This window comes from Streptomyces sp. NPDC030809 (assembly GCF_055572195.1).
In genome coordinates, this window is sequence record NZ_JBVIDV010000004.1 from 1 (window position 1) to 86983 (window position 86983).

Here is an 86983-nt window from a genome sequence, read left to right on the forward strand (position 1 = left end):
GGTACTGCAGGGGGGACCCTGTGGGAGAGTAGGACGCCGCCGAACAATCATTGTGGGAAAGCCCCGCACCTTCTGGTGCGGGGCTTTTCTGCGTTTACCGGCAGGACGAGGGGACGGCTTCCTCGTTCCCCGGCCGGCCACCCCCGGGAGGCGCTGCCGAAGTAGTCGTGTGATCGCTCTACCCACCGGTAGCCCGCGGGCCTACGCTGTGCCGCCATGGCAGATGTGCGGTTGCAGCGGGGCCGGGGGGCTCTGGCGGGCAGTTTCTTCGTGCAAGGGGTCACCTTCGCGCTCCTCGTGACGCGGATACCGGCGATCCAGGACCGGTACGGGATATCGGACGGGCTGCTGCCCGCCTTCCTGGCCGCCGTCCCGGTCCTGGCCGGGGTGGCCAGCGTCGGCACCGAGAAGCTCGTGAAGCGGGTGCCGCCCAGTGCGGTGCTGCGGTGGTCCCAGCCGGTGGTGCTGCTGGCCCTGCTGGCGGTCGGCGCCGGCGAGGGGCTCTGGCAAGTGGCCCTCGCACTCGGCCTGTTCGGGCTCTCCGTCGGCGCGCTCGACGCCTCCATGAACATGCTCGGCGTCAGCCTCCAGCGCGCGTACCGCCGCAGCATCATGCTGGGTTTCCACGCCGCGTACAGCCTCGGCGGGATCGTGGGCGCCTCGGCAGCCTGGGCGGGGGCGCACTGGCACCTGAGCCTGTTCGCTTCGTACCTGCCGGCCGTGGCCCTCCTGCTGCCGCTCGCGCTCGCCGCCAGCCGGTTCTACGTCGATGCGGCCGCGCCCGCGCCCGGCCCCGCGGGAGGCGCAGGGGCCGCGGGAGGCGCAGGGGCCGCGGGAGGACCCGCCGCGGCCGGCTCCGGGGCCTTCCGGCTGCTGCTGCCGCTCTGCCTCGTCATGGCCTGCGCGTACATCGGGGACTCCACCGTCTCCAACTGGAGCGCCAAGTACCTCCAGGACGTGCTCGGCAGCTCCGAGCAGCTGGCCACCGTCCCCTACAACATCTACATGGTCACCACCCTCCTCGGCCGGGCCGTCGGGGACCTGGGCGTGCGGCGGTTCGGGGCCGTGGCCGTGGTCCGGAGCGGCACCGTGGTCGCGGCTGCCGGGTTCGCGGTCGTGGCCGGGGCCCCCGGGGCCTGGGTGGGCATGCTCGGGTTCACGCTGCTGGGGCTCGGGCTGTGCGTGATCGTGCCGCAGACCTTCGCCGCCGCCGGACGGCTCTTCCCGGAGGACTCCGACACGGCCGTCGCCCGGCTCAACATCTTCAACTACGTCGGCTTCCTGGTCGGATCCCCGCTCGTCGGCGCCATCGGCGACGCGTGGAGCTACCGGGGCGCCATGCTCGTGCCGATGGCCCTGGTCCTCGTCACGCTCGCCCAAGCCCGTTCGTTCGGGGCCGAGCCCGCCCGATACGGTGGCGGGCATGAGCGGCGAGCCGGTGACCGGGCTGTTGATGTGGGACGAGGCGGTAACGAGGTATGACTTCGGACCGAGCCATCCGATGGATCCGGTGCGCCTGGCGCTGACCATGGGCCTGGTCCGGGCCCTCGGGCTGGACCGGGAGCTCGACGTACGGTCCGCCCCGGCCGCAGGGGACTCCACCCTGCGCCTGGTGCACCGCGAGGACTACGTGGCCGCCGTACGGGCGGTGTCCGCCGACCCCGGCTCGGCCGACGGCTCGTACGGGCTCGGCACGATGGACGACCCCGCCTTCGCCGGGATGCACGAGGCCTCCGCCCTCATCGCCGGGCAGTCGGTCGCCGCCGCCGAGGCCGTCTGGCGCGGGGAGGCCGCCCACGCCGTGAACTTCGCGGGCGGGCTGCACCACGCCATGCCCGGCGGGGCCGCCGGCTTCTGCGTCTACAACGACGCCGCCCTCGCCATCGCCCGCCTGCTCGAACTGGGCGCCGAGCGGGTCGCGTACGTGGACGTGGACGTGCACCACGGGGACGGGGTGCAGGCCGCGTTCTGGGACGACCCGCGGGTGCTGACCGTCTCCCTGCACGAACACCCCCGCACCCTCTTCCCGCAGACCGGCTGGCCCGAGGAGACCGGCGGACCCGCCGCCGAGGGCTCCGCGGTCAACGTGGCGCTGCCCGCGGGCACGGGCGACGAGGGCTGGCTGCGGGCCTTCCACGCCGTCGTGCCCGAACTGCTGGCGGAGTTCCGGCCGCAGGTGCTGGTGACCCAGCACGGCGCCGACACCCACTTCGAGGACCCCCTCGCGCACCTGGCGGTCTCCCTCGACGCCCAGCGGGCCGTGCAGGAGGCCTGCCACGAACTCGCGCACGCCCACGCCGACGGCCGCTGGCTCGCCCTCGGCGGCGGGGGCTACGCCGTCGTGGACGTCGTACCCCGGTCCTGGACGCACCTCGTGGGGATCGCCGCACACCGGCCGGTGGACCCCGCGACGGACGTTCCCGGCTCCTGGCGGGACGAGGTGTACGCGCGGACCCGGCAGCCCGCCCCGGCGCGGATGACGGACGGGCGGCAGCCGCAGTGGCGGGACTGGGAGTCGGGATACGACCCGGCCGACCGCACCGACCAGGCGGTGCTGGCCACCCGCCGGGCGGTGTTCCCGCTGCGCGGACTCCTCGCCTGACGGACCCGCGGAAGGCCGTCGGAAAGCCCGTCCGGAAGGTGGTCCGGAGAGCCGTCCGGACGGCCGCGTCCGGATACCGGATCCACCGGCGGATCCACCGGCGTTATTAGGCCAACTGTGGGGCGATGTACGGAATCTGGCGCTCCGTCACCAGCGGTGCGGCAGCATCGGGAGGGTGTTGAGCACCGGCGCGCTGCGTGCGCATCTCCTGGCCGCCCGCTTGGCCGGGCCCGTGGCGACGACCCGCGAGGAAAGTCTGCGCAGCTACCGGCTGTTCGCCGCGCACGACCCGCGGGTGCTGCTCGGACTCGAACCGGACGGGCACTGGGGTGAGCGGGACCTGCTGGCGCTGATGTCCGACCGGTGCGGGGTGTCCGCAGACCCCCGGCACGTGACCGGTCCGGACCTCATCGACCCGGAGCGCACCCTCGCCGCCCTGGAGGCCTTCGCGGACCGGTTGCGGGGCGTGGTCGCCGCCCGGGGCCCGGTGCTGCTCGGCACCGGGCATCCGCACCGGCTGCTCGCCTTCTACAGCACATTGGCGGAGGCCCTGTCGGCGGCGGGATGTGAAGTCCTCACCCCCGCGCAGGGTGCCCGTATCGACATGGCGTCCGGGTATGGCGTACGCCCGTACACCCTCGATTACGTACGGGGCGTCGCATTGGTGCGGGAACCCGGCGCGCGCCGGCCCGGGAGTGCGACCGGCGTGCACTCCCATTCCCCGCTGCCGGTTCGGCACGCCCTCGGGGCCCTCGCAGCCGCCGGGCAGCCGCTGCCCGCGCTCGTCATCGGGGACCACGGATGGGTCTGCGGAGCAGGTCAGCTGGGTTTCGGGGCCATCGGGCTGGCCGATACGGATGATCCGGCGCTGTTCGTCGGGGAAGCCGAGGGGCGGGTATCGGTCGCGGTTCCGCTTGATGACGGGGTCCGCTCCGACTACTACCGGCCCCTGACGCGCTATGTACTCAATCGGGCGAGTCTGTCGGGGTAATTCCGTGGCCGCTGCTCCTCTTCCCCACTCGTATCACCCGCCCCTACTCTGGGGAGTGAGCGTGCGACGACGGGGTGTAACCGGAGGGGAAGCCGGTGCCCGTCATGCGCGGAAGGTCAAGGTGTGTCATGGCTGCTGGCGAGAGGCCTCTCAGTGAGGTTCAGTTCCTGACCGTGGCGGAGGTCGCCTCGGTGATGCGAGTGTCGAAGATGACCGTGTACCGCCTGGTGCACAACGGCCATCTGCCCGCGATCCGGGTGGGCCGGTCCTTCCGGGTCCCCGAGAACGCGGTCCACGAGTACCTCCGGGAGTCCTACGTGGGGGTGGAGTCGGCCTGAGGACGACCCCCCGGGGACCCTCGGATTACAAGCTCGACGCTCGGGCGGGTAGGCTAGGCCGACGTAGGTCGTGTGGGCCCAGACGCCCCGCACCAGTGAGAAGAAGTGAGCGAGGGTAGTCGTGGGCTCTGTTATCAAGAAGCGGCGCAAGCGGATGGCCAAGAAGAAGCACCGCAAGCTGCTCAAGCGCACCCGCGTTCAGCGTCGTAACAAGAAGTAAACGGCGTCTGTACGTGTTCTCCGCAGCCCCTCCACCATCATGGGTGGAGGGGCTGCGGTGTGTCCGGGCCCGGATGTCCGCGGTGGGGAAGGGAAGGCGCTGATCGTGGGGAAGGTCGTGCTCGTCACCGGGGCCGCACGCCGGCTGGGCAGCCGGTTCGTACGGCGCGTCCAGCGGGACCCGGACGTGGACCGGGTGATCGCGGTGGACGTGGCGGAGCCGGACCGGGGGCTGGGGTCGGCGGTCTTCGTCCGCGCCGACATCCGGCAGCCGTCGATCGGCCGGATCCTCGCCGAGCACGCGGTGGACACGGTGGTGCACCTGGCGGTCACCGCGACCCCGCTGGGCAGCTCCGGCCGGACCTCCGTGAAAGAGGCCAACGTCATCGGCACCATGCAGCTGCTGGGTGCCTGTCAGAAGTCCCCCACGGTCCGCCGCCTCGTCGTGAAGTCCTCCACGAGCGTGTACGGGGCGGCCCCCCGCGACCCGGCCGTCTTCACCGAGCGCACCCAGCCGAAGTCCCTGCCGGGCGGCGGCTTCGCGAAGGACGCCGTGGAGGTCGAGGGCTACGTACGCGGGTTCGCGCGGCGGCGGCCGGACGTGGCGGTGTGCGTGCTGCGCTTCGCGAACATCCTGGGGCCCCGGGCCGACTCCCCGCTGGCCGGCTACTTCGCGATGCCGGTGCTGCCCACGGTGCTCGGCTACGACCCGCGGCTGCAGTTCGTCCACGAGGACGACGTACTGGACGTGCTGTCGCTCGCGGCCGGGGAGCCGCGGCGGGGCACCCTCAACAGCGGCACCTTCAACATCGCCGGGGACGGGGTGCTGACGCTGGCCCAGTGCTCGCGCCGGCTGGGCCGCCCCACGGTGCCGCTGCTGCTGCCCGCCGTGCGGTGGGTGGGTTCGGCCCTGCGGGCGGTGGGGGCCACGGACTTCTCGCCGGAGCAGATCCGGCTGCTGACACACGGGCGGGTCGTGGAGACCGCGCAGATGCGCGAGGTGCTGGGGTTCACCCCCGCCTACACGACCGCCGAGACCTTCGCGGACTTCGCGGCGAGCCTGGGGGCGGGGCTGCTGCCGCCGGCGGCGCTGGCGCGGACCGTGGACCGGGTCGCGGGGGTGCTGGACGTGGACGTGGAAGCAACGGACCGGGCTGCAGAGGGAGCGCATCGATAATGGCGGACGCCAAGGTCATCCCGTTCGACGAGGACCGCGAGCGGGCGCGCGGCGGCGACCGGCGGGCGTCGCGGCGCCGCGGGTCCCTGCGGCGGCCCGTGGAGGCGGCCCCTGCGGCGGTGCCGGCGCCGGTGGTGAGCGCGGTCCCCGAGGAGCCGGAGGCCGCCGCTGAGGGCGCTGGGGAGCCGCGGGAGCCGGGGCAGGGGCGCGGGTCCGGCGGGACGGCCTCCGGCGCGGACTGGGACCGGCGGATCGCGGGCGGGCTGGCCTTCCTGCGGCGGCGGATCACCGGGGAGTACGAGGTCGACGAGTTCGGCTACGACAAGGAACTGACGGACCAGGTCCTGATGTCCCTGATGCGGCCGCTGTTCGACAAGTACTTCCGGGTCGAGGTGAAGGGGATCGAGAACATCCCCTCCGAGGGCGGGGCGCTGATCGTCGCCAACCACTCCGGGACGCTCCCGCTGGACGGGCTGATGCTCCAGGTCGCCGTCCACGACCGGCACCCCGCGCAGCGGCACCTGCGGCTGCTCGCGGCGGACCTCGTCTTCATGCTGCCGGTGGTCAACGAGCTCGCGCGCAAGGCGGGGCACACGCTGGCGTGCGCGGAGGACGCGCACGGCCTGCTCCGGGCCGGGGAGCTGGTCGGGGTGATGCCCGAGGGCTTCAAGGGGATAGGGAAGCCGTTCGGCGACCGCTACAAGCTCCAGCGGTTCGGCCGGGGCGGGTTCGTCTCCACGGCGCTGCGGGCGGGCACACCGATCGTGCCCTGTTCGATCGTGGGCGCGGAGGAGATCTATCCGATGATCGGGAACTCGAAGACGCTGGCCCGGCTGCTGGGGCTGCCGTACTTCCCGATCACGCCGACCTTCCCGTGGCTGGGGCCGCTGGGGGCGGTGCCGCTGCCGACGAAGTGGACCATCCAGTTCGGGGAGCCGATCCCGACGGACGGCTATCCGCCGGAGGCCGCGGACGATCCGATGCTGATGTTCAACCTCACGGACCAGGTGCGCGAGCAGATCCAGCACACCCTGTACAAGCTGCTGGTGCAGCGGCGGTCGGTCTTCTTCTGATCCGACCGCCGCTGCACCGGGGGCGCCGGTGTCCGGCCGCTAGTTGACGTCCTCGGCGTTGAGCCCGAGGCCGGGCAGGATGCCGGGCAGCAGCGGCGGGAGGGTGATGTCCGGCTCGGCTTCCTCCGGGTTCGACGGACTGGGGCTCGGCGCGTCCTGCTTCGGGTCCAGCAGGCCGCCGGCTCCGCCGCCGAGCAGGCCGTCGTCACCGTGGTCCTGCGAGTGGCTGGGCTGCGGCCGGTCCGGCTCGTGCTGCTTGCCGGGGGCCGGGGAGGCGCCGGGTGAGGCGGGCGGTGCGCTGGCCTTGCGGCCGGTGCCGTCGTCCGTGGTGGTGGTGTTGGCGGTCTTCGACTGCCGGTGCTGCTGCGGCGCCGGGGGCAGCAGGGATTCGAGCGGCTGCACCTCTTCGTCTATGGCGTCGAAGACCGAGTTCACCTGGTCGCCCATGTCGGTCAGCTGCGCGGGCAGCCGCTCGCGCAGCTTGCCCCAGGCGTCCCGGTGGCTGCGCGAGAAGGAGGACAGGGCCTGGATGGGGCCCAGGGAGCCGTCCCGCTCGTACGCCGAGTAGAGCAGCCGGTGGCCTTCCTCGGCGTCGTGCTTCATGCCGGACAGGGCCCGCCGGATCTTGCCCAGGGACTCGTGGTCCAGGGCGCCCGCCTTGTCGAGCTCCATGAGGCGCCGGGCCTCGCTCAGGCGGGTGGAAGCGTGGTCCAGGTAGACCTCGCCGCGGTCCCGGTCGCCGTCCGCCATGCCGAGGACGATGTCCTCCATGCCGCGCTTGACCGGGTAGAGCGAGTCACCGGGCAGGGCGTTGTTGCTGGCAGCGGCCACCCCGCTGAAGGCCCCCGCGGCCACACCGACGGTGAGGCCGCCCGCTGCGATGCCCTTGGACCAGCGGGAGCGGGGCCGCAGTTTCCGGAGCGGGGTCGCCCGGTGGGCGCCGCGGCCGGCCCGCTGTTCGGGCACCTGAGGGTCCGCCCCGGCACCCCCCAGCGTCCCTTCCATCACCATGGCCTCCATGGCGGCCACGAGCTGGGCTCGCTGCACCACTTTGACCTCGGGGTCCAGCACCGGGCGCGGCACTTCGCCGAGCACATTCGCCAGGGCCAACAGCCGGTCGTGCTCGCCCGGTTCGGCTGCGTCGGCTGGGGCCTCGGGCTGTTCGGCCGCCGTCTCCGGAGGATCAGACGGTGTCTGATCCTCCAGGGCCTGGGCGAAGGCGTTCGCCCGCCGGTGCGTCGAAACGTTCGCGATCACTGGCGGCACCTCCTCTCGTCATGACGTTCGACTCCCCTGTATGTCCGGACGGTTGCCTTCCTTGAGCGCCTCCACTCTTTCGAGTGAGTCGCGGCCGTCATGGCGTGTCCACAGGGAGCCTGCATTCCGCACAACGAGCGGCGCGGCACTTGGGTTACGGACGAAGGATGATCGGACCACAGCGTCATCGACGGGTCACCGGATGGGGATCAGGAATCAAGGGCCGGACTCGGGTTCGGGATCGGGGTCGGTTCGGGATCAGCGGGCGTCGTCCGGGAGCAGCCGGGCGAGGGTGCGGACCGCGCGGTACTGGAGGGTCTTGATCGCACCCTCGTTCTTGCCCATGACCCGTGCGGTCTCGGCGACCGACAGGCCCTGCAGGAAGCGCAGGGTCACGCACTCCTGCTGCTGCGGGTTGAGCTTGCGGACGGCTTCCAGCAGGGCGGCGTTGGAGAGGGACTCCAGGACCGATTCCTCGGGGGAGCGTTCGACTTCGTTGGCGTCGAGCATCTCGCCCGTGGTCACTTCGAGGCGGAACCGGCTCGACTTGAAGTGGTCGGCGACCAGGTTGCGCGCGATCGTGACCAGCCAGGCACCGAAGTCGCGTCCCTGCCAGGTGAAGGTCGAGATCCGGCGCAGGGCGCGCAGGAAGGTCTCGCTGGTGAGGTCCTCCGCCGTCGCCTTGCCGCCGACGCGGTAGTAGATGTAGCGGTAGACCGTGTCGCTGTACTGGTCGTACAGCCGGCCGAAGGCCTCGGCCTCGCCGGCCTGGGCCCGCTCGACGAGGTCCATCATGCGGGCGCTGTCGCTGTCCGCGGTGGGACGGCGGGCGGTTGCGGTGCTCGCCGAGCCGGCTGTGCTGCCCCCGCGGCCGCGTCTGCCCACTGTCGCTCCGCCGTCGGTCAGGGCGTAGCAGGGACCGGCAGGCCCCAGACCGGCAGGGACTGCGGCGGCGAAAGCGGGTGTGGCGAACGCGGTGGGGACGAAGCCGCGCAGGTGGTCGAGGACCACTGAGCGGAGCGTAGCCAGGCCCGAGGCGTCAACCCCGACAGGTGGGTACACGGGACTCCCAGAGGCAGAGCTTCCATCACGTGCAGTGCGGGGACCGTTGGCTCGTCGACCAGGTGTGCGGCGACAGGCGGGTGCCCGTATGCGTTTGAGGAGAATAACGCTTCGTACAGGCAGCACTACACCCAGTTGCGTAAATCACCGCTTCCGACACTTCTGTTGCGTGTCCAGGGCATATTCCCTCGCGGTTCGTGATCGCTTGGTGATCACTTCTGCGTGCGGAATGGCTGGTTCCATCACGTGTTGTGGCCGGTTCGGGCACGGTCGAGTGGCCCGCCCGAACCGTGGGTAGAGCTTGGAGAATGCGCCCCGCTACTTGCGGCGGCGGTGCAGGGCCACCGCTGCGGCCGTGCCGCCCGCCAGCGCACCCACTCCGGCGGCCGCCGGGATGCCGACCTTGGCCGCCTTGCGGCCGGTCCGATAGTCGCGCAGCCGCCAGTCGTGGGCCCGGGCATGCTTGCGCAGTTTTGTGTCGGGATTGATCGCGTACGGATGCCCGACCAGGGACAGCATCGGAATGTCGTTGTGCGAATCGCTGTACGCGGCGCAGCGCGCCAGGTCCAGCCCTTCGGCGGCGGCCAGGGCGCGCACCGCCTCCGCCTTCGCGGGCCCGTGCAGCGGCTCCCCGACCAGGCGGCCGGTGTAGACCCCGTCCACGGATTCGGCCACCGTGCCCAGGGCGCCGGTCAGACCCAGCCGGCGGGCGATGATCGTCGCGGTCTCGACCGGGGCGGCCGTCACCAGCCAGACCTTCTGGCCCGCGTCGAGGTGCGCCTGCGCCAGGGCCCGGGTGCCGGGCCAGATCCGCTCCGCCATGTACTCGTCGTAGATCTCCTCGCCGATCGCCATCAGCTCGGAGACGCGGTGGCCCTTGACGATGGACAGGGCGCTGTCGCGCGCGTCCTGCATGTGCTCGGGGTCCTCGACCCCGGCGATCCGGAACCACGCCTGCTGCCAGGCGAACCGGGCCAGCTCGCGGCGCTGGAAGAACTCCCGCTTGTAGAGGCCGCGGCCGAAGTGGAAGATCGCCGCGCCCTGCATGACGGTGTTGTCGAGATCGAAGAAGGCGGCCGCCTCCTCGTCGCCCTCCACCGGGAAGGCGGGCTCTGCCGGGGCCTCGCGTACCGCTTCCCCCGCCGCCTCCGGGGCCGCCTCGTCCGCCGCGCCCTCCGGAGCCGCGGCCTTGCGGGCGGCCTCGGCGGAGGCCTCGCCGGCCAGCACGCTCCGGGCGGTCGCCGGGCGCTTACCTGGGGTGAGCCATCTCAGAGCGGGCATGTTGCGAGCATAGCCACTGTGTTCGGTAACTCCCGAACCCCCGGGATGCAGGTGCGTGAACACTGCGGGGCGGCGGTGTTACGCATCCGGCGCGCGAGAATGGGGACATGAGTCCTCTGCTGCGCCGCAAAGAGAAGAAGAGTCCCGCCGAGCGGATGGTCACGCTCGTCGGCAAGCCCGGCTGCCATCTCTGCGACGAGGCCGAGGAGGTCGTGGCCAAGGTGTGCGCCGAGACCGGCGCCGGGTGGGAGAAGAAGGACATCTCGCAGGACGAGGAGCTGTACCGGAAGTACTGGGAGCAGATCCCGGTGGTGCTCGTGGACGGCGAGCAGCACACCTTCTGGCGGGTGAACCCGGACCGGCTGCGCCGCGCATTGGTCGGTTGACCGGGGCGACCGTTACCATCGTGGGCGATTTGAGCGGTCTCGGGGGCGTATGGATGAGGAGTGTGTTCCGTTTTGCCCCCGTCGCGATGTGGACGCACGGCGTGCTCCCGTAGTTCCCGTACCGGGCACCGCGGGCGCGTGACCCCGGTCACTTTGGTCGGACAAATTGGACACAATCTTTGTGCACGCGTTCACAAAGACATAGCCTGCATTCGACGGGGCGGTCCTGGGACAAGTGGCCGCCTGCAGCCCCGCTCATCCCGCAGGAGCATCGTGGCAACTGGCCGAACTCACCGACCGGCGACCCGCAGCCGAGGCATTCCCGAGGCCACTGTCGCTCGGCTTCCGCTGTACCTGCGGGCCCTCACCGCGCTGTCCGAGCGTTCGGTGCCCACCGTCTCCTCCGAGGAGCTCGCGGCCGCCGCCGGCGTCAATTCCGCCAAGCTGCGCAAGGACTTCTCGTACCTCGGCTCGTACGGCACCCGCGGGGTCGGCTACGACGTCGAGTACCTCGTGTACCAGATCTCCCGCGAACTGGGCCTCACCCAGGACTGGCCCGTCGTCATCGTCGGCATCGGAAACCTCGGCGCCGCCCTGGCCAACTACGGCGGTTTCGCCTCGCGCGGCTTCCGCGTGGCCGCGCTGATCGACGCGGACCCGGCGATGGCGGGCAAGCCGGTCGCGGGCATGCCGGTCCAGCACACCGACGAACTCGAGCGGATCATCGAGGACAACGGCGTCTCCATCGGCGTCATCGCCACCCCCGCCGGGGCGGCCCAGCAGGTGTGCGACCGGCTGGTCGCCCTCGGGGTCACCTCCATCCTGAACTTCGCGCCGACTGTGCTGTCGGTGCCCGAGGGCGTGGACGTGCGCAAGGTGGACCTCTCCATCGAGCTGCAGATCCTCGCCTTCCACGAGCAGCGGAAGGCCGGCGAGGAGGGCACGGCCGTGGCGCCGGTCGCTCCGGGTGCCGGCTCCGGGGCCGCCGTTTCGGCGGCGGGTGCGGGTGCCGGTGCGGGTACGGGCGCGGGCTCCGGTGCGGGTGCGGGTGTGGCCGGGCGGTCCGGCAAGGGCGGTCCCGACGGGGACGTGCCGGCGGTGATGCCGGCATGAGCCTGCTCGTCGTCGGACTGAGCCACCGCAGCGCGCCCGTCAGTGTCCTGGAGCGCGCCGCGCTGACCCAGGACGCCAAGATCAAGCTGCTGCACGACACCCTCGCCGCCGAACCGGCGACCGAGGCGGCCGTGCTGGCCACCTGCAACCGGATCGAGCTGTACGCCAACGTGGACAAGTTCCACGCCGGTGTAGCCGAGCTGTCCACGCTGCTCGCCCAGCACAGCGGGGTCGCGCTCGAGGAGCTCACTCCGTATCTCTACGTGCACTACGAGGACCGGGCCGTCCACCACTTCTTCTCGGTGGCCTGCGGGCTGGACTCCATGGTCGTCGGCGAGGGCCAGATCCTCGGCCAGATCAAGGACGCGCTCGCGCTCGGGCAGGAGCTCCACACCGCCGGGCGGCTCGTCAACGACCTCTTCCAGCAGGCGCTGCGCGTCGGCAAGCGGGCGCACTCCGAGACCGGGATCGACCGGGCCGGGCAGTCGCTCGTGACCTTCGGGCTGGAGCAGCTGGCCGTCGGCACGGACGTGGAGTCCTGGGCGGCGGGGAAGCGGGCGCTGGTCATCGGGGCGGGGTCGATGTCCTCGCTGGCGGCGGCGACGCTGGCTCGCGCGGGTGTGGCTGAGGTGGTCGTCGCGAATCGGACGCTGGCGCGGGCCGAGCGGCTGGTGGAGATCCTGGGTGGGTCCGGGGCCGTGGCGGCGCGGGCCGTTCCCATGGACTCCGTCCTCGGGGAGCTGGGGCGGGTGGACGTCGCGGTGTCCTGTACGGGGGCGACCGGGCTGGTGCTGACCGGGGACGACGTGGCGGGTGCGGTTGCCGTGGACGGCCCTGCGGGGCTTTCCCCTACCCGCCCCTTCCCGAACCAGGGCTCCGCCCCGGACCCCGCGCCTCAAACGCCGGTGGGGCTGGAAGGTCGGGGCTCTGCCCCGGACCCCGCGCCTCAAGCGCCGGCGGGGCTGGATGTTGCCCCCGAGCCGGGGCGGCCTGCGATGCAGCGTGCCGCCGAAGCCGTACGGGGCTCTGTCCCGGACTCCGTGCGTCAAGCGGCGGTGGGGCTGGATTCGGTTGATCTTGAGGCCGTTGCGCGGCTTGCCGTTGCGGTTGAGGTGCATGGGCGGATTGCCGATGCGGGGGCTGCTCGCACGCTCGGGGCCGCCGTGGTGGAGGACGCCGAAGGGTGTCCGGTCGGGCCTGACGGGCGGGCTGCGCTGACCGGCGTGGACGCCAGTTCGCTCGAACTGCACGGGGCCTGGGCCGACCAGGGCGAAGCCGCCGCGCAGCGGGCGCCGCGCAAGGGCGGCCGGGTGCAGCACAGCAACGGCGCCCCCGTGCGCCTCGCCCTCCTCGACCTCGCCATGCCGCGGGATATCGACGCGGCCGCGCACCGCATCCCCGGGGTCCGGCTGGTGGACATCGAGTCCCTCGCCGAGGCGTCCGCCGACGCGCCGATGGCCGCCGACGTGGAGCTCGTACGCGAGATCGTGGCGGCCGAGGTCGCCGCGTTCGGTGCCGCGCAGCGGGCCGCGCACATCACGCCCACCGTCGTCGCGCTGCGCGCGATGGCCGCGGAGGTCGTGGCGAGCGAGGTCGCGCGCCTCGACGGGCGGCTGCCCGATCTGGACGAACGCCAGCGCGCCGAGGTCACCCAGACCGTGCGCCGCGTCGTCGACAAACTCCTGCACGCACCGACCGTGCGGGTCAAGCAGCTCGCGAGCGAGCCCGGCGGCGCCGGGTACGCGGAGGCGCTGCGGGAACTCTTCGACCTCGACCCGGAGACGGTGGCATCCGTCAGCCGGGCCGATACGACCGACGGTGACGTGCAGAGCGTCACGAACACAGGACGGGCATCATGAACTCAGGCCCTGCCCAGCAGCCGCTGAAGCTCGGAACGCGGCGCAGCAAGCTGGCCATGTCCCAGTCCGGGCACGTCGCCGAGGCGGTGCGCGCCCTCACCGGCCGGCCCGTCGAGCTCGTGGAGATCACCACGTACGGCGACGTCTCGCGGGAGCACCTCGCGCAGATCGGCGGCACCGGCGTGTTCGTGACCGCGCTGCGCGACGCCCTGCTGCGCGGTGAGGTCGACTTCGCCGTGCACTCCCTCAAGGACCTGCCGACGGCGCAGCCCGAGGAGCTCGTGCTCGCGGCCATCCCCACGCGCGAGGACCCGCGGGACGTGCTGGTCGCCCGCGACGGGCTGACCTTCGAGCAGCTGCCCGACGGCGCCCGGGTCGGCACCGGCTCGCCGCGCCGCATGGCCCAGCTGAACGCGTACGCGAAGCAGCTCGGCAAGACCATCGAGACGGTCGCGATCCGCGGCAACGTCGACACCCGCATCGGGTTCGTCCACAACGGCGAGCTGGATGCCGTGGTGCTCGCCGCCGCCGGTCTCAACCGGATCGGACGCAGCGACGAGGCGACCGACTTCCTGTCGGTCGACAACGTTCTGCCCGCCCCCGGCCAGGGGGCACTGGCGGTCGAATGTCTCGCGGACAACGCGGACCTGATCGCCGCGCTCGGCGCGCTCGACGACCCGGACACCCGGGCCGCCGTGATCGCCGAGCGGTCCCTGCTCGCGGCTCTGGAGGCCGGCTGCAGCGCACCCGTGGGCGCGCTTGCCGACCTCCTGCCGGCCGACGCGTCCGGCGCCGGGCAGGCTGTCAACGAAATGCGCCTGCGGGGAGTGGTCGGCACGACCGACGGATCCTCGCTGGTGCAGCTGTCCACCACCGGTCCCGTGCCCCGGTCGTACGACGAGGCCATGGCGTTCGGCCGCGAACTCGCGGACGAGATGCTGGCCAAGGGCGCGGCCGGTCTGATGGGGGAGCGAGCACTTTGAGCCCCACAAGTTCCACCACCTCCGCGCTTCCGGCCGTCGCCGCCGCGGGGCACGTCACCTTCCTCGGTGCCGGCCCCGGCGACCCGGGACTCCTCACGCTGCGCGCCGTCGAGGCCCTCGCCGCCGCGGACGTACTGATCGCGGAGCCCGAGGTGCTCGAGGTCGTACGCTCCCATGCACGCACGGGTGTCGACACGCCGCAGCTGACGGTCGCTGACGAGGCGTCAACGGCCGCCGGTGTCCCGGTGATCCGGGATGCCGCCAATCTTGTCATGGAGGCTGCGCGCTCCGGCAGGCGGGTCGTCCGTGCCATCACCGGAGACCCCGGCCTGGACGGCAGCGCCGCCGAGGAGATGCTCGCCTGCGCGTCGGCGGGCATCCCCTTCGAGGTGGTCCCGGGCGTCGCGACCGCCGTCGGCGTGCCCGCGTACGCCGGTGTGCCGCTGCGCGACAAGGAGGGTGCGGACGTCCGCTTCCTGGACGCCAAGACCGCCTCCCCGCGCTGCTGGACCGAGGCGGGTGCCAGCGACGGCACGCTGGTCGTCTCGGCGACCCTGGAGACCGTCGGCGCGGCCGCGGCGGACCTGGTGGCGGCCGGGCGCAAGCCCGACACCCCGCTGACCGTGACCGTGGCCGGCACCACGACCAGGCAGCGGACCTGGACGGCCACCCTGGGCACCATCGCCCAGGTGTTCAAGCAGGGCAAGGTGCTGCCCTCGCCCGAGGGGCACCAGCCCGTCATAGCCGTGGTCGGTGAGCACAGCGCCGCCGCGCGCCGTGACGAGCTGGCCTGGTTCGAGTCGAAGCCGCTGTTCGGCTGGCGGGTGCTGGTCCCGCGGACCAAGGAGCAGGCGGCCTCCCTCTCCGAGCAGCTGCGCTCGTACGGCGCGGTGCCGCACGAGGTCCCGACGATCGCCGTCGAGCCCCCGCGCACCCCGCAGCAGATGGAGCGCGCGGTCAAGGGCCTGGTCACCGGCCGCTACGAGTGGATCGCCTTCACCTCGGTGAACGCGGTGAAGGCCGTGCGCGAGAAGTTCGAGGAGTACGGGCTCGACGCGCGCGCGTTCGCGGGCATCAAGGTGGCCGCGGTGGGCGAGCAGACCGCCGCCGCGCTGGTCGAGTTCGGCGTCAAGCCGGACCTGGTGCCGAGCGGGGAGCAGTCCGCGGCCGGGCTGCTGGAGGACTGGCCGCCGTACGACCCGGTCTTCGACCCGATCGACCGCGTCTTCCTGCCGCGCGCCGACATCGCGACCGAGACGCTGGTCGCGGGTCTGATCGAGCTGGGCTGGGAGGTGGACGACGTCACCGCCTACCGGACCGTGCGGGCCTCGCCGCCGCCGGCCGACACGCGCGAGGCGATCAAGGGCGGCGGGTTCGACGCCGTGCTCTTCACGTCCTCCTCGACGGTGCGGAACCTCGTGGGCATCGCGGGCAAGCCGCACAACGTGACCGTGATCGCGTGCATCGGTCCGGCCACGGCCAAGACGGCCGAGGAGCACGGGCTGCGGGTGGACGTGCTGTCGCCCGAGCCGAGCGTGTCGAAGCTGGCGGAGGCGCTGGCGGAGTACGGGGCGGCGCGGCGGGAGGCGGCCAAGGCCGCCGGTGAGGCGGTGTTCCGGCCGAGCGAGCGGCGGCCGGGGGCGCGGCGCCGTCGTACGACCTGACGCTGCGCGGGCGGTTTCGGGGGCTCCGCCCCCGGACCCCCGCGCCTCAAACGCCGGCGGGGCTTGATTTTGCCCCTGCCGGCGTTCGGCTTTCCCTGGCGGGGGCTGTTGTGCGCCTGCGGGCGTTCGGCTTCCCCGGGCGGGGCTTGATGTAGCCCTGCCGGCGTTCGGCTTTCCCTGGCGGGGCTTGATGTAGCCCTGCGGGCGTTCGGCTTTCCCCGGCGGGGTTGGAATGGCCCCCGTCCGGCGATCGAGGACCGGGGGCCGGGGGCGGAGCCCCCGGGGCCTAGGCTTGGGGCGACTGTTGTCGATGGCTCGAAGAGGCGACGAAGATGAGCGCGTACGGTTCCTTCCCTGGCTCGCGGCCCCGCCGGCTGCGCACCACCCCGGCGATGCGGCGGATGGTCGCCGAGAACCGGCTGCACCCCTCGGACCTGATCCTCCCGGCGTTCGTGCGCGAGGGCATCAGCGAGCCGATCGCGATCTCCGCGATGCCGGGCGTGGTCCAGCACACCCGGGACACGCTGCGGAAGGCCGCCGCCGAGGCGGTCGCGGCGGGCGTGGCGGGCATCATGCTCTTCGGCGTCCCGGCGGACGAGAACAAGGACGCGCTCGGCACGGCCGGCACCGAGCCGGACGGCATCCTCCAGGTCGCCATCCGCGACGTGAAGGCCGAGGTCGGCGACGAGCTGGTCATCATGTCGGACCTGTGCCTCGACGAGTACACCGACCACGGGCACTGCGGGGTCCTCGACGCCGACGGCCGGGTCGACAACGACGCGACGCTGGAGCGGTACGCGGAGATGGCCCAGGTCCAGGCCGACGCGGGCGTCCACGTGGTGGGCCCCAGCGGCATGATGGACGGTCAGGTCGGCGTCATCCGCGACGCGCTGGACGAGACCGGCCACGAGGACGTGTCGATCATGGCGTACACGGCGAAGTACTCCTCCGCGTTCTACGGCCCGTTCCGCGAGGCCGTGGCCTCCTCGCTGCGGGGCGACCGCAAGACCTACCAGCAGGACCCGGCGAACGCCCGCGAGTCCCTGCGCGAGCTGGCGCTCGACCTCGAAGAGGGCGCCGACATGGTCATGGTGAAGCCGGCCGGACCGTACCTGGACATCCTCCACCGGGTCGCCCAGGCCGTGGACGTGCCCGTCTCCGCGTACCAGATCTCCGGCGAGTACGCGATGGTCGAGGCCGCCGCCGAGAAGGGCTGGATCGAGCGCGACCGGGCCATCATGGAGACCCTGCTCGGCATCAAGCGCGCGGGCGCCGGCACGATCCTCACCTACTGGGCGACCGAGGTCGCCGGCTGGCTCAAGGACCAGTAGGCGGCGACGGGGAGGGCGGGCCGCCGCGTCCGGCAGCGGCCCGCCTCCTCCGCCGGTCCGCCTGCTCCGCTGGTCCGCCTGCTCCGCCGGTCCGTTCGGGCGCGAGCGGCGGTTCGGTGCGGGTCGAGCGATACGCGAAGGGGGTCCGGGAGGATCGGGGCGACCGCCCGCCGATCAGGAGAGCGCCCGATGACCACCTACGTCCTCGTCCCCGGAGCCTGGCACGGCGCCTGGACCTTCGAGCCCGTCGCCCGCGCGCTGCGCGCCGAAGGCCACCACGCCTACCCGCTCACCCTCACCGGCATCGGTGCCCGCAAGCACCTGCTGACGGCCGCCGTGAACCTCGACACCCACATCCAGGACGTCGTCGGGCTGCTGGAGGACGAGGACCTGCACGACGTGGTGCTCGTCGGCCACAGCTACGGCGGCATGGTGATCACCGGCGCCGCCGACCGGGCCCCGGAGCGGGTGGCCAGGCTGGTCTACGTGGACGCCCTCGTCCCGGAGGACGGGGACTCCTGCTGGACGCTGGTCTCCCCGCACCAGCGCGAGTGGTACATGGAGGGCACCGACGCCGACGGGCACGCCAGCGAGCCGATGCCCTTCTTCGACCCCCGCGCCACCGCACACCCGCTGGCCACCCTCCTCCAGGCCCTGCGGCTCTCCAACCCCCCGGTCGCCGCCCGCGAGTTCGTGTACGCGGCCGGCTGGGGCGGCGAGTCCCCCTTCGACGACCTGTACGAGCGGCTGAGCGCCGACCCCGGCTGGCAGGTCCACGCGGTGGACTCGGGCCACGACGTCATGGGCGACGCCCCGCAGGAGCTGGTGCGGATCCTGCTGGGCGCGGAAGCGGGCGCCGCCGCGGGGCGGGCGGCCGCCGCCTGAGACCCGCCGTGCGCGGCGGCCCGGGCGGGCGCACCCTGGAGGGAAGAGGGCGACCTCCGGAGGTGATCCACGATGTCCACGCACGTGGGATGGCACATAGAGAACGAGTTCACGGATGAGGGCCACCGCACCAGCGCGGTGTGCCTGCTGAGGCTGGCCGACGGCACCGAGCTCAGGGGCCGCGGCTACGCCCTGCGGCACCCGTCCGACCCGGAGCAGCTGCGGGTCGGCGAGGAGATCGCCGGGGCGCGGGCGCTCATGGACCTGTCCTCGCAGCTCCTGCAGAAGGCGCACGCCGAGATCGACCAGGAGACCGGCCGGCACTCGTACCCGATCAACCGCTGAGGCGCGAACCGCGGTCCATCAGGGCCGCGGTTCCTCCGCGGTCTCCGCCCGGTCCGGGGAGTCCGGGCCCTCCGCGGTGTCCTCGCCCAGGTCGATCCACGAGGTGACGGTGCCGCCCTCGCGGCTGGCGACCGCGCCCAGCCCGTCCAGGAGGCGCAGCACCGCCGTGTTCTCCGGCTTGGTGCTGACGTACAGGGCGCCGAAGCCCGCCGCACGGGCCAGTTGGATCATCCGCTGGAGCACCGCGCCGCCGACCCCGGCGCCGCGCTGGCTGCGGCCGATCCACACGCCCGCCTCCACCGTGTCCCGCGGCTCGTCCAGGGGGCAGAGCCGGGCCGCGCCGGAGACCACCCCGCCGACGTCGATCGTGTAGGTCACCTCCACCGGCTCGGCGGCGAGCGCCCGCGAGCGGTGGAAGGCGAGGAAGGCGTCCTGCCGCTGCGGGGTCCAGCCCGGCGGCCCGTCGACCGGCGGCATGACCTCGTACGGGTCCGCGTCGGCGACGGCGGCGGCGAGGAGGGCCTGCAGCCGGTCCTCGTCGAGGGGGTGGAGGGTGACGTCCGTACGCACAGCTCGATCTCCCCTGGGGGATGGTCCGGCAAGGCCCCGTTCCCGGATGCCCACGGCCTCTGTCGGCAGCATGCTACTCAGCCGCGGCCGGTCCGCCGCCCGGCCGGAACCCGCCGGCCGCCGCATCGGCGGCCCGCCCGGTCCGCCGCCCACCCGATCCGGTGAGCGGCCCGTGGCCTACGCTTCGCCGCATGGGGAACGGACACGTCGCAGTCGCAGCGGACATCGTCGAGGACCTGGCACCCGAGGGGGTGCTGCGGGCCTCCGTCAACCTGGGGAACCCGGTGCTCGCGCAGGGCACGCCGGAGCGGCCCGCCGGGATCACGGTGGACATCGCGCGGGAGCTGGCCGCCCGGCTCGGGCTGCCCGTCGAGTTCCTGTGCTTCGACGCCGCCCGCAAGTCGTACGAGGCCATGGCGCAGGGGCGCGCCGACATCTGCTTCCTCGCGGTGGACCCGGCCCGGGAGGCCGAGGTGGCGTTCACCGCCCCGTACGTGCTGATCGAGGGCGTGTACGTGGTCCCGGCGGACTCGGCGGCGGCCGGCCCGGCCGACGTGGACGCGCCGGGCGTGCGGATCGGGGTCAAGGAGGGCTCCGCGTACGACCTGTTCCTCTCGCGCGCCCTGGAGCACGCGAGCGTGGTGCGCGGGGCGGAGGGCGTGGACGTGTTCCGCGAGCAGGGGCTGGAGGCGGGGGCCGGGATCCGGCAGCCGGCCACCGCGTACGCCGCCGCGCACCCGGGGGTGCGGCTGATCGACGAGGCGTTCATGCAGATCCGGCAGGCCGTCGGCACCACCCGGGACCGCAGGCCCGAGACGGTCGGCTACCTGCGGGCCTTCGTGGAGGAGTTGAAGGCGAGCGGCTTCGTGGCCGGCTCGCTGGAGCGCTCCGGCCAGTCCCCGAACCTGGCCGCGCCACCGGCGTAGCGCACGCGGGCGGGCCGCCCGCCGGGACGGCGGCTCGCGTCCGGACGTGCGGCGGCCCCCCGCTCCCGGCAGGAGCGGGGGGCCGCCGCACGTGCGGGGAGGGCCCGGGTCAGAGGCGCTCGGGGGTGCGGATGCCCAGGAGGGACATGCCCTTGGTGAGGGTGCGGGCCGTCAGGTCGCACAGGAACAGCCGGTTCTCGACCTGCTCCGGGGTGTCGGCCTTCAGGACCGGGCACTCGGCGTAGAACGTCGTGAACAGCGAGGCCAGCTGGTACAGGTACGCGGCCAGCTTGTGCGGGGCGTACTCGGCCGCCGCCTCGGCCACCAGCGCGCCGAAGCCGTCCAGGTGCAGGCCGAGCGCCCGCTCGGACGCGGCCAGCTCCAGCTCCGGACGGGCCGCCGGCTTCGCGTCGCCCGCCCTGCGCAGGATCGACTGGATACGGGCGTACGCGTACTGGAGGTAGACCGAGGTGTCGCCCGTCAGCGAGACCATCTGGTCCAGGTCGAACTTGTAGTCGCGGGCCGCCGAGGTGGACAGGTCCGCGTACTTCACCGCGCCGATGCCGACCTGCGCAGCCCGCTCGGCGATCTCCTCCTCGGTGAGGTCCTTGGCCTTCTCGCGGACCACGGCCGCGGCCCGCTCCACCGCCTCGTCCAGCAGGTCCACCAGCCGGACCGTCTCGCCCTCACGGGTCTTGAACGGCTTGCCGTCCTTGCCGAGGACCGTGCCGAACGCCAGCTGCACCGCCTTGGTGTCCTCGTTGAGCCAGCCCGCCCGGCGGGCCGTCTCGAAGACCATCTTGAAGTGCAGCGACTGGCGGGCGTCCACCACGTACAGCAGGGTCGAGGCGCCCAGCCCGCCCACCCGGTCGCGGATCGCCGAGAGGTCGGTGGCCGCATACCCGAAGCCGCCGTCCGACTTCTGCACGATCAGCGGGGTGGGCTGGCCGTCCGGGCCCTTGAACTCGTCGAAGAACACGCACAGCGCGCCGTTCGACCGGACCGCGACACCGGACTCCTCCAGCAGCCGGCAGGTCTCCACCAGCATGTCGTTGTAGCCGGACTCGCCGACGATGTCCGCGTCCCGGATGTCCATGTCCAGCTTGTCGAACACCGAGTAGAAGTAGATCTTCGACTCGTCCACGAACCGCTGCCACATCGCGAGCGTCTGCTCGTCGCCGGCCTGGAGGTCCACCACCCGGGCCCGCGCCCGGGTCTTGAACTCCTCGTCCGCGTCGAACAGCGCCCGGGAGGCCTTGTAGAGGCGGTTCAGGTTCGACATCGCCTCCTCGCCGGACTCCTCCGACGAAGCGTCCGAGGCCTTGTGGTCCAGCTCGTGCGGGTGCTCGATCAGGTACTGGATGAGCATGCCGAACTGGGTGCCCCAGTCGCCGATGTGGTGGCGGCGGACCACCTTCTCGCCGGTGAACTCCAGCATCTCGACCATGGCCGCGCCGATGACCGCCGACCGCAGGTGGCCGACGTGCATCTCCTTGGCCACGTTCGGCTGCGCGTAGTCGATCACCGTCGTCCCGGCGTGCTCGTTCACCGGCACGCCCAGCCGGTCGTCCGCGGCCCGCGCGGCCAGGGTCTCGGTGATCGCCCGGTCCGAGACGGTGATGTTCAGGAAGCCGGGGCCGGAGACCTCGACGTCGGCGATCACGCCGCCCTTGTCGAGGCCGTCCACGACCGTGCCGGCCAGCTCGCGCGGGTTGGCCTTCGCCTTCTTCGCGAGCGCCAGGATGCCGTTGGCCTGGAAATCCGCCCGGTCGCTTCGTCGGAGCAGCGGGTCGGCGGCACCGGCCTCCGGCAGGGCGGAGGAGAGTGCGGCGGAGACACGCTGTTCGACGGCGGAAGCGAGGGAAGGGACCGAGGCCATGAGCTGCCGTTCCTGTGAGACGTCGTGGGTGGTGCGGCCGCGGCATGGGTATGCGCACGGCCCGACGAGTATCCCATGCGGGCGCATCGCGCAGCCCGGGGATAAAAGCAACCCCGGAGCGCCCGCGTCCGTCTGGGAGAATGTTCCAGCCAGCATTCGAGTAGAAGGACGTGTCGTGGCTCAGAGCGCCCAGAGCAGCACCGAGACCGACTGGGTCTCCCGTTTCGCGGACGAGGTCATCGCCGAGGCGGAGCGGCGTGCGCCGGGCAAACCTGTCGTCGTCGCGTCCGGCCTCTCCCCCTCCGGCCCCATCCACCTCGGCAACCTGCGCGAGGTCATGACCCCGCACCTCGTCGCCGACGAGGTCCGCCGCCGCGGGTACGAGGTCCGCCACCTCATCTCCTGGGACGACTACGACCGCTACCGCAAGGTGCCGGCCGGCGTCCCCGGCGTCGACGAGAGCTGGGCGCAGCACATCGGCCGCCCGCTGACCTCCGTGCCCGCCCCGGCCGGCTCGGAGTACCCGAACTGGGCCGAGCACTTCAAGGCCGCCATGGTCGCCTCGCTCGCCGAACTCGGCGTCGAGTTCGACGGCATCAGCCAGACGGAGCAGTACACCACCGGCGTCTACCGCGAGCAGATCCTGTTCGCGATGAAGCACCGCGGCGACATCGACGCCGTGCTCGCCCAGTACCGCACCAAGCAGAAGCCGGGCGCGAAGAAGACGCAGAAGCCCGTGGACGAGGCCGAGCTGGAGGCAGCCGAGGGCTCCGGCGCCGCCAACGAGGACGACGGCACCGGCGAGTCCGGCTACTTCCCGTACAAGCCGTACTGCGGCGCGTGCAACAAGGACTTCACCAAGGTCGTCTCGTACGACGACGAGACCACCGAGATGACCTACGTCTGCACCGAGGACGAGTTCACCGAGACGGTCAAGCTCACCGAGTTCAACCGCGGCAAGCTGGTCTGGAAGGTCGACTGGCCCATGCGCTGGGCCTTCGAGGGCGTCATCTTCGAGCCCTCCGGCGTGGACCACTCCTCGCCCGGCTCCTCCTTCCAGGTCGGCGGCCAGATCGTGCACATCTTCGGCGGCACCCAGCCGATCGGCCCGATGTACGCGTTCGTCGGCATCAGCGGCATGGCGAAGATGTCCTCCAGCAAGGGCGGGGTCCCCACCCCGGCCGACGCGCTGAAGATCATGGAGCCGCAGCTGCTGCGCTGGCTGTACGCCCGCCGCCGGCCCAACCAGTCCTTCAAGATCGCCTTCGACCAGGAGATCCAGCGGCTCTACGACGAGTGGGACAAGCTGGAGGCCAAGGTCGCCGACGGCACCGCCCTGCCCGCCGACGCCGCCGCCCACTCCCGTGCCGCCCGCACCGCGGCCGGCGAGCTGCCGCGCACCCCGCGCCCGCTCCCGTACCGCACCCTCGCCTCGGTCGCCGACATCACCGCCGGCCACCACGAGCAGACCCTCCGCATCCTCAGCGAGCTGGACCCGGCCCAGCCGATCACCTCCCTCGACGAGGTCCGGCCGCGCCTGGACCGCGCCGAGAACTGGATCACCACCCAGGTCCCGGCCGACCAGCGCACCCTGGTCCGCGAGGAGCCCGACACCGAGCTCCTCGGCTCCCTCGACGAGCAGGGCCGCGAATCGCTGCGGCTCCTCCTGGAGGGCCTCGACAGCCACTGGTCCCTCGACGGCCTCACCACCCTCGTCTACGGGGTGCCCAAGGTCATGGCCGGTCTCGACCCCGAGGCCAAGCCCACCCCCGAGCTGAAGGTCGCCCAGCGCACCTTCTTCGCCCTGCTCTACACGCTGCTCGTCGGCCGCGAGACCGGCCCGCGCCTGCCCACGCTGCTGCTCGCGGTCGGCGCGGACCGCGTGCGCAGGCTGCTCACGGTCTGACGCACCCGAAGCGACAGGAGGGCCGCCGCCCCGGATCCGTCCGGGGCGGCGGCCCTCCGCCGTGCCGGGGCGGCCGTCAGGACCGGCCGGGGCGCTTCGCCATCGCGCGGACCGCCGACTCCGCGACGGAGTCGGCCGTCTTGCACGTGCCGGCCGAGGAGGGGGCGCCGTCCACGGCGACGAACACCCGCAGGTTCCCCTTCCGCACGGTGGTCGAGCAGCCGCCGACCGAGGCGACCCGCAGCGCCTCGTCGACGGAGTCGAGCCGCAGGGCGCTCCCGCCGAGCGCGTACTGGTCGTGCTTCCGCTCGGCCCGCTGGGCGCCGCTGCTCCGGCCCGGAACGGTCGCGTACAGGCTCCACTCGACCCACACCCGGTCCTTGCCGCGCCCGCGCCAGATGCAGACGTTGCGGGTGTACGTGCCCCCGAGGCCGTCCGCCAGGCCGAACTCCCCGGCCCGGTCCTGCTCCGGACGCGCGTACCCGGCCGGCACCGCCATCGCGTCCGCCGCCTCGAAGCAGGTCAGCGGCTCCTGGGGCCGGTACGCGTCGGCCACCCCGGCCAGCGGGTCGCGGGGGGACTCCACCGCCGTGGAGGAGCGCCCGGGCGACGGCGTCGAGCCCGCCGGACCTCCCGGCTTCCCGTCGAACGCCGACCACAGGAACGCCGTCAGCCCGCCCGCCGCCGCCACGGCCGCGAGCGCCGCGACTGCCAGGGCCCGCGGGCGGCGGCGCCGGGCCCGGCCGGACGCGGCCTGCCGAGCGGGCTCGGGGGCGGGTCCGCGTACGGGGTTCGGCTCCGCTCGCGGCGCGGGCTCCGGCTCGGGCCCGGGTGCGGGCTCCGGGTCGGGCTCCGCCACGGGCTCGGGCGCCGGCTCGCGTACGGGCTCCGGGGGCGCGGCGGGCAGGTGGGGCCGGGGCGGGTCCGCGGACGGGGACGGGGAGGGGGACGGAGACGGCTCCGGCAGGGCGTACGCCGTGACGCCCAGGAGGTCGTCCACCTCCGCACGCCGTTCCGCGATCATCCGGTGCACCTCCGCCGGCCACTGCCGGCCCACCGGAGCCACCGGCCCGATCAGCGCGAGCAGTTCCCCCGGGGCCGGCCGCGCCGCCGGGTCCTTCGCAAGGCACCGCTCGACCAACGGCCGCAGCCCCGCCGGCACCGGGCCCAGGTCGGGTTCCGCGTGGACCACGTTGTACAGCGTCTGGAAGGTGGACTCCGCGGCGAACGGACTCCGCCCGCCCGCCGCCGCGGCCACCAGGACCGCCCCCAGGGAGAACACGTCGCTCGCCGGGGTCAGCGGCCTGCTCTCCGCCTGCTCCGGGGACATGAACGGCGGCGAACCGACCACCCACCCGGTCTGCGTCAGTTCGGTGCCGTCCCCGCCCTGCACCGCCCGCGCGATCCCGAAGTCGATGACCCGGACCCCGTCCTCGGCCAGCAGCACGTTGTCCGGCTTGAGGTCCCGGTGGATCAGACCCGCCCGGTGGATCTCCGTCAAGGCCGTCGCCAGCCCCGCGGCCAGCCGCCGCAGCGCCCCCTCGTCCAGCCCGCCCATCCGCCGCAGCGCATCGCCCAGCGCCGGGCCCGCCACGAACACCGAGGCCAGCCACGGGGTCGGCGCGTCCGCGTCCGCCGCCATCACGGCCGCCGCGTACGCCCCCGACACCCGCTGCGAGGCGGCCACTTCACGGCGGAACCGCGCCCGGAACCCCGGATCGGCACTCAGGTGCGCATGGATCTGCTTGACCACCACCAGCCGGCCGTCCGGCGAGGCGGCCAGCAGCACCCGGCCCATCCCGCCCTGGCCCAGCACGGCCAGGGCGCGGAACGGGCCCACGTGCGAAGGATCACCGGGTCCTAAGACCTCCATGTGCCCGGTCCTCCCTACGCGATGTGCTCGGCTTCCAGCTCGGCCTGGTGGCGGTGCTTGAGGGTCGGCAGCATCGCGCGCAGCAGGGAGCCGCTGCGCGGGTGGTGGATGCCGTGCAGGTCGGCCAGGTATATGTCCAACTGCTCGGCGTTCGGGAAGGTGTTGTGCTCGTCCACGTACGAACGGAACACCCCGTACGCGGCCTCGAAGAAGTCCTCCTCGGCCATCTCCGCCGCGCCCTCGCCGCCGGCCTCCGCCGCCTCCGCCGCCTGCTCCTGCGGCTGCGCCGCGGGCTGGGCGGCGTACGGGAGGTCGGGCTGCCGGTTGTCGAAGCCGGTCTCGCGGGCCGCCTGCGGATCGGCGTGCGCGGCGAACCAGGAGCTCGGGTGCGGGCCGGGCATCTCGGTCGGGTCGAGCGGCGGCACCACCGGCTGGGGCGCCGGCTGGGGCTGCACCGGCATCCGGTCGTGCAGCGGGGGCTGTACGTAGTGCTGCTGCCCGCCCGGGTGCTGCCCGCCCGGCTGCTGCGCCTGCTGCTGCGGCCCGCCCTGGGGCTGCATCCGGGGCTCGACCTGGACCTGGACCTGGGGCTCGGGCTCGGGCCGGACCTGGGCGCCGGGCGCCCGGTCTGCCTGCGCCTGCTGCGCCCGGCCGCCCTGCGGATGCCCCTGCGCGCCCTCCGGCGCCGGGAACCCGGCCGCCGGGCCGTGCTCCTGCCCCGGCAGCTGCTGCGCCCCGGGCTCGCCGGACTGCACCGCCGGGCCGCCCTCCTGCGCCTGGGACTGCCCCTGCGCCGGCACCCGGGGCTGCGCCTCCGGACCCGCCGGCCCGTCCGCCGCCCGGGCGCCCGCCTCCAGCGCCGGCTGCCCGGCCCCGGCCTCCGCGGCCACCGCCTGCGGCTGCGCCGGAGCCGGAGGCAGCAGCGCCGGCTCGATGCCCGCCGCCGCCAGGCCCGAAGGCCCCGTCTGCGACAGCGGCACACCGATCCGCGCCAGCCGCAGCGGCATCAGCGCCTCCACCGGCGCCTTCCGCCGCCAGCCCCGCCCGTAACGGGCCTGGAGCCGCGCCTGGTAGATCAGCCGGTCCTGCTCCATGCCGACCGCCTGCTCGTACGAACGCAGCTCCCACAGCTTCATCCGCCGCCACAGCTTGAACGTCGGGACCGGGGACAGCAGCCAGCGGGTGATGCGGACACCCTCCATGTGCCGGTCCGCCGTGATGTCCGCGATCCGGCCCACCGCATGCCGGGCCGCCTCCACCGTCACCACGAACAGCACCGGGATCACCGCGTGCATGCCCACGCCCAGCGGATCCGGCCACGCGGCCGCACCGTTGAACGCGATCGTCGCCGCCGTCAGCAGCCACGCGGTCTGCCGCAGCAGCGGGAACGGGATCCGGATCCACGTCAGCAGCAGGTCCAGCGCGAGCAGCACGCAGATGCCCGCGTCGATGCCGATCGGGAAGACCAGGGAGAAGTCCCCGAACCCCTTCTTCAGCGCGAGCGCACGCACGGCGGCGTACGAACCGGCGAAACCGATGCCCGCGATGATCACCGCACCGGCGACCACAACACCGATGAGTATCCGGTGCGTACGCGTCAGCTGCATCGCGGCCACCCGCGATCCCCTCCCACTCATCAAGCTCTGGCGGGCACAGCCTGGCACATGCCCGCCAGAGCTGCGCCGCCCGGGGACCAACTCACCGTCCGAAGCGGAACGGTTACGCCGTCTTGTTCGCGGCGGCCACCGCGGCCACCGCCTCCTTCGCCGCGGCGACGGCGTCCTCCAGCAGCTCCGCCGTGTCCGGAGCCTTCGCGCCCTCGTAGGAAGCGCCGTTGTAGTCCAGCGTGATCACGACGTTCTCGGTGCGCGCCACGACCGTCTGGTTGAAGAAGTCCACGCCCTTCTTCACGCTGTACGTCACCGTCGTCGCCTGGTTGCCGACGCCCGCCGCGTCCGCCGTCTTCAGGTTCTTCGCGCCGGCCGTGGCCTTCGCGCCCTCGACCTGCTTGCCGTACTGCTCCTCGGCGCGCTTGTTGCCGCTGCCCAGGGACTCGTGCGAGTCGTAGCGGGCCAGGGAGACCGCCAGCCACCGGTACGAGGAGCCCTTCAGGCCGTCCTCGTCGAGACCGTTCCAGGAGCAGGTGGCCCGGCTGGCCAGGTCGTTCGACTTCGCCGCCGTGCCGTCCTCGTCCTTCGCCTCCGGGACCAGGCTGTCCACGGTCTTCTGCGCGATCACCTTGCACGGGTCCGGCAGCTTCGCGAACGCCGCCTTCTCCAGGGTCGGCGTCGGCTTCACCGACGGGGTCTGCGGGGCGGACGCGGAGTCCTTCGGCTTGCCGCCGTCGGTGCCGGATCCCGAAGCGGAATCCTTGCCGGAGTCGGACGAGCAGCCGGTGGCGACGAGGATCACCGGGACGGCTGCGCAGGCGAGAACGCGGGTGAGGCGCGAGGCTGAACGGTGCATGGTTCCTTCTGTCGATCGTCTGCGGGACCGTGCAACGGTAGCCCGACCCGGCAGTGCACTGCTGTGCGAGAGGTCACGCGCAGGGGCGGCCGAACCGCCCCCGCACACCCCTCAGTCGCCGAAGCGCTCGCTCAGGCCCGAGGCCAACTCCTGTGCCCTGGCCTGCGTTTCCTCGGCATCGGGGACCACGCCCGGCTGGGTCGGCTGCACCGTGTACTCGACGGTGACGATCACATTGGATGTGCGGAACACGATACGGACCGTCCGCGCCTTGGCCGTCGGTCCGGCCGCGGCCAGCCTGTCGTCGAGGAAGGCCGAGTCGCCCGGTCCTTCGAGGTGGCGCGAGCCGAGGGTCGGGGCGGTGGAACCGCTCGGCGAGCCGCTCGGAGACCCGGCGGCGGAACCGCCGTCCGCGCCCGGGCCCGCGGCGCCGCCCCCACTGCCGCTGCCGGCGGCGGGGGACCCGGTCGCGCCGGGAGCTGCGGAGGCCGGGGCCCCGGGCGTGGCGGACGCGGCCGGCGGCGGGGTGGGCCCGCCCGTCGAGGGGGCCGGCGGCAGGTGGGCCGCCTCCAGCTGGCGTTCGTACACCTGGCGGGCGCGGTCGTCGTCGCTGACCGCCGAGTCGTACGACACCACCCGCTCGTAGCCGACGTACAGCAGCCGGGTCGCGTCCGCGCTCTCCGACTTCCAGCGGCAGCCGACCCGCCGGTCCGCGTCGTACGAGGGGTCCGCCTTGCCCGCGTACAGCTGCTCGACCTGCTCGGAGGTGAGCGCGGGGGAGGCCGGGAGCATCTCCTTCAGCCGCTCGGCCCCGACGGAACGGCAGGGCTCGGGGAGGCTGCGGTACTTGCCGGGGGGCGCGGCGGAGACCGTGCTGCCGGCCTTGCTGTCGGTGTGCGTTCCGTCGGAGCCGGATCCTGCGCTGCACCCGGAGACCAGTACGGCGACCATCGCCGCGATGCCCGGCAGGACGACTGCCTTGCGCTGCACCCTGCACGCTCCTTCGAACCGTTCGACCCGTGCGACCCGAAAACCGTTTGCCCCGCCCGGGCGGTGGGCGGAAACAATGTCTATCGCACGCACCGCAGCTGACGCCGGTCCGATGTCCCATTCGGCCCCAAGAGCGAGGCTTTTGCGTTTCACGTCTTTTGTATTGATTCCGGGGGAATGGCCAACTCATGTCGTACGTAGAGGTACCGGGAGCGCGGGTCCCCATCCGCATGTGGACGGATCCGGCGAGCGTGGACGAGGGCGCCCTGCGCCAGCTCCAGAACACCGCCACCCTCCCCTGGATCAAGGGTCTGGCCGTCATGCCGGACGTGCACTACGGCAAGGGCGCGACGGTCGGCTCGGTCATCGCGATGAAGGACGCCGTCTGCCCGGCGGCGGTCGGCGTGGACATCGGCTGCGGCATGTCGGCGGTCAAGACCTCCCTCACCGCGAACGACCTCCCGGGCGACCTCTCCCGCCTCCGCTCGAAGATCGAACAGGCCATCCCCGTCGGCGCGGGGATGCACCGGGATCCGGTGGACCCGGGGCGGCTGTACGGCTTCCCGGTGGCGGGGTGGAACGGGCTGTGGGAGCGGTTCGACTACCTCGCGGACGCGGTGAAGTTCCGGCGGGAGCGGGCCTTGAAGCAAAGCGGAACGCTTGGCGCGGGCAACCACCTGGTTGAAGTTTGTACAGATTCTGTGGGTTCGGTGTGGCTCATGCTGCACTCCGGATCCCGGAACATCGGCAAAGAGCTGGCCGACCACCACATCGGTGTCGCGCAGAAGCTCCCGCACAACCAGAACCTGGTGGACCGCGACCTCGCCGTCTTCATCGCGGAGACTCCGCAGATGGCGGCGTACCGCAGCGACCTCTTCTGGGCGCAGGAGTATGCGAAGTACAACCGCGCGATCATGATGGCTCTGCTCAAAGAGGTCATCAGGAAGGAATTCCGGAAGGCGAAGGTGACCTTCGAGCCGGAGATCAGCTGCCACCACAACTACGTGGCGGAGGAGCGGTACGACGGGATGGACCTGCTCGTCACGCGGAAGGGGGCGATCCGCGCCGGACGCGGTGAATTCGGGATCATCCCCGGCTCGATGGGCACGAGCTCGTACATCGTGAAGGGGCTCGGCAACGAGGCGGCGTTCAACTCCGCATCCCATGGAGCCGGGCGCCGGATGAGCCGCGCGCAGGCGAAGCGGACGTTCACGGTGCGGGACCTGGAAGCGCAGACGAGGGGTGTCGAGTGCCGCAAGGACTCGGGGGTCCTCGATGAGATTCCCGCCGCCTACAAGCCGATCGAGCAGGTGATGGAGCAGCAGCGCGACCTGGTCGAGGTTGTGGCCAAGATCAAGCAGGTCATTTGTGTGAAGGGCTGACCAGGCCCGGCAAGCAGAACAGGGTGCCACGCCCAGGCGTGGCACCCTGCTTCGTCTTCGTGGGCCGGATCAGTCGGTCGGCGCGGGCGTCTTCCCGGTGCGAAGACGCCACAGGCGCATGGTGCAGCTCTGCTCGGTCCGGCCCAGGGCCGCACCGGCTGCGGCCGGGTCGCCCAGCCGCAGCAGTTCACGGTCCTCCGCCGGCGTCCAGCGGCGGCGAGGAGGTGCGATCTTCATCTCTGCGGGGCGAACCCAGCTCTGGATCGCGGCCGCATGCGCGCCCTTGTGCTCAAGGGCGAGGCAGCCGGGGTAGTAGAGGTGCGCGGCGAGTTGCTGCGCTTGTTCCTTGAAATAGACGATGTTGTAGACGCCGTCTCGGTTGTTGCGCTTGATGGTGCGCCCCACACCGGTGATCTTCTTTCCGTAGTGGCACATGTAGGCAGCCATGGCCGTGCTTGCGGACGTGAACGACAGGAAGGGCAGGCCGTCCGAGGTCCATCCCACGGAGCCGTCGGCATCGATGATCCCGCGGACGTAGTCGCGCCGGGAGAACTCGACGCGCGGGGGCCGGACGGCGTGCGACTTCTTCCCGTAAGGAATGCCGAGCTCGTTGACGATGGTCCTGGCCTCCAGCGCGCACAGGGTCCAGGTGGCGGAGTGATGCCGGGTGGCGAAGTTGGTCGAGCGGACGCGCTCGGTGATGGAGCTCGGGTAGGGCGTGAGCTTCTGGAATTCGCGCAGGATGTGGATGTCGCGAGCGCTGATTTCGGCGGTGAGGCGCCCGCGTTGGCGGGTTGCCTGAGCCAGATGTCCGTCGGCCTGCAAGAAGCCGAACATGTAGGCGTACCGGGGGTCTTGGAGGTCCATGAAGCGCGCGGTGGCGCTAGGGTCCTGTTCAGCCATGAGGAAGGTCCTTGTCTTCCGGTGGTGAGGCTCTCGGTTCGGGATGGCACTCCCGAACCGAGGGCCGTTTTGCGTCTTTGGCTGACGTTAGGGAGGGAGTGGGGCCGTGAGGGACCGTATGGACGTACTTAGCTCGAACGGATGACGGAGGGTTTCCTTCCGCATGGAACGCCAACCGCCTCTTGTCGCAGGGGGATTGACCGCACACCTTGGTCTAGACCAGGGTGTGCGGCATGTGGAGATCTCGGGTTGTTATTGGCATGCTCGTGTCAGTGGTCTCGGTGTTCGGGGCGGCCGGGCCGGCCGGTGCGGGGGTCGGGCTGCCGGCCGTCGTTTCGCACGTGCCGACCGCTGAGAAGGTCGTGTTCCTCACCATCGACGACGGGTGGTACCACGATCCGGCCGTGGCGCGGACGCTCGTCGAGAAGCGGGTGCCGGCCTCGTTGTTCCTGCTGCCGGGGGCGACCTCGTACGACACGGAGTACTTCACGGGGCTCGCCGGGGAGGGGCGGGTGTCCGTGGAGAACCACACCGTCAACCACCCGGACCTGACCACGCTCGACGCGGCCGGGAAGGACGCGGAGGTGTGCGGGGCGAGCGAGCAGCTGGCGGCCGTGTTCGGGCGGACGCCGAAGCTGCTGCGGCCGCCGTACGGGGCCGTGAACGACGACGTGCGGCTGGCGGCCAAGGCGTGCGGGATGAAGGCGCTCGTGACCTGGACGTACGACTTCACGACCTGGAGCGAGACCCCGCCGACTCCGCAGCTGAAGTCCGGGGACATCGTGCTGCTGCACTTCACGCCCACGCTGGCCGCCGACCTGAAGCGGGCCCTGGACGCGGCGAAGGCGGCGGGGCTGAGGCCGGCCCCGCTGATGCCGCACCTGAAGGCGGCCGGGCTGGTCTGACCCCGGTGCCGGAAGACGGCGGCCGCCCCGGCAGGTTCCGGGGCGGCCGCCGTCTTCGTGTGCGCACTACAGCTCGCGGTGGACCTTCGTGTTCGAGGCCTGGGCGCGCGGGCGGACGACCAGGAGGTCGATGTTGACGTGGGAGGGGCGGGTGACGGCCCAGGTGATGGTGTCGGCCACGTCGTCGGCGCTGAGCGGCTCGGCCACGCCCGCGTAGACCTTGGCGGCCTTCTCGGTGTCGCCGCGGAAGCGGGTGGTGGCGAACTCGTCGGTCTTGACCATGCCGGGGGCGATCTCGATGACGCGGACGGGCTGGCCGACGATCTCCAGGCGCAGGGTCTCGGCCAGGACGCGGGCGCCGTTCTTGGCGGCCACGTAGCCCGCGCCGCCCTCGTATGTGCCGTGGCCGGCGGTCGAGGAGAGCACGACCACGGTGCCGTCCCCGCTGGCGACCAGGGCCGGGAGCAGGGCCTGGGTCATGTGCAGGGTGCCGAGCACGTTGACCTCGTACATGGTGCGCCAGTCGGCCGGGTCGCCGGTGGCGACGGGGTCGGCGCCGAGGGCTCCGCCGGCGTTGTTGACCAGCACGTCGCAGCGGTCGAGGGAGTCCGCGAGGGCGTCCACGGCGGCGCGGTCGGTGACGTCGAGGGCGACCGCGGTGGCGGAGTGGCCGGCGGCGGCGAGTTCCTCGGCGAGGGCCTCGATGCGGTCCTTGCGGCGGGCGGTGAGGACGACGTGGTAGCCGGCGGCGGCGAGCTGCCGGGCGGTGGCGGCGCCGATTCCGCTGCTCGCGCCGGTGACGACGGCGGTACGGGCGGGTCCGGTGGCGCTGCTCATGGAGGCTCCTCGGCGGGGTGTGCGGTCGGGTCCGGATGTGCGTTCGGTACGGCCAGGATAGGCGGGCGTACGGAGGAGCGGCTCGTCCTCGATCGAGTGGTGATCCGATGAACTGATCATGTGCGTGCTTACCGTCCGGCCATGTGCGAGAGCAGGAAATGGCTGAGGGCCGCGGCTGCCGCGGCGGTGCTGGTGGGTGCGGGGGCCGGGCCGGCGGCCGCGGCCGGGGCGGGTGCGGCCGGTGCGGACGTGGCGTACCACGGGAAGGTGGCGCTCGCGGCCGGTGAGCTGGGCATCTGGCTGGTGCCGGAGAACCTGGGGCCGGGTGCGGTGGCGAATGCGACGGTCCGGCTGCGGGTCTCGGTGGACCTGGCGGACGAGGCCCTGCTGGACGAGGGCTGTGCGCGGACCGGGCAGCGGGTGCTGGTGTGCGAGACGGGCGAGCTGCCGGCGGGGGGTTCGGGGCGGCAGCTGGCGCTGGCGCTGCCGCTGAAGGAGAAGGCGAGCGAGGTGGTGGTCCGCATCGACACCTTCTGGGACGGCGGCGCGGCGGACGCGAACCCGGCGAACAACCGGCATGCGGTGCTGGCGCTGGACACGGGGGACTCGTACGTGTTCTGACGGGCCGGTCCGCGCCTTCCGCGGACTGCGCCTGCCCGCCTGCCCGTGCTTGCTCGCCTGCCCGCGCCTGCTGGCCCGGGCCTACGCGCTGCGCGCGTGGTGGCCGCTGCCGAACTCCTCCACGGCCTCGCTCACGATCCGTTCGAGCCGGGCGTGGTGGGCCCCGCGCCAGTAGACGCGGGAGCAGTCGGCGCACTGCGCGAACACGTCGTACGTGCGGTGCGTGCCGTCTTCGAGGTGCTCGCCGACGGAGTCCTTGTCGGCGCGGTGCAGCGGTCCGTTGCAGGCGGTGCAGCGGGTCCAGGGGCGCAGCTCCGGGGCGAACCGGCCCAGGACGTCGCGCAGTTGCTCGTCGGGCCGGTCGCTGTAGACGTACGCCCCGGCCCAGAGCTCGCGGCGGCGGAGCAGGCCGCGGTCTCGGGAGAGCAGGACCCGGCGTTCGGCGGCGGAGCGGGTGGCGAGGGCGGGGTCGCCGATGTCCTCGCTCTCGTACGCGGCGTCCACGCCGAGCAGGCGCAGCCGGCGGGCGAGGGTGCCGAGGTGTACGTCGAGGAGGAAGCGGAGCGGGGCGCCGGGCACCTGCTGGGGGCGTTCGACCCCGCGGACCTCGACGGATTCCCCGGTCTGCGGCACGTGCGAGGCGGGGACCTCGCGGCCGTCCACGAGCAGCCGGCCGACCTCGGTGAGCGGCACTCCGGCGGATTCGACCACGTGGCCCAGGCTGGAGGAGCCGTCGGTGACGGTGGGGATGCGTTCGCCGCGCCGGTCGGGTGCGGCGAAGAGCCGCAGCTCGGGGGCGAGGGTCAGCTGGATCTCCGGTCGTCCGTTCACGGGGCCAGCATGCCACCCGGGCCGGGCGCCGGTCAGCGGGTTTTCGGGTCCGCCGCGTCGTGCGCGGTGCGGGCCGCCGCGATCTCCGGGTAGTGGGTCTCGGACCAGTCGCGCAGCGCGGCGAGCACGGTGGACAGGCTGCGGCCGAGCGGGGTGAGGGCGTAGTCCACGCGGACCGGTACGGACGGGGTGACGGTGCGGGTGACGAGCCCGTCGCGTTCGAGGGAGCGGAGGGTCTGGGTGAGCATCTTCTGGCTGACCCCGGCGACCTCGCGGCCGAGGTCGCTGTAGCGGAGCGGGCCGGGGGCGTCGGCGAGAGCGCGTACGAGCAGTCCCACCCACTTGTCGCCGATCCGGGCGAGGACCTGTCCGGTGGGGCAGTCCCGGAGGAACTCGTCGTAGGCCTCGCGGGCCGCGCTGCGGCGTTGGGCGGCGGTCTGCGTGGCCATGGGCGCCTCACCTCCGGGTCGGGTACGCACCTTGGGGTGCGTACTTACGAATCGACAGTACCTCTCCTTACGTTAGTTCGCACCGGGGCAACGGGTCCCGGGGAACGGCAAGTTGAGGAGCCCACCATGCGTGCAGTCGTCACCGCTTCCTTCGGCGGACCCGAGGTGCTGGAACTCGTCGAGGCCGCCGTGCCGGAGCCGGCGGCCGGCCAGGTCCGGGTCCGGGTGCGGGCCGCGGGCGTGAACCCCGTGGACGGCGCGGTCCGCGGCGGGGCCTTCGGCGGGGACGCGGCCCCCGGGATCGGCTTCGGCTGGGACGTGGCCGGGGAGGTGGACGCGGTCGGCCCGGAGGTCGAGGGGCGCGCGGTGGGGGACCGGGTGGTGGGGCTGCACTACGGGCCGTTCAAGGAGCTGGGCACGCACGCGGAGTACGTGGTCCTGGACGCCACGGCGGTGGCGGACGCCCCGCGCGGCTCGGACGACGTGCACGCGGCGGTGCTGCCCCTGAGCGGGCTGACGGCGGCCCGGTCGGTGGACCTGGCGGGGCTGCGTCCGGGGGACTCGCTGGTGGTGACCGGCGCGGCGGGCGTGGTCGGAGGGCTGGCGGTGCAGCTGGCGGCGGCGGCCGGACTGGTGGTGACGGCGGTGGCCGGCGAGGCCGACGAGGAGCTCGTGCGGTCGCTGGGCGCGGCCCGGTTCGTGGCGCGCGGCTCGGCCGCGGAGCCGGTGGCGGACGCGGTGCTGGACACGGCGGTGCTGGGTGCGGAGGCCTTCGGGTTCGTCCGGGACGGCGGTACGTACGTGGGGGTGCGGCCGCACGCCGAGCCGGAGCCGGAGCGGGGGATCCGGGTGGTGGTCCAGGAGGTCGCGCCGGACGGGGTCCGGCTGGCGGAGCTCTCGGAGGCGGTGGACCGCGGGGAGCTGACCCTGCGGGTGGCGGGCACGTACCCGCTGGCGGAGGCGGCGCAGGCGCACGCCCGGCAGGCGGCGGGCGGGGTGCGCGGCCGCCTGGTCCTCACCCCGTGAGGGGGTGCTGCGGGCGGTGGCGATGCCTCGTGGGCCGGAGATCAAATCGTATGTGCCTGCCCATATCAGGAAAACCCGTCCACACAAATGGACCCTGAACCTCCGTTTGTGGAGGGCCGGTGGAGAGCGGGCGGAACGCCATCCGCATCATGACCCCATGGCCAACGAATCCCGCTCTGCCGGCACCTCCCGCCGCAGCCTCCTGACCGCGCTCACCGCGACCGCGGCCACCGTCCCCCTCGCCTCCCTGTCCGCCGCCCCGGCGCGCGCCGCCACGGCCGCCGCCCCCGCGGCGGCCCCGGCCGCGGCGCCGCTCGCCGTCCCCGCGGCCGGCCTGACCACCCCCCGGTCCACCGTGACCATCACCAACCTGGGCGCCGACTGGTTCACCCCGGTGACCCTGGGCACCCTCACCCCCACCGTGCTGTCCGGCACCCCCGCGCGGACCGAGATCACCTCGGGCGGCAAGCGCGTCGCCCTGCTGACCACGGGCGCCCGCACCGTCCTCCTGCCGGGCCCGGAGCGGACCTTCACCGAGAACAAGCAGCCTTTCGTGGACGAGTTCCAGCGGACGCTGCCCGACATGTCGCTGCCGGTCGCGGACCGCCAGTACTGGGGCACCGCCACCGGCACCGCCACCGACGCCGCGGGCGGCGGCGGCTGGACCACGCTGGGCGGCCCCGACCCGGAGGCGGGCGGCACGTCCGACTACTCCGTGGTGCCCGGCGCCGGCATCATCAAGCTGACGACGGACTTCGAGAGCCGCCACGCCAGCATCCGCGACGGCGAGATCACCGACGTCGACGTGCGCGCCGAGGCCGCCTTCGACAAGGTGCCCACCGGTCAGGCCTGTTCGTACGCGCTGTCCTTCGGCTACCAGGACTCGCACAACAACTACCGGGCCCGGCTCTCCTTCACCACCTCCGGCGGCGTCGAGCTGCGGGTGGAGAAGGAGTACAACGACACCGTGACCCAGCTGGCCGCGGCCGTGGACCTGGCCACCTCCGGGGTGGCCGCCGGTACGAAGTGGACCATCCGGGTGCGCCGCGACGGCACCCGGATCCGGGCCAAGGCCTGGCGCACCGCCACCGCCGAGCCCGCCTCCTGGCACTTCGACACCACCGACACCACCACGTCGCCCCGCTTCGTCAAGGGCCGCGTCGGCCTGCGGGCCCTCGCCAACAACGGCTGCACCAACCTGCCCCTCAAGCTGACGGTCAGCCGCTTCGAGGTCACCGAGTGCACCTGGGAGAACCCGCCGTCGGTCACCCACACCGACTGGGTGCGCGTGCTGGACCAGCCCTTCGACGGCACCTGGACCCCGGCCCTGGAGGCCCAGATCCGGGCCTGGGCCGGTTCGACCGCGCCGGACGTGCTCGCGTACGCGGCGATGTTCCTGCCGGGTGCCGCGGCCGTGACCGCCGGCGCGGGCCCCGCCGCGGGCAAGACGGTGCTGGGCCACGCGGGCTACGGCTACCTCGACCCGCAGGGCAACCGCTACGAGGGCGCCGACTTCCACGAGTACATGAACGTGGGCTGGACCTTCCCGGACGGCACCTACACCGGCCCGTCCAGCAAGCAGGTCGGCAACCTGGACTGCTCGGGCTTCACCCGCATGGTCTTCGGCTACCACCACAAGGTCCCGATGGCGGCCGGCTCCGACACCTCCAAGACGCGGCTGCCGCGCAAGTCCCGCGACATGGTGGACTACGCGCCGGGCGCCCGGATCGACCAGACCGCCGACGGCACCACCCGGCCGACGGCGACGCTCATGCAGCCCGGCGACCTGGTGCTCTTCAACGCGGACTCGGGCGACGACAAGCCGACCCCGACCGTCGACCACGTCGGCATCTACCTCGGCAAGGACGCGGACGGCAACCGCCGCTTCATCTCCAGCCGCAAGACCGGCAACGGCCCGACCATGTCGGACCTCGCGGGCGCCTCCCACCTGGAGGGGAACGGCACGTACGCGGCCAAGCTGCACACCGTGCACCGCATCTGACGCACGGCGGCCCGCCCTTCCGCCCGCCGGGCGAGGGGGCGGGCCGTCCGCGTCCGGACCGTCAGGGCCAGACCAGGCAGTACGGCTGGTGGCCCGCGTCGTGGAGGCGGACGGAGAAGTCCTGCCATTCGTGGAGGAGGCGGTAGACGTCGAAGGCGTCGCGGGGGCCGCCGCGGTCGGGGACCGTGGACCAGATGAAGGCCGCCGCGCCCACCGATTCCTCGGCGATGTCGCGCAGCGGGTCGACGACGGTCATGGGCAGCTTGACCACCGCGTAGTCGGGGTGCAGGACCACGAGCTCCAGCGGGGGGACCTTGTGCAGGGGTATGCCCTCGATGCCGGTGAGGACCATCGCGGCCACGGTCTCCGGCTTGATCTTGGTGAAGAGCCCGCCCATGCCCAGCTCGTCGCCGCCGAGCTCCTCCGGGCGCATCGAGACCGGGACCCGGGCGGCGGTGGCCCCGTCGGGCGCGCCGAAGTACTTGTAGGTCACCCCCATGCCGCGGCCCCCACTCCTGCCCGCAGCCGGTACCGCTGCCGCGTCGGTCGTCTTGCGCCGGTGCCTGCCGCGGCGGCCGCGGGCGTGCTCAGGACCCAGGCCGTCCAGCCCGTCGGTTCCCTCGCCCGGTCCGCCACCGCGTTGCATATCTCCACCCGACTGCTCTACCGGCCGCCCGGACCCCACCGCGCAGCCTGATCATCATGGCAGTGACCTCCCCCGCGGCACGACGGTGAAACACGATGCGCAAACACCTGTCCGCAAGACGGCCCGGGGCTCTGACACCATGGCTGGTGTGAGCTACCCATACCAGGCCCCAGTTTCGCAGACTCTTTTCGACCGGGCGGCAGTCGTGACCCCCGGCGGCGTGAACTCTCCCGTACGCGCGTTCCGCGCCGTGGGCGGAACGCCCCGGTTCATGGTGTCCGGTACCGGTCCCTACCTCACCGACGCCGACGGACGCGAGTACGTGGACCTCGTCTGCTCGTGGGGGCCGATGATCCTCGGCCATTCCCACCCGCAGGTCGTCGAGGCGGTGCAGGCGGCGGTGGCGCGCGGCACCTCCTTCGGCACCCCCGGCGAGGGCGAGGTCGCGCTCGCCGAGGAGATCGTCGCGCGGATCGAGCCCGTGGAGCAGGTCCGCCTGGTGTCCTCCGGTACGGAGGCCACCATGTCGGCGATCCGGCTGGCGCGCGGGTTCACCGGCCGGGCCAAGGTCGTGAAGTTCGCCGGCTGCTACCACGGGCACGTGGACGCGCTGCTGGCGGCGGCGGGGTCGGGGCTGGCGACGTTCGCGCTGCCGGACACCCCGGGCGTGACGGGCGCGCAGGCCGGGGACACCATCGTGCTGCCGTACAACGACCTGGACGCGGTCCGGGCGGCGTTCGCGGCGCACCCGGGGGAGATCGCCTGTGTGATCACGGAGGCGGCCCCGGGCAACATGGGCGTGGTCACGCCGGCCGAGGGCTTCAACCAGGGCCTGGCGGACCTGTGCCGGGAGAACGGCGCGCTCTACATCTCGGACGAGGTCATGACGGGCTTCCGTACGAGCCGGGCCGGCTGGTACGGGGTGGACGGCGTGAAGCCGGACCTGATGACCTTCGGCAAGGTCATGGGCGGCGGCTTCCCGGCCGCGGCCTTCGGCGGCCGGGCGGACGTGATGGCGCACCTGGCTCCGGCGGGCCCGGTCTACCAGGCGGGCACCCTGTCGGGGAACCCGGTGGCGACGGCGGCGGGCCTGGCCCAGCTGCGCCTGCTGGACGAGGCCGCGTACGCGAAGGTGGACGCGGTGTCGAAGGAGATCCAGGGCCTGGTGACGGGCGCGCTGGCGAAGGAGGGCGTGGCGCACCGGCTGCAGACCGCGTCCAACATGTTCTCGGTGTTCTTCACCGCGGACGAGGTGCGCAACTACGACGACGCGAAGAAGCAGGAAGCTTTCCGTTTCAACGCGTTCTTCCACTCGATGCTGGCCGACGGCGTGTACCTGCCGCCGTCGGCGTTCGAGTCCTGGTTCGTGTCGACGGCACACGACGAGCGCGCGGTCGAGCGGATCGCGGCGGCGCTGCCGGCCGCGGCCCGTGCGGCGGCCGAGGCGACGGAGGCCGGGGCATGAGCGACCTGACCGTGGTCCACCTGATGCGGCACGGCGAGGTGCACAACCCGGACGGGGTGCTGTACGGGCGCCGGGCCGGCTACCACCTGTCGGAGCTGGGGCGGCAGATGGCGGACCGGGTGGCGGAGCACCTGGAGGGCCGGGACATCACGTACGTGGTGGCCTCCCCGCTGGAGCGGGCGCAGGAGACCGCGGCGCCGATCGCGAAGAGCCACGGGCTGGACCTGGCGACGGACGCGCGGCTGCTGGAGGCGGAGAACGTCTTCGAGGGCAAGACCTTCGGGGTGGGCGACGGCGCCCTGCGCAAGCCGGGCAACTGGAAGCACCTGACGAACCCGTTCCGTCCTTCGTGGGGCGAGCCGTACATCGAGCAGGTCGTACGGATGATGGGCGCGCTGGAGGCGGCGCGGGACGCGGCGCGCGGGCACGAGGCGGTGGCGGTCAGCCACCAGCTGCCGATCTGGATCGTGCGCAGCTTCGCGGAGAAGCGGCGGCTGTGGCACGACCCGCGGCGCCGGCAGTGCACGCTGGCCTCGCTGACCTCGTTCACCTTCGACGGGGACAAGCTGGTGTCGGTGGGCTACAGCGAGCCGGCGCGGGACCTGGTGCCGCCGCACCTGCTGGCGGGGGCGAAGCCGGTGAAGGGGAAGTCGAAGGCGTTCGGCGCCTGATCGTTACCGGTTTTCCCAAATAAAGACCGGGAGTGCGGGAACCACCGTGTCGGGGCAACCCCTCTTACCAATTGTCCGTTTATATGGACGGCGTGAGGGCTTCGCGAACGACGGGGACGGTGGCATGCGCGAGATAAGCCGACGGGGTGTGCTGGGGCTGGGCGTCGGGGCGGCGGCCGCGGTGGGGATCGCGGGCTGCTCCGGCGGCGCCTCCGGTGACGGCGCCCTGGGGCCGTTGAAGAACGGCCCCGGCAAGGGCGGCCCGAGCACCCCCGCCCCGAAGCCGATCGGGGACGGTTCCACCGCCGACACCGGCCCGCAGCCGCACCAGCCGCCCAAGCCGGTGCCGCTGCAGCCGGGCGAGACCCCGCCGCAGTTCGTGGTCTTCAGCTGGGACGGCGCGGGCGAGGTCGGCAACGGCCTCTTCCCGCGCTTCCTGAAGGTGGCCAAGGACCACGGCGCGGCGATGACCTTCTTCCTCTCCGGCCTCTACCTGCTGCCGGAGTCCAAGAAGAGCCTCTACCGGCCGCCGAACAACCCCGTCGGGGCCTCGGACATCGGCTACCTCAAGGACGAGAACATCCGCCGGACGATCCAGAACGTCCGGCAGGCCTGGCTCGACGGCCACGAGATAGGCACCCACTTCAACGGGCACTTCTGCGGGGGCTCCGGCTCCGTCGGCAACTGGAGCCCGGAGGACTGGCAGGACGAGATCGACCAGGCCAAGTCCTTCGTGAAGAACTGGCGCACCCACACCGGGTTCACCGACCTGGAACCGCTGCCCTTCGACTACGACAAGGAGCTGACGGGCGCCCGCACCCCCTGCCTGCTCGGCCAGGACAAGCTGCTCCCGACCGCGCAGAAGCTGGGCTGGCGCTACGACGCGAGCTCCTCGGGCGGCCTCCAGATGTGGCCGGCGAAGAAGGGCACCGTCTGGGACCTGCCGCTCCAGGGCATCCCGTTCCCCGGGCACTCCTTCGAGGTGCTGTCCATGGACTACAACATCCTCGCGAACCAGTCGAAGAACACCACCCGCGGCGTGCCCGCGCACTACCCGGGCTGGCGCCGGCAGGCCACCGGGGCCTACCTCAACGGCTTCCGGCGGGCCTACGAGTCCAACCGCGCGCCGTTCTTCATCGGCAACCACTTCGAGGAGTGGAACGGCGGGATCTACATGGACGCCGTCGAGGAAGCCCTCAAGGAGATGTCGGGCAAAAAGGACGTAAGGCTCGTATCCTTCCGGCAGTTCGTGGACTGGCTCGACGTCCAGGACCCCAAGGTCCTGGCCAAACTCCGCGCCCTGACCCCAGGCCAGTCCCCGGCCGGCGGCTGGAAGTCGTACCTGTCGGCGGCCTGACCTCGGTGTTCAAACCCCCCTCGGGGGGTGCGGAAGATCCATAAAACGCCCATGCGAAACTTTTCACATGAGCCTTAGCCGCGCCCCCCGACGCCGCCGCTCGACCAGCGGCCGCGCCCTCCTGCTGACCGCGGTGACCGCCGTGGGCGCCCTCACCCTGTCGGCCTGCGGCGAATCGGAAGCCGGCGGGTCCAGAGGTTCCGGGACCAACTTCGTCCCCACCACCAACGGCAGCATCTCCACCGTCGCCAAGGGCGAGCGCACGCCCGCCCCCGAGCTCGACGGCAAGACCGTCGACGGCGGCACCCTCGACGTGGCCGATCTCAAGGGCAAGGTCGTCGTCCTCAACGTCTGGGGCTCCTGGTGCGCCCCCTGCCGGGCCGAGGCCCCGCACTTCGCCAAGGTCGCCAAGGACCTCAAGCCCAAGGGCGTCGAGTTCGTCGGCATCAACATCCGCAACACCACGCAGGCCGCCCAGGCCTTCGACGAGGAGTTCGCGGTCCCCTACCCGAGCCTCTTCGACCCGGACAGCAAGCTCCTGCTGCGCTTCCCCAAGGGCACGCTGAGCCTCCAGGCCATCCCCTCCACCCTGGTCCTCGACCGGGAGGGCAAGATCGCCGCCCGCGCCACCATCGGCCTCGGCGAGGACCAGCTGCGCAAGATGATCGACCCCGTCGCGGCCGAGAAGTGAGCGGGGAAGACCACCGGTGCTGACGCTCGCCGTCGAGCCGAACCAGACCGTCCTGAGCGGGGCCCTGATACTGGCCCTGCCCATCGCGCTCCTGGCCGGGCTCGTCTCCTTCTTCTCGCCCTGCGTGCTCCCGCTCGTCCCCGGCTACCTCTCGTACGTCACCGGGGTCAGCGGATCCGACCTCGCCGAGGCCCGCCGCGGCCGGATGGTCGCCGGAGCGCTGCTCTTCGTCCTCGGGTTCACCGCCGTCTTCGTCTCCGGCGGCGCGCTCTTCGGGTTCTTCGGCACCACCCTCCAGGCGCACCGGGAGATCATCTCCCGCGTGCTCGGCGGGGTGGTGATCCTGCTCGGCCTCTTCTTCATGGGCTGGATCCCGGGACTCACCATGCGCGAGTTCCGCTTCCACAAGAAGCCGGCCGCCGGACTCGCCGGCGCACCCGTGCTCGGCGTGCTCTTCGGCATCGGCTGGACCCCCTGCATGGGCCCCACCCTCGGGGCCCTCACCACCCTGTCCCTGGAGCAGGCCAGCGCCTACCGCGCGGCCCTGCTCACCGTGGTCTACTGCCTGGGTCTCGGGGTGCCGTTCATCCTCACGGCGGTCGCCTTCCGCAAGGCCCTCGGCGCGTTCGGGTGGGTCAAGAAGCACTACGCCTGGGTGATGCGCATCGGCGGCGGCATGCTGATCCTCACCGGTCTGCTGCTCGTCACAGGTGTATGGAACACACTCGTCAGCGAGATGCAGGTGTGGACGACCGGTTTCACGGTGGGGATCTAGCGAATGAGCACGCGCGTATGAGTACGACCGACAACACGAGCACCCCCGTCGCGGAGCCGGACGACGCGGCGGCCGAAGAGGCCGCGACCGCGCTGTCCACCGCGCCCCGCGAGGAGGCCTCCGCCGCCCCCGCGGCCGCCGGCGTGCTCGGCATGCTGCGCTGGACCTGGCACCAGCTCACCTCCATGCGGGTGGCGCTGCTCCTGCTCCTGCTGCTCTCCCTCGGCTCCATCCCCGGCTCGCTCGTCCCGCAGACCAACGTCGACGAGCTGAAGGTCCAGCAGTGGAAGAGCACCCACGCCTTCTGGGTGCCGCTCTTCGAGAAGCTCCAGCTCTTCGACGTCTACAGCTCGGTGTGGTTCTCCGCGATCTACATCCTGCTGTTCGTCTCCCTCATCGGCTGCATCGTGCCGCGCAGCTGGAAGTTCGTGGGCGAGCTCCGCGGCCGCCCGGTGCGCACCCCCCGGCGGCTCGACCGGATGCCGGCGTACGCGACCTGGCGGACCGAGGCCGAACCCGAGGCCGTGCTCGCCGCCGCCCGGCAGGTCCTGGGCGGGAGCCGCTTCCGCACCGCCGGGCAGCCGGACTCCGTGCTCGGCGAGAAGGGCTTCCTGCGCGAGGCCGGGAACCTGGTCTTCCACATCGCGCTCATCGTCATGCTCGTGGCCTTCGCCGCCGGGCAGCTCTACAAGTCGGAGGGCGGCAAGCTCGTCGTCCGCGGCACCGGGTTCTCCAACACGATGACCCAGTACGACGACTTCCGCTCCGGCAGCCTCTTCAAGCGCGACGACCTCCCGCCCTTCAGCTTCACCCTCGACCGCTTCGACGCCACGTACGAGCGCACCGGGCCGCAGAAGGGCACCCCCCGCACCTTCAGGGCCCACGTCAGCTACACCGAGGGCGCCTACGGCACCCCGAAGCAGGCCGACATCGAGGTCAACAAGCCGCTCGTCGTGGACGGCTCGAAGGTCTACCTGATCGGCCACGGCTACGCCCCGGTCGTCTCCGTGACCGACCCGCGCGGCAAGGTGATCTACCGGGAGGCCGTGCCGGTCCTGCCGATCGACTCCAACATCACCTCCACCGGCGCGATCAAGGTCACCGACGGCTACCGCGACAAGAACGGCAAGAAGGAGCAGCTCGGCTTCAACGCCTTCTTCGTGCCCACCTTCGCCGGCGCCGGCAAGGGCCAGATGTTCTCCCAGTTCCCCGCCCTGGACTTCCCCGTGCTCGCGCTCAGCGCGTACCACGGCAGCCTCGGCGTGGACTCCGGCCTGCCGCAGAACGTCTACCGGCTCGACAAGTCCAAGATGCAGGAGTTCAAGGACAAGGACGGGCAGCTGTTCAAGCAGCGGCTGCTGCCGGGCGAGTCCATGACCCTGCCGGGCGGCGCGGGCACCGTGAAGTTCGAGGGCGTGGAGCGCTGGGCCTCCTTCCAGATCTCCCAGCAGCCCGGCAACGGGCTCGCCCTCGCGGGCGCCGTCGCCGCCGTGCTGGGCCTGGCCGGCTCCCTGTTCATCCAGCGCCGCCGCGTCTGGGTGCGCGCCCAGGCCGGGCCGGACGGCACCACCGTCGTGGAGATGGCGGGCCTGGGCCGCAGCGAGTCCGCCCGGCTCCCCGAGGAACTGGCCGGCCTCGCGGCCGCACTGAGCGCACAGGCCCCGATCGCACCCGAGCCCGAGCCCGAGCCCGAGCCCGAGTCCGGGACCGCCGCCGCGTCCGAGACCGCATCCGAGACCGCGTCCGCCGGCTCCGGATCCGAAGCCCCCGCAGCAAGCCCTGCCGAAGCAGAAGGAGAGCGCGGATGACCCCGCTCGCAGTCGCCGCCAACGAGAACCTGGCGCACATCAGCAACGTGCTGGTCTATTCCTCGATGGCGGTCTACACGCTCGCCTTCCTCGCCCACATCGCCGAGTGGGTCTTCGGCAGCCGCAGCAAGGTCGGCCGCACCGCCGCCGCCCTGACCGGCGCCGCCGCCAAGGCCCCCGCCGTGCAGGTGCGCACCAAGGGCGGCGGGACCGCCGTCCTCGACCGCCCGCAGGTGGTGACCCGGGCCGCCGCCGGCAGCCGCGACCTCCCGGACGGCCCCGGCGCGGCCGGCGGCACCGAGAAGGGCGACCTGTACGGGCGGATCGCGGTCTCGCTGACCGCCCTCGGCTTCCTCGTCGAGGCCGGCGGCGTGGTCAGCCGCGCGATGTCGGTGCAGCGCGCCCCCTGGGGCAACATGTACGAGTTCTCGCTCACCTTCTCCACGGTGGCCGTCGGCGCGTACCTGGTGCTCCTCGCGGCGAAGAAGAACGTCCGCTGGATGGGCCTGATCCTGGTCACCACCGTCCTGCTGGACCTCGGCGTGGCCACCACCTGGCTCTACACCGACAGCGACCAGCTGGTCCCGGCCCTGCACTCGTACTGGCTGTGGATCCACGTCTCCACCGCGATCATCTGCGGGGCGGTCTTCTACATCGGTGCCGCCGGCACCCTGCTCTACCTCTTCCGCGACTCCTACGAGAACAAGCTGGAGCAGGGCGGGCAGCCCGGCCGGTTCGCCACCTCGGTGCTGGAGCGGCTGCCGTCCTCGTCCTCGCTCGACAAGTTCGCGTACCGGATCAACGCGGCCGTGTTCCCGCTGTGGACCTTCACGATCATCGCGGGCGCGATCTGGGCGGGCGACGCCTGGGGCCGCTACTGGGGCTGGGACCCCAAGGAGGTCTGGTCCTTCGTCACCTGGGTCGCGTACGCCTGCTACCTGCACGCCCGCGCCACCGCCGGCTGGAAGGGCCGCAAGGCCGCCTACCTGGCGCTCTTCGCCTTCGCCTGCTGGATCTGGAACTACTACGGCGTGAACATCCTGCTCAACGGCAAGCACTCGTACGCGGGCGTCTGAGCCCGGGCCCGCAGTCCGTACGGGTGGCCGCGCCCGAGGTGCGCGCTCACCCGTACGGAGTAACGCTGGTGCCATGGCCACATCGACGACGGTGATCGGGCAGCGCAGCAGCGAGGTCCGCGACGGCCGGCTGCTGCTGCACTTCGAAGTGCACCTGCCGCACGGCTACGAGCCGGTGTGGTCGGCCGTCGCATCGCCCGCCGGCCTGCGCGGCTGGCTGGCCCGCCCCGAGGTGTTCGAACGCCGGCTCGGCGGGGCCCTCACGCTGGCCTGGCCGGGCGGCCCGACCGTCTCCGGACGGGTCACGGCCTGGGACGTGGAGCACGTCGCCGAATACACGGTCGCCGGGTACGGAAGGCTGCGCTTCCACCTGGACGCCCTGGGCACCGACTCCACCCTCGTCCGCTTCACCAACGAGCGCGCGGCGTCCGCGGACTCCGAGCGCCTCGACGCCCTGGCGGCCTGGCACGAGCACTTCGAACGCCTGGCGGACGCCCTCGACGGCCGCCCGGTGGACTGGATCACCTGGACCCCCGCCCGCCGGGCCGAACTGCGCGCGCACTACGCCGGCACCTGACCGGCCGGCGGAGCGCGGTCGGTCCGTGCGCGCTGCCGGGCCGCACCGCGGGGGCCGCTCAGTCGCGGCGGCCCTTGCCGTCCTGCTCGTCCTTGCCGGCGTTCTCGTCGGCGTTCTTCTCCTCGTCGGCCGGGGCCTTCCCCGCGGCGGACGCGTCCCCGAGCGACTTCAGGAACTCCGGGTTGTCGTCCGGGGCCACCCAGCGGGTGCGCCCGCCGGCCGCGCCGAAACCGCCGGCGAGGGCCCGCTTCTTCCCCGCGAACAGCCACACCACCGGGCCGACGACGGAGAAGAGCAGGATGATGATCACCCACACCACCTTCGGCAGGTGCTTGACCTCTTCCTCGGGCGTGTTCAGGCAGTCGATGAACGCGTAGATCGTCAGCGCGATGACCAGCAGGAAGGGCAGATAGCGCAGCACGGTGTGGGACCGACCCCCAGGCAGTGGCGAAGGCGTGGACTTGGGCCGCGGCGGCCCCGGTGACCCTTCCAGGGTAGTGCGTGCCGGATACTTGGCCGCATGGCTTACGACGATCTCCGCTCGCTGCTCCGGGCTCTGGAGCGGGAGGGCGACCTCAAGCGCATCAAGGCCGAAGTCGACCCCTACCTGGAGGTCGGGGAGATCGTCGACAGAGTGAACAAGGCCGGCGGCCCGGCCCTCCTCTTCGAGAACGTCAAGGGCTCCGCCATGCCCCTGGCGATGAACGTCTTCGGCACCGACCGCCGGCTCCTGAAGGCCCTCGGCCTGAAGTCGTACGGGGAGATCAGCGAGAAGATCGGCGGCCTGCTCAAGCCCGAGCTGCCGCAGGGGTTCATCGGGGTCCGCGAGGCCTTCGGCAAGCTGGGCTCGATGGTCCACGTGCCGCCGCGGAAGGTGAAGGGCGACGCCGCCCCGGTCCAGGAGGTCGTCCTCACCGGGGACGAGGTGGACCTGGACCTGCTGCCCGCGCTGTTCACCTGGCCCAAGGACGGCGGCTCCTTCTTCAACCTGGGCCTCACCCACACCAAGCACCCGGAGACCGGGGTCCGCAACCTCGGGCTCTACCGCCTGCAGCGCCACGACAAGCGCACCATCGGCATGCACTGGCAGATCCACAAGGACAGCCGCAACCACTACGCGGTCGCCGCCAAGCGCGGCGAGCGGCTGCCGGTCGCCATCGCCTTCGGCTGCCCGCCGGCCGTCACGTACGCCTCCACCGCCCCGCTGCCCGGGGACATCGACGAGTACCTGTTCGCGGGCTTCGTCGCGGGCAAGCGCATCGAGATGGTGGACTGCAAGACGGTGCCGCTCCAGGTGCCGGCGAACGCCGAGGTCGTCGTCGAGGGCTGGCTGGAGCCGGGCGAGATGCTGCCCGAGGGCCCCTTCGGGGACCACACCGGCTTCTACACCCCGCAGGAGCCCTTCCCGGCCCTGAAGATCGACTGCATCACGATGCGCAGGCGCCCGCTGCTCCAGTCGATCGTGGTGGGCCGGCCGCCGACCGAGGACGGCCCGCTGGGCCGCGCCACCGAGCGGTTCTTCCTGCCCCTGCTGAAGATCATCGTGCCGGACATCGTGGACTACCACCTGCCCGAGTCGGGCGGGTTCCACAACTGCGCGATCGTCTCGATCGACAAGAAGTACCCGAAGCACGCGCAGAAGGTGATGCACGCCATCTGGGGTGCGCACATGATGTCGCTGACCAAGCTGATCATCGTGGTGGACGCCGACTGCGACGTGCACGACCTGCACGAGGTGTCCTGGCGGGCGCTGGGCAACACCGACTACTCCCGGGACCTGACCGTGGTCGAGGGGCCGGTGGACCATCTGGACCACGCCTCCTACCAGCAGTTCTGGGGCGGCAAGGCGGGCATCGACGCCACGAAGAAGCTCCCCGAGGAGGGCTACACCCGCGATGGCGGCTGGCCCGACATGGTGGAGTCGGACCCTGCGACGGCGGCCCTGGTGGACCGCCGCTGGAAGGAATACGGACTGTGAGCTCCGCCGCCGCTGCTGTCCCGGCCCCCGGCCGGACCCGGGCTTTCCTGCGGCTCGTGATGATCGAGCACTCGGTCTTCGCGCTGCCCTTCGCCTACATCGCCGCGCTGACCGCGATGTTCCAGCTGGACCGCAACGTCCACTGGGGCAGGCTGCTGCTCGTCACCGTCTGCATGGTGGGCCTGCGGACCTTCGCGATGGCCGCCAACCGGATCATCGACCGGGAGCTCGACGCCCGCAATCCGCGCACCGCGCAGCGCGAGCTGGTCACCGGCGCGGTGTCGGTCCGCTCCGCCTGGACCGGCGCGGGCATCGCCCTGGCGGTCTTCCTCGGCGCGGCGGCCCTGCTGAACCCGCTGTGCCTGGCGCTGGCGCCGGTGGCCGTCGTGCCGATGGTGGTCTACCCGTACGGCAAGCGGTTCACGAACTTCCCGCAGGCCATCCTCGGCCTGGCCCAGGCGATGGGACCGGTCGGGGCCTGGCTGGCGGTGACGGGGGAGTGGTCCTGGCACGCGGTGGTCCTCGGGCTGGCCATCGGCGTCTGGATCGGCGGCTTCGACCTGATCTACGCCTGCCAGGACGTGGAGTCGGACCGCGCCGAGGGCGTGAAGTCGGTGCCGGCCCGCTTCGGCATCCCGGGCGCGCTCTGGGGCGCCCGCGCCTGCCACCTGGTCACCACGGGCCTGCTGGCCTGGTACGCGGTGCTCACCGGCGGCGGGGTGTTCCTGTGGCTGGGCCTGCTCGTCGTGGCGGCGGCCTTCCTGTACGAGCACACCATCGTCACCCCGCACGACCTGTCCCGGCTGAACCGCGCGTTCTTCACGGTGAACGGTTTCGTCGGGATCAGCCTCTTCCTCTTCGCCCTCGCCGACCTGCTGGCCCGCGGTCTGACGCTCTAGCAGGTCCCGACCACCTGACCTGCGCCCGCGCCGCGGTGGCCGGATAGGCTCGGCGCATGACTGACGGCAAGCGCACCCCGTGGGTGGTCGGGGTTTCCGGGGCCTCCGGGACCCCGTACGCGGCGGCGGTGCTGCGCGGGCTGCTGGCGGCCGGGGAGAGCGTCGATCTTGTGGTCAGCCGCGCTTCGCGGCTCACCCTTCTGGACGAGACCGGGATCGCCTTCCGGGACGCGCACTGGCGCGAGGACCTGGCGCAGTGGCTCGCGCGGGGCGCGGACGGCAAGCCGGACACCTTCGCGGGGCTCGCCCTGGACGGCGTACGGCACTGGGGGGCCGGGGACCTGGCGGCGGGGCCGAGCAGCGGCTCGTACCCGGTGAAGGGGATGCTGATCGTGCCCGCGTCCACAGCGTGCGTGGCCGGGGTGGCGCTGGGGCTTTCGAAGGACCTGCTCCAGCGGGCGGCGAGCGTGACGCTCAAGGAGCGGCGCCGGCTGGTGGTCGCGGTGCGGGAGACCCCGCTGAACGGTCAGACGCTGAAGCACCTGGTGGCGCTGGACGAGGCGGGCGCAGTCGTGCTGCCCGCCTCGCCGGCGTTCTACTCGGGTGCGACGCACATCCAGGATCTGGTGGACTTCGTCGCGGGGCGGGTGCTGGACGCGGCAGGGGTGCCGCACCGGCTGTACCGCCGTTGGGAGGGAGAGCTCGGTGGAGCTCGGGGCGCTTAGCGCTTCTTGGCGGTGCGGGCGTGGACCTTGTCCGCACGCTTCGCGGCAGTCGGCTGGTGGGCACGGGATCGGTTGGCCAGCTCCTGCAGCTGTCGCATGTGAGCGTAGGCCATCTCGATCGTGTACACGGTGAACCACTCCTGAAAGATCGTCTTTGATCTGCTGAAAGATTCACAGGGCGTTGACCCTGTGTGCCTTAGATTCTATACGTAAACTCGCGGGATCGCTGAACAATGGAAGGCTCCAGGCAAATGGACGCGGTGGACAGGCAGCTCATCCAGGCACTCAGGGAAAACGGCCGGGCGTCGTACGCCGAGCTCGGACGGCTCGTCGGGCTGTCCGGCCCGAGCGTGACCGACCGGATCAACCGGCTGGAGACCGCCGGTGTGATCACCGGCTACCGGGCCACGGTGGACTCGGCCTCGCTCGGTCTCGGGGTCACGGCCCTCATCGGCATCTCGCTCTCGGACGCCGCCGACCACGAGGACGTGGCCCGGCGCCTGCGCGACCTCGCCGAGATCGAGGACTGCTGGTTCATCGCCGGCGACGACTCCTTCATGCTGAAGGTGCGGGCCAGCGACGTGGACGGCCTGGAGAAGATCATCCGCAAGCTGTCGGGCACCCGCGGGGTCTCGCGCACCCGCACCACCATCGTGCTCTCCACCAAGTGGGAGAACCGGGTCGGGGATCTGCCCGAAGAGCGCTGAGAGTACGGTGGGGAGGGTTGCAGGACATCGAGTAGGAGGCGACCGCCACATGGACGCAGGTCTCAAGCGCGAGCTGGAGGAGAAGGTCCGCTCCGGCGAGCGGCTGACCCGTGAGGACGGCATCGCCCTCTACGCGTCGGACGACCTGGCATGGCTCGGCGGGCTGGCCCACGAGGTGCGCACGCGCAAGAACGGCGACGTGGTGCACTTCAACGTCAACCGCCACCTCAACATGACCAACGTGTGCACCGCCTCCTGCGCCTACTGCTCGTTCCAGCGCAAGCCGGGCGAGAAGGACGCGTACACGATGCGCATCGAAGAGGCCGTGCGCCTGGCCAAGGCCATGGAGAACGAGAGCCTCACCGAGCTGCACATCGTCAACGGTCTGCACCCCAACCTGCCGTGGCGCTACTACCCGCGCTCGCTCAGCGAGCTGAAGAAGGCGCTGCCGGACGTGTCGCTCAAGGCGTTCACGGCCACCGAGATCCACCACTTCGAGACCATCTCGGGGCTCAGCGCCTCGGAGATCCTCGACGAGCTGATCGACGCCGGCCTGGAGTCGCTGACCGGCGGCGGCGCCGAGATCTTCGACTGGGAGGTCCGGCAGCACATCGTCGACCACCGCACCCACTGGGAGGACTGGTCGCGCATCCACCGCCTCGCGCACGAGAAGGGTCTCAAGACCCCGTGCACGATGCTGTACGGGCACATCGAGGAGCCGCGCCACCGCGTGGACCACGTGCTGCGGCTGCGCGAGCTCCAGGACGAGACCGGCGGCTTCCAGGTCTTCATCCTGCTGCGGTACCAGCACGACTTCGTGGACATGAAGGACGGCAAGGTCCGCAACACCCTCCAGGCGCGCACCTCGATGGCGACCGGCGCCGAGGCGCTGAAGACCTTCGCCGTCTCGCGGCTGCTGTTCGACAACGTCCCGCACGTGAAGGTCTTCTGGGTGATGCACGGCGTGCAGACCGCCCAGCTGGCCCTCCAGCACGGCGCGGACGACATGGACGGCTCGGTCGTGGAGTACAAGATCACGCACGACGCGGACAACTACGGCACCCCGAACAAGCTGTCCCGCGACGACCTGCTGGACCTCATCCGCGAGGCGGGCTTCCGCCCGGTCGAGCGGAACACCCGCTACGAGGTCATCCGCGAGTACCCCGGCCCCGACGCGTCGCTGCGCGAGTCCCCGCAGCCGATGCGGGTCTGAGCGGCACCCCCGGCCTCGAAAGGCCCCTGCCCGACGCTGCCGGAAGGGCGGCGCGGTCCCGGTCATCCGGGAACCGCGCCGCCCTTTCCGCGTTTCCGGGCGGGCTGTGGTCTGCGGGCCCGGGTGGCGGAAAAACATTGTGGGGTGCAGGGTGTGTAATGGATAATCCTGTGCTGTGACCCTTACCTTTGCTCTTGATCCCGCCATGGACGCCGACCTGCGCGAGGCGCTCGTCCGGATCTGGACGGACGCCAGCAACGCCGGCGGCTCCATCGGCTTCGTCCCGCCCGTCACCCCCGAGCAGGTCCGGCCCGAGCTGCTGCACCACCTGGCCGGCATGGCCGAGGGCCGCATCCGCCTGGTGGCCGGACGGGACGCGGCCGGCGAGGTGCGGGCCGCCGCCTTCCTCGCGTTCAACCGGCACCCGCTGATGCGCCACTGGCTCATGGCCTACACCGTCATGGTCGACCCGCAGGTCCAGGGCCGCGGGTACGGGCGCGAGCTGATGGCGGCCCTCGCCGACGCGGCCCGCTCCTTCGAGGGGATCGAGGCGATCCGGCTCACCTGCCGCGGCGGGCACGGGCTGGAGGACTTCTACGCCTCCTGCGGATACAAGGAGGTCGGGCGGGTGCCCGGGGCGATCCGGGTCGCCCCCGGTGACGACCGCGACGAGATCACGATGCTCCTGCCCCTGCTCTGAGTTGGCCGAAAGTCATCGGCGAAACTCCGGCCATCCCCGCTCCCGGCCGCTCGTGAAGCTTGGGTTTCGGGGCTCCCGGTCACCTTGCGGAGCAGTACCGCCCGATCTCCGAAACCTTTACTCTCTTCCCCGAGCAGGGCCTCTGCCTGGGGTTTTGCAGCGTAAGACGGGTGGGGTTCATGGCGGAGCAGAATGAGGCCGAGGTGCGGTTCAACGTCCTTGGTGCACTGGAGGGTTGGGCGGACGGCAAGCGTCTGAGGCTCGGCGGCCCCATCCAGGAACGCGTTCTGGTCACTTTGCTTCTGGAACCGGGAAGGGTCGTACCGGTGGTACGCCTCGTGGACGCCGCCTGGGAGGACGAACCGCCCGCAACCGCCCCCCACCAGATCCGCAAGGCCGTGGCCGACCTGCGCCGCCGCATCCCCGGCGGCAGCGGCCTGATCGCGACGGACGGACCCGGCTACCGGGCCGTCCTCGGCGAGGACCAGCTCGACCTGACCCTGTTCCTGCGCCACACCCGGCTGGCCCGCGAGGCCCTCGCCGACGGCCGCCCCGCCGACGCGGAGGGCGAGCTGCGCGCCGGACTCGACCTGTGGCGGGGCCCGGTCCTCGCCGGCGCCGGCGGCCCCGTCCTCGAATCGGCCTCCACCGCCCTGGAGGAGCGCCGCCTCGCCGCCGCCGAACAGCTCTTCCGGCTGCGCCTGGACCGCGGCGAGAGCACCGAGCTCGTCGGCGACCTGCGCGAACTCGTCGCCGCGCACCCCCTCCGGGAGACCCTCCGCGGACACCTCATGCTCGCCCTGTACCGCTCCGGGCGGCAGGCCGAGGCGCTGGAGGAGTACGGCCGGGTCCGCGAGCTGCTCGTGGAGGAACTCGGCGTGGACCCCGGCCCCCGGCTGACCGGACTGTACGAGGGCATCCTGCGGGACAGCCCGGAACTGGCGCCCCCCGCCCCGGCGGTGCCGTCCGCCCCGGCCCCGGCCCCGGCCGGCCCCGCGGGCGGATCCGCCGCCGGCTCCGGTGCCGTACCCGCCGCGGCCCCCGCACCGGCCGCGGCCGCCGGCGCCGTACCCGCCGCCGGGCCCGGGGCGGACGCCGGGGCCGCCGCCTCCGCGCAGCCCGCCGCCGAGGCCCCGGCGCCCGCGCCCGCCCCCTGCACCCTCCCGTACGACCTTGCCGACTTCACCGGGCGGGAACGCGAGCTCGCCGACCTGCTGGCCGCCGCCGCGGACGGGGAGGACACCGCCACCCGGATCGTCGCCGTGGACGGCATGGGCGGCACCGGCAAGACCACCCTGGCCGTCCGCGCCGCGCACCGGCTGGCCGAGCGGTTCCCCGACGGGCAGCTCCACGTGGACCTGCGCGGCTACACCCCCGGCGAACAGCCGCTCCAGCCCGGACCGGTCATCGCGGGCGTGCTGCGCACCCTCGGGGTGCCGGGGGAGCAGATCCCCGAGGACGCCCCCGGCCGGGCCGCGCTGTGGCGGGCCACCCTGGTCGGCCGCCGGCTGCTGCTGCTCTTCGACAACGCCTGCGACGCGGCGCAGGTCCGCCCCCTGCTGCCCGCCTCCCCGGGCTGTCTGGTCCTGGTCACCAGCCGGGCCCGGCTGGTCGAGCTGGACGGCGCGCACTGGATCTCCATCGGGGTGATGTCCCCCGAGGACAGCATGGCGCTGATCACCGAGACCCTCGGCGCCGAGCGCACCGGGCGGGAGCCGGAGGCGGCGCGGGCCCTCGCCGCGCTCTGCGGCCACCTGCCGCTGGCCCTGCGCATCGCCACGGCCCGGCTGCGCAACCGCTCCCGGTGGACCGTGCAGCACCTGGTGGACCGGCTGGGCGACGAGACCCGGCTGCTGGACGAGCTCAGCTCCGGGGAGCGGAGCGTCGCGGCCACCCTGCGCCTGTCGTACCAGGCGATGGACGAGGCCCACCGGTCCGCGTTCCGCCTGCTGAGCCTGCACCCCGGCGCCGAGATCGACGTCCACTCGGCGGCCGCGCTGCTCGGCGAGGACCCGCGGGACGCGGAGGACCTCCTGGAGGACCTCCTCGACATGCACCTGGTGCAGCAGCACGAGCTGGGCTACTACGCCCTCCACGACCTGGTCCGCAGCTTCGCGCAGAGCCTGCGCAACGAGGAGACCGCGGCGGACGACGCGGCCGCGCTGGAACGGCTGCTGGACTACTTCTACGCGGCCACCCAGGCGGCCTGCGCCCTGCTCTTCCCCGCGCGTTCCGAGTACGCGTCGGGGCTGCGGGAGTCCACGGCCGAGCTGCCGCCGCTGGCCGGCGCGGACGCGGCCGCCGCCTGGTTCGACCGGGAGGCCGAGGCGCTGGCCGCGGCGATCGCCCTGGCCGAGGCCCAGGGCTTCCTGCGGCACGCCGTCTACACCACCCGCAACCTGGTGTTCTTCCTGGACATGCGGACGTACATGGAGCAGTACCGCCGGGTCGGGGAGACCGCCATCGCGGCCGCCCGCCGGCTGGGCGACACCCGGGCGCTGCGCATCAGCCTGACCAACCAGGTGTCGGCCCTGTGGAAGCTCGGCCGGTTCCGGGAGGGGATCACCCTCACCGAGGAGGCGCTGGAACTGGCCCGGGCCGAGGGCGAGCGGATCGGCGAGGGCAGCTGCCTGGAGCTGCTGGGCCTGCTGCACGGCAGCCTCGGCGAGCTGGAGGAGGGGCTGCGCTGCCAGGAACTCGCGGTGGCCGTCCACCAGGAGACCGGGGACGTCCAGTCCGAGCTGCACCTGCTGTGCTCGCTCAGTACGACGTACGGCTGGCTGGGCCGGGACCCGGAGGCGGTGGAGGCGGCGCAGCGGGCGGTGAAACTCGCGCACGACGTGCAGAGCCGGGACAGCGAGGTCGCGGCGCGCAACGACCTGGCGAGCGCGCTGCTCGCGCTGGGGCGGGTGGCGGAGGCCGAGGAGTGCCTGCGGCAGGCCCTGGTGCTCTTCGACGAGTCGCGCCAGCCGGACAACTTCGCGGTCACGATGGCGCTGACGGCCACCGTCCGCGAGCTGCTCGGCCGGCCCGAGGAGGCCCGGCGCTGCGAGGAGCAGGCCATGGAGCTGGTCCGGCGGCGGGCCTCGCCGCCCCGGCAGATGAAGGTGGAGCGGCTCGTCGGCACGCTCCGGCTGGAGCGCGGCGATCACGACGGGGCGGCCGAGCTGTTCGAGAGCGTCCACGGGCGGGCCGCGGCCGCCGAGTACCGCATGGAGGAGGCCCGGGCCCTGGCCGGGCTGTCCCGGGTCGCCGAGGAGCGCGGGGACCGGGCGGGGGCGGCGGAGCACCGGGCGCGCGCGGTGGCGCTGTTCGACGCGATGGGGGTGCCGCAGGGCGCGCGGGCGCCGCTGTAGCGGGCTTGCCGGGCGGGCCTTTGCACGAGAAGCGGCCCGCGCCCCCGGGGAGGGGTGCGGGCCGCTTCTTCGTGTGCGGATGCCGGTGCCGGTGCCCGGGTCAGACGCCGGTGCCGGCGTCGGGGGCCGGGGCGGGCGCCGGGTACGGGGCCCGCGGGCCGGTGTTCTCGGCCTCGGTGTGCTGGACACCGGTCCGCCCGTGGTCGGACTTCCACCCCAGGTCGCCGCTCGCCCCGAGGGCGAGGGCCAGGCCCAGAGTGACGATCCCGATGATTCCGGCCAGCTTGCTGCGCATTTCCGTATCCCCGCCCCGTTGGTTCCGTGGTGTCGTGCGTGGTGCTTTCGACAACACAGAGGTTCGCGGGAGCCGTTCCCCAACGGTTCCCGCTCTGTTACCGGCTCGGACAGTACAGCGGGAATCGGTCAGGAACCAGGTTCCGCCGGGTAGTTGGGCCGGTGATTTTCTCTGCTGTTCACATTGACTCAATCGATGGCGGTGCCCTGTCTCGAAACGGCTGTTCCGATCGGCCCTACCGGAGCGGGTGTCGGTGCCACCGCCGGGACGTCCGGGGAGGTGGTGGGCCTGCTGCCGGTCCCCCGGGCTCGGCGGGCGGCGGCCCGGGCCCCGTTTCGGGCTCCGGCGGGGAGGCCGGAATGCGCCTTACACGCACGTGGTGCGCGGTCGGTGCCGACCGGGCCCCCGCAGGGGCGGGTTCCGGCCGCAACCGGCCTGCGGGTCGGATTTGCTGCGAAGGCGCCGGGCGCACGGCGCACGGCGCACGGGAGGGCGGCGGGCGCACGGTGCACGGGAGGGCGGCGGGCTTTCAGAGGGCCTGGGAGGCGACGGCCGCCGCCGGGGCGGCCGTCGCCGTGATCGTGGCGCGCAGTCCGGACCGTACGGCGGCGATCCGCTCGGCGGCCTCGGCGGGGCTCGCCGCGTCCACGACGGCGTACCCGTGCCGGCTGCCGGACTCCGTCGGGTGCGGCAGGAAGTCCCCCGGCCCGTACGGGAAGACCACGGCGTGCACGTACGCGCGGGAGTTCAGCTCGGCCAGGTCCGCCACGGACTCCAGCCGGCCGGCGGGCAGCCGGAAGAAGCCGACGGAGGCGAAGCGGTCCGGCACCGGGGCGGCCACGTCCTCCCCGGCCAGCGCCCGGAAGACCGCCGCCTCCAGGTCGAAGCCGCCGGCCACCTCCACGAGCAGCGGGATCCGGTCGCCGCCCAGGCAGGCCTGGGACTCCACGATGCGGGGCCCGGCCGGGGTGAGGATCACCTCGGTGTGCGCCGGGCCGAACCGGTAGCCGGCGAGGTCGAGCAGGGCGGTGGCGGTCGCGCGGATCACGGCCTCGTCGGCGGGGGCCAGGGGGGCCGGGTGGAGGTGCCCGGTCCCGGCGAAGCCGGAGTCCCGTGCGGCGCCTCCGGCCGCTCCGGCGGCCTCCCTGGCGGTCTCCTTGGCGGTGATGCCGATGACGTGGTGCATGCCGTCGACGGTCAGCGTCTCCACGCTGAACTCCGGGCCGGTCAGGTGGTCCTCGACGATGAAGGGGCCCTCGATCCCGGCGTCCGCCACCCGGGCGGTCCACGCGGCCAGGTCGGCCGGCTCCCGCACCAGCCCGATGCCCCGGCCGCCGGCGGAGTTGCCGGGCTTGACGACCGCAGGCAGCCCGAACTCGGCGAGCAGCGGCTCCACATCGGCGAGCCGCTCGGCCCGGCGGGCCCGGACCACGGAGACTCCGTTGCGGTTGAGCAGGCGGCGCATCGCGTGCTTGTCGTTGAGCAGCCGGACCGACTCGGCGGTGTTCGGGGACAGGCCGAGGGCCTCGGCCTCGGCGAGCACCGCGGCCATGCCCGCCTCGGAGCCCAGGTGCAGGACGTGGTCCACCCGGTGCGCGGTGGCCATCTCCGCGACCAGGGCGCGCAGGGCGCCCTCGTCCTCGAAGTCGACGAGGGCCAGCTCCTCCGAGTGGGCGGCGACCCGCGCCAGGTAGTCCGCCCCGCGGAGCTTGGGGTCCCAGATCGACCAGACCCGGAACCCGGCCTCCACGGCCTTGCGGACGAGCCGCTCGTACGGCATCACCAAGAGGAGGCGGCCGGCTTCGCTGGTGTGGGTCATGAGGGGCTCCGATCGGGAAGGGGGGAGTCGCGCCGACGGACGGGCGTCCGGGACCGGCGGTCGGTCCGGCCCGGGCACGGGGGTGGTGGGCGGGGGCAGCAGACCGGCGGCGGTCGGGAACCGGCGGTGGCGGTCGGGGACCCGGTCTCGGTGACCCCGGGTTGGTGTCGGGAACCCGGGGGGTGGTCGTCGGGAACCCGGCGGTGCCGTCGGGAACCCGGCGGTGGCGGTCACGGCGTACCGGTACGGGTCCTCCCGCGGCCACCGGTCCGCGCGGGCCGCCACCCGCTGTCGGGTGCGCCGTTCCGGCTGCTGTCGGGTGCGGTGTTCCACCCGCTGTCGGGTACCGCGTTCCCGTCGTCGCCGGGTGCGGTGTTCCATCCGCTGTCGGGTGCCGCGTTCCCGTCGTTGCCGGGTGCGGTGTTCCATCCGCTGTCCGTTGTCACGTTCCACCTGCTGTCTGTTGCTGTGCGCTCGTCGGCCGCCGCCGGAACCGCCGGGGTTCCGGGGGCGCCGGCGGTCCTTGCGGTCCCGGCGCTCCGGCCGGTGCCGACGGTTCCGGCGATCCGGACGGCCCGGACGGCCCGGACGGTCCCGGCGCGGTGGGCGGGCTCCGCGCGGTGGACGGGCTCCGCCCCTCCGGCGGTCCGGGGGGACCGGGCGGGCCCGGCGTGCCCGGCGGCCACTCCGGGCCTGCCGGACGGGACGGCCGCGCGGGAGGGCGCGGCCGTGTCGGCCGAACCCGTCGAACCGGCCCAGCCGACCGAGGGCGCCGGGCCCGCCGGGTCGTGGCCGGCGAACCAGGCCACGGCCCGCGCGGTCAGGCGCAGGGCGCGGCGGTGCAGCCGGTGCGCCCGCCGGGCCGGCAGGGGGGCGGGCAGCAGCGCGGCGAGGTGCGGGGCGGGGCCGCGGGCCGCGAGTGCGGCGGCCGGGTGGCCCTTCATGAGCGGTGGGGGGCCGGCAGCCGCCCGGGCACGGCCGCCATCAGACGAGCACCCCGGCTTCCGCTCCCGCTCCTGCTTCCGCCTCGGCGGCGGTCAGCTCCGCCAGCAGGGCGATGGTCAGGCTCTCCAGGGCGGCCACCACAGCGGGGTCGGTGTACCGGCCGTCCTCGACGGCCAGCCCGCCGGCCCCGCCCACCGCGACCGGCTCGTGCGCGACGACCCGGACCCCGCAGCGGGCCAGCACCCCGGCCAGACCCGGCTGGGCGTCGAGGGCCCCGCGCGCCCCGGGGGAGGCGCTGGCCACGGCGGCGGTCTTGCCGCTGAGCGGAGTGGTGTCGCCGTCCCGGCGGGACAGCCAGTCCAGCGCGTTCTTCAGGGCGCCGGGCATCTCGCCGTTGTACGACGGGGTGCTGAAGAAGAGCGCGTCCGCTTCGCCGACGAGCGCCCGGGCCACGCGCACCGCGTCCGAGCCGTCCGTGCGCTCCAGCTCGGCCTCGTAGAGCGGCAGCGCCCCCACGGGCAGCAGCACGGTCTCGTGCGAGCCGGGCAGCCCGGCCAGGACGTGCCGTACGGTCGCCAGTACCGCGCTGTTCAGCGAGTCGCGGCGCGTACTGCCGGACACCAGGACGATCTTCGCCACGGGAACCCTCCTCCTCGGCCTCCCGTTCGGCAGGCCTTCGACTGGCCGCAGCCTCCCGCCCGCGGTTCCCGAACCCCTCCCGCTCCGTTCCCGGGAGCGGCTGCCGGGTCCCGGGGCGGGTTCCCGGGTGCCTGGGCGGGTTCCCGGGTCCGCTTCACGGGAGCGAAGGGCCGCGTGCTTCACTGGACGGGCAGGACCGACGTACGACGGACACATCGACGGAGAGAGAAGGCGTGCCGTGGCCGGGAAGCCGAGCGCAACGATCCGCTACACGACCATGCGGCTGGGCATCTTCTTCGGATGCCTGGTGGCCGTCCTCGGCCTGGTGAAGCTGGGCGTGCTGCCGTCCGGGATCGGCGACGCGAACTACATCTGGGTCGTGCTGCTGGCGCTCGTGCTGTCGGCCCCGCTGTCCCTGGTCCTCCTGCGCAAGCAGCGCGACGAGATGTCGCAGCAGATCAGCGGCCGGGTGGAGGGCGTGAAGTCCAGGCTGGCCGCGAACCGCAACCAGGAGGACGCGGCGGACGACGCCGCGCGGGCCGGCTCCTGAGCCCGTCCCTCCGCCCTCCGCGCAGGACCCGGCCGCGGGCCCGCGCCCGTAAGGTTCATCACATCGCAAACCGCCCCGGTACCGGACATCCCGTCCGTGACCGGGGCGGATGCGTTTCCGGGGGCCTTTCCGGACCTGCCGCCGGGGCCGTTCCCTGCCCCGAGCCCAAAGTCAGGCTTTGAGATTCTCAAAGGGAAAGTGTTAGCGTTTCAACATGTCGACCCGCGCCGCGCACCGATCCGCCAGGAGCATCCCGCTCGTGGCGCGCCGGCACGTCGACCTCTGCCGCCGTGTGTCCGCGGCCTGCTGCTGTCGCTGAAACCTCAGCCCCGCGCGAGTCTGAGCTGAGCCCGTGCGACTCGGCAGCGGTCCCGGCCGGCCCTCCCGGCTGCCGCACCGCAACAAGCGCCCGCAGAACCTTTGCCCGCCTGTCCCGCCCCCGTGCGTCATCCCCGGAGAGTGCCCGTGTCCGCGATACCGAAGAGCCAGACGGCCCCGAAGGGCCCGTCGTCCAAGCTCGCGCTGCCCGCACTGCCCTTCTGGGCGCAGATCGTCGCCGGCCTCGTGCTCGGCGTACTGCTCGGCTGGGTCGCCCGCAGCCACGACGTCAGCTGGCTGTACACCACTCTGGAGAAGGTCGGCGACATCTTCGTCCAGCTGCTGAAGCTGGCCGTGGCCCCGCTCGTCTTCTTCGCGATCCTGGTGTCGATCACCAACCTGCGGAAGGTGAACAACGCGGCCCGCCTGGCCTCGCGCACCCTCCTCTGGTTCATGATCACCTCGCTGATCGCGGTGGCCATCGGCCTCGCCATCGGCCTGCTGACCAACCCCGGCGCGGGCACCGGCCTGACGCCGAAGGACGGCAAGACCCCCGAGCACGCCGGCTCCTGGATCGACTTCCTCACCGGCATCGTCCCGACCGACGTGATCACCCCGTTCACCGAGCTGAACGTCCTGCAGATCGTCTTCATGGCCGCCGTCGCCGGCATCGCCGCCCTCCAGCTCGGCGAGAAGGCCGCCCCGGTCCTCGCGTTCAGCGAGTCCGTCCTGGAGCTCCTCCAGAAGGCCCTGTGGTGGGTCATCCGCCTGGCCCCGATCGGCACCGTCGGCCTCATCGGCTACGCCATCGCCGACTACGGCTGGGACCTGATCGGCAAGTACGCGACCTTCACCGCGGACGTGTACATCGGCTGCGCCCTGGTCATGTTCGGGGTGTACCCGCTGCTGCTCGCGACGGTCGCCAAGGTCAGCCCGCTCCAGTTCTTCAAGGGAGCCTGGCCCGCGATCCAGCTCGCCTTCGTCTCCCGCTCCTCGGTCGGCACCATGCCGGTCACCCAGAAGGCCACCGAGCGCCTCGGCGTGCCGAAGGAGTACACCTCCTTCGCCGTCCCGTTCGGCGCCACGACCAAGATGGACGGCTGCGCCGCGATCTACCCGGCGCTCGCCGCGATCTTCATCGCGCAGATCTTCGACGTCCCGCTGGGCGTGGGCGACTACCTGCTCATCGCCTTCGTCTCGGTGGTCGGCTCGGCCGCCACGGCCGGCCTCACGGGCGCCACGGTCATGCTGACCCTGACCCTCTCCACCCTGGGCCTGCCCCTGGAGGGCGTCGGCCTGCTCCTGGCCATCGACCCGGTCCTCGACATGATCCGCACCGCGACGAACGTGGCGGGCCAGGCCCTGGTCCCGGTCGTGGTCGCGGCCCGCGAGGGCATCCTCGACCGCGAGGCCTACGCTGCGGCCTCGTCCTCCCCGCTCGACGGCCCGGCGCCGTCCGCGCACGAGGCCGAGCAGAAGGCGACGGCCCCGGCCGCGGCCTGACCGCCCGCGCCCCGCGGGCGCGGCCCGGCCCCGGCCTGACCGCCCCGCTCCCGCAGCCCCGCACCCGGAACCCCCGTCCCTGCCGGACGGGGGTTCCGCGCGCCCCGGCCGTGCCGGTCCGGGTCACGGCGGGGTGGGGGTCGGGCGTCCCGGCCGTGCCGGTCCGGGTCACGGCCGGACGGGGCCGCGCGTCCCGGCCGTGCCGGCCTTCTGGTCACGGCGGGGTGGGGGTCGGGCGTCCCGGCCGTGCCGGCCTTCTGGTCACGGCCGGACGGGGGCCGCGCGTCCCGGCCGTGCCGGCCTCCTGGTCACGGCGGGGTGGGGGTCGGGCGTCCGGCAGGGGCGGGGGTCACCGCACCACGGGTCCCGCCCCGGCCCGCCAGTCCGCGATCCGCCGCCGGATGCCCGCCACCATCGGCAGCCCGTCCACCTCCTCCGGCGCGAACCAGCCCACCTCGTACGACTCGTCCGAGACCCGGACCGCCGTGCTCCCGGTCGGCCGGGCCAGCAGGCAGACGGAGAACTCCTGCCGCACCTCGCCGTCGTCGTACGCGAACACGTGCCGCGGGTCGGTGTACGTCCCCACGATCCCGACGACCTCGACGCTCACCCCGGTCTCCTCCAGGGTCTCCCGCACCGCACAGTCCCCGATGGACTCACCCAGCTCCATCTTCCCGCCGGGCAGCGCCCACATCCCGTTGTCCCTGCGCCGCTGCAACAGCACCCGCCCGTCCCCGTCCACGACCACCGCAGACGCCGCCGGCACCAGACTGTTCGCCTCGGGCGCATCGGGATCGTCCTCGTAGTCACGCCTGGCCATGGCTGCCGCCTTCCTTGGAGATGTGCCGCCCCAGCCGGAGCGGTTGATGGATCAAGTCCGTTCGGTCGTTCCGGGCGGTAGTGTCACCGGCATGGCCGAGTTCTTGCAGGTGTCGACGGCGACCGAGGACCGGCAGTCGGCCGAGTCCCTGGCACGGACTGCCGTGTCCGCGCGGCTTGCCGCGGGAGCGCAGATCGTCGGGCCGGTGCTGTCGGCCTTCTGGCACGAGGGAGAGTTCGGAACCGGGGAGGAATGGCAGCTCCTGTTCAAGATCCGAGCGGACCGCTACGCGGACCTGGAGCGGCACCTGTTGGACCACCATCCGTGGAAGAACCCGGAGATCGCCGCCGTACCCATCGTGGCCGGATCGCCGGCCTACCTTCACTGGCTGTCGACCGCCACGCATCCCGATCGCGCGGGCTGAGGCGACTCACGACGTGTTGGCTCTCTCCAGTACCTCGGCAACGGCCGGAACGCTCCGGTGCGGGGCCAGGCTACGCAGGGTCGGCCGGATCCGCTGAAGGGGGCGTACCGATGAGACCCCCGCTGCAAGGTCCAGGGCCCGGCCGATGGCATGCGCGGACTCCTCGGCCTCGCCGGCGGCGAGGTACGCGTCTGCGAGCCAGGTGAGGTACAAGCTCTTGTCCCGAGCGTGGGTGTCGTCGTACAGGCATAGTGCCTTCTCCAGTGCCGGAACGGCCCGGAGCGGCCGCCCCAGCTCGGTCCAGCAGCGGCCCGTCATGATGAGGAGTTCGGTCTCATCCACCCATGACGCCCAATCCGGTTGGTTCTCAGAACTCTTCTCGTGGAGGGCCTGCTCGGCGGTGTCCAGTGCATCCTGGGCCTGCATCGTGTCACCAGCGAGCGCGTAGGCCCAGGCCCGGCGCTCATGAAGGAGCGCGCGAACAGTGGACGGTGCTGTCGGCCCGGCGGTCTGACAGGATCGGACGGCGATGTCGACTCCGGCCTGTCGGTCTCCGCTGCTGCGCTGGTAGGCAAGGAAGGCCAGAGCATTTGCCGCCAGGGGTAGGTCTCCGGCCTCGCGCGCCGCAGCATGGCTTGCCTCGTACAGGCTCGTTGCCTCTGCTTGTTTGCCGCTGTCGAATGCGGCCCACCCTGCCTGCTGCGCTTGCTCGGCCAGGACGGAGAGCAGCTCCCTCCCGATGTCCTCGGTGTAACTGGCTTCTCGCAAAACGCTCTTGGTGGCCTGATATTCGGATACGTAGACCCGGAACGTATCGCCGCCGCCGAGGATCTCATCAAGACGGCGCAGCCGGGCTGTCCGCTGCCTGAGCTGGTCGGGGAATCCACGAGAGATCCGGCCCGCCCCACCAGCCGATTGAGGGCAGGCAAGAGCTGCGGCCAGCCCGGTTCCTGCCGACGCCTTGACGAAGCTTCTGCGATCCACAAGCGGGTCCCCTTCCACCGTCGTCCTCGTGGCACGCTCCGAAGGTGCGATGGGTCGGCCCGCCTCCCACCAGCGTGGGGCAAGTCCCAGCAGGTGGCCAGGGATGCGCAACGCATCCGCGATCTTGGTGATCTTTTCGAAGCTGGTGACGCTGCCCTCGCCGCGCGCCAACAGCCCGACTCGTTCGGGCTTCATGTCACAAGCGGCCGCGATTTTCGAGTAACTGATTCTCGCCTTTTCGCGGGCAAGGCGAAAGACGCTCCCGAAATCGTGGCCGGCAATGGCTGCCCTCATCTCGGCCTGGTCCAGAAGGTCCGGGGGAAGTGCCGTGAACGACTGCTGTGTGGTCATCGCATGCCCCATCACGCACGTTGGCGCAGTGTGTTGCTCAGCCTCGCACGGCAGGTTACCCATCGCGGGGATACCCGTGAGTGGGAAGTCAGCGCATTGGCCCCAGAGGAGGGTTGTATGGACAGACCCCCGCGACCGTGCGACCGGTTCGGGGGCGTGGCCCACGCTTGTGAGGAGCGTCAACGTGCTGCACGTGAGTGCCCTGTTCGGGGCTCTGCCGGTGCCCGGACGGGAGAACGTCCGATGAGGGAAGTGGTCCGCCGGTGGCGGCGGGAGTCCCGGTCCGCTCCGCGCGCCCGCGCCGAGTTGCGCAAGGTGCTGGCCGACTGGGAGCTGTCGGTCCTGGAGGAGGATGCCTTGGTCGTGGCTTCGGAGTTGGTGGGCAATGCCGTGCGGCATGCGGTCGGGCCGCGGGACCGGGAGATCGAGACCCGGTTCGTGCGGCTGGTGGACGGGGTGCGCATCGAGGTGCACGACGCGTGCCCGGCGCGGCCCGGGGTGCGGGTGGCGGGGGCCGACGAGGAGCGGGGCAGGGGGCTGCTCGTGGTTGCCGCGCTGGCGGACCGGTGGGCGGTCGGGGAGCGCGTCGGGATCGGGAAGCGGGTCTGGGCCGAGCTGTCCGTGCCGGGGGCGGGAGGGGAACGCCGTGGCTGGTGACGGGTTTTCGGGGTGGATGGTCGCGCCCGAGGGGGCGGGGCGCTTGCCGGTGACGGAAGTCGTCTGTACGAGCTGTCTCGGCGGGCCCGGTCCCGCGGAGGGCGGATCCGTCCCGGCCGCCTGGTGTGCGGCACACGCCCGGGAGACCGGGCACGCGGGCTTCCGGTGGACGGCCACGGAGCACTTCCGCGTCGTCCTCGCCGCGACGGCGGAGCGCTCCGGCTGAGGGCGCGGATGGTCCGTACCTCTGGTCCTGCTCAAATCGCTGGGTAATGGCGCGGGGCGGGCCGATCATGGCCGTGGGACGTGGCCCGGGTGGCGGGCGGTCCTCGTCTTCCAGGCGTTCACGGGGGTGGATCATGGCCGAAGCGGCAGCAGTGGTGGACGAGGCCGCGGCTCCGGACGCCGGGCCGGAGAACGGCGACACCGGGCGGCGCGGCCGCCGGCGGCTGGTGGCCGGGATCGCGGCCGCGGTGGTCCTCACGGGGGCGGCGGGCTGGGCCGCGTTCCGGCACGAGCCCGCGCTGGAGTTGGGAGCCCAGGGTGCCGGGCTGACGGCCCCCGCGGTCGGCGAGAGCCACTGGCCCAACCTCACCGTGACCTTGCGCAACATCTCCGACGACCCGGTGGACGTGCTCGGCGTGGAGGTGCTCGACGTGCCCGACGCGCTGAAGGTCACCCGTTACGCCGCCTTCACCAAGACGTACGAGGAATCGATGCCCCTCAGCATGGGGGATGAGGAAGTGGCCAAGGGGGCGGACGTCTCGGGCAAGCCCGTCCGGATCGCCCCGCACACCCTCAGCAGCACCTACTACCTGGCACGCCTGACCTTGGTCGGGAAAGCTCCCGCAGCCATCCACGACTGCCGCGTCACCTACCGCCAGGGCGGCAGCGAGTACACCCAGGACTTCACCTGCGACTTCTCCATGGGCGACCCGGACCTCTGACCGTCCCGCCCTCCCGATCCCCGCAGCCCCCGCCCCCCTCCCGGCGGGGGCTGCGGCCGTGTGCGGTGTGTGTGCCGGTCTTGTGCAGGGGGTTCTCAGGGCGGTTACCCGTCGGTTTAATTACCGCCGGTAACTTGCTGTCGGGCCGGGAGGCGTGCCGTGTCGTACGACCAGAGAGCCGATGCCGTTGCCGGAGGGGCCGCGAGCGGCCGGGGTGCCGCCGTCGTCGGGGAGCCGCTCAAGCGGGTGGACGGCGGGGTGGTGCGCGAGGTGTACGTGCCGCCGCTGGTGGCCGGGCCGCAGCACGGATCGCTCGGGGACCTGCCGTTCGCCAATGCCGCCGAGGCGCCGGGCGAGGCCGTCCTCTCGCGGAAGGCCGCGGACGGGAGCTGGGCCGACCTCACGGCCGGGGAGTTCGCCGACGAGGTGCTCGCCGTGGCCAAGGGGCTCATCGCCGAGGGCCTCCAGTGGGGCGACCGGATCGCGATCATGGCCCGGACCACCTACGAGTGGACCCTGCTGGACTTCGCCGCCTGGGCCGCCGGCCTGATCACCGTACCCATCTACCCCACCTCCTCCGCCCTCCAGGCCCGCTGGATCATCCACGACTCGGGCACCGTGGCCTGCGCCGTCGAGGACACCGCACAGGCCCGCATGATCAGCACCCAGCGGGCCCACCTGCCGGGCCTCGCCCACCTGTGGGAGTTCGACACCGGGGCCGTGGACCGGCTCAAGCGGGCCGGGGCGCACGTACCGGACGAGGAGGTGGCCGCCCGGCGGGCGGCGACCGGCCCGCAGTCCGTCGCCACCGTCATCTACACCTCCGGCACCACCGGCCGCCCCAAGGGCTGCGTGATCACGCACGCCAACTTCTTCGCCCAGGTGGACAACGCCGTCGAGCTGCTGCACCCCGTCTTCAAGAGCCTGAGCACCGAGCCCGCCGCCACCCTGCTCTTCCTGCCGCTCTCGCACGTCTTCGGCCGCATGGTCGCGGTCGGCTGCATCCGGGCCCGGGTCCGGCTCGGGCACGCGCCGAGCATCCGGACCGAGGACCTGCTGCGCGACCTCGCCGGCTTCCGGCCCACCTTCCTCCTCGCCATCCCGTACGTCCTGGAGAAGGTCTTCAACACCGGCCGGGCCACCGCCGAGAAGATCGGCCGCGCCGCCTCCTTCGACCGGGCCGCCCGCATCGCCCGCCGCTACGGCGAGGCCGTCGAGGCGCAGGAGCACGGCACCGGCCGCGGTCCCGGCCTCGGCCTGCGGATGGCCCGCGGGCTGTACGACCCGCTCGTCTACCGCCGCATCCGGGCCGCCCTCGGGGGCCGCGTCCGGTACGTGATCAGCGGCGGCTCCCCGCTCGGGCACCGGCTCGCCGCCTTCTACGCGGGCGCCGGCATCGAGGTGTACGAGGGCTACGGCCTGACCGAGACCACCGGCGCCACGACCGTCACCCCGCCGCTGCGGCCCCGCCTCGGCACGGTCGGCTGGCCGCTGCCCGGCACCTCCGTCCGGATCGCCGACGACGGCGAGGTCCTGCTCCGCGGCGGGCACGTCTTCGGCGGCTACTGGAACGGGGAGCGCGGGGTGGTGGAGCCCGCCACCGACCACGCCCACTGGCTGCCCACCGGGGACCTCGGCGCCCTCGACGCCGAGGGCTACCTGACGATCACCGGCCGCAAGAAGGACATCATCATCACCTCCGGCGGCAAGAACGTGGCCCCGGCCCCGCTGGAGGACTGGCTGCGCGCCCACCCGCTGGTCGGCCAGTGCATGGTGGTCGGCGAGAACCGGCCGTACGTCACCGCCCTCATCACCCTGGAGCCGGACGGCCTGCGGCACTGGCGCCAGATGCGCCGCAAGGAGCACCTGCGCCCGGCCGAACTGGTCCGGGACGAGGAGCTGCGCGCCGAACTCCAGCGCGCCGTGGACGAGGCGAACCAGCTGGTCTCCCGGGCCGAGTCGATCCGCCGCTTCGCCGTCCTGACCGCCGAATTCACCGAGGAGCGCGGGCACCTCACCCCCTCGCTCAAGCTGCGCCGCGCGGCGGTCGCCCGGGACTTCCAGAAGGAGATCGACGAGCTGTACGGGGGGTAGCCGCGGCCGGGCGCGGACGGGCGGGCGCGCCGAGCTCCGCTTATCGTGGTGCGGGGGTTCCGGGGGGCCCGAGGAAGGGGCGCCGTGCACCGGAGCCGTATCCGCATCCGTCCCCGCATGCGTTCCCGTACCCGTACCCGTTCCCGGACCGCCGCCGTCTGCGCCGCCGCCGCACTGCTCGCCCTGGTCCCCGCAGGCCCGGCCCTCGCCGGGCCCCCGTCCGCTGCCGCGCCCGCCGCCGGATCGGCCGCGGAACCCGCCGCCGTATCCGCCTCCGCCCCCGCCCCCCGGCCCGCCCCGCGCCGCGCCGCCGGCCTGGGCTGGGCCCCCTGCGCCAACGGCGTGCGCGACATGCAGTGCGCCACCCTCGCCGTGCCCCTGGACCACGCCGCCCCCGGCAAGGGCGAGGTCAAACTCGCCCTCGCCCGCATCCCGGCCACCGGCCGGCACCGGCTCGGCTCGCTGCTGCTGAACTTCGGCGGGCCCGGCGCCCCCGGCATCGACACCCTCGCCGCGAGCGCCCGCACCTTCGCCGACCTCGGCGAGGCCTACGACCTGGTGGCCTTCGACCCGCGCGGGATCGGCGGCAGCGAACCCGTCAGCTGCGGCGGGGCGCTGTCGGAGGAGGGCCCGCCGGCCGCCGACGCGGCCGCCGCCCTGGCCGCGCTGCGCGCGGTGGCCCGCAGCTGCGAGCGCCACTCCGGCCCGGTGCTCCCGTACATCGGCACCGTGCACGTGGCCCGGGACATGGACCGGATCCGGCAGGCCCTCGGCGACCGCCGCCTCAACTACCTCGGCTTCTCGTACGGCACCCGGCTCGGCGCCGTCTACGCCGCCGAATTCCCGCGCCGTACCGGCCGGATGGTCCTCGACGGGGTGGACACCCTCACCGAGCCGCTCGCGCAGCAGGCCCTGGTCTCGGCCCAGGGGCAGCAGCAGGCCCTCGACAACTTCCTCGTCTGGTGCGCCCACCGGCGGGACTGCGTGTACGGCACCAACACCCGCACCGCCAAGGAGAAGACCGCGGCGCTCGTGGCCCGGCTGGACCGGGAGCCGCTGGTCGGCGAGGACGGCTCGTACTTCACCGGCCAGGACGTGGCCGACGCGATCTCGGCGGCGCTCTACAGCCGGGACCTGTGGCCCGCGCTGGCCCGCGGGCTGCGGATGGTGGAGCGCGACGGGGACCCGACCGGGCTGCTGGAGATCGGCGGCCCGCTCACCCCGCCCGAGGAGGAGGCGGACTTCACCGGCCGGCCCGTGCCCGCCGACAACGAGGACGCGGCCCTGGCCGCCGTGAACTGCGCCGACGACCCGGACCGCGCCGCCCGGGGCAAGGACCCGGCGGCCGTGGAACGGGAGATCGAACAGCTGTCGGCCGAATTCCGGGCTGCGTCACCGGTGTTCGGGCCGCGCCAGCTGATGACCGTGCTCTCCTGCTACGGCCGCCCGGCCGGCACCGACTTCATCCGGAAGATCGACCGGCCGGGTGCCCCGCGGATGCTGCTGGTCGGCACCCGCGGGGACCCGGCCACCCCCTACCGGTGGACGCAGGAGACGGCCGCCCGGCTCGGTTCGGCAGTGGTGCTGGACTACAAGGGCGAGGGCCACGGCGCGTACCCGGCCTCCGCGTGCGTACGGGAGCGGGTGAACGCCTTCCTGATCGACGGGAAGCTCCCGTCGGGCACCCGCTCCTGCCCGGGCCCGGCCCGCTGAACCGGCCGACCGGGCCCGGGCGGCCGACCGGGCCCCGGCCGCCGAACGCCACCCGGGCCGGCCCCGGCCCGCCGCACCGGCGGACGGATCAGCAGTTGCCGTCCGCCGGGCGCCCCGCGAACCGGTCGGCCAGCCAGTCCGCGGCCGCCGCGGTGTGCGTGATCACCCCGCTGACGTGCTCGCCCACCCAGATCGTCGTCCAGTCCACGGCCGCGCCCCGCGCACACCAGTCGGCGCGCAGCTGCCGCCCCACCGCGTACGGGATCAGCTCGTCGCCGAGCGCGTGGTACTGGTGCACCGGGGCCGCCGGGGCGGTCCGGCCCAGCTTCGACTGGTTGAGGCGGGCCTGCCAGTCGGGCTGCGCCAGCGGGTCGGTGACGGTCAGGTCGGAGATCCGCTTGAAGGAGCCGACGGTGGAGTCCACGGCCACGCAGTTCTCCTTGAAGAAGCCGACCAGCGCCTTGCCCGCCGGGTTCAGGTACCGGTCGAGGTCAAGTTCCGGGAAGGCCGCGTCCTGGCCGGCGGCCGCCATGAAGATCAGACCGGAGCCGTACGAGCCGTTGTTGGACTCGGCCACCTTCAGCAGGTCGGCCGGGACCCCGCCGGTGGCGGTGCCCTTCACGTTCAGCTCGGGCGCGTACGAGCCCTGGAGCTCGGCCGCCCAGGAGGAGGCCTGCCCGCCCTGCGAGTAGCCCATGATGCCGACGGGCCCGTCGGCGGACAGCCCGGTCCCGGGCAGCCGCTGGGCCGCGCGGGCGGCGTCGAGCACGGCGTGCCCGGCGGAGGGGCCGACCGTGTAGGTGTGCACCCCGGGGGTGCCCAGGCCCTCGTAGTCGGTGACCACCACCGCCCAGCCGCGCTGGGTGAGCTGCTGGATCAGGTTGGCCTCCATGGCCGTGCCCTGCGGCAGGTTGGCGCTCGGGGCGCAGGAGTCGCCGAGGCCGACCGTGCCCACGGCGTACGTGACGAGCGGGCGGGGGCCGGTCCGGCCGTCCTGGGGGACGATCACGGTGCCGGAGACCACGTTCGGCCGTCCGTCGGCCGTGGTCGAACGGTAGTGGATCTTCCAGGCCCGGGTGTTGGTCCACTGCCCGGGCAGCGGGTGGAAGGCGGAGGGCTCGGAGCCGACGACGTCCCCGGGCGCGGCGGCCGCGGCGGCGGCCTGCGGGGACGGGTCCTGCTGCGCCGTGTCCGAGGCGGCCGCGGGGCCGGCGGGGAGACCGGCGGACAGGGCGGCGAGGACGGCGACGGCGGCCAGGGCGGCGGGCTTGCGGGTGCGGGTGCGGGCGCGAGTGCTGGTGCTGGCGCCGACGTGAGTGCCGGTGCCGGTGCCCGTGCGCACGGGCATGGGCATGGGCACGCGCAGGGGCTCGGGGGTGGGCTTCGGCTTGGGCGTGGGCATGGGCGTGGGCATGGGCGGCTCTCCCAGGTGTTCCGGTGGGGGTGGGACGGAGCGGGTGGTGCACGTGGCAGTGCGAAGGTAGTGACCGACCGGTCGGCACGGCGCTGACCGCGCAGCTCAGCTTTCCTGACCCCGCGGACCAGCCCGGTACGCCCCCGGCGTGGTGCCGGTCCACCGCCGGAACGCCCGGTGGAACGCCGTGTCCTCGGAGAAGCCGAGCCGGGCCGCCAGCTCCGCGATCGGCTCCCCGCCCTCCGCCAGCCCGGCGATCGCCGCGTCCCGCCGCACCTGGTCCTTGAGCTCCTGGAACGAGGTCCCCTCCTGCCGCAGCCGGCGGCGCAGCGTGGCCGGGCTGACCGCCAGCCGGCCCGCCGCCTCCCCGAGCACGGGCAGCCGGGGCGAGACCCGCAACTGCTGCACCAGCGTCCGGCGCACCTGCTCGGTCACCGTGACCGCCCCGAACTCCGGCCGCGACAGCAGGTCGAAGGGGGCCCGGCGCAGCATCGAATCCAGCGCGGCCTCGTCCCGTACCAGCGGGGCCGCCAGCCAGTGCGCGGCGAACACCGCCCCCGTACGCGGCTCGCCGAAGCGCACCGGGCACCCGAACAGCACGTCGTACTCGTCCTTGTGGGGCGGCGGCGGGTACGCGAAGCCCGCCGACAGCAGCGGGATGCGGCGGCCGATCAGCCAGCTGCACAGCCGGTGCCAGATGAGCAGCAGGCACTCGGCGAGGAACCGCTCCTCGTCGTCGGCCAGGGCGCTGCGCACGCTGAACCGGGCTTCCTCCCCGGCCCGTTCGAGCACCAGGTCGGGGCCGCCGGGGAAGAGCCGGTAGAAGTCGCTGCCGCGCCCGATGGCCGCCCCCAGGTCCCGGCAGCCCAGCGAGGCGTAGCACATCATCGCGAAGGTGCCGGGCCGGCTCGGGACCGCGGCCAGGCCCAGGAACTCGTCCCGGGTGCTGCGGTACAGGGCCCGGTACAGCCGCACGAACTGGGCGGGGGTGACCCGGGCCCGGTCGTCCCCGAGCAGCAGCGGCGGGATCTGCGCCTCCTGGAGCAGCGGCACCGTGTCGAGGCCGCTGCGGCGCGCCCCCGCGAGTACGGCCCGCACGTGGTGCACGGCAATCGTCCGCCTCCCCATGGCACGACGGTAGCCCCGATGAGCGCTCCGGTCAGCGGTGCTGACGCTTCCGGTCATGCCGCCGGCCCGGGCGCGCCGCCTAGCGTCGGTGGACCGCAGCCCGCAGCCCGAAGCCTGCCCGGGGAGGCAAGCGCATGGACGTACGGCCCCCGACCCTCGCGGTGTTCACCGCCTGGACCGCGCACCGGCACGGCCCGCAGACCGCACTGAGGTACCGCCGCGACGGCACCTGGCGGACCCTGACCTACGAGGAACTGCACGACCGCGTCCGGCACACCGGCCGCGCCCTGCTCGGGCACGGGGTGGCCGCGGGGGAGCGGGTGGCGGTGCTCGCCGAGACCCGCCCCGAGTGGACGTACGCGCACTTCGCGGTGATGGCGGCGGGAGCCTGCCTGGTGCCGGTCTATCCGACGGCCGGCGAGGAGGAACTCGCCTGGGTGCTCCGGGACTCGGGCGCGGTGGCGGTCCTGTGCGACGACGCGGGGCAGGCGCGGCGGGTGGCACGGCTGCGCGGCCGGCTGCCGGGGCTGCGGAAACTGCTGCTGCTCGACGAGGTGACCGGGGGCGGCGGGGGCGGCAGGGGCAGCGGGGTACGGGCGGCGGACGGCACGGCCGAGGAGCGCGGTACGGCCGAGGAGCGCGGCACGGCCGAGGCGCCCGGCACGGCCGAGGAACCCGGCGTCGGCACCGCCTCGGAACTCGCGGCCCGGGCCGCCGCCGTGCGCCCCGGGGACGAGGCCGCCCTCGTCTACACCTCCGGCACCACCGGCCCGCCGAAGGGCTGCCGGCTCACCCACGGCAACCTGGGCGCCGTGCAGGACGCCACCCTGCCGCTGGTCCGCGGCGGGCCGGGGGACTCCACGTACCTCTACCTGCCCCTGGCCCACCTGCTGGCCCAGCTGATCCAGTTCACGACCCTGCTGGAGGGCGGGGAGCTGTGCTACTTCGGCGGCCGGGTGGAGGACGTGCTCGCGGAGCTGGCCGAGGCCCGGCCCACCCATCTGCCTTCCGTGCCAAGGCTGTTCGAGAAGGTGCACGCGGTGGTGCGCGGGCTGGCGGAGGCGCGGGAGGGCGGGCCGGAGCGGTTCGAGGAGGCCGTGCGGCTGGGGCTGCTGGCCGCCGAGGGGCGGCTGCCGCCCGAGGCGCGGGCGGCGCACGCGGCGGCGGAGGAGTCGCTGTACGGGCCGGTCCGGGCGGCGTTCGGCGGCCGGCTGCGGTGGGCGCTGACCGGCGGGGCGCCGATCGCGCCCGCCACCCTGGACTTCCTGCGGGCCTGCGGGATCGCCGTGTTCGAGGGGTACGGGATGACCGAGTCGGGCGGGGTCGTCAGCCTCAACCACCCGGGTGCGGTCCGGTACGGCTCGGTGGGCCGGCCGGTGGCGGGCTGCGAGGTGCGGATCGCGGCCGACGGGGAGGTCCTGGCCCGCGGGCCCATGGTGTTCCCCGGCTACCACGGCGACCCGGACGCGACCGCGGAGGCGCTGGACGCGGACGGCTGGCTGCACACGGGGGACCTCGGGGAGCTGGACGCGGACGGCTTCCTGCACATCACCGGCCGGAAGAAGGAGCTGATCATCACCTCGGCGGGCAAGAACCTGACGCCCACGGAGGCCGAGTTCGCGCTCCAGCAGTCCCGCTGGGTCGCGCGGGCGGTCCTGGTCGGGGACCGGCGCCCGTATCCGGCGGCGCTGGTCACCCTCGACCGGGACGAGATCGAGGCGTGGGCGGTGCGCGAGGGGGTGGAGCCGGGGGCGGCGCTGCATGCGGATCCGCGGATCCGGGCGCTGGTGGCGGGGGCGGTGGAGTCGGCCAACGCGACGCTGTCGCGTCCTGCGCGGATTCGTGCCTTCCGGATCCTGCCCGGGGAGTTCGGGGTCGCGGACGGCACGCTCACGCCGACGCTCAAGCTGCGCCGGGGCGAGGTGGCGCGGCGCTACGCGCACGAGATCGACGAGCTGTACGCCGACCCCGCGGGCCCCTGACGGGGGCTCCGCCCCCGGACCCCGCGCCTCGATCGCCGGCGGGGCTTGAATGTGCCCCCCGTGGCCCGGAACGTGCGGCCCGCCGTCGGGCTTCGGGGGCTCCGCCCCCGGACCCCCGGTCCTCAAACGCCGGACGGGCTGATTCTTGCCCCCGCCCGGACTTCACCTGCGGGCCGCGGTTCGCCCCGGAGCGGAACCTGGCCCGCGGACTGGACGCTGCGGGGCAAAATCCAGCCCCGCCGGCGATTGAGGCGCGGGGTTCGGGGCGGAGCCCCGGGGGGCCGGGAAACGGGTGGGGCCCCGCTCCGTCCCCCGGCGGGGGACGGAGCGGGGCCCCGTGAAGGCATGGGCTAGAAGATGCCCGTGATGCGCGTCGCCCAGGAGCCGTCGCCCACCACGACCGGCGATCCGTGCCCCGTCGCGTTCGCCCCGTAGAAGCGCAGGACACCCGTACCGCTCGTGCCCCCGTTCAGCGTGGCCCAGAAGTCGCCCGCCTCCTGCCCCTCCGTCGGCACGAACTGCTTGTACGTGCCCTTGTCCACGACCTCGCCCTGGACGTTCGGCGCGCCCGCGAACTTCAGGACGTTGGACGGCTGCCAGCCGGACGCCCCGTACAGCACCTTGGCACCGGTGAAGTACGTGGTGTTGCCCTGGCCGTCGTCGGGGCGGGTGCCCGTGTAGAGGTAGAGGCGGCCGTACTCGCCGTTGGCGGTGTCGGTGCCCCGCCAGCGGCCCAGGAGGTCGGGGATCTGGTCGCCCGTGACGTCGCCCGTCGCGACCACGTCGTAGGAGGCCCAGCCGCTGCCGCCCGCGGACTTGCCGGGCTTCAGCTTGTAGGTGCCGGTCTCCATGTCGAGGGGGCCCTCGGCGGTGCCGGTGTAGGCGGTGAGGGAGTTGTTCTCCACCACGATCAGGTCGTTGCCCGGCATCCCGTCGGCGTTGCCCGGGGCGACCAGCATGCCCGTGCCGGCCCAGCTGCCGGGGACGTTCCACTTCTGGGCGTCGGAGCCGTTGCACTTGTAGAGCGCCAGGCGGGTGCCGTTGGCGGTGTTGACGCCCGGCAGGTCGAAGCACAGGTTCGTGACCGGGTTGTACAGCGCGCCGTCACCGCGGTCCACCCAGCGCTGGGCCGGGGAGCCGTTGCACTGGTACAGCTGGAGCTGGGTGCCGTTGCCGCCGCGGCCCCACGGCACGTCCACGCACTTGCCGAGGACCTTCAGGGCCCCGCCGGTGAGCTCGAAGTCCTGCGCGCTGGTGCCGTTGCAGTCGTAGTACTGGATGGCGGTGCCGTTGGCGGTGTTGCTGCCCGCCACGTCCACGCACTTGCCGCCGGCGCCCTTGAGCGGGCCGGTCTGCTTGCCGGTCGGGTGGATCAGCTCCTTGCGGCCCGCGGTCAGCGGGTTGCCGTTGCCGTCGCCCGGGTACAGGTAGACCTTGTTGCCGATCTTGACGAAGTAGTCCTCGTACCCGTCCTTCGTCTGGCCTTCCACGGCCGAGATCACGTCGCCGCGGTGGACGATCTGCGCGCCGTCCCACTCGCCCTGCGAGGGCAGCACCCGGCCGTCGGCGTGGTTGCCGTCGCCCTTGCCCGCGTAGTGGACCAGGTTGCCGGTGTTGTCGGTGGCCAGCATGTCCACGTGGCCGTCGCCGTCGAGGTCGCCCGGCTGGTCCCCGCGGACCCGGCCGTCGGGGGCGCGCACGAAGGCGGGCGGCTGGGTGACGATCATCGTGGTGTCGGTGGCCGCGCCCTCGCCGTCGTACGGGGAGGTGTTGCCCGCCGGGTCGTACGCCTGCACGTGCAGGCGGTTGTTGGGCCACAGGCTCGGCCGGAGGGTGACCGTGGCCGTGCCGGCCGCGTCCGCCTTGACGTACGTACCGCCCGCGCACCGGGTGCCGGAGGTGGGCAGCGGGGTGTTCAGGGAGTAGCAGAAGCCGTCCGTGTCGGACGGGACCGAGGAGGTGAACTTCAGCTTCCGGTCGGTCCGGGCCGGGGCGGAGGCCACGTCGAGCGCCAGGCCGTCCGCGGAGGCCACCGAGGGCTTCGGCGGGGCGGTCTTGTCCACGTTGAAGCCGCACTGCGCGGTGTAGCCGGAGGTGTCCACGCCGTCCTCGGCGCGCACGAACCACTTGTAGCGCTTGCCGTCACCGAGGGAGGAGATGGCGATCGGCGCGTACGCCGTGCTGCCGGAGGCCACGTCCACCCGCGGGGAGGCCACGGTGGCGCCCCCGTACTCCCACAGCTGGAAGGCCGCGGTGACGTTGGTGCCGGGGTCCGGGTCGGAGACCGCGGCGGCCAGGGTCAGGTCGGTGCGGCCGACGGTCGGCCAGGTGGCCGGGTCGTCGGTGCACACCAGCTGCTCGGCGTTGCCGGGCGGGCCCTGGTGGAAGGCGCTGGAGTCCACCTTCGGAGCGCGGTTGTAGATGATCTCCAGGCTGGGGTTGTTCTGGAACTTCTTCCAGCTGGAGGCCGAGCCCTCGTGGGAGGCGGCCGACCGCAGGCCCAGGGTCAGGTTGGCACTGCCGCTGTTGGCGACGTCCTGGACCAGGCTCTTGAGGGCGTCGGTCTTGAAGTCCTCGCCGGCGGCCTTGCAGCTGTCGCCCCAGCCGTGGGCGAAGGACTTGGACTGGAGCGTCTTGTTCCAGGAGGGCTGGTTGTTCCAGGTGGTGCCGGTCCCGATGGGGCCGGTCCAGCCGAGCTCGACCGGGGTGGCGGTGCAGGACCAGGAGTAGGTGTTGAAGACGTTGAACGTGGCGTCGGTGATCTTCGCCCCGGCCAGGCCGGAGGTGTTCAGCTGGAAGAACGACCGGGCGGTGCCGTACGTCTGGGTCTCGTGGCCGACGCGGGCGAGCTTGTCGGAGAAGCTGCCGCCGTTCCAGTACGCGGTGTTGGCCAGGTTCGTACCGTCCTGCTTGTACGCCATGGCCCAGTTGACGCGGTTGCCGCCGCTGAAGACCGGGTCGATGACCACCGGGAAGACGGTCTTCGGGTCGGTCAGCAGGCCGGTGTCCGGGGTGATGGTGAGGCTGTCGCCGGTCACCTTCGCCGGCATCTCGGCGGTCTCGGACGGCGGGGTCAGCTGCTCGGGCGTACCGCCCGCGCGCAGCTCGGAGGCCTGCGCCCCGGTCAGGTGGGAGGAGTCCCACATGGCGGGGGCGGGGGCGCTGAACAGCGCGTCGCCCTCGGCGTCCACGGCCTTGAGGCCGCCCTTCGCGTCCGGCTTGAGGCCCAGGCCCTTGTTCTTCAGGCCGAAGGTGAGCTTGGCCAGGCGCGGGTTCTTCGCGGCCTCGGCGTTCTTGACGACGAGGTGCTGGGCGAAGCCGTCGACATCGGCGACGAGCTTGAGGTCCACGCCCGGGAGCACCTCGGGGTAGAGGGCCGACTCGCCCTCGACGCGGGGCGCGGGCAGCGGGTCGGGCCAGCTGAGGGAGAGGGTCTTGCCCTCGCGCTGGAGGGTGGCCAGGGGGGCGGTTCCGCCGCCGGAGAAGGAGAAGGGGAAGGTGGCGGCGGCCGGGGCTATCCGGCCGTCGGCGGTCTTCTCCAGGGTGGCGTCGGCCTGCTGCCAGGTGCCGTCGGCCTTGGTGAACTCCGGGCGGACGTACTGCCGCCAGGTGAAGCTGCCGTCGGGGTTGGCGATGACCTGGGTGTTCTCGTCCCGCTGGGCGAGCACCTCGACCGGCTTGCCGGACTCCTCGGCCTGCTCGGAGGCCTTCTCCTCGCCGGGGCCGTAGGCCGCCTTGGGCGCTGCCTTCGGGGCCTGCGGGGCCTTCGGGTCCGCGGCGGGGGCCGCGGCGCCGGTCTGCGCGCCGCCGTCCGCCCCGTTCGCCGCGCCGCCCTGCCGGGCCGCCTCGGCGGCCGCCCGCTCGGCGCGGGCCACGGCCTCGGCGGCCGCTTCGTCGGCGAATGCCGACGGGGCCATTGCCAGCGGCGTCAATACTCCGGCGCCGAGCGCGGCTGCCACAACGGCAGCCGAAAGGCGGCGCTTTCGCCGCCCTCTCACCGCTCCAGGTTCCTTCACCGGATTCCACCCCACATTGCCTTGTGATCGTTCTCTGCTTTGCAGAGGATAACCACGAGATAAAGCCGGCCCCGGTGCCGGCGGTGGCCCCGAAGGGTTCCCGAGGCATCCGGAGTGATGGACTCCACATATAACAGAGCGTCAATTCCTCAGGAATAGCGCGGCTTGATGTCCGAATCAGTCCGATTCGATCACCTACGGCTGGTAATCGGATGCGGCCGATCCCTGTCCGATTCGGGACCTTGGACCCGGGCCTCTTGTCTCATCGCTTGAGAGCAAGCTCACTTTGCTCTTTACGTAAGAAATCTTGGTGTAGGTTCCCCGGGCACGCGCCCAGCCCTTGGGGCGTGCACTGACCTGCACATGGAGTTGTTTCGGCGTGATGCGATTCACGGAGGGGGCCTCCCGTTTCGACAACGGGACGGCGAAGGGGCGGGGGATTTCTCCATCCCGCAAATCAAGACTGCTGCGCCGGGGGACGGCCGTCGTCAGTGCGGTGCTCTCGTCGGCACTGCTCGCGTCGTGCGTGCCCGACGGCGACCCGTCCGCCCTCGGACCCGACGGGTTCAAGCCGCGCGCGGTCCAGAAGACCGACCCGGTCACCGGCAAGCCGTACGTCCCGAAGGGCACTTCGCCCCGGAGCGACACCGACCGGCACCCGTGGGTGAAGCCCGAGGTGACCTGGCCCGCGCCCGCCGAGGGCGAGGCCCTGCTCGGTGCGCCCGCCCCCGAGGCCCGCGCCCTGTCCGCGAGCCCGGCCCGCGGCTCCGCGGCGACCCCGCCCCGCGGTCTCAAGCACACCCCGGTCAAGGGCCTCCCGGTGGCCGTGGCCCCGCTGGCCCCGGCCCCCGCCAAGCCGCAGCCCAAGCAGCAGCCCGGGACCACGTCCGCGCCGAAGCCCGGTGCCAAGGCCGCACCCGGCACGCTGGCCGCCCCCCAGTCCGGCCCCCAGCCCGCCGCCCAGGCGCCCGGGCGCCTCCGGGTGAAGGTCACCGACCGCAAGACGGCCGCCAAGGCCGGCATCGACGGCTTCCTCGTCGTCGTCAGCCGCGCCGACGGCAAGAACGCCCCCGGCCAGGCCTCCGTACAGCTCGACTACGACGGCTTCCGCGAGGCCTACGGCGCCGGCTGGGCCTCCCGGCTCCGCCTCGTCCAGCTCCCGGCCTGCGTGCTCACCACGCCCCAGAAGCCGGAGTGCAAGGCCGTCACCCCGCTGCCCACGCGCAACGACACCAAGGCCGGCGTGCTGACCGCCCGGGTGGACGTCACCGCCGACGCCAAGGCCGCGGCCGCAGCCAAGCCCGCCACCGGCACCGCCACCGGCAAGGCCACCACCGCCCGGACCGCCTCCTACGCAGCGGCCCCCATGGCCGCCTCCCTGGCCGGCGCCACCGTCCTCGCCGCGGCCCCCGCCGCCGACGGCTCCGCCGGCGACTTCAAGGCCACCTCCCTCTCGCCGTCGGGCACCTGGAGCGCGGGCGGCAACCACGGCGGCTTCAGCTGGTCCTACCCGATGGCCGTGCCGCCGGTCCCGGGCCCGCTGACCCCCAAGATCTCCCTCGACTACAGCTCCTCGGCCGTGGACGGCCGCACCGCCTCCGCCAACAGCCAGCCCTCCTGGGTCGGCGAGGGCTGGGGCCTCGAAATGGGCTTCATCGAGCGCCAGTACATGGCCTGCAAGGACGACCGCACCGGCGGCAACGCCCCGGAGAAGACCGGCGACGTCTGCTGGAAGTCCGACAACGCCGTGCTCTCCCTCAACGGGCAGAGCGTCCCGCTGGTGAAGGACTCCGGCACCGGCGCCTGGAAGCCCGCCCGGGACGACGGCTCCCGCGTCGAGCGCTTCAACGGCACCGCCACCGACACCGCCAACGGCGACGACGACAACGAGCACTGGCGGGTCACCACCGCCGACGGCACCCAGTACTGGTTCGGCAAGAACCGCCTGCCGGGCTGGGCTGCGGGCAAGACCGAGACCAACTCGGCCCTGACCGTCCCCGTCTACGGCAACCACAGCGGCGAGCCCGGCAACGCGAGCTCCTTCGCCACCTCCGTCAAGGACCAGGCCTGGCGCTGGAACCTCGACTACGTGACCGACGTGCACGGCAACGCGATGGCGCTCTTCTACACCAAGGAGAAGAACGTCTACGCGAAGAACTCGGCCGGCATGACCACCATGCCCAAGGGTTCCGCCACGTACGACCGCGCCGGCTACCTGAACCGCATCGAGTACGGCCACCGCGCCGGGCAGGTCTACGCCGCGAACCCGGCCGCCAAGGTGAACTTCACCGTCATCGACCGCTGCACCGGTGCCACCGCCGCGGACTGCACCTTCGACAAGGCGCACGCCGACTTCTGGCCCGACACCCCCGTCGACCAGCAGTGCGAGATGGACAAGGACTGCATCAACGGCTCCCCGAGCTTCTGGTCCAAGAAGCGCCTGAGCAGCATCACCACCCAGTCGCTCAAGGCCGGCACCTACCAGGACGTGGACACCTGGGCGCTGGGCCACCAGTACCCGGGCACCGGTGACACCGGCGGCAACGGCCTGTGGCTCTCCTCGATCACCCGGACCGGCAAGGCCGCCGCCACCCCGGTCGCCATGCCGAAGGTCGACTTCGGCGGCACCCTGATGCCCAACCGCGTGGACGCCGCCGAGGGCCGCCCGCCGCTGAACAAGTACCGGATCACCCGGATCAGCAGCGAGACCGGCTCCGACACCCTGATCGCGTACTCCGCCCCGGAGTGCGTGGCCGGAGCCACCCCCGCGCCCGACGCCACCAACACCAAGCGCTGCTACCCCACCTGGTGGACGCCCAACGGCGGCAGCGAGCCGGTGAAGGACTTCTTCCACAAGTACGTGGCCACCAAGGTCACCGAGAACGACAAGGTCACCGGCGCCATCGCCGCCGTCACCGAGTACGAGTACCTCGGCGGCGTCGCGTGGGCCAAGGACACCAGCGAGTTCACCCTCGACAAGCACCGCACGTTCAGCGACTACCGCGGCTACGGCAAGGTGCGCACCCGCACCGGCACGAGCAACAAGAAGCTGATCGAGACCCGCTACCTGCGGGGCGTCGCGGGCGCCCAGGTGGCCGACTCCCAGGGCGGCACCGTCACCGACGCCGAGCAGTACAGCGGCATGGAGCTGGAGTCCTCCGACTACGACGCGGACGGCGGCGCCATCGCCGCGACCGTCATCAGCAGGCCCTGGTCCCGCGAGGTGGCGAGCCAGCCCCGGCCCGGCACCACGGACCTGAAGTCGTACCAGATCAACCGCGAGTCGCAGACCGGTTCGGTGCTCCTGTCCGGCAACACCTGGCAGACCACCCGCACCACCAACTCCTTCGACCAGTACGGCCAGGTCACCGCCGTCTCCGAGGAGGGCGACACCGCCGTCACCGGCGACGAGGTGTGCAGCCGCACCACCTTCGCCCCCGCCGACACCGCCAACTGGCTGCTCTCCTACCCGTCCACGGTGCAGCGCACCAGCGCGGTGTGCAGCACCCCGGCGAGCCCGGCGAACATCCTGACCGAGGTCCGCACCTCGTACGACGCCAAGGCCCACGGCACCGGCCCGGCGTACGGCAAGGGCAACCCGACCAAGGTCGAGGAGCTGGAGGGCTTCAACGGCACCACCCCGGTGTTCGTCACCGCGAGCACCGGCGTCTTCGACCAGTACGGCCGTCCGCTGGAGCAGACGGACGCGGCGGGCAACAAGACGACGACCGCCTACACCCCGGCGACCGGCGCCCAGCCCACCAAGACCACCGCGACCAACGCCAAGAGCCAGACGACCAGCACCACCCTGGACGGCCTGCGCGGACTCCCGCTCGACGTCACCGACGTCTCGGGCCGCGTGACCCGCCAGCAGTACAACGCCCTGGGCCAGCTCACCGCCGCCTGGCGGCCGGGCCGGGACACCACCCAGCCCGCGGACGTGACCTTCGAGTACCTGATCCGCAACAACGCACCGACCGCGGTCACCTCGAAGACGCTGCTGGAGAGCGGCAAGTACCGTTCCGCGATCACCCTGTACGACGGCCTGCTGCGGCAGCGCCAGACGCAGACCGACGCGCACGGCGGCACCGGCCGGCTCGTGAAGGACTCCTTCTACGACAGCCAGGGCCGCGAGTACAAGACCAACAACGAGTACTACAACGACCAGCCCGCGGCCACGACCCTGCTGTCCGTCCCGGACAACCAGATCCCGAACCAGACGGTGACGGAGTTCGACGGCCAGGGCCGCACCACCGCCAACATCACGCTCTCCAAGGGCGTCGAGAAGTGGCGCACGAGCACCAGCTACGGCGGCAACTGGGTCGCGAGCGTCCCGCCGCAGGGCGGCACCGCCACCCTCGCCGTGCACAACGCCCGTGAGAAGGTCACCGAGCTGCGGCAGTACAAGGACGGCAACCCCGTCTACGGCGCCCCGGCTTCCGCGTACGACAGCGTGAAGTACACGTACGACGCGGACGACCACATCACCAAGGTCGTGGACCCCGCGGGCAACACCTGGACCAGCGAGTTCGACCGCCGCGGCAACCCGGTGAAGACCACCGACCCCGACAAGGGCACGGTCGTCAACACCTACACCCCCGACGGCAAGGTGGCCACGACCACCGACGCCCGCGGGGTGAAGGTCGCCCACGCCTACGACGTGCTGGGCCGCCGCATCGCCACCCACAAGGACAACACCGCCACCGGCGAGAAGCTCGCCCAGTGGGTGTACGACACCCTGCCCGGCGGCGTGGGCAAGCTGGCGTCCTCGACGCGCTACGACAAGGGCAACGCCTACACGACCACCGTCAAGGGCTACGACGCGGGCGGCCGGGCCACCGGCTCCACCGTCACCGTGCCGGGGGTCGAGGGCAAGCTGGCCGGCAGCTACACCTTCTCGACCACCTACACCCCGAACACCGGCCTGACGGCCACCACCGCCTACCCGGCGGGCGGCGGCTTCGCCGCCGAGACGGTCCGCAACGGCTACACCGAGTTCGGCCTGCCGACCACGGTCGGCAACGGCACCGACGTCTACTCCCTGGGCAGCCAGTACTCGCCGTTCGGTGACGTGCTGCAGACCGTCCTCGGCGACATCGGCGCCCGCACGGTCCAGACGTACACCTACGAGGACCACACCCGCCGGATCAGCAGCGTGCTGAACGACCGGGAGGCCGCCGCCCCGCAGACCATCGACAACAAGCAGTACACCTACGACGCGGCGGGCAACGTCACGCGGATCCGCAACGACCGCGACGACAAGACCGTGGCCGACGACCAGTGCTTCACCTACGACTACGCGCGCCGCATGACCGACGCCTGGACGTCCACGGACGCCTGCGCGGTCAAGCCCACCGCGGGCGGCACCAAGCCGAAGGTCGGCGGGGTGGACCCGTACTGGTACTCGTACACCTTCGACGCGGCGGGCAACCGCACCCAGGAGGTGCAGCACGACCCGGCGGGCGACCCCGCCAAGGACGTCACCCGCACCTCCGGCTACCCGCTGCCGGGTGAGGACCGCCCGCACGCCGTGGACGCGGTCACCCGGACCGGTCCGGGCGCCCGCACCGACTCCTTCGAGTACGACGCGGCCGGGTACACCACCCGCCGGGTCACCGCCAAGGGCGACCAGCAGCTGACCTGGGACCCGGAGGGGCACCTCGCCACCTCCACGGTCGGCGGCAAGACCTCGTCCTTCGTGTACGACGCGAGCGGCAACCGCCTGCTGCGCAAGGACCCGGACAAGGTCACTCTGTACCTGGGCAACCAGGAGCTGACGCTCACCACGGCCACCGCCGCGGTCACCGGCGTCCGCTACTACAAGGCGGGCAAGTCCACCATCGCGGCCACCTCCGACGGCCGGCTGTCCTACCTCCTCGCCGACCACCACAACACCGACGAGGTGCAGGTGGACGCGGGGACCATGGACTACACCCGGCGCGGCCAGACCCCGTTCGGCACCCCGCGCGGCAAGCAGCCGGCCGCGGGCTCCTGGACGGGCGAGCGGGGCTTCGTGGGCGGCACCGACGACGCCTCAACCGGCCTCGTGCACCTGAACGCGCGCGAGTACGACGCGGCCAACGGCCGGTTCGTCTCCGTGGACCCGGTGATGGACCCCAACGACCCGGCGCAGCTCAACGGCTACGCGTACGCCAACAACACGCCGGTCACCGCGACCGACCCCAGTGGCCAGTTCTTCGCCATCCCCGGCATCCTGGCCAACGTCAAGAAGGTGATCAAGCAGGTCCGCGAGATCATCCGGCGGGTGGCCCAGGACCGGGCCAGGGCCGCCATCACCCGGGGCCTGCGGGCCTCCGGCTCGTACGGCGCCGCCTGGCGGGCCGCGTACGGACCCCTGGCGAAGGGGGCCAAGCGCTGGACCGGCAACGTGGGTGCGGGCGAGGACCGCGGGGTCATGGTCGTCAGCCTCTACATCCACACCAAGGACGCCATGCTCGGCCGCCTGCTCGGCGACGACCGCGGCTACTCCACGGACCCGGGCGCCCCCTACCGGATGCTCGTCTTCTGGGACACCGCGAGCGGCAACGTCAGCTTCACCGTCGCGCCCTCGCACCAGCCGGAGCGGTACGAGTACGGCGGCGGCCCGGTCGGCCTCGGCGCGGACAACAAGATCCGCAAGATGCCCGAGACGATGCTCCCGGCGAACGACATCTACGCCAACGAGGGCACGAACCGGTTCTCGACCCTGATGGGCCGCAACATCATCGAGGCGAAGAAGGAGGACAATTCCCTCAAGGTGGACCTGTACGCCGTGCAGCCCCTGATGCCGGTCGGTTCGGTGGACGCCCACCTGACCATCGCGCCGAACGAGGGCATGGTCCGCCGCCAGGGCGACAGCTACCCGGACATGACCGTCACCCAGTACCGGCAGGGCCAGGGCGCGAAGCGCATCGCCCACGACGACATGGCGAGCACGACCGGCCTGCCGGCCCTGCCCCCGTGGCCGAACATCGACCGCACCTGGGTGAACGACTACTGCACGAAGGGATGCAACTGACCGTGGACGGCAAGAACGGCGCAGGGGCGGCCGCCGGCCGCCGGCAGGGCTGGGCCCGATGGCTCCTGTCCTGCGCGATCCGGTACGTGCCGACCTTCGCGGTGGGCTGGACGATCGCCTCGGCGGTCGCCCCCCGGGCCCTCGGGTACGAGAGCCGGGTGCTGCCGTGGGGCGAGTCCTTCCTCGTCTACATGGAGGCGCTGCCCGGATTCCTGGCCTCGATCGGCGGGGCGACGCTGTTCTTCCTGCTGCTGATCGCCCGGCTCCGCACGGGCGAGAAGCTCCAGTTCCGCTTCACTGCGTCGCTGGTCTGCCTCCTGCCGGTGTCGATCTTCCTGTTCTTCGGCGGCGGGCTGATGAGCGTGACGATGTTCGCGATGCAGATCGTGTTCACGGCGTTCCTCATGCCGGCCCCGGGGCCGGGTGACACCGAGGACTGACCGGACCTCCTGCGGCAGAACGCGCGGACGGCGGGGGGGGGGGGGGGGGGGGGGGAGGGGGGGGGGGGGGGGGGTGGGGGGGGGGTGGGGGGGGGGGGGGCCGATCGGGTGCTGGTGCTCGACGCAGACACCATGGCAGCCGACGACTGG

Annotated in this window: 72 protein-coding genes; 48 read left to right on the top strand and 24 right to left on the bottom strand. The window is 72.7% G+C overall.

What is annotated here, in order from left to right; genetic code table 11:
* The first annotated feature begins 216 nt into the window (after positions 1 to 216).
* The 7 genes from ACZ407_RS06710 to ACZ407_RS06740 all read left to right on the top strand — a co-directional run bounded on the left by ACZ407_RS06710 (position 217) and on the right by ACZ407_RS06740 (position 6400).
* Positions 217 to 1482 carry an MFS transporter gene (locus ACZ407_RS06710; protein ID WP_468126078.1) on the top strand — a complete coding sequence of 422 codons (1266 nt, stop codon included), beginning with the start codon at positions 217 to 219 and terminating at the stop codon, positions 1480 to 1482.
* Positions 1454 to 2602, top strand: coding sequence for an acetoin utilization protein AcuC (locus tag ACZ407_RS06715; RefSeq protein ID WP_468126550.1), 1149 nt, complete (start codon positions 1454 to 1456; stop codon positions 2600 to 2602). Before ACZ407_RS06710 ends, ACZ407_RS06715 begins: the two co-directional genes overlap by 29 nt.
* Before the next feature lie 175 nt (positions 2603 to 2777).
* Positions 2778 to 3593 carry a phosphatase gene (locus tag ACZ407_RS06720; RefSeq protein WP_468126080.1) on the top strand — a complete coding sequence of 272 codons (816 nt, stop codon included), beginning with the start codon at positions 2778 to 2780 and terminating at the stop codon, positions 3591 to 3593.
* 128 nt (positions 3594 to 3721) lie between these two features.
* Positions 3722 to 3931: a helix-turn-helix domain-containing protein gene (locus ACZ407_RS06725; RefSeq protein WP_008738568.1), complete on the top strand. Its 210-nt coding sequence runs from the start codon at positions 3722 to 3724 to the stop codon at positions 3929 to 3931.
* Positions 3932 to 4052: 121 nt separating this feature from the next.
* Positions 4053 to 4151, top strand: coding sequence for a 30S ribosomal protein bS22 (locus ACZ407_RS06730; RefSeq protein ID WP_003948845.1), 99 nt, complete (start codon positions 4053 to 4055; stop codon positions 4149 to 4151).
* 105 nt (positions 4152 to 4256) lie between these two features.
* On the top strand, positions 4257 to 5327 hold the full coding sequence (locus ACZ407_RS06735) for an NAD-dependent epimerase/dehydratase family protein (protein ID WP_468126082.1): 1071 nt from the start codon (positions 4257 to 4259) through the stop codon (positions 5325 to 5327).
* Positions 5327 to 6400 (top strand): lysophospholipid acyltransferase family protein, encoded by a 1074-nt coding sequence (locus ACZ407_RS06740; protein ID WP_468126083.1) that lies wholly within the window; start codon positions 5327 to 5329, stop codon positions 6398 to 6400. The genes ACZ407_RS06735 and ACZ407_RS06740 overlap by 1 nt, the downstream gene beginning before the upstream one ends.
* 39 nt (positions 6401 to 6439) lie before the next feature.
* Here the strand turns inward: ACZ407_RS06740 and ACZ407_RS06745 are convergent, their stop codons facing one another.
* From ACZ407_RS06745 to ACZ407_RS06755, 3 genes are all read right to left on the bottom strand, one after another.
* Entirely contained in the window at positions 6440 to 7657 is a 1218-nt protein-coding gene (locus ACZ407_RS06745; RefSeq protein ID WP_468126084.1) for a DUF5667 domain-containing protein, read from the bottom strand.
* Positions 7658 to 7915: 258 nt separating this feature from the next.
* Positions 7916 to 8719, bottom strand: a complete 804-nt coding sequence (locus ACZ407_RS06750; RefSeq protein WP_468126086.1) for an ECF subfamily RNA polymerase sigma factor, BldN family — start codon at positions 8717 to 8719, stop codon at positions 7916 to 7918.
* 318 nt (positions 8720 to 9037) lie between these two features.
* Positions 9038 to 10000: an HAD family hydrolase gene (locus ACZ407_RS06755; protein WP_468126088.1), complete on the bottom strand. Its 963-nt coding sequence runs from the start codon at positions 9998 to 10000 to the stop codon at positions 9038 to 9040.
* Between the two features lie 107 nt (positions 10001 to 10107).
* On the opposite strand from ACZ407_RS06755, the gene ACZ407_RS06760 reads away from it, so the two are divergent.
* The 8 genes from ACZ407_RS06760 (at position 10108) to ACZ407_RS06795 (ending at position 18566) form a co-directional block, all read left to right on the top strand.
* Positions 10108 to 10386: a glutaredoxin family protein gene (locus ACZ407_RS06760; RefSeq protein WP_468126090.1), complete on the top strand. Its 279-nt coding sequence runs from the start codon at positions 10108 to 10110 to the stop codon at positions 10384 to 10386.
* A gap of 273 nt (positions 10387 to 10659) precedes the next feature.
* Positions 10660 to 11499, top strand: coding sequence for a redox-sensing transcriptional repressor Rex (locus tag ACZ407_RS06765; RefSeq protein WP_468126092.1), 840 nt, complete (start codon positions 10660 to 10662; stop codon positions 11497 to 11499).
* Positions 11496 to 13358 carry a glutamyl-tRNA reductase gene (gene hemA, locus ACZ407_RS06770; protein ID WP_468126093.1) on the top strand — a complete coding sequence of 621 codons (1863 nt, stop codon included), beginning with the start codon at positions 11496 to 11498 and terminating at the stop codon, positions 13356 to 13358. Before ACZ407_RS06765 ends, hemA begins: the two co-directional genes overlap by 4 nt.
* On the top strand, positions 13355 to 14341 hold the full coding sequence (gene hemC / locus ACZ407_RS06775; protein WP_468126095.1) for a hydroxymethylbilane synthase: 987 nt from the start codon (positions 13355 to 13357) through the stop codon (positions 14339 to 14341). Before hemA ends, hemC begins: the two co-directional genes overlap by 4 nt.
* Complete coding sequence (locus tag ACZ407_RS06780) at positions 14338 to 16005, top strand: bifunctional uroporphyrinogen-III C-methyltransferase/uroporphyrinogen-III synthase (protein ID WP_468126097.1); 1668 nt, start codon at positions 14338 to 14340, stop codon at positions 16003 to 16005. The genes hemC and ACZ407_RS06780 overlap by 4 nt, the downstream gene beginning before the upstream one ends.
* A 332-nt stretch (positions 16006 to 16337) precedes the next feature.
* Positions 16338 to 17336: a porphobilinogen synthase gene (gene hemB, locus ACZ407_RS06785; protein WP_468126099.1), complete on the top strand. Its 999-nt coding sequence runs from the start codon at positions 16338 to 16340 to the stop codon at positions 17334 to 17336.
* A gap of 189 nt (positions 17337 to 17525) precedes the next feature.
* On the top strand, positions 17526 to 18221 hold the full coding sequence (locus ACZ407_RS06790; protein WP_468126101.1) for an alpha/beta fold hydrolase: 696 nt from the start codon (positions 17526 to 17528) through the stop codon (positions 18219 to 18221).
* 72 nt (positions 18222 to 18293) lie between these two features.
* Positions 18294 to 18566 carry a DUF1876 domain-containing protein gene (locus tag ACZ407_RS06795; RefSeq protein ID WP_468126103.1) on the top strand — a complete coding sequence of 91 codons (273 nt, stop codon included), beginning with the start codon at positions 18294 to 18296 and terminating at the stop codon, positions 18564 to 18566.
* 18 nt (positions 18567 to 18584) lie between these two features.
* On the opposite strand, the gene ACZ407_RS06800 is transcribed toward ACZ407_RS06795, so the two are convergent.
* The gene (locus tag ACZ407_RS06800; protein ID WP_468126105.1) at positions 18585 to 19136 is read right to left on the bottom strand and encodes a GNAT family N-acetyltransferase; all 552 of its coding nucleotides are present in this window, start codon (positions 19134 to 19136) and stop codon (positions 18585 to 18587) included.
* 191 nt (positions 19137 to 19327) lie between these two features.
* Here ACZ407_RS06800 and ACZ407_RS06805 point away from each other — a divergent pair, with 191 nt between their 5' ends.
* Positions 19328 to 20062, top strand: coding sequence for a transporter substrate-binding domain-containing protein (locus ACZ407_RS06805; RefSeq protein ID WP_468126107.1), 735 nt, complete (start codon positions 19328 to 19330; stop codon positions 20060 to 20062).
* A gap of 109 nt (positions 20063 to 20171) precedes the next feature.
* On the opposite strand, the gene argS is transcribed toward ACZ407_RS06805, so the two are convergent.
* The gene (gene argS / locus ACZ407_RS06810; protein ID WP_468126108.1) at positions 20172 to 21941 is read right to left on the bottom strand and encodes an arginine--tRNA ligase; all 1770 of its coding nucleotides are present in this window, start codon (positions 21939 to 21941) and stop codon (positions 20172 to 20174) included.
* A gap of 175 nt (positions 21942 to 22116) precedes the next feature.
* Here argS and lysS point away from each other — a divergent pair, with 175 nt between their 5' ends.
* On the top strand, positions 22117 to 23847 hold the full coding sequence (gene lysS / locus ACZ407_RS06815) for a lysine--tRNA ligase (RefSeq protein ID WP_468126110.1): 1731 nt from the start codon (positions 22117 to 22119) through the stop codon (positions 23845 to 23847).
* A 76-nt stretch (positions 23848 to 23923) separates the two neighbouring features.
* Here lysS and ACZ407_RS06820 read toward each other — a convergent pair whose 3' ends face one another.
* The 4 genes from ACZ407_RS06820 to ACZ407_RS06835 all read right to left on the bottom strand — a co-directional run bounded on the left by ACZ407_RS06820 (position 23924) and on the right by ACZ407_RS06835 (position 29176).
* Positions 23924 to 25687 carry a serine/threonine-protein kinase gene (locus ACZ407_RS06820; RefSeq protein WP_468126112.1) on the bottom strand — a complete coding sequence of 588 codons (1764 nt, stop codon included), beginning with the start codon at positions 25685 to 25687 and terminating at the stop codon, positions 23924 to 23926.
* 47 nt (positions 25688 to 25734) lie between these two features.
* Positions 25735 to 27336 (bottom strand): DUF2637 domain-containing protein, encoded by a 1602-nt coding sequence (locus ACZ407_RS06825; protein WP_468126113.1) that lies wholly within the window; start codon positions 27334 to 27336, stop codon positions 25735 to 25737.
* A 103-nt stretch (positions 27337 to 27439) separates the two neighbouring features.
* Positions 27440 to 28186 carry a DUF3558 family protein gene (locus ACZ407_RS06830; RefSeq protein WP_468126115.1) on the bottom strand — a complete coding sequence of 249 codons (747 nt, stop codon included), beginning with the start codon at positions 28184 to 28186 and terminating at the stop codon, positions 27440 to 27442.
* 111 nt (positions 28187 to 28297) lie between these two features.
* Entirely contained in the window at positions 28298 to 29176 is an 879-nt protein-coding gene (locus ACZ407_RS06835) for a DUF3558 domain-containing protein (RefSeq protein ID WP_468126117.1), read from the bottom strand.
* Positions 29177 to 29364: 188 nt separating this feature from the next.
* On the opposite strand from ACZ407_RS06835, the gene ACZ407_RS06840 reads away from it, so the two are divergent.
* The gene (locus ACZ407_RS06840; RefSeq protein WP_468126119.1) at positions 29365 to 30558 is read left to right on the top strand and encodes an RtcB family protein; all 1194 of its coding nucleotides are present in this window, start codon (positions 29365 to 29367) and stop codon (positions 30556 to 30558) included.
* A gap of 69 nt (positions 30559 to 30627) precedes the next feature.
* Here ACZ407_RS06840 and ACZ407_RS06845 read toward each other — a convergent pair whose 3' ends face one another.
* Positions 30628 to 31461 carry a hypothetical protein gene (locus tag ACZ407_RS06845; protein ID WP_468126120.1) on the bottom strand — a complete coding sequence of 278 codons (834 nt, stop codon included), beginning with the start codon at positions 31459 to 31461 and terminating at the stop codon, positions 30628 to 30630.
* A 260-nt stretch (positions 31462 to 31721) separates the two neighbouring features.
* On the opposite strand from ACZ407_RS06845, the gene ACZ407_RS06850 reads away from it, so the two are divergent.
* A complete protein-coding gene (locus tag ACZ407_RS06850; protein WP_468126122.1) occupies positions 31722 to 32366 on the top strand; it encodes a polysaccharide deacetylase family protein in 645 nt (214 codons plus the stop codon).
* A 66-nt stretch (positions 32367 to 32432) separates the two neighbouring features.
* Here ACZ407_RS06850 and ACZ407_RS06855 read toward each other — a convergent pair whose 3' ends face one another.
* Positions 32433 to 33203 (bottom strand): SDR family NAD(P)-dependent oxidoreductase, encoded by a 771-nt coding sequence (locus ACZ407_RS06855; RefSeq protein ID WP_468126124.1) that lies wholly within the window; start codon positions 33201 to 33203, stop codon positions 32433 to 32435.
* A 141-nt stretch (positions 33204 to 33344) separates the two neighbouring features.
* Here ACZ407_RS06855 and ACZ407_RS06860 point away from each other — a divergent pair, with 141 nt between their 5' ends.
* Positions 33345 to 33824 carry a hypothetical protein gene (locus ACZ407_RS06860; protein WP_468126125.1) on the top strand — a complete coding sequence of 160 codons (480 nt, stop codon included), beginning with the start codon at positions 33345 to 33347 and terminating at the stop codon, positions 33822 to 33824.
* Between the two features lie 81 nt (positions 33825 to 33905).
* On the opposite strand, the gene ACZ407_RS06865 is transcribed toward ACZ407_RS06860, so the two are convergent.
* Positions 33906 to 34655, bottom strand: a complete 750-nt coding sequence (locus ACZ407_RS06865; RefSeq protein WP_468126126.1) for a Mut7-C RNAse domain-containing protein — start codon at positions 34653 to 34655, stop codon at positions 33906 to 33908.
* 32 nt (positions 34656 to 34687) lie between these two features.
* Positions 34688 to 35104 carry a winged helix-turn-helix transcriptional regulator gene (locus ACZ407_RS06870; RefSeq protein ID WP_468126127.1) on the bottom strand — a complete coding sequence of 139 codons (417 nt, stop codon included), beginning with the start codon at positions 35102 to 35104 and terminating at the stop codon, positions 34688 to 34690.
* A gap of 126 nt (positions 35105 to 35230) precedes the next feature.
* Here ACZ407_RS06870 and ACZ407_RS06875 point away from each other — a divergent pair, with 126 nt between their 5' ends.
* Together ACZ407_RS06875 and ACZ407_RS06880 are read left to right on the top strand one after the other, a co-directional pair.
* Positions 35231 to 36130: an NADP-dependent oxidoreductase gene (locus ACZ407_RS06875; RefSeq protein ID WP_468126128.1), complete on the top strand. Its 900-nt coding sequence runs from the start codon at positions 35231 to 35233 to the stop codon at positions 36128 to 36130.
* Between the two features lie 157 nt (positions 36131 to 36287).
* Entirely contained in the window at positions 36288 to 38132 is a 1845-nt protein-coding gene (locus ACZ407_RS06880) for an NlpC/P60 family protein (protein WP_468126130.1), read from the top strand.
* 61 nt (positions 38133 to 38193) lie between these two features.
* On the opposite strand, the gene ACZ407_RS06885 is transcribed toward ACZ407_RS06880, so the two are convergent.
* The gene (locus ACZ407_RS06885) at positions 38194 to 38778 is read right to left on the bottom strand and encodes a hypothetical protein (RefSeq protein WP_468126132.1); all 585 of its coding nucleotides are present in this window, start codon (positions 38776 to 38778) and stop codon (positions 38194 to 38196) included.
* Between the two features lie 139 nt (positions 38779 to 38917).
* Here ACZ407_RS06885 and hemL point away from each other — a divergent pair, with 139 nt between their 5' ends.
* The 8 genes from hemL to ACZ407_RS06925 all read left to right on the top strand — a co-directional run bounded on the left by hemL (position 38918) and on the right by ACZ407_RS06925 (position 47198).
* A complete protein-coding gene (gene hemL, locus ACZ407_RS06890; protein ID WP_468126133.1) occupies positions 38918 to 40243 on the top strand; it encodes a glutamate-1-semialdehyde 2,1-aminomutase in 1326 nt (441 codons plus the stop codon).
* A complete protein-coding gene (locus tag ACZ407_RS06895) occupies positions 40240 to 40914 on the top strand; it encodes a histidine phosphatase family protein (RefSeq protein WP_468126135.1) in 675 nt (224 codons plus the stop codon). Before hemL ends, ACZ407_RS06895 begins: the two co-directional genes overlap by 4 nt.
* A gap of 124 nt (positions 40915 to 41038) precedes the next feature.
* Positions 41039 to 42271: a polysaccharide deacetylase family protein gene (locus ACZ407_RS06900; protein ID WP_468126136.1), complete on the top strand. Its 1233-nt coding sequence runs from the start codon at positions 41039 to 41041 to the stop codon at positions 42269 to 42271.
* A gap of 67 nt (positions 42272 to 42338) precedes the next feature.
* On the top strand, positions 42339 to 42962 hold the full coding sequence (locus ACZ407_RS06905; RefSeq protein WP_468126137.1) for a TlpA family protein disulfide reductase: 624 nt from the start codon (positions 42339 to 42341) through the stop codon (positions 42960 to 42962).
* Positions 42963 to 42978: 16 nt separating this feature from the next.
* Complete coding sequence (locus tag ACZ407_RS06910) at positions 42979 to 43737, top strand: cytochrome c biogenesis CcdA family protein (RefSeq protein WP_468126139.1); 759 nt, start codon at positions 42979 to 42981, stop codon at positions 43735 to 43737.
* A 17-nt stretch (positions 43738 to 43754) separates the two neighbouring features.
* On the top strand, positions 43755 to 45545 hold the full coding sequence (resB, locus tag ACZ407_RS06915) for a cytochrome c biogenesis protein ResB (protein ID WP_468126141.1): 1791 nt from the start codon (positions 43755 to 43757) through the stop codon (positions 45543 to 45545).
* On the top strand, positions 45542 to 46621 hold the full coding sequence (gene ccsB / locus ACZ407_RS06920) for a c-type cytochrome biogenesis protein CcsB (RefSeq protein WP_468126143.1): 1080 nt from the start codon (positions 45542 to 45544) through the stop codon (positions 46619 to 46621). Before resB ends, ccsB begins: the two co-directional genes overlap by 4 nt.
* A gap of 73 nt (positions 46622 to 46694) precedes the next feature.
* Complete coding sequence (locus ACZ407_RS06925) at positions 46695 to 47198, top strand: SRPBCC domain-containing protein (RefSeq protein ID WP_468126145.1); 504 nt, start codon at positions 46695 to 46697, stop codon at positions 47196 to 47198.
* 58 nt (positions 47199 to 47256) lie between these two features.
* On the opposite strand, the gene ACZ407_RS06930 is transcribed toward ACZ407_RS06925, so the two are convergent.
* Positions 47257 to 47619 carry a PLD nuclease N-terminal domain-containing protein gene (locus ACZ407_RS06930; RefSeq protein WP_468126147.1) on the bottom strand — a complete coding sequence of 121 codons (363 nt, stop codon included), beginning with the start codon at positions 47617 to 47619 and terminating at the stop codon, positions 47257 to 47259.
* 99 nt (positions 47620 to 47718) lie between these two features.
* Between ACZ407_RS06930 and ACZ407_RS06935 the strand changes: the two genes are divergently transcribed.
* The 7 genes from ACZ407_RS06935 (at position 47719) to ACZ407_RS06965 (ending at position 56776) form a co-directional block, all read left to right on the top strand.
* Complete coding sequence (locus tag ACZ407_RS06935) at positions 47719 to 49176, top strand: menaquinone biosynthesis decarboxylase (protein ID WP_468126149.1); 1458 nt, start codon at positions 47719 to 47721, stop codon at positions 49174 to 49176.
* On the top strand, positions 49173 to 50075 hold the full coding sequence (gene mqnP / locus ACZ407_RS06940; RefSeq protein ID WP_468126151.1) for a menaquinone biosynthesis prenyltransferase MqnP: 903 nt from the start codon (positions 49173 to 49175) through the stop codon (positions 50073 to 50075). The genes ACZ407_RS06935 and mqnP overlap by 4 nt, the downstream gene beginning before the upstream one ends.
* Before the next feature lie 56 nt (positions 50076 to 50131).
* Entirely contained in the window at positions 50132 to 50800 is a 669-nt protein-coding gene (locus tag ACZ407_RS06945; RefSeq protein ID WP_468126153.1) for a UbiX family flavin prenyltransferase, read from the top strand.
* A 251-nt stretch (positions 50801 to 51051) separates the two neighbouring features.
* The gene (locus ACZ407_RS06950) at positions 51052 to 51507 is read left to right on the top strand and encodes an Lrp/AsnC family transcriptional regulator (RefSeq protein WP_468126155.1); all 456 of its coding nucleotides are present in this window, start codon (positions 51052 to 51054) and stop codon (positions 51505 to 51507) included.
* A gap of 49 nt (positions 51508 to 51556) precedes the next feature.
* On the top strand, positions 51557 to 52720 hold the full coding sequence (gene mqnE, locus ACZ407_RS06955) for an aminofutalosine synthase MqnE (RefSeq protein WP_468126157.1): 1164 nt from the start codon (positions 51557 to 51559) through the stop codon (positions 52718 to 52720).
* Between the two features lie 175 nt (positions 52721 to 52895).
* A complete protein-coding gene (locus ACZ407_RS06960; RefSeq protein WP_468126159.1) occupies positions 52896 to 53420 on the top strand; it encodes a GNAT family N-acetyltransferase in 525 nt (174 codons plus the stop codon).
* Between the two features lie 179 nt (positions 53421 to 53599).
* Positions 53600 to 56776 carry an AfsR/SARP family transcriptional regulator gene (locus ACZ407_RS06965; protein WP_468126161.1) on the top strand — a complete coding sequence of 1059 codons (3177 nt, stop codon included), beginning with the start codon at positions 53600 to 53602 and terminating at the stop codon, positions 56774 to 56776.
* A 100-nt stretch (positions 56777 to 56876) separates the two neighbouring features.
* Here the strand turns inward: ACZ407_RS06965 and ACZ407_RS06970 are convergent, their stop codons facing one another.
* The 4 genes from ACZ407_RS06970 to ACZ407_RS06985 form a co-directional block, all read right to left on the bottom strand.
* The gene (locus ACZ407_RS06970) at positions 56877 to 57071 is read right to left on the bottom strand and encodes a hypothetical protein (RefSeq protein ID WP_468126163.1); all 195 of its coding nucleotides are present in this window, start codon (positions 57069 to 57071) and stop codon (positions 56877 to 56879) included.
* A 529-nt stretch (positions 57072 to 57600) separates the two neighbouring features.
* Positions 57601 to 58890 (bottom strand): ATP-grasp domain-containing protein, encoded by a 1290-nt coding sequence (locus ACZ407_RS06975; protein ID WP_468126165.1) that lies wholly within the window; start codon positions 58888 to 58890, stop codon positions 57601 to 57603.
* A 230-nt stretch (positions 58891 to 59120) separates the two neighbouring features.
* Positions 59121 to 59834 carry a hypothetical protein gene (locus tag ACZ407_RS06980; protein WP_468126167.1) on the bottom strand — a complete coding sequence of 238 codons (714 nt, stop codon included), beginning with the start codon at positions 59832 to 59834 and terminating at the stop codon, positions 59121 to 59123.
* A gap of 40 nt (positions 59835 to 59874) precedes the next feature.
* On the bottom strand, positions 59875 to 60474 hold the full coding sequence (locus tag ACZ407_RS06985; protein WP_468126169.1) for an NADPH-dependent FMN reductase: 600 nt from the start codon (positions 60472 to 60474) through the stop codon (positions 59875 to 59877).
* A 277-nt stretch (positions 60475 to 60751) separates the two neighbouring features.
* On the opposite strand from ACZ407_RS06985, the gene ACZ407_RS06990 reads away from it, so the two are divergent.
* Together ACZ407_RS06990 and ACZ407_RS06995 are read left to right on the top strand one after the other, a co-directional pair.
* Entirely contained in the window at positions 60752 to 61024 is a 273-nt protein-coding gene (locus tag ACZ407_RS06990) for a DUF4229 domain-containing protein (protein WP_468126551.1), read from the top strand.
* A 465-nt stretch (positions 61025 to 61489) separates the two neighbouring features.
* Entirely contained in the window at positions 61490 to 62845 is a 1356-nt protein-coding gene (locus ACZ407_RS06995; protein WP_468126171.1) for a dicarboxylate/amino acid:cation symporter, read from the top strand.
* Positions 62846 to 63194: 349 nt separating this feature from the next.
* Here the strand turns inward: ACZ407_RS06995 and ACZ407_RS07000 are convergent, their stop codons facing one another.
* Positions 63195 to 63665 (bottom strand): NUDIX domain-containing protein, encoded by a 471-nt coding sequence (locus ACZ407_RS07000; RefSeq protein WP_468126173.1) that lies wholly within the window; start codon positions 63663 to 63665, stop codon positions 63195 to 63197.
* Between the two features lie 91 nt (positions 63666 to 63756).
* Here ACZ407_RS07000 and cutA point away from each other — a divergent pair, with 91 nt between their 5' ends.
* Positions 63757 to 64089 (top strand): divalent-cation tolerance protein CutA, encoded by a 333-nt coding sequence (cutA, locus tag ACZ407_RS07005; protein ID WP_468126175.1) that lies wholly within the window; start codon positions 63757 to 63759, stop codon positions 64087 to 64089.
* Positions 64090 to 64095: 6 nt separating this feature from the next.
* Here cutA and ACZ407_RS07010 read toward each other — a convergent pair whose 3' ends face one another.
* A complete protein-coding gene (locus ACZ407_RS07010) occupies positions 64096 to 65424 on the bottom strand; it encodes a helix-turn-helix domain-containing protein (RefSeq protein ID WP_468126176.1) in 1329 nt (442 codons plus the stop codon).
* 243 nt (positions 65425 to 65667) lie between these two features.
* Between ACZ407_RS07010 and ACZ407_RS07015 the strand changes: the two genes are divergently transcribed.
* The 5 genes from ACZ407_RS07015 (at position 65668) to ACZ407_RS07035 (ending at position 70835) form a co-directional block, all read left to right on the top strand.
* Positions 65668 to 66081: an ATP-binding protein gene (locus ACZ407_RS07015; protein ID WP_468126178.1), complete on the top strand. Its 414-nt coding sequence runs from the start codon at positions 65668 to 65670 to the stop codon at positions 66079 to 66081.
* Between the two features lie 16 nt (positions 66082 to 66097).
* On the top strand, positions 66098 to 66307 hold the full coding sequence (locus ACZ407_RS07020; protein ID WP_468126553.1) for a DUF7848 domain-containing protein: 210 nt from the start codon (positions 66098 to 66100) through the stop codon (positions 66305 to 66307).
* Between the two features lie 133 nt (positions 66308 to 66440).
* Positions 66441 to 67028 carry a hypothetical protein gene (locus ACZ407_RS07025; protein ID WP_468126180.1) on the top strand — a complete coding sequence of 196 codons (588 nt, stop codon included), beginning with the start codon at positions 66441 to 66443 and terminating at the stop codon, positions 67026 to 67028.
* A 246-nt stretch (positions 67029 to 67274) separates the two neighbouring features.
* Complete coding sequence (locus ACZ407_RS07030) at positions 67275 to 69122, top strand: AMP-dependent synthetase/ligase (RefSeq protein ID WP_468126554.1); 1848 nt, start codon at positions 67275 to 67277, stop codon at positions 69120 to 69122.
* Between the two features lie 117 nt (positions 69123 to 69239).
* The gene (locus ACZ407_RS07035) at positions 69240 to 70835 is read left to right on the top strand and encodes an alpha/beta hydrolase (protein ID WP_468126181.1); all 1596 of its coding nucleotides are present in this window, start codon (positions 69240 to 69242) and stop codon (positions 70833 to 70835) included.
* Positions 70836 to 70923: 88 nt separating this feature from the next.
* On the opposite strand, the gene ACZ407_RS07040 is transcribed toward ACZ407_RS07035, so the two are convergent.
* Entirely contained in the window at positions 70924 to 72249 is a 1326-nt protein-coding gene (locus ACZ407_RS07040; RefSeq protein WP_468126182.1) for a lipase family protein, read from the bottom strand.
* 105 nt (positions 72250 to 72354) lie between these two features.
* Complete coding sequence (locus tag ACZ407_RS07045) at positions 72355 to 73377, bottom strand: AraC family transcriptional regulator (protein ID WP_468126183.1); 1023 nt, start codon at positions 73375 to 73377, stop codon at positions 72355 to 72357.
* Positions 73378 to 73511: 134 nt separating this feature from the next.
* On the opposite strand from ACZ407_RS07045, the gene ACZ407_RS07050 reads away from it, so the two are divergent.
* Positions 73512 to 75359: an AMP-dependent synthetase/ligase gene (locus ACZ407_RS07050; RefSeq protein ID WP_468126184.1), complete on the top strand. Its 1848-nt coding sequence runs from the start codon at positions 73512 to 73514 to the stop codon at positions 75357 to 75359.
* Positions 75360 to 75709: 350 nt separating this feature from the next.
* Here ACZ407_RS07050 and ACZ407_RS07055 read toward each other — a convergent pair whose 3' ends face one another.
* Complete coding sequence (locus tag ACZ407_RS07055) at positions 75710 to 79276, bottom strand: ricin-type beta-trefoil lectin domain protein (RefSeq protein ID WP_468126185.1); 3567 nt, start codon at positions 79274 to 79276, stop codon at positions 75710 to 75712.
* 481 nt (positions 79277 to 79757) lie between these two features.
* Between ACZ407_RS07055 and ACZ407_RS07060 the strand changes: the two genes are divergently transcribed.
* On the top strand, positions 79758 to 86393 hold the full coding sequence (locus tag ACZ407_RS07060) for an RHS repeat-associated core domain-containing protein (RefSeq protein WP_468126556.1): 6636 nt from the start codon (positions 79758 to 79760) through the stop codon (positions 86391 to 86393).
* Positions 86384 to 86833, top strand: a complete 450-nt coding sequence (locus tag ACZ407_RS07065; protein ID WP_468126187.1) for a hypothetical protein — start codon at positions 86384 to 86386, stop codon at positions 86831 to 86833. Before ACZ407_RS07060 ends, ACZ407_RS07065 begins: the two co-directional genes overlap by 10 nt.
* Positions 86834 to 86983 lie beyond the last annotated feature (150 nt).

What these genes read in the sequence shown, in the direction of transcription:
- ACZ407_RS07065 (WP_468126187.1), top strand. Translation starts at nt 86,384, where the DNA reads ATGCAACTGACCGTGGACGGCAAGAACGGCGCAGGGGCGGCCGCCGGC.
- ACZ407_RS06980 (WP_468126167.1), bottom strand. Translation starts at nt 59,834, where the DNA reads ATGAAGGGCCACCCGGCCGCCGCACTCGCGGCCCGCGGCCCCGCCCCG.
- ACZ407_RS06875 (WP_468126128.1), top strand. Translation starts at nt 35,231, where the DNA reads ATGCGTGCAGTCGTCACCGCTTCCTTCGGCGGACCCGAGGTGCTGGAA.
- ACZ407_RS06715 (WP_468126550.1), top strand. Translation starts at nt 1,454, where the DNA reads ATGTGGGACGAGGCGGTAACGAGGTATGACTTCGGACCGAGCCATCCG.
- ACZ407_RS06975 (WP_468126165.1), bottom strand. Translation starts at nt 58,890, where the DNA reads ATGACCCACACCAGCGAAGCCGGCCGCCTCCTCTTGGTGATGCCGTAC.
- ACZ407_RS07055 (WP_468126185.1), bottom strand. Translation starts at nt 79,276, where the DNA reads ATGGCCCCGTCGGCATTCGCCGACGAAGCGGCCGCCGAGGCCGTGGCC.
- ACZ407_RS07050 (WP_468126184.1), top strand. Translation starts at nt 73,512, where the DNA reads ATGGACGTACGGCCCCCGACCCTCGCGGTGTTCACCGCCTGGACCGCG.
- ACZ407_RS06845 (WP_468126120.1), bottom strand. Translation starts at nt 31,461, where the DNA reads ATGGCTGAACAGGACCCTAGCGCCACCGCGCGCTTCATGGACCTCCAA.
- ACZ407_RS06885 (WP_468126132.1), bottom strand. Translation starts at nt 38,778, where the DNA reads ATGCAACGCGGTGGCGGACCGGGCGAGGGAACCGACGGGCTGGACGGC.
- argS (WP_468126108.1), bottom strand. Translation starts at nt 21,941, where the DNA reads ATGGCCTCGGTCCCTTCCCTCGCTTCCGCCGTCGAACAGCGTGTCTCC.
- ACZ407_RS06840 (WP_468126119.1), top strand. Translation starts at nt 29,365, where the DNA reads ATGTCGTACGTAGAGGTACCGGGAGCGCGGGTCCCCATCCGCATGTGG.
- ACZ407_RS06805 (WP_468126107.1), top strand. Translation starts at nt 19,328, where the DNA reads ATGGGGAACGGACACGTCGCAGTCGCAGCGGACATCGTCGAGGACCTG.
- ACZ407_RS06925 (WP_468126145.1), top strand. Translation starts at nt 46,695, where the DNA reads ATGGCCACATCGACGACGGTGATCGGGCAGCGCAGCAGCGAGGTCCGC.
- ACZ407_RS06855 (WP_468126124.1), bottom strand. Translation starts at nt 33,203, where the DNA reads ATGAGCAGCGCCACCGGACCCGCCCGTACCGCCGTCGTCACCGGCGCG.
- hemA (WP_468126093.1), top strand. Translation starts at nt 11,496, where the DNA reads ATGAGCCTGCTCGTCGTCGGACTGAGCCACCGCAGCGCGCCCGTCAGT.
- ACZ407_RS06830 (WP_468126115.1), bottom strand. Translation starts at nt 28,186, where the DNA reads ATGCACCGTTCAGCCTCGCGCCTCACCCGCGTTCTCGCCTGCGCAGCC.
- hemB (WP_468126099.1), top strand. Translation starts at nt 16,338, where the DNA reads ATGAGCGCGTACGGTTCCTTCCCTGGCTCGCGGCCCCGCCGGCTGCGC.
- ACZ407_RS06725 (WP_008738568.1), top strand. Translation starts at nt 3,722, where the DNA reads ATGGCTGCTGGCGAGAGGCCTCTCAGTGAGGTTCAGTTCCTGACCGTG.
- ACZ407_RS07035 (WP_468126181.1), top strand. Translation starts at nt 69,240, where the DNA reads ATGCGTTCCCGTACCCGTACCCGTTCCCGGACCGCCGCCGTCTGCGCC.
- ACZ407_RS06740 (WP_468126083.1), top strand. Translation starts at nt 5,327, where the DNA reads ATGGCGGACGCCAAGGTCATCCCGTTCGACGAGGACCGCGAGCGGGCG.
- ACZ407_RS07000 (WP_468126173.1), bottom strand. Translation starts at nt 63,665, where the DNA reads ATGGCCAGGCGTGACTACGAGGACGATCCCGATGCGCCCGAGGCGAAC.
- ACZ407_RS07045 (WP_468126183.1), bottom strand. Translation starts at nt 73,377, where the DNA reads ATGGGGAGGCGGACGATTGCCGTGCACCACGTGCGGGCCGTACTCGCG.
- ACZ407_RS06755 (WP_468126088.1), bottom strand. Translation starts at nt 10,000, where the DNA reads ATGCCCGCTCTGAGATGGCTCACCCCAGGTAAGCGCCCGGCGACCGCC.
- ACZ407_RS06790 (WP_468126101.1), top strand. Translation starts at nt 17,526, where the DNA reads ATGACCACCTACGTCCTCGTCCCCGGAGCCTGGCACGGCGCCTGGACC.
- ACZ407_RS07015 (WP_468126178.1), top strand. Translation starts at nt 65,668, where the DNA reads ATGAGGGAAGTGGTCCGCCGGTGGCGGCGGGAGTCCCGGTCCGCTCCG.
- cutA (WP_468126175.1), top strand. Translation starts at nt 63,757, where the DNA reads ATGGCCGAGTTCTTGCAGGTGTCGACGGCGACCGAGGACCGGCAGTCG.
- ACZ407_RS07025 (WP_468126180.1), top strand. Translation starts at nt 66,441, where the DNA reads ATGGCCGAAGCGGCAGCAGTGGTGGACGAGGCCGCGGCTCCGGACGCC.
- ACZ407_RS06870 (WP_468126127.1), bottom strand. Translation starts at nt 35,104, where the DNA reads ATGGCCACGCAGACCGCCGCCCAACGCCGCAGCGCGGCCCGCGAGGCC.
- ACZ407_RS06905 (WP_468126137.1), top strand. Translation starts at nt 42,339, where the DNA reads ATGAGCCTTAGCCGCGCCCCCCGACGCCGCCGCTCGACCAGCGGCCGC.
- ACZ407_RS06900 (WP_468126136.1), top strand. Translation starts at nt 41,039, where the DNA reads ATGCGCGAGATAAGCCGACGGGGTGTGCTGGGGCTGGGCGTCGGGGCG.
- ACZ407_RS06935 (WP_468126149.1), top strand. Translation starts at nt 47,719, where the DNA reads ATGGCTTACGACGATCTCCGCTCGCTGCTCCGGGCTCTGGAGCGGGAG.
- ACZ407_RS06965 (WP_468126161.1), top strand. Translation starts at nt 53,600, where the DNA reads ATGGCGGAGCAGAATGAGGCCGAGGTGCGGTTCAACGTCCTTGGTGCA.
- hemL (WP_468126133.1), top strand. Translation starts at nt 38,918, where the DNA reads ATGGCTGGTGTGAGCTACCCATACCAGGCCCCAGTTTCGCAGACTCTT.
- ACZ407_RS06895 (WP_468126135.1), top strand. Translation starts at nt 40,240, where the DNA reads ATGAGCGACCTGACCGTGGTCCACCTGATGCGGCACGGCGAGGTGCAC.
- ACZ407_RS06850 (WP_468126122.1), top strand. Translation starts at nt 31,722, where the DNA reads ATGCTCGTGTCAGTGGTCTCGGTGTTCGGGGCGGCCGGGCCGGCCGGT.
- ACZ407_RS06945 (WP_468126153.1), top strand. Translation starts at nt 50,132, where the DNA reads ATGACTGACGGCAAGCGCACCCCGTGGGTGGTCGGGGTTTCCGGGGCC.
- mqnE (WP_468126157.1), top strand. Translation starts at nt 51,557, where the DNA reads ATGGACGCAGGTCTCAAGCGCGAGCTGGAGGAGAAGGTCCGCTCCGGC.
- ccsB (WP_468126143.1), top strand. Translation starts at nt 45,542, where the DNA reads ATGACCCCGCTCGCAGTCGCCGCCAACGAGAACCTGGCGCACATCAGC.
- ACZ407_RS06710 (WP_468126078.1), top strand. Translation starts at nt 217, where the DNA reads ATGGCAGATGTGCGGTTGCAGCGGGGCCGGGGGGCTCTGGCGGGCAGT.
- hemC (WP_468126095.1), top strand. Translation starts at nt 13,355, where the DNA reads ATGAACTCAGGCCCTGCCCAGCAGCCGCTGAAGCTCGGAACGCGGCGC.
- ACZ407_RS07010 (WP_468126176.1), bottom strand. Translation starts at nt 65,424, where the DNA reads ATGACCACACAGCAGTCGTTCACGGCACTTCCCCCGGACCTTCTGGAC.
- ACZ407_RS07060 (WP_468126556.1), top strand. Translation starts at nt 79,758, where the DNA reads ATGCGATTCACGGAGGGGGCCTCCCGTTTCGACAACGGGACGGCGAAG.
- ACZ407_RS06990 (WP_468126551.1), top strand. Translation starts at nt 60,752, where the DNA reads ATGCGGCTGGGCATCTTCTTCGGATGCCTGGTGGCCGTCCTCGGCCTG.
- resB (WP_468126141.1), top strand. Translation starts at nt 43,755, where the DNA reads ATGAGTACGACCGACAACACGAGCACCCCCGTCGCGGAGCCGGACGAC.
- ACZ407_RS07040 (WP_468126182.1), bottom strand. Translation starts at nt 72,249, where the DNA reads ATGCCCACGCCCATGCCCACGCCCAAGCCGAAGCCCACCCCCGAGCCC.
- ACZ407_RS06970 (WP_468126163.1), bottom strand. Translation starts at nt 57,071, where the DNA reads ATGCGCAGCAAGCTGGCCGGAATCATCGGGATCGTCACTCTGGGCCTG.
- ACZ407_RS06795 (WP_468126103.1), top strand. Translation starts at nt 18,294, where the DNA reads ATGTCCACGCACGTGGGATGGCACATAGAGAACGAGTTCACGGATGAG.
- ACZ407_RS06950 (WP_468126155.1), top strand. Translation starts at nt 51,052, where the DNA reads ATGGACGCGGTGGACAGGCAGCTCATCCAGGCACTCAGGGAAAACGGC.
- ACZ407_RS06880 (WP_468126130.1), top strand. Translation starts at nt 36,288, where the DNA reads ATGGCCAACGAATCCCGCTCTGCCGGCACCTCCCGCCGCAGCCTCCTG.
- ACZ407_RS06860 (WP_468126125.1), top strand. Translation starts at nt 33,345, where the DNA reads ATGTGCGAGAGCAGGAAATGGCTGAGGGCCGCGGCTGCCGCGGCGGTG.
- ACZ407_RS06760 (WP_468126090.1), top strand. Translation starts at nt 10,108, where the DNA reads ATGAGTCCTCTGCTGCGCCGCAAAGAGAAGAAGAGTCCCGCCGAGCGG.
- ACZ407_RS07020 (WP_468126553.1), top strand. Translation starts at nt 66,098, where the DNA reads ATGGTCGCGCCCGAGGGGGCGGGGCGCTTGCCGGTGACGGAAGTCGTC.